The organism is Methyloprofundus sedimenti (assembly GCF_002072955.1).
GTDB lineage: Bacteria > Pseudomonadota > Gammaproteobacteria > Methylococcales > Methylomonadaceae > Methyloprofundus > Methyloprofundus sedimenti.
On record NZ_LPUF01000004.1, the window covers coordinates 57,672 to 173,014 of the forward strand.

The 115,343-nt window shown below is 40.9% G+C and carries 116 protein-coding genes and 4 pseudogenes (2 of these 120 cut by a window edge); 51 read left to right on the forward strand and 69 right to left on the reverse strand.

The window, feature by feature from the left end; genetic code table 11:
* Positions 1-9, reverse strand: partial view of a hypothetical protein gene (locus tag AU255_RS17800; protein ID WP_143736017.1) — the beginning only. Its footprint begins 186 nt before the window's first position; 9 of the gene's 195 nt are visible here — the first part of the coding sequence; it begins with the start codon at positions 7-9; its stop codon lies beyond the left edge, outside the window.
* Between the two features lie 511 nt (positions 10-520).
* Here AU255_RS17800 and glyQ point away from each other — a divergent pair.
* The 5 genes from glyQ to AU255_RS17825 are packed head-to-tail and all read left to right on the forward strand — an operon-like array spanning position 521 to position 5,210.
* Positions 521-1,441: a glycine--tRNA ligase subunit alpha gene (gene glyQ / locus AU255_RS17805; protein WP_080524246.1), complete on the forward strand. Its 921-nt coding sequence runs from the start codon at positions 521-523 to the stop codon at positions 1,439-1,441.
* Positions 1,438-3,507 (forward strand): glycine--tRNA ligase subunit beta, encoded by a 2,070-nt coding sequence (gene glyS, locus AU255_RS17810; protein WP_080524247.1) that lies wholly within the window; start codon positions 1,438-1,440, stop codon positions 3,505-3,507. Before glyQ ends, glyS begins: the two co-directional genes overlap by 4 nt.
* Positions 3,507-4,049, forward strand: coding sequence for a D-glycero-beta-D-manno-heptose 1,7-bisphosphate 7-phosphatase (gmhB, locus tag AU255_RS17815; RefSeq protein ID WP_080524248.1), 543 nt, complete (start codon positions 3,507-3,509; stop codon positions 4,047-4,049). Before glyS ends, gmhB begins: the two co-directional genes overlap by 1 nt.
* Positions 4,018-4,773, forward strand: a complete 756-nt coding sequence (locus tag AU255_RS17820; protein ID WP_233144743.1) for a lysophospholipid acyltransferase family protein — start codon at positions 4,018-4,020, stop codon at positions 4,771-4,773. Before gmhB ends, AU255_RS17820 begins: the two co-directional genes overlap by 32 nt.
* A gap of 20 nt (positions 4,774-4,793) precedes the next feature.
* Complete coding sequence (locus AU255_RS17825; protein ID WP_080524249.1) at positions 4,794-5,210, forward strand: hypothetical protein; 417 nt, start codon at positions 4,794-4,796, stop codon at positions 5,208-5,210.
* Between the two features lie 109 nt (positions 5,211-5,319).
* Here the strand turns inward: AU255_RS17825 and AU255_RS17830 are convergent, their stop codons facing one another.
* Together AU255_RS17830 and AU255_RS17835 are read right to left on the reverse strand one after the other, a co-directional pair.
* On the reverse strand, positions 5,320-6,327 hold the full coding sequence (locus AU255_RS17830) for a M23 family metallopeptidase (protein ID WP_233144744.1): 1,008 nt from the start codon (positions 6,325-6,327) through the stop codon (positions 5,320-5,322).
* A gap of 68 nt (positions 6,328-6,395) precedes the next feature.
* Positions 6,396-6,920, reverse strand: coding sequence for an NADPH-dependent FMN reductase (locus AU255_RS17835; RefSeq protein ID WP_080524250.1), 525 nt, complete (start codon positions 6,918-6,920; stop codon positions 6,396-6,398).
* 512 nt (positions 6,921-7,432) lie between these two features.
* Between AU255_RS17835 and AU255_RS17840 the strand changes: the two genes are divergently transcribed.
* The 3 genes from AU255_RS17840 (at position 7,433) to AU255_RS20525 (ending at position 8,361) form a co-directional block, all read left to right on the forward strand.
* Positions 7,433-7,714 (forward strand): RNA recognition motif domain-containing protein, encoded by a 282-nt coding sequence (locus tag AU255_RS17840; protein ID WP_080524251.1) that lies wholly within the window; start codon positions 7,433-7,435, stop codon positions 7,712-7,714.
* A complete protein-coding gene (locus AU255_RS17845; protein WP_080524252.1) occupies positions 7,692-7,922 on the forward strand; it encodes a VF530 family protein in 231 nt (76 codons plus the stop codon). The genes AU255_RS17840 and AU255_RS17845 overlap by 23 nt, the downstream gene beginning before the upstream one ends.
* A 271-nt stretch (positions 7,923-8,193) precedes the next feature.
* Positions 8,194-8,361 (forward strand): hypothetical protein, encoded by a 168-nt coding sequence (locus tag AU255_RS20525; RefSeq protein WP_198942688.1) that lies wholly within the window; start codon positions 8,194-8,196, stop codon positions 8,359-8,361.
* 178 nt (positions 8,362-8,539) lie between these two features.
* Here AU255_RS20525 and AU255_RS17850 read toward each other — a convergent pair whose 3' ends face one another.
* The 4 genes from AU255_RS17850 to AU255_RS17865 all read right to left on the reverse strand — a co-directional run bounded on the left by AU255_RS17850 (position 8,540) and on the right by AU255_RS17865 (position 11,573).
* Positions 8,540-8,773, reverse strand: coding sequence for a hypothetical protein (locus tag AU255_RS17850; protein ID WP_080524253.1), 234 nt, complete (start codon positions 8,771-8,773; stop codon positions 8,540-8,542).
* 55 nt (positions 8,774-8,828) lie between these two features.
* A complete protein-coding gene (gene rpiA / locus AU255_RS17855) occupies positions 8,829-9,509 on the reverse strand; it encodes a ribose-5-phosphate isomerase RpiA (RefSeq protein WP_080524254.1) in 681 nt (226 codons plus the stop codon).
* Positions 9,510-9,665: 156 nt separating this feature from the next.
* Positions 9,666-10,145, reverse strand: a complete 480-nt coding sequence (locus AU255_RS17860; protein ID WP_080524255.1) for a peroxiredoxin — start codon at positions 10,143-10,145, stop codon at positions 9,666-9,668.
* A 168-nt stretch (positions 10,146-10,313) separates the two neighbouring features.
* The gene (locus AU255_RS17865; protein WP_158083165.1) at positions 10,314-11,573 is read right to left on the reverse strand and encodes a TAXI family TRAP transporter solute-binding subunit; all 1,260 of its coding nucleotides are present in this window, start codon (positions 11,571-11,573) and stop codon (positions 10,314-10,316) included.
* 750 nt (positions 11,574-12,323) lie between these two features.
* On the opposite strand from AU255_RS17865, the gene AU255_RS17870 reads away from it, so the two are divergent.
* The 9 genes from AU255_RS17870 (at position 12,324) to AU255_RS17910 (ending at position 20,912) form a co-directional block, all read left to right on the forward strand.
* A complete protein-coding gene (locus tag AU255_RS17870; protein ID WP_158083035.1) occupies positions 12,324-12,695 on the forward strand; it encodes a helix-turn-helix domain-containing protein in 372 nt (123 codons plus the stop codon).
* A 55-nt stretch (positions 12,696-12,750) separates the two neighbouring features.
* On the forward strand, positions 12,751-13,275 hold the full coding sequence (locus AU255_RS17875) for an IS630 family transposase (protein WP_269844800.1): 525 nt from the start codon (positions 12,751-12,753) through the stop codon (positions 13,273-13,275).
* A gap of 268 nt (positions 13,276-13,543) precedes the next feature.
* A complete protein-coding gene (locus tag AU255_RS17880; protein WP_080524257.1) occupies positions 13,544-14,017 on the forward strand; it encodes a DUF4381 domain-containing protein in 474 nt (157 codons plus the stop codon).
* Positions 14,014-14,997 (forward strand): vWA domain-containing protein, encoded by a 984-nt coding sequence (locus AU255_RS17885; protein ID WP_080524258.1) that lies wholly within the window; start codon positions 14,014-14,016, stop codon positions 14,995-14,997. Before AU255_RS17880 ends, AU255_RS17885 begins: the two co-directional genes overlap by 4 nt.
* Positions 14,988-16,859 (forward strand): VWA domain-containing protein, encoded by a 1,872-nt coding sequence (locus AU255_RS17890; RefSeq protein ID WP_332889075.1) that lies wholly within the window; start codon positions 14,988-14,990, stop codon positions 16,857-16,859. The genes AU255_RS17885 and AU255_RS17890 overlap by 10 nt, the downstream gene beginning before the upstream one ends.
* Positions 16,860-17,016: 157 nt before the next feature.
* Positions 17,017-17,871: an NAD(P)-dependent oxidoreductase gene (locus AU255_RS17895; protein ID WP_080524260.1), complete on the forward strand. Its 855-nt coding sequence runs from the start codon at positions 17,017-17,019 to the stop codon at positions 17,869-17,871.
* A 386-nt stretch (positions 17,872-18,257) separates the two neighbouring features.
* Positions 18,258-19,040: a hypothetical protein gene (locus tag AU255_RS17900; protein ID WP_080524261.1), complete on the forward strand. Its 783-nt coding sequence runs from the start codon at positions 18,258-18,260 to the stop codon at positions 19,038-19,040.
* Positions 19,041-19,293: 253 nt separating this feature from the next.
* Positions 19,294-20,079, forward strand: coding sequence for a precorrin-4 C(11)-methyltransferase (gene cobM, locus AU255_RS17905; RefSeq protein WP_080524262.1), 786 nt, complete (start codon positions 19,294-19,296; stop codon positions 20,077-20,079).
* A 2-nt stretch (positions 20,080-20,081) separates the two neighbouring features.
* Positions 20,082-20,912 carry a sirohydrochlorin chelatase gene (locus AU255_RS17910; protein ID WP_198942689.1) on the forward strand — a complete coding sequence of 277 codons (831 nt, stop codon included), beginning with the start codon at positions 20,082-20,084 and terminating at the stop codon, positions 20,910-20,912.
* A gap of 86 nt (positions 20,913-20,998) precedes the next feature.
* Here AU255_RS17910 and AU255_RS17915 read toward each other — a convergent pair whose 3' ends face one another.
* The 5 genes from AU255_RS17915 to AU255_RS17935 form a co-directional block, all read right to left on the reverse strand.
* Positions 20,999-23,062, reverse strand: coding sequence for a TRAP transporter large permease subunit (locus tag AU255_RS17915; RefSeq protein ID WP_080524264.1), 2,064 nt, complete (start codon positions 23,060-23,062; stop codon positions 20,999-21,001).
* Positions 23,063-23,094: 32 nt separating this feature from the next.
* A complete protein-coding gene (locus AU255_RS17920; protein WP_233144745.1) occupies positions 23,095-24,111 on the reverse strand; it encodes a putative solute-binding protein in 1,017 nt (338 codons plus the stop codon).
* A 67-nt stretch (positions 24,112-24,178) separates the two neighbouring features.
* Positions 24,179-25,210 (reverse strand): hypothetical protein, encoded by a 1,032-nt coding sequence (locus AU255_RS17925; RefSeq protein ID WP_080524265.1) that lies wholly within the window; start codon positions 25,208-25,210, stop codon positions 24,179-24,181.
* A 64-nt stretch (positions 25,211-25,274) separates the two neighbouring features.
* Complete coding sequence (locus AU255_RS17930; protein WP_233144746.1) at positions 25,275-26,303, reverse strand: putative solute-binding protein; 1,029 nt, start codon at positions 26,301-26,303, stop codon at positions 25,275-25,277.
* A 373-nt stretch (positions 26,304-26,676) separates the two neighbouring features.
* Positions 26,677-27,618, reverse strand: coding sequence for a hypothetical protein (locus AU255_RS17935; protein WP_080524266.1), 942 nt, complete (start codon positions 27,616-27,618; stop codon positions 26,677-26,679).
* Positions 27,619-27,975: 357 nt separating this feature from the next.
* On the opposite strand from AU255_RS17935, the gene argS reads away from it, so the two are divergent.
* The 7 genes from argS to AU255_RS17970 all read left to right on the forward strand — a co-directional run bounded on the left by argS (position 27,976) and on the right by AU255_RS17970 (position 34,570).
* Positions 27,976-29,736 (forward strand): arginine--tRNA ligase, encoded by a 1,761-nt coding sequence (gene argS / locus AU255_RS17940; protein ID WP_080524267.1) that lies wholly within the window; start codon positions 27,976-27,978, stop codon positions 29,734-29,736.
* Positions 29,736-30,410, forward strand: coding sequence for an SPOR domain-containing protein (locus tag AU255_RS17945; RefSeq protein WP_080524268.1), 675 nt, complete (start codon positions 29,736-29,738; stop codon positions 30,408-30,410). The genes argS and AU255_RS17945 overlap by 1 nt, the downstream gene beginning before the upstream one ends.
* 551 nt (positions 30,411-30,961) lie before the next feature.
* The gene (locus AU255_RS17950; protein WP_080524269.1) at positions 30,962-31,558 is read left to right on the forward strand and encodes a hypothetical protein; all 597 of its coding nucleotides are present in this window, start codon (positions 30,962-30,964) and stop codon (positions 31,556-31,558) included.
* A 163-nt stretch (positions 31,559-31,721) separates the two neighbouring features.
* Entirely contained in the window at positions 31,722-31,958 is a 237-nt protein-coding gene (locus AU255_RS17955; protein WP_080524270.1) for a DUF1059 domain-containing protein, read from the forward strand.
* 90 nt (positions 31,959-32,048) lie between these two features.
* Positions 32,049-32,486, forward strand: a complete 438-nt coding sequence (locus AU255_RS17960; protein WP_080524271.1) for an SRPBCC family protein — start codon at positions 32,049-32,051, stop codon at positions 32,484-32,486.
* A gap of 71 nt (positions 32,487-32,557) precedes the next feature.
* Positions 32,558-33,157 carry a class I SAM-dependent methyltransferase gene (locus tag AU255_RS17965; RefSeq protein ID WP_080524272.1) on the forward strand — a complete coding sequence of 200 codons (600 nt, stop codon included), beginning with the start codon at positions 32,558-32,560 and terminating at the stop codon, positions 33,155-33,157.
* Positions 33,158-33,928: 771 nt separating this feature from the next.
* The gene (locus tag AU255_RS17970) at positions 33,929-34,570 is read left to right on the forward strand and encodes a hypothetical protein (RefSeq protein ID WP_143736018.1); all 642 of its coding nucleotides are present in this window, start codon (positions 33,929-33,931) and stop codon (positions 34,568-34,570) included.
* Positions 34,571-34,638: 68 nt separating this feature from the next.
* Here the strand turns inward: AU255_RS17970 and AU255_RS21510 are convergent.
* From AU255_RS21510 to AU255_RS18040, 14 genes and pseudogenes are all read right to left on the reverse strand, one after another.
* Positions 34,639-34,882, reverse strand: a pseudogene (locus tag AU255_RS21510) (transposase); the annotation flags it as partial.
* Between the two features lie 478 nt (positions 34,883-35,360).
* Entirely contained in the window at positions 35,361-36,959 is a 1,599-nt protein-coding gene (locus AU255_RS17980; RefSeq protein WP_080524274.1) for a hypothetical protein, read from the reverse strand.
* 201 nt (positions 36,960-37,160) lie between these two features.
* Entirely contained in the window at positions 37,161-37,601 is a 441-nt protein-coding gene (locus AU255_RS17985) for a YaiI/YqxD family protein (protein ID WP_080524275.1), read from the reverse strand.
* 232 nt (positions 37,602-37,833) lie between these two features.
* A complete protein-coding gene (locus AU255_RS17990) occupies positions 37,834-39,099 on the reverse strand; it encodes a mechanosensitive ion channel family protein (protein ID WP_080524276.1) in 1,266 nt (421 codons plus the stop codon).
* A gap of 240 nt (positions 39,100-39,339) precedes the next feature.
* Positions 39,340-39,846, reverse strand: coding sequence for a hypothetical protein (locus AU255_RS17995; RefSeq protein ID WP_080524277.1), 507 nt, complete (start codon positions 39,844-39,846; stop codon positions 39,340-39,342).
* 93 nt (positions 39,847-39,939) lie between these two features.
* Entirely contained in the window at positions 39,940-40,317 is a 378-nt protein-coding gene (locus AU255_RS18000; RefSeq protein WP_080524278.1) for a cold shock domain-containing protein, read from the reverse strand.
* 18 nt (positions 40,318-40,335) lie between these two features.
* Positions 40,336-40,680 carry a (2Fe-2S) ferredoxin domain-containing protein gene (locus AU255_RS18005; protein ID WP_080524279.1) on the reverse strand — a complete coding sequence of 115 codons (345 nt, stop codon included), beginning with the start codon at positions 40,678-40,680 and terminating at the stop codon, positions 40,336-40,338.
* Positions 40,673-42,004, reverse strand: a complete 1,332-nt coding sequence (gene cobJ, locus AU255_RS18010) for a precorrin-3B C(17)-methyltransferase (protein WP_080524280.1) — start codon at positions 42,002-42,004, stop codon at positions 40,673-40,675. The genes AU255_RS18005 and cobJ overlap by 8 nt, the downstream gene beginning before the upstream one ends.
* Entirely contained in the window at positions 42,001-42,402 is a 402-nt protein-coding gene (locus AU255_RS18015; RefSeq protein WP_080524281.1) for a cobalamin biosynthesis protein, read from the reverse strand. Before AU255_RS18015 ends, cobJ begins: the two co-directional genes overlap by 4 nt.
* Entirely contained in the window at positions 42,399-43,127 is a 729-nt protein-coding gene (locus AU255_RS18020; RefSeq protein WP_080524282.1) for a cobalamin biosynthesis central domain-containing protein, read from the reverse strand. Before AU255_RS18020 ends, AU255_RS18015 begins: the two co-directional genes overlap by 4 nt.
* A gap of 189 nt (positions 43,128-43,316) precedes the next feature.
* Positions 43,317-43,694, reverse strand: a complete 378-nt coding sequence (locus AU255_RS18025; RefSeq protein WP_080524283.1) for a hypothetical protein — start codon at positions 43,692-43,694, stop codon at positions 43,317-43,319.
* Positions 43,691-44,476 (reverse strand): precorrin-2 C(20)-methyltransferase, encoded by a 786-nt coding sequence (gene cobI, locus AU255_RS18030; RefSeq protein WP_080524284.1) that lies wholly within the window; start codon positions 44,474-44,476, stop codon positions 43,691-43,693. Before cobI ends, AU255_RS18025 begins: the two co-directional genes overlap by 4 nt.
* Positions 44,473-45,756 (reverse strand): precorrin-6y C5,15-methyltransferase (decarboxylating) subunit CbiE, encoded by a 1,284-nt coding sequence (gene cbiE / locus AU255_RS18035; RefSeq protein WP_080524285.1) that lies wholly within the window; start codon positions 45,754-45,756, stop codon positions 44,473-44,475. Before cbiE ends, cobI begins: the two co-directional genes overlap by 4 nt.
* Positions 45,749-46,843, reverse strand: coding sequence for a cobalt-precorrin-5B (C(1))-methyltransferase (locus AU255_RS18040; RefSeq protein WP_080524286.1), 1,095 nt, complete (start codon positions 46,841-46,843; stop codon positions 45,749-45,751). The genes cbiE and AU255_RS18040 overlap by 8 nt, the downstream gene beginning before the upstream one ends.
* Before the next feature lie 224 nt (positions 46,844-47,067).
* Here AU255_RS18040 and AU255_RS18045 point away from each other — a divergent pair, with 224 nt between their 5' ends.
* Positions 47,068-47,847, forward strand: coding sequence for a M48 family metallopeptidase (locus tag AU255_RS18045; RefSeq protein ID WP_080524287.1), 780 nt, complete (start codon positions 47,068-47,070; stop codon positions 47,845-47,847).
* 256 nt (positions 47,848-48,103) lie between these two features.
* On the opposite strand, the gene AU255_RS18050 is transcribed toward AU255_RS18045, so the two are convergent.
* Positions 48,104-48,766 (reverse strand): precorrin-8X methylmutase, encoded by a 663-nt coding sequence (locus tag AU255_RS18050; protein WP_080524288.1) that lies wholly within the window; start codon positions 48,764-48,766, stop codon positions 48,104-48,106.
* A gap of 243 nt (positions 48,767-49,009) precedes the next feature.
* Positions 49,010-49,657 carry a hypothetical protein gene (locus AU255_RS18055; RefSeq protein WP_143736019.1) on the reverse strand — a complete coding sequence of 216 codons (648 nt, stop codon included), beginning with the start codon at positions 49,655-49,657 and terminating at the stop codon, positions 49,010-49,012.
* A gap of 451 nt (positions 49,658-50,108) precedes the next feature.
* Here AU255_RS18055 and AU255_RS18065 point away from each other — a divergent pair, with 451 nt between their 5' ends.
* Positions 50,109-50,927: a glycosyltransferase family 2 protein gene (locus AU255_RS18065; protein ID WP_080524290.1), complete on the forward strand. Its 819-nt coding sequence runs from the start codon at positions 50,109-50,111 to the stop codon at positions 50,925-50,927.
* A gap of 779 nt (positions 50,928-51,706) precedes the next feature.
* On the forward strand, positions 51,707-52,372 hold the full coding sequence (locus AU255_RS18070; protein WP_080524291.1) for a peroxiredoxin family protein: 666 nt from the start codon (positions 51,707-51,709) through the stop codon (positions 52,370-52,372).
* Between the two features lie 42 nt (positions 52,373-52,414).
* Here the strand turns inward: AU255_RS18070 and AU255_RS18075 are convergent, their stop codons facing one another.
* The 7 genes from AU255_RS18075 to AU255_RS18105 form a co-directional block, all read right to left on the reverse strand.
* Positions 52,415-53,071 (reverse strand): MOSC domain-containing protein, encoded by a 657-nt coding sequence (locus AU255_RS18075; protein ID WP_080524292.1) that lies wholly within the window; start codon positions 53,069-53,071, stop codon positions 52,415-52,417.
* 149 nt (positions 53,072-53,220) lie between these two features.
* On the reverse strand, positions 53,221-53,946 hold the full coding sequence (locus tag AU255_RS18080) for a hypothetical protein (RefSeq protein ID WP_080524293.1): 726 nt from the start codon (positions 53,944-53,946) through the stop codon (positions 53,221-53,223).
* Positions 53,947-53,959: 13 nt separating this feature from the next.
* Positions 53,960-54,427, reverse strand: a complete 468-nt coding sequence (locus tag AU255_RS18085) for a hypothetical protein (RefSeq protein WP_143736020.1) — start codon at positions 54,425-54,427, stop codon at positions 53,960-53,962.
* Positions 54,428-54,545: 118 nt separating this feature from the next.
* Positions 54,546-55,328 carry a CBS domain-containing protein gene (locus tag AU255_RS18090; RefSeq protein ID WP_158083166.1) on the reverse strand — a complete coding sequence of 261 codons (783 nt, stop codon included), beginning with the start codon at positions 55,326-55,328 and terminating at the stop codon, positions 54,546-54,548.
* 8 nt (positions 55,329-55,336) lie between these two features.
* The gene (locus AU255_RS20200; protein ID WP_080524296.1) at positions 55,337-55,729 is read right to left on the reverse strand and encodes an HPP family protein; all 393 of its coding nucleotides are present in this window, start codon (positions 55,727-55,729) and stop codon (positions 55,337-55,339) included.
* Between the two features lie 148 nt (positions 55,730-55,877).
* The gene (locus tag AU255_RS18100) at positions 55,878-56,549 is read right to left on the reverse strand and encodes a hypothetical protein (RefSeq protein ID WP_080524297.1); all 672 of its coding nucleotides are present in this window, start codon (positions 56,547-56,549) and stop codon (positions 55,878-55,880) included.
* Between the two features lie 126 nt (positions 56,550-56,675).
* Entirely contained in the window at positions 56,676-57,386 is a 711-nt protein-coding gene (locus tag AU255_RS18105; RefSeq protein ID WP_198942690.1) for a multicopper oxidase domain-containing protein, read from the reverse strand.
* A 245-nt stretch (positions 57,387-57,631) separates the two neighbouring features.
* On the opposite strand from AU255_RS18105, the gene AU255_RS18110 reads away from it, so the two are divergent.
* Positions 57,632-58,030, forward strand: coding sequence for a helix-turn-helix transcriptional regulator (locus AU255_RS18110; protein WP_080524299.1), 399 nt, complete (start codon positions 57,632-57,634; stop codon positions 58,028-58,030).
* Positions 58,027-58,275 carry a helix-turn-helix domain-containing protein gene (locus AU255_RS18115; RefSeq protein WP_080524300.1) on the forward strand — a complete coding sequence of 83 codons (249 nt, stop codon included), beginning with the start codon at positions 58,027-58,029 and terminating at the stop codon, positions 58,273-58,275. Before AU255_RS18110 ends, AU255_RS18115 begins: the two co-directional genes overlap by 4 nt.
* 1,116 nt (positions 58,276-59,391) lie before the next feature.
* Here AU255_RS18115 and AU255_RS18120 read toward each other — a convergent pair.
* The 5 genes from AU255_RS18120 to sucC all read right to left on the reverse strand — a co-directional run bounded on the left by AU255_RS18120 (position 59,392) and on the right by sucC (position 64,412).
* A complete protein-coding gene (locus AU255_RS18120) occupies positions 59,392-59,970 on the reverse strand; it encodes a hypothetical protein (RefSeq protein ID WP_080524301.1) in 579 nt (192 codons plus the stop codon).
* 467 nt (positions 59,971-60,437) lie between these two features.
* A complete protein-coding gene (locus tag AU255_RS18125; protein ID WP_080524302.1) occupies positions 60,438-61,001 on the reverse strand; it encodes a hypothetical protein in 564 nt (187 codons plus the stop codon).
* 494 nt (positions 61,002-61,495) lie between these two features.
* Entirely contained in the window at positions 61,496-62,263 is a 768-nt protein-coding gene (locus AU255_RS20530; protein WP_198942691.1) for an HvfA family oxazolone/thioamide-modified RiPP metallophore, read from the reverse strand.
* 107 nt (positions 62,264-62,370) lie between these two features.
* Positions 62,371-63,246: a succinate--CoA ligase subunit alpha gene (sucD, locus tag AU255_RS18140; RefSeq protein WP_080524303.1), complete on the reverse strand. Its 876-nt coding sequence runs from the start codon at positions 63,244-63,246 to the stop codon at positions 62,371-62,373.
* Entirely contained in the window at positions 63,243-64,412 is a 1,170-nt protein-coding gene (sucC, locus tag AU255_RS18145) for an ADP-forming succinate--CoA ligase subunit beta (protein WP_080524304.1), read from the reverse strand. Before sucC ends, sucD begins: the two co-directional genes overlap by 4 nt.
* Positions 64,413-64,675: 263 nt before the next feature.
* On the opposite strand from sucC, the gene hemW reads away from it, so the two are divergent.
* Both hemW and pyrE read left to right on the forward strand, forming a co-directional pair.
* Complete coding sequence (hemW, locus tag AU255_RS18155; RefSeq protein ID WP_080524306.1) at positions 64,676-65,845, forward strand: radical SAM family heme chaperone HemW; 1,170 nt, start codon at positions 64,676-64,678, stop codon at positions 65,843-65,845.
* Positions 65,838-66,479 carry an orotate phosphoribosyltransferase gene (gene pyrE, locus AU255_RS18160; protein ID WP_080524307.1) on the forward strand — a complete coding sequence of 214 codons (642 nt, stop codon included), beginning with the start codon at positions 65,838-65,840 and terminating at the stop codon, positions 66,477-66,479. The genes hemW and pyrE overlap by 8 nt, the downstream gene beginning before the upstream one ends.
* A 76-nt stretch (positions 66,480-66,555) precedes the next feature.
* On the opposite strand, the gene AU255_RS18165 is transcribed toward pyrE, so the two are convergent.
* The gene (locus tag AU255_RS18165; protein WP_233144747.1) at positions 66,556-67,509 is read right to left on the reverse strand and encodes a helix-turn-helix domain-containing protein; all 954 of its coding nucleotides are present in this window, start codon (positions 67,507-67,509) and stop codon (positions 66,556-66,558) included.
* Between the two features lie 317 nt (positions 67,510-67,826).
* Here AU255_RS18165 and AU255_RS18170 point away from each other — a divergent pair, with 317 nt between their 5' ends.
* Positions 67,827-69,368 carry an amidohydrolase family protein gene (locus AU255_RS18170; protein ID WP_080524309.1) on the forward strand — a complete coding sequence of 514 codons (1,542 nt, stop codon included), beginning with the start codon at positions 67,827-67,829 and terminating at the stop codon, positions 69,366-69,368.
* Between the two features lie 228 nt (positions 69,369-69,596).
* Here the strand turns inward: AU255_RS18170 and AU255_RS18175 are convergent, their stop codons facing one another.
* On the reverse strand, positions 69,597-70,778 hold the full coding sequence (locus AU255_RS18175; protein WP_080524310.1) for a Wadjet anti-phage system protein JetD domain-containing protein: 1,182 nt from the start codon (positions 70,776-70,778) through the stop codon (positions 69,597-69,599).
* Positions 70,779-71,870: 1,092 nt separating this feature from the next.
* On the opposite strand from AU255_RS18175, the gene AU255_RS18185 reads away from it, so the two are divergent.
* The gene (locus AU255_RS18185) at positions 71,871-72,116 is read left to right on the forward strand and encodes a type II toxin-antitoxin system CcdA family antitoxin (protein ID WP_080524311.1); all 246 of its coding nucleotides are present in this window, start codon (positions 71,871-71,873) and stop codon (positions 72,114-72,116) included.
* Positions 72,116-72,433: a CcdB family protein gene (locus AU255_RS18190; RefSeq protein ID WP_080524312.1), complete on the forward strand. Its 318-nt coding sequence runs from the start codon at positions 72,116-72,118 to the stop codon at positions 72,431-72,433. The genes AU255_RS18185 and AU255_RS18190 overlap by 1 nt, the downstream gene beginning before the upstream one ends.
* Positions 72,434-72,648: 215 nt before the next feature.
* Here AU255_RS18190 and AU255_RS18195 read toward each other — a convergent pair whose 3' ends face one another.
* The 8 genes and pseudogenes from AU255_RS18195 to AU255_RS21245 all read right to left on the reverse strand — a co-directional run bounded on the left by AU255_RS18195 (position 72,649) and on the right by AU255_RS21245 (position 76,433).
* Entirely contained in the window at positions 72,649-73,221 is a 573-nt protein-coding gene (locus tag AU255_RS18195; RefSeq protein ID WP_198942692.1) for a restriction endonuclease, read from the reverse strand.
* A gap of 508 nt (positions 73,222-73,729) precedes the next feature.
* Positions 73,730-74,245: an IS66 family transposase gene (locus tag AU255_RS20535; protein ID WP_198942693.1), complete on the reverse strand. Its 516-nt coding sequence runs from the start codon at positions 74,243-74,245 to the stop codon at positions 73,730-73,732.
* A 34-nt stretch (positions 74,246-74,279) separates the two neighbouring features.
* Positions 74,280-74,507: a hypothetical protein gene (locus tag AU255_RS20960; RefSeq protein WP_233144748.1), complete on the reverse strand. Its 228-nt coding sequence runs from the start codon at positions 74,505-74,507 to the stop codon at positions 74,280-74,282.
* Between the two features lie 117 nt (positions 74,508-74,624).
* Positions 74,625-75,020: pseudogene (locus AU255_RS21515) on the reverse strand (hypothetical protein); the annotation flags it as partial.
* Between the two features lie 9 nt (positions 75,021-75,029).
* Positions 75,030-75,311 (reverse strand): hypothetical protein, encoded by a 282-nt coding sequence (locus AU255_RS19935; protein ID WP_143736021.1) that lies wholly within the window; start codon positions 75,309-75,311, stop codon positions 75,030-75,032.
* A 138-nt stretch (positions 75,312-75,449) separates the two neighbouring features.
* The gene (gene tnpB / locus AU255_RS18205) at positions 75,450-75,806 is read right to left on the reverse strand and encodes an IS66 family insertion sequence element accessory protein TnpB (RefSeq protein WP_080521668.1); all 357 of its coding nucleotides are present in this window, start codon (positions 75,804-75,806) and stop codon (positions 75,450-75,452) included.
* Complete coding sequence (tnpA, locus tag AU255_RS18210; RefSeq protein WP_080522315.1) at positions 75,803-76,135, reverse strand: IS66 family insertion sequence element accessory protein TnpA; 333 nt, start codon at positions 76,133-76,135, stop codon at positions 75,803-75,805. The genes tnpB and tnpA overlap by 4 nt, the downstream gene beginning before the upstream one ends.
* Positions 76,136-76,238: 103 nt before the next feature.
* A complete protein-coding gene (locus AU255_RS21245; protein ID WP_332889081.1) occupies positions 76,239-76,433 on the reverse strand; it encodes a PIN domain-containing protein in 195 nt (64 codons plus the stop codon).
* A 138-nt stretch (positions 76,434-76,571) separates the two neighbouring features.
* Between AU255_RS21245 and AU255_RS18215 the strand changes: the two are divergent.
* A pseudogene (locus AU255_RS18215) lies at positions 76,572-77,956 on the forward strand (IS4 family transposase).
* A gap of 139 nt (positions 77,957-78,095) precedes the next feature.
* Here the strand turns inward: AU255_RS18215 and AU255_RS18220 are convergent.
* The 7 genes from AU255_RS18220 to AU255_RS18250 form a co-directional block, all read right to left on the reverse strand.
* Positions 78,096-78,356 (reverse strand): helix-turn-helix domain-containing protein, encoded by a 261-nt coding sequence (locus AU255_RS18220; protein WP_080524314.1) that lies wholly within the window; start codon positions 78,354-78,356, stop codon positions 78,096-78,098.
* A gap of 1 nt (position 78,357) precedes the next feature.
* Positions 78,358-78,639 (reverse strand): type II toxin-antitoxin system mRNA interferase toxin, RelE/StbE family, encoded by a 282-nt coding sequence (locus AU255_RS18225; RefSeq protein WP_080524315.1) that lies wholly within the window; start codon positions 78,637-78,639, stop codon positions 78,358-78,360.
* Positions 78,640-79,069: 430 nt separating this feature from the next.
* Positions 79,070-79,972: a bestrophin family protein gene (locus AU255_RS18230; RefSeq protein WP_080524316.1), complete on the reverse strand. Its 903-nt coding sequence runs from the start codon at positions 79,970-79,972 to the stop codon at positions 79,070-79,072.
* Positions 79,973-80,189: 217 nt separating this feature from the next.
* Positions 80,190-80,408 (reverse strand): PIN domain-containing protein, encoded by a 219-nt coding sequence (locus AU255_RS21250; RefSeq protein WP_332889082.1) that lies wholly within the window; start codon positions 80,406-80,408, stop codon positions 80,190-80,192.
* 148 nt (positions 80,409-80,556) lie between these two features.
* Positions 80,557-83,922, reverse strand: coding sequence for an ATP-binding protein (locus tag AU255_RS18240; RefSeq protein ID WP_080524317.1), 3,366 nt, complete (start codon positions 83,920-83,922; stop codon positions 80,557-80,559).
* Positions 83,903-84,493 (reverse strand): DUF4194 domain-containing protein, encoded by a 591-nt coding sequence (locus AU255_RS18245; RefSeq protein WP_080524318.1) that lies wholly within the window; start codon positions 84,491-84,493, stop codon positions 83,903-83,905. Before AU255_RS18245 ends, AU255_RS18240 begins: the two co-directional genes overlap by 20 nt.
* A 132-nt stretch (positions 84,494-84,625) precedes the next feature.
* A complete protein-coding gene (locus tag AU255_RS18250) occupies positions 84,626-86,065 on the reverse strand; it encodes a DUF3375 domain-containing protein (protein ID WP_080524319.1) in 1,440 nt (479 codons plus the stop codon).
* Positions 86,066-86,190: 125 nt separating this feature from the next.
* Here AU255_RS18250 and AU255_RS18255 point away from each other — a divergent pair, with 125 nt between their 5' ends.
* The 5 genes from AU255_RS18255 (at position 86,191) to AU255_RS18275 (ending at position 92,003) form a co-directional block, all read left to right on the forward strand.
* Positions 86,191-87,252, forward strand: a complete 1,062-nt coding sequence (locus tag AU255_RS18255) for a glycosyltransferase family 9 protein (protein ID WP_080524320.1) — start codon at positions 86,191-86,193, stop codon at positions 87,250-87,252.
* Positions 87,249-88,262 carry a lipopolysaccharide heptosyltransferase II gene (gene waaF, locus AU255_RS18260; RefSeq protein ID WP_080524321.1) on the forward strand — a complete coding sequence of 338 codons (1,014 nt, stop codon included), beginning with the start codon at positions 87,249-87,251 and terminating at the stop codon, positions 88,260-88,262. Before AU255_RS18255 ends, waaF begins: the two co-directional genes overlap by 4 nt.
* A gap of 328 nt (positions 88,263-88,590) precedes the next feature.
* Positions 88,591-89,754, forward strand: a complete 1,164-nt coding sequence (locus AU255_RS18265) for a glycosyltransferase family 4 protein (RefSeq protein ID WP_080524322.1) — start codon at positions 88,591-88,593, stop codon at positions 89,752-89,754.
* Between the two features lie 35 nt (positions 89,755-89,789).
* A complete protein-coding gene (locus AU255_RS18270; protein ID WP_080524323.1) occupies positions 89,790-91,142 on the forward strand; it encodes a PIG-L deacetylase family protein in 1,353 nt (450 codons plus the stop codon).
* A gap of 69 nt (positions 91,143-91,211) precedes the next feature.
* On the forward strand, positions 91,212-92,003 hold the full coding sequence (locus tag AU255_RS18275; RefSeq protein WP_080524324.1) for a sulfotransferase family protein: 792 nt from the start codon (positions 91,212-91,214) through the stop codon (positions 92,001-92,003).
* A 24-nt stretch (positions 92,004-92,027) separates the two neighbouring features.
* On the opposite strand, the gene AU255_RS18280 is transcribed toward AU255_RS18275, so the two are convergent.
* On the reverse strand, positions 92,028-92,720 hold the full coding sequence (locus AU255_RS18280; RefSeq protein ID WP_080524325.1) for a glycosyltransferase family 25 protein: 693 nt from the start codon (positions 92,718-92,720) through the stop codon (positions 92,028-92,030).
* Positions 92,721-92,857: 137 nt separating this feature from the next.
* Positions 92,858-93,454, reverse strand: a pseudogene (locus AU255_RS20545) (glycosyltransferase family 25 protein).
* Between the two features lie 177 nt (positions 93,455-93,631).
* Between AU255_RS20545 and AU255_RS18290 the strand changes: the two are divergent.
* A complete protein-coding gene (locus AU255_RS18290; RefSeq protein WP_143735968.1) occupies positions 93,632-94,627 on the forward strand; it encodes an IS30 family transposase in 996 nt (331 codons plus the stop codon).
* Between the two features lie 9 nt (positions 94,628-94,636).
* Here AU255_RS18290 and AU255_RS18295 read toward each other — a convergent pair whose 3' ends face one another.
* The 3 genes from AU255_RS18295 to AU255_RS18305 all read right to left on the reverse strand — a co-directional run bounded on the left by AU255_RS18295 (position 94,637) and on the right by AU255_RS18305 (position 98,394).
* On the reverse strand, positions 94,637-95,722 hold the full coding sequence (locus tag AU255_RS18295; protein ID WP_080524326.1) for a glycosyltransferase family 9 protein: 1,086 nt from the start codon (positions 95,720-95,722) through the stop codon (positions 94,637-94,639).
* Between the two features lie 348 nt (positions 95,723-96,070).
* Positions 96,071-97,840 (reverse strand): hypothetical protein, encoded by a 1,770-nt coding sequence (locus AU255_RS18300; protein ID WP_143736022.1) that lies wholly within the window; start codon positions 97,838-97,840, stop codon positions 96,071-96,073.
* A 119-nt stretch (positions 97,841-97,959) separates the two neighbouring features.
* Positions 97,960-98,394 (reverse strand): putative lipoprotein, encoded by a 435-nt coding sequence (locus AU255_RS18305; protein WP_080524328.1) that lies wholly within the window; start codon positions 98,392-98,394, stop codon positions 97,960-97,962.
* 287 nt (positions 98,395-98,681) lie between these two features.
* On the opposite strand from AU255_RS18305, the gene hemL reads away from it, so the two are divergent.
* The 5 genes from hemL (at position 98,682) to AU255_RS18330 (ending at position 103,600) form a co-directional block, all read left to right on the forward strand.
* A complete protein-coding gene (gene hemL, locus AU255_RS18310; RefSeq protein ID WP_080524329.1) occupies positions 98,682-99,962 on the forward strand; it encodes a glutamate-1-semialdehyde 2,1-aminomutase in 1,281 nt (426 codons plus the stop codon).
* A 35-nt stretch (positions 99,963-99,997) separates the two neighbouring features.
* Positions 99,998-101,860, forward strand: coding sequence for a RelA/SpoT family protein (locus AU255_RS18315; protein WP_080524330.1), 1,863 nt, complete (start codon positions 99,998-100,000; stop codon positions 101,858-101,860).
* A 43-nt stretch (positions 101,861-101,903) separates the two neighbouring features.
* Entirely contained in the window at positions 101,904-102,410 is a 507-nt protein-coding gene (locus AU255_RS18320) for a hypothetical protein (RefSeq protein ID WP_143736023.1), read from the forward strand.
* Between the two features lie 45 nt (positions 102,411-102,455).
* Positions 102,456-102,935, forward strand: a complete 480-nt coding sequence (locus tag AU255_RS18325) for a GDSL-type esterase/lipase family protein (RefSeq protein ID WP_233144749.1) — start codon at positions 102,456-102,458, stop codon at positions 102,933-102,935.
* Positions 102,936-103,249: 314 nt separating this feature from the next.
* Positions 103,250-103,600 carry a hypothetical protein gene (locus tag AU255_RS18330; protein ID WP_143736024.1) on the forward strand — a complete coding sequence of 117 codons (351 nt, stop codon included), beginning with the start codon at positions 103,250-103,252 and terminating at the stop codon, positions 103,598-103,600.
* 468 nt (positions 103,601-104,068) lie between these two features.
* Here the strand turns inward: AU255_RS18330 and AU255_RS18335 are convergent, their stop codons facing one another.
* Together AU255_RS18335 and AU255_RS18340 are read right to left on the reverse strand one after the other, a co-directional pair.
* Positions 104,069-104,398: a type II toxin-antitoxin system PemK/MazF family toxin gene (locus AU255_RS18335; protein ID WP_143736025.1), complete on the reverse strand. Its 330-nt coding sequence runs from the start codon at positions 104,396-104,398 to the stop codon at positions 104,069-104,071.
* Positions 104,392-104,646 carry an AbrB/MazE/SpoVT family DNA-binding domain-containing protein gene (locus AU255_RS18340; RefSeq protein ID WP_080524334.1) on the reverse strand — a complete coding sequence of 85 codons (255 nt, stop codon included), beginning with the start codon at positions 104,644-104,646 and terminating at the stop codon, positions 104,392-104,394. Before AU255_RS18340 ends, AU255_RS18335 begins: the two co-directional genes overlap by 7 nt.
* A gap of 293 nt (positions 104,647-104,939) precedes the next feature.
* Between AU255_RS18340 and AU255_RS18345 the strand changes: the two genes are divergently transcribed.
* Genes AU255_RS18345 through AU255_RS18355 form a run of 3 tightly spaced genes read left to right on the forward strand, consistent with a single transcriptional unit; the run spans position 104,940 to position 105,816 of the window.
* Positions 104,940-105,167: an AbrB/MazE/SpoVT family DNA-binding domain-containing protein gene (locus AU255_RS18345; protein WP_080524335.1), complete on the forward strand. Its 228-nt coding sequence runs from the start codon at positions 104,940-104,942 to the stop codon at positions 105,165-105,167.
* A 2-nt stretch (positions 105,168-105,169) separates the two neighbouring features.
* The gene (locus tag AU255_RS18350) at positions 105,170-105,595 is read left to right on the forward strand and encodes a type II toxin-antitoxin system VapC family toxin (protein ID WP_080524336.1); all 426 of its coding nucleotides are present in this window, start codon (positions 105,170-105,172) and stop codon (positions 105,593-105,595) included.
* Positions 105,595-105,816, forward strand: a complete 222-nt coding sequence (locus AU255_RS18355; RefSeq protein WP_080524337.1) for a hypothetical protein — start codon at positions 105,595-105,597, stop codon at positions 105,814-105,816. The genes AU255_RS18350 and AU255_RS18355 overlap by 1 nt, the downstream gene beginning before the upstream one ends.
* A 107-nt stretch (positions 105,817-105,923) precedes the next feature.
* Here AU255_RS18355 and AU255_RS21520 read toward each other — a convergent pair whose 3' ends face one another.
* The gene (locus AU255_RS21520; RefSeq protein ID WP_080524338.1) at positions 105,924-106,145 is read right to left on the reverse strand and encodes an SDR family oxidoreductase; all 222 of its coding nucleotides are present in this window, start codon (positions 106,143-106,145) and stop codon (positions 105,924-105,926) included.
* Positions 106,146-106,759: 614 nt separating this feature from the next.
* On the opposite strand from AU255_RS21520, the gene AU255_RS18365 reads away from it, so the two are divergent.
* A complete protein-coding gene (locus AU255_RS18365; RefSeq protein ID WP_080524339.1) occupies positions 106,760-107,080 on the forward strand; it encodes a hypothetical protein in 321 nt (106 codons plus the stop codon).
* Here the strand turns inward: AU255_RS18365 and AU255_RS18370 are convergent.
* The 4 genes from AU255_RS18370 to AU255_RS18385 form a co-directional block, all read right to left on the reverse strand.
* Positions 107,042-108,622, reverse strand: coding sequence for an IS66 family transposase (locus AU255_RS18370; protein ID WP_080524340.1), 1,581 nt, complete (start codon positions 108,620-108,622; stop codon positions 107,042-107,044). The two genes, AU255_RS18365 and AU255_RS18370, sit on opposite strands and share 39 nt — an antisense overlap.
* Positions 108,623-109,193: 571 nt before the next feature.
* Complete coding sequence (locus AU255_RS18375) at positions 109,194-110,582, reverse strand: IS4 family transposase (protein WP_080523812.1); 1,389 nt, start codon at positions 110,580-110,582, stop codon at positions 109,194-109,196.
* A 247-nt stretch (positions 110,583-110,829) separates the two neighbouring features.
* Positions 110,830-112,512, reverse strand: coding sequence for an NAD-dependent malic enzyme (locus AU255_RS18380; RefSeq protein ID WP_080524341.1), 1,683 nt, complete (start codon positions 112,510-112,512; stop codon positions 110,830-110,832).
* A 295-nt stretch (positions 112,513-112,807) separates the two neighbouring features.
* A complete protein-coding gene (locus AU255_RS18385) occupies positions 112,808-113,479 on the reverse strand; it encodes a thiopurine S-methyltransferase (protein WP_080524342.1) in 672 nt (223 codons plus the stop codon).
* A 380-nt stretch (positions 113,480-113,859) separates the two neighbouring features.
* Between AU255_RS18385 and rmuC the strand changes: the two genes are divergently transcribed.
* Positions 113,860-115,343: the 5' portion of a DNA recombination protein RmuC gene (gene rmuC, locus AU255_RS18390; RefSeq protein WP_080524343.1), read on the forward strand. 160 nt of this gene lie beyond the right edge of the window; only the first 1,484 of its 1,644 coding nucleotides appear in the window; the start codon lies at positions 113,860-113,862; the stop codon falls past the right edge of the window.

A 115,343-nucleotide genomic window follows, 5' to 3' on the forward strand; every position in this document is an offset into this window, starting at 1 on the left:
TTTCTTCACAGCATCAAAGCCTTGTATATCTGATAGAGCAGCTGTTTTAACACTTTAAAAAATGCACTGATAACGTACCAACATCAATACTTATTTTAATAAACAACGTATGCCGGAAAACGGCATTACGTTATTCCAGCACACCATTTACCTACCTCTAAATCATCAATATCGTCACCAGCCCAGTCAACATGATAAAGTCATTTCTAAACACAATATTGAAAACTTAAATACGACCGTATCACATTATCAAGCAAACCATTTCTCACAAGATTAAAATACAGATAATCTACCTGAATTCATTAAATAAGCTGATACAGACAACATTCTGAATACCTATTTCGACCTCAAAATAAGGCCCTAACAAAAAACCTGTCATCAACCTACAAAACATAATTGCATGACCCATACAGGTAAAATGTAATCACCTTAAATAATTCCGATACTTTACATCCCCTGTTTCGACGCCCATTTTTAAGCTATAATTGAAAAACTTTATCGCTTACACTCCACCACTAACGTGTCCAACTCAAATAACGATTTATCTACTTTTCAAGGGCTTATCCTTGCCTTACAAAATTATTGGTCAGAGCAAGGCTGCGTTTTGCTACAACCGCTGGATCTAGAAGTTGGTGCGGGTACTTTTCACCCGGCAACTTTCTTACGTGCGATTGGCCCTGAACCCTGGAATGCCGCATATGTCCAGCCTTCACGTCGCCCTACTGACGGGCGGTATGGTGAAAACCCAAATCGCTTGCAGCATTATTATCAGTTTCAAGTGGTGTTAAAACCCTCCCCTGATGACATTCAAGAGCTTTATTTGGGCTCTTTGCGTCATATTGGTCTGGATTTACTGGAGCATGATGTACGTTTTGTAGAAGACAACTGGGAATCGCCTACTCTGGGAGCCTGGGGCTTGGGCTGGGAAATATGGTTAAACGGCATGGAAGTGTCGCAGTTTACCTATTTCCAGCAAGTCGGAGGTTTGGAATGCCGCCCTGTCACGGGTGAATTGACTTACGGTCTTGAGCGTATCGCCATGTATATTCAAGGCGTGGAAAGCGTTTATGATTTGGTTTGGTCCAAAGGTCCTCAAGGCATAGTCACTTATGGTGATGTCTTTCATCAAAATGAAGTGGAAATGTCAGCATTTAATTTTGAACACGCAAAAGTTGATTTCCTGTTCATGAGCTTTGATATTTACGAAACGGAATCTGCAAAATTAATAGAGCAAGATCTTCCTCTGCCAGCTTATGAAATGGTTTTGAAAGCGTCACATGTATTTAATTTACTGGATGCGCGCCATGCGATTTCGGTGACCGAACGTCAGCGCTATATATTAAGAGTACGAAATATGGCTAAAGCCGTTGCCGAGACGTATTATGCCCGTCGTGAATCACTAGGCTTTCCGCTGGTCAAAAACACAGGAGCAGCAGCATGAGCGATGCACAACACTTATTATTCGAATTAGGCTGCGAAGAATTACCACCGGCCTCATTGCTTAAATTAAGTAATGCTTTATTAAACAATATTAAACTCGGCCTGACGGAGGCAGATTTAAGCTTTGACGAATGCATTGCTTATGCAACGCCCCGCCGTCTTGCCGTCTTGATTAAAGATTTGACCAGCGCACAAGCTGATAAAAGTATCGAAAAACGCGGCCCTGCGGTAGCCGCCGCGTTTAATGATGAAGGTGAACCGAGTAAAGCCTGTCAAGGCTTCGCCAGAAGCTGCGGCACCACCGTTGATCAATTAGAGCGCGTACAAACCAATAAAGGCGAATGGCTTAGCTTTACTCAGAAAGTAAAAGGTCAAGCCAGCGTTGCATTGATCCCTGACATTATTCGTAAAAGCATTCACCAATTACCGATTGCCAAACGTATGCGCTGGGGGGCTTCGACTGTCGAGTTTGTCCGTCCGGTACATTGGGCGGTATTGATGTATGGTGCTACGATCATTAATACTGACATTCTAGGCTTAACTACTGGCAATATCAGCCATGGGCATCGTTTTCATGCACCTGAAGCGATTTGCATTGCATCACCAGAAAGCTATGAAGCAACATTGCTAGCACAAGGTAAAGTCATTCCTGGTTTCGCGCAACGCATGCAAATCATTCGTGATGCAGCAAATAGTGCCGCTGCGGCTGTGGGTGGTATTGCGCATATAGAAGATGATTTATTAGAAGAAATTGCCGCGTTGAATGAATTTCCCGTACCGATTACCGGAAATTTCAACGAGCGTTATTTGGCTTTACCTGCTGAAGTATTAATTACCACCATGCAGATTAACCAAAAGTATTTTCCGGTTAAGAATGTGGATGGCGAACTACTTGCGCACTTTATTACCTTTAGTAATATCGAAAGTAAAAATCCTCTCTCTATCCAGCAAGGTAATGAGCGCGTGGTTATGCCGCGTTTAGCGGATGCGGAATTCTTCTGGAATCAGGACCGTAAACTGCGTTTAGAAGAACGTACCGAGCTGCTTAGCACTATTATCTTTCAGAAAAAATTAGGCAGTTTAGCGGATAAATCACTGCGCGTAGAAAAACTAGCTGAGTTCATTGCCAAAAGCATTAACGTTGATCCAGACCTTGCCATACGCGCTGCTAAACTGGCTAAGACTGACCTTGTGACCAATATGGTCGAAGAGTTTGCTAGCTTACAAGGCTTAATGGGACATTATTATGCTTTAGCAGATGGTGAATCAGCAGAGGTAGCACAAGCGATTGAAGAGCAATATTACCCGAAAGGTGCAGGTAGCACAACGGCGACTAGCAGCACAGGTCAGATTTTATCAATTGCGGAAAAAATCGATACACTGACGGGTATTTTTAGTGCGGGTTTAATTCCTGGTGGTGATAAAGACCCATACGCACTAAGACGTGCTGCATTAGGTGCGTTACGTACCATTATTGAAAACCAGCTGGAAATCAATTTAATTGCCTGTGTGGATTTTGCGCTGAATCAGTTTACGCATGAATTTGATTTGGACAAAACACGCGGCTTAGTCATTCCGTTTATTTTTGAGCGTCTAAAAGGTTATTGCCTGGATCATGACTTTACTGCGGATGAATTTGAAGCCGTGTTTGCAATTTTACCGGCTCAGCCTTATGATTTCCAACGTCGCTTACAGGCAGTACAAAATTTCAGAAGCCTGGCGGAAGCAGAAAGTTTAGCCGCTGCCAATAAACGCATCAACAATATTCTACGTAAATCAGAAAACCAACCAGCCGCGACCGTTGGCAAGTTAGTAGAACCAGCTGAAATCGCCTTATTAGCCTCAGCCGGACAAGCAGAGCAGGATATCGCGCCATTATTAGCAGAAAAAAACTATCAAGCCGCGTTAAATCGGTTAGCTGGTTTACGCGCAGAGGTTGATAATTTCTTTGATGACGTAATGGTGATGTGTGATGATTTAGATCTACGTGCAAATCGATTAGCATTACTGACTAAGCTATCAACCTTATTTTTACAAATCGCGGATATTTCTAAATTACAAAGTTAATGAGTACAGCTAAGTACGTATTACTGGATCGTGATGGCGTTATTAATCAAGATTCAGGTGACTTTATTAAATCAGCTGACGAATGGCTGCCGATAAAGGGTAGCCTTGAGGCAATTGCTTTATTGAATCAACATGGTTATCAAGTTGTTGTTATCACTAATCAATCGGGTGTTGGCCGAGGGCATTATAGCGATGCAACGCTCACCGAAATACATCTTAAAATGATACACATGGTGGAAGCTTTGGGCGGCAAAATAAAGCATATTTATTACTGCCCACACCTGCCCGATGCAGACTGTAAATGCAGAAAACCTAAACCGGGTATGCTTGAGCAGTTTGGTAAAGATGCACAGGTCGACTTAACAGATATTTATTTTATTGGTGATTCATTGCGTGATATTGAAGCAGGTATCGCTGCAGGGGCAAAACCACTATTGGTCAAAACAGGTAACGGCACAAAAACATTAGCCGCCAACCCTGATTTAAACATTCCTATTTTTGAGAATCTTTATGATGCCGCAGAATACATCTTATCAAGGTAAGCTTTCCTTACTTTACATACGATCAGCACTCTTGTTTGGTTCTGTATTAGCAATCACGATAGTTTTAGCCATCATCGTGCTTGCTATTGCACCTTTCCCAGGAAAACTACGCTATAAGATAGCGAAATTTTGGGCCAATTGTACTTTGTTTCTTGGTAAAAGCATCTGCGGCTTAAACTACCAAGTTTCTGGCCTGGAAAACATTCCCACGGATCAGGAAGCAATAGTACTTTGTAAGCATCAATCAGCCTGGGAAACAATTTTTTTAACGTCAATATTGCCGACATCAAGTATCTTGCTAAAAAAGTCCTTACTCTGGATACCCTTCTGGGGATGGGCAATGGCCACCTTAAAACCTATTGCTATTGATCGATCCAGTCCTAAGGAGGCACTAACGCAATTATTAAAACAAGGGGCAAAACGCTTGCAGGAAGGCTATTGGATCGTAATATATCCAGAAGGTACCAGAACTGCTCCAGGCGAACAACGAAAGTTCAGTGCAAGCGGGAGCTTACTCGCACTGCGTACTGGTCATCCGGTCCTCCCCGTTGCTCATAATGCCGGTGAATTCTGGCCACGATATAGTTTTTTGAAGTACCCAGGCACTATTCAGGTAAAAATTGGCCAAATTATTCCTGTCGAAGGTCGAAAAAGCAAAGATATTAACGCCGAAGCTGAAGCATGGATTAACAAAGCCATGCTTGAAATTGAAGCTACAAAATAACCAATCTAAAAACAACTCTTATGAAAAAAATATTAATTATTAGCTTATCAGCTTTAATCTTGACGGCATGCTCTGAACAAGAGGAATATCAAGAAACGGTATTAGAACAAATAAAAAATGATTCAGATATTCAATCCTACCACCTTGAGCCTGAGACTGTAACGAAGTGCATTGTTGAATTATCCTCAAAGAAAATGCCCGGAATTGTTCCCTTTGATCCGATGCGCAAAGCTGCTTATAAAGGCTATACAAAAATGATCTCGACCAAAACGTCTGAAAAGCCGGAAGAAATTTTAAAAGAACTACGTGAGAGTTTTGGCTCAGCCCAAGGCCTGTCTGATGCACATAGAAATTATACCAGTAGTTATTTAGAGTGTATGTCTACCGTGACTAACCTTGAATTAGATGAGGAAAGTACGGAAGAAACACAAGAATAGCTATAAGCAATGCTGCCCGGGTTGGATTTTTGTATATTTCATTAAAAAATCCGACCCCGATGACTTACGATGATTTTTTATCGTACTCGCCTTAAGACAAATCCCTAGCTCACTGACTTACATCAAAACCAGATAACCATTGTCCAGCTTTAGGCTGAGACAGCTTACCCTGATTGTCACTAAACTTAAAAGGCACGGAAACTAGACTCATCCCCTGATTTACTTGCACAGCAAAATGTAAATGCGGCCCGGAACTAAATCCGGTATTGCCTGAATAAGCAATTAACTGTCCGACCCCAATTCGCATGCCAGCATAAACTTGCGCTCGATCTACTTGTAAATGGGCATAAACTGCCATAGATCCATCATCGTGTAAAATTGTTATGCTATTTGCACGCTCTTTATAGGCCTGTTTATCTATTCCCCCTTTAAAATAATCATTTTCCAGACTCATGACCACTCCTGCTCTGGCCGCATGAACCTCTGAGCCTTCTGGCATTGCTAAATCAACCGCGTATTTATTTTGCTCATCAGTATGAGAAAACGGGCCATTAAAAGCCTGACTAATTTGAAACTTTTTATAACTGGCAAATGGCGGGATATAAATAGCCTGTGTATTATGTCGAGCGGTGGGTTCACCAAGAGAATACCGATAACTAAGAGCATACCGCCAGCCTTGAAATTCATCTATAGCACCCAAGCCAAACAAAGGCTTGGAAACGCCAGGCTGAACTACAAACTTTCTGGGTAAGGCTGGTTTTGCCTGCACATTGTCCTGTTCGGAAAAAGCCACTTCGACTTCTACCGGACCAAAATAATCATTTCTGATGACAAATTCCGGCTGCCGTTTTTCGCCCACTTGTTTTAAGCTGACACGCTGCTTAGTTGCGACCTTTAACTGCCGAACTTCAAGCTTGATTTCCTTACTTTTCTCAGCCGTCGGTAGCTTGTCAGTATAATGCCAGCCGCCTGTTTCATCCTGATATTTATATAATTTTTTTGCTTCACCCGGCAAACTCAACAGGCATAAGCATAATAACACCAGACTATTTAATAAAATACGCATGGTCATTGCAGCTCTTATAACACTATATAGTTCACATTTAAACGTCATCATAGTTCCAACCATATTTCTAATATTAGCTATACATAATAGCTGACAACTACACTAATAATAACAAGCAACTACTGCAAACTCTCCATAGTCGCAATTAGCTGAGCATTCAGCTCTGGATTTGTTAAACAGATATTGTCGACATCAAAATTCTGGTAAAAGCTCGGAACTGATAAACTCGCCTTAAGATTACCATTAAAATGCGCGACAGAATTAACCGCCATCGCCAAAACATTGGCAGCACCACCAGTGCCAGGCGAGGTAGCAAGAAACACTACCGGCTTATTCTGAAATACTTTTTTATTAATCCGTGAACTCCAGTCAAAAAGATTTTTATACGCCGCAGTAAAAGTTCCATTATGCTCGGCAAAAGAAATAATAAGCGCATCGCAAGCACCAATCTTAGCGACAAAATCTTGTGCTAATTGTGGTTGACCTAGCTCCTGCTCTTTGTCTACGCTAAACATCGGTAGTTCATAATCGTTTAAATCCAGCACTTCAACTTCTGCGTCTTCTAACAAGCTAGCCGCATAAGTCACTAATTGTTTATTAATGGATTTTTTACTACTACTCGCGCCAAACGCTATAACTTTCATTATCTCTCCTTTAATTATTGCCTCAGTACTTCATTTCAAGCATTCATATTAGCAAATACTTCTTCTATTGCTACGATTATCCTAGAAACCGCAGTTGACCGCTATAAAACATTATAAGTGACTGAATATAAAATATAATGATGGTAAATACTGGTCACCTGCTGGGTGACTATACTCCGCTTTACGGTTTTGTGGATAAATCTAAGCACAAAATACTGCGTTACAGCTCTTGCCAAGGGCTATGGCCATTGCCTGCGAGCAGTGCCTTGTCTTTCATACTCAGGTTTTCCACAAAATCCGTACTCAACTGAGGTTTCTAGGATTATTAAATAACACTTTACCTGCAGCAAATCATCGCATGAATTTATCCAAATAAATGACTTTATCTCAGGAAAAGAGCCTCAATATTAATATTGAAACTGGCTCACTTATTTTGGCTATTAACAGGAAATACTCTATTAGCCATTACAGGAGTATAATTAAGCCATTTTTAAGATAAATATAGTCACTCCATGAAATTACTGGTACGCAACTTAACCCGAAATACCTCCGAAACAGAGCTTCGAGAACTCTTTTCAGCATACGGAACTGTGCAGTCTTGCACCTTGGTTCTAGACAATGACACAGGCATATCCAAAGGCTTTGGATTTATCGAGATGCCTAAACCAGGCGAGGCCAAATCAGCGATGAAAAACCTTAATGGCAGTGATGTCGCTGGTAGCAAGATCCGCGTTAAGAAAGCTGAACCACTAAATACCCAGGACAATAGCAATGAAGAAGGAACAAGCGAATAAGCCCCGTATCCACGACCCATTGCATGGCATAACATTAGAGAAAATTGTAACCTCTCTAGTTGAACAATATGGCTGGGAAGAATTAGGCCGCCTAATTAAAATAAAATGCTTTACCAGTGACCCAAGCATCACTTCCAGCCTAAAATTTCTTCGTAAAACGCCCTGGGCACGACAAAAGGTTGAGACGCTTTTTTTGCGCAATCAATGAACGGGCAATAAGATATAAAAAGCATAAGCATACCAAGTAGCCTGTTTTCTGATACACGTGACTTATAGCCGTCTTTTTCAGTCTGTATTTTGAACGAGTACAATAAGTCCCGTGACCTTTACTCTGTTTATATGAAAGGTTTATGACGTATTATTCCTTAACAGGAAACAATAAATACATATTTAGTATCATTGTAAATCTATATATCGTACTTATAATTAATACGTGGGTTAAATTAAGCTCACTTCACTTTAATACAGAGGATATATTTATGAACGATTTTTACAAAGATGCTTTAACTGCATTAGTATTTTTTATTGGCCTGCTTGGTTTTGTCTCAGGAGAATTTATTATCTCTTCAGCATTATTCGCTACTGCAGCTATTTCCAGTAACGTAAATGTGAACCGTAAAAGGAGTAAACCTGGAAAGATCGCATGAAAATAAAGCCCGTTTTCAAGCGGCTTAATCAAAAAACTAAAGACTTCCATGCTCCAAGAAGCAGGGAAGTCTTTTTTTATGCTTTAAATATATCAATGTTTCTGCTTACAAAAACCCATTTATATAGACCAGTTTTTCATCAATAGAAATTGACGCCATAAAAGTAATCATTACTGAACTAGTGCGGGTCATTGTCTGGATACAACGAATATTCTCCATCAGGTCCAGTATAACCAGGTGAATTCGGACCTGGATTGTCCCCATTACCGGTATGTTCATCTCGCCAGGCTTCAGCCGCACGAGAGTCTGGATTATAGTAACCTTCTTCTATCACTTCGCCAGCACAACCAACTAGCCCTAACAGAGTAACTGTAAAGCATAGACTTAACTTAATTTTTGATGCCTGAATCATTTATTCACCTTCATTTGAAAATATCATTTGCCACTTATCATGCTATCCAGTTTTTTTAGCTGACCGTGATTTCTTTTACTACCCCGTTATCAGCCAGCAAAACAGTACTAGCTAGCCCATAAAAGATACCATGCTCAACAACACCTGGTGTCGCATTTAATAAACTATCTAATTCAGCAATCTCCAGTTTTGGATCAAAGCGCATATCCAATACCAAACTGCCATAAGACGATACGGCCAAACCGCTGCCTTGGCTATTTTGCCGTAAAAATCCTTGCCCGCCTAATTGCTTAAGGCTCTGTTGCACCAATTGCCAGGCAAAAGGCATTACTTCGATTGGGATAGGAAAATGTGCGCCAATATGGTCAACTATCTTAGTTTGATCAATCAGCACAATAAATTGATCACATGCTTTTGCCAATAACTTCTCTCTAACCAGGTCAGCACCCTGGCCTTTTAATAAAGAATTATCGGGAGCGACTTCATCAGCACCATCGACGTACAAATCCAGTCGAGATAAATGCTCTATTGCAAGCAGCGGCAAACCGAGCTCCTGAGCTTTAAGCATACTGACAATAGAGCTGGATACGCAAGTAATTGCCAGATTTTCCTCTGTTTGGCGACGTGCCAGTTCAACAATAAAATAATCTGCAGTTGACCCTGTTCCCAAACCAACGGTCATACCATTTTTAACTCGTTTAGCTGCGTGCTGTGCTACTAATTCTTTATCATTCATGACATCTCATCTCCAACTAGACACAATATGCAATCTATTTGCATTGCCAGCATTGGGTAAACGAGCTATTGGCCCATTCCCCCAAATCCCGTTCGACATTTATGCATGGCCAATGACAAAAGTGCTACCACTATAAAATACCTGGACGGGTTTCTTTTATGCACCACGATATTGCAGTTGCTGAACTCTATCCAGCATGGCCTGTGCATGCCCTTCATGATTGACGCCATACAATGCTTCGACTACCTTACCTTGTTTATCAATAATAAAAGTAGATCTAAGAATGGCCATCTTAGTCTCACCGTTCTTTACTTTTTCACGCCAGACATCATAGGCGACGCATACCTCTCCACTCTCATCAGCAAGTAAATCCAGCTTTAGATTAAATTTTGCTATAAAGTCAACATGGCTGGTACATGAATCTTTACTCACACCAATAACCACAGTATCCAGCGCAGCAAATTCATTAGCCAGAGCGGTAAAGTCATTAGCTTCTATTGTACAGCCAGGAGTATCGTCTTTTGGATAGAAATACAAAACAACATTTTTACTGTCTTTAAAAGAAGATAGTTTGACAATTTTATTATCCTGATTGACTGAACTGAATTCCGGGGCAATTTGATTTTTTTCTAACATGGAAACTCCTTATTTTTTATAATTATTTAAAATCGATCAATTTGATTATTACTGAATTTAGCAGGTAAAAAAACCTTAAAATTAGTCCAAGAATAAATGTAACAATATTGCATTGCCAAAATGCTGGAGAAATGGACTAAATAAATCCTGCTTCCCGACAATTTTTCATTAAGATTGCGGTTTTTTAGCATTTAATTTCTTACGCACAAGATCAATATGTAACAACAGATTGTAGACCTGGTCAGCATAAGAAAGAGGTGTTTTCACCTTATTAACCTGATCTTCAATACGCGACAATTCACGACTTATCATCACAAATTGAGCTACGGAGAGCTGCTGCCTGTGTACGGTATCATCTACCTCCTGTAATTCCTTATACCAGCGATAAATTTTAGAACGAATACGCCAGCGGTATAGCGGCGGCATTATTTTACCCAAAGGCAATAACAGCGCTAATAAAGGCACTAACATAACAATCATTCTATCGATAAATACGGCAGGCCAGAAAGGTAAGTAACGCATCAAAAAAGGCGGACCTTTTTTATAAAATCGCTCTGCAACTTTATTGATGGGATACGCTGTAAATTCACTGGATGGAAATGTTCCAGCTGCCGAAAAAACACTCGCTTTACTATGAATTACATCCGCAGCTTTGAGGAATAAAACTATCAGTGCCGGATTAAAATCTTCGCTAATCACTAAATTAGCAGTAGGCGCAAGCAAAGTCACTGTTTGAGCAGGTACGTTTTTTCCCAGATCTATGACACCTTCAGGTAAAGTAATTTTCGAGAGATAGGGTAGCAAACGCATGTACGCATCAGCGCGGTTTAAATCTAGCAGCTTTACCTGATTATCACGTAACAGTTGTTCCACGATGTCAGATTCGCTGGAAGCAACCATAATATCGACATCAATCTCCGATTTAATCAAAGCTTCAGCTGCTTCTTTAGCAGGAAAAGCTAATAACTGAGCCATATTTTCTTCGATATGGTTTAATTCAAGTAACTGTTTTGCCAGTATTCGTGTACCGCTACCTTCCTCACCAATAGCAATACGTAAGCCAGAAAAATCAGCTATTTGTTCGACATTAATTCGTTTACCAAGAATAATCCATAAGGGTTCATAGAAAAGGCTTCCTAACGAATACAGCCCCGGCTCCTTGTTTCCCGTGCCCCCTTGAATAAAGGCCAGATCCGCCTGCTTATTTACTAAGCGGCGGATATTTTCCCCTGACCCGGTAGAACTGATGATCTCCAGCTCAATGCCTTCTTTAGCAAGTTCTTCGCGATATTGCTGCGCGATTTCATAGTATGTACCAGTCTTTGATCCAGTGCTAATAACAATCTTTTTCGGTGGCGGTGGCGCAACAAATTGATAGGCGAACCAGAAGCCGGCAATAACCAGTAATATAGCGGGACCAAAAGTCACTACAAGGTCCATATATGATCTATTTGAGGCGCTCTTTGACATCGTTTTACCCCGTGATTCTTGTAACATAATGTTAGGCTATGTATGCGTTAGATGCTGATGCCTTATATAGCTGGCCTTTGTTGCAAGTGTCATTAATTAAAAACAACAATTTATGTAATTAATAAGACTTAATGCATGCATAGCCTAAATTAATTGCTTACAGTGTCTCATGATAATAGTCGCTATTGCTGATCAAGTATATTGCAAATTAGGCAAAAGCCTGGAATTTAGCAAGAATAAAATATTCAGCCAGCTCATGATAGCTAATCAAAATTTATATTTATTAAGTGTTGTGGGCTATTAAATTCGCAGGCTTACATAACTTATGCTATAGCTTTTTATCGCTGGAAAAATAATGTTGATTGGTGTTTTTATTACAGCCGGCACATTAAACGGCGTCGCGCAGCTATTATGCTAGAAGAAACAAGGAGAAAGCAGGTTGCACACTCTGTAAAGCTAATGAAAGGTGAGCCAATACAACCTGATTTTTAACGATTCTAAGCCTTGGTTTCTGACTGCAACGCTCTGAACAAAGACCTGCGGTGCAACCGAGTGGTATGGCAGTCTCTCCGTCATTGCTAGCAGCCGACACTCCCGGACACTGCCTGAAAAAGGCACTTAAAGGAGTGCTATTACATTTCCCGTATTAATGAACTGAATTTTAATGTACTATAGCTTTCCCAGTTCTCCGTTATCAATCATATTTTTGTGCCAGCCCCTTACTCAGTCGATATTCGAAAAAAAGTGCTCAATGCTATTGAGATAGACAAACAAAGTAAACCTGATATAGCTAAACGTTTCGCTGTTTCTTATTCTTTTGTTTATACCTTATGGCAACATTACCAGGAAACTGGCATGATTGCAGCCAAAAAAGTAGGCGGGCATGTTGCACCAAAAGTAGATGAAGCGGGTGCTCTTGAGATAAAAGAATGGCTAATAAAAAAGCCTGATTTGACACTAAATGATCTTTGTGACCGATATGCTGAACACTTTGGTATTAGCATGGGGAAAAGTTCAATGGATAGAGCTCTTAAGCGTATGAATATTCGATATAAAAAAAAGTCCGTACGATCCAGCTAAATATTGTGACCGAACTAAAAAGCTAAAAATAGACTATTGCACTGAAATCGCCGATATATCGCTCGATAAGCTCATTTTTCTTGATGAAATGGGCGCAGGACTGAATCTCTCACCTCTTTATGGGCGAGCACCGTCAGATCAGCGTGTTTATGATGAAGCGCCGGTTGCTAAAGGGCAGCGTATAAGTATGGTCGGGGCAATGACATCAGCCGGTATGAAAACCGCCTTAAATTTTGAAGGAACCATGACAGGACTTGTATTCCTCTACTTTTTGAAGCATTTTCTTTGCCCCTTACTCGCTGAAGGTGACTATGTTGTGATGGATAATGCCTCAGTTCATAAAGTAGATGAAATTAAGGATCTTATTCAAAAGACAGGAGCAAAGCTTATTTACCTACCGCCTTACTCACCTGACCTTAACCCGATTGAATTAGCATGGAATAAAATTAAACAGTACTTACGCAAACAAAGACCACGAACCGTTGAAGCGTTATATCAAGCTTATGCCGAAGGGTTGAAATGCATCAGTACAGATAATGCTCAAAGCTTTGTTAATCACTCAATGAAGTTCGCTATTTAAGTGGGATATGTAATAAACTGATAAATTACGGAAATGACTGTTAAATAATTACAGCAAGCAATTTACGAATATTATAGAATTAGTCTTCTAATTTTAAGTGCTCGCACAAAATTATTTTAATAAACAATATAAACAGATTTTTATATACGCGCACAGAATATAGCTGCACAGAGGTTTTAAAAAAACTGTGTTCTCTGTGGTAAAAAATATGACATCTTTTTTGCTCACTTAACTTATCCTGAAAAAATTTTAACTTTCATGCACACAAATGCAAGCAACAGAACTCCCTTTACGTGATATCCATTTACCACCGGTGATAAGCTGGTGGCCGCCTGCTATAGGCTGGTGGATTTTAGCGGTACTAATCCCGCTTTGTATCTTCCTAAGCTATAAACTGTACAAACATATCACGCGTAAAACCGCTCTAAAATCAGCCAGGCAACACTTAAAAACACTTAGACAAAACGAACAATTGACTAAGCAGGAAAAATTAGCGGCATTATCCAGTTTAATGCGCCGTACAGCTGTTAGCCTTTATCCACGCACAGATGTCGCTAGCCTGACCGGTGAAGACTGGCTAAATTTTCTGGATCAAAGCATTCCTAATCGTGGTTTTAATAGTGATACCGGTTGGTTACTCACCGATGCACTTTATAGCCAAAACGCAGATACGCAATACCTTGCCCCGCTAATTAATCTATGCGAAACCTGGTTAAACGCCCAACAAGAACCTAAGATATGATTCATTTTGCATGGCCGTGGTTATGGCTAATTCTTCCTTTGCCCTGGCTAATCAGGCGTTTTTTTCCTGCCGCTAAAACCAGCGAACAAGCTGCGCTTAAAGTGCCTTTTCTGCAGGACTTTAATGTGGCTCAAAGCCAGCAAACAGCTCAGTCAGATAAACCCTGGGCGTTGTGGTTAGCTGTTGCAGCATGGTGCCTGCTGGTTTTAGCAAGTACGCGTCCGCAATGGTTAGGCGAACCAATAGAACAAGGTGTCAGCGGTCGAGATTTAATGCTGGCGGTAGATTTATCGGGCAGCATGAAAGAACAAGATTTTATAGTTAATAATCAGGCGGTAGATCGTTTAACGGCTACCAAAACAGTGGCTAATGAATTTATTGAACGCCGTGTTGGTGATCGTTTAGGCTTGATTTTATTTGGTACCAATGCTTATTTACAAACGCCACTCACCTTTGATAGAAAAACGGTACAAATTTTACTCAATGAATCCGCTATAGGTTTGGCTGGAGAAAGCACTGCAATTGGCGATGCCATCGGTCTGGCCGTCAAACGTTTGCAAGATCAGCAAACCGATAGCCGAGTATTAATTTTGCTCACCGATGGTGCTAATACTGCTGGTGAGGTATCACCACTAAAAGCCGCTGAAATAGCCGCACAGCATCAATTAAAAATATACACCATCGGCATAGGTGCAGATGAAATGATTGTGCGCAGTTTTTTTGGTAGTCAAAGAGTTAATCCATCTCGCGATCTGGATGAAAAGACCTTAACAGCGATTGCCGAAAAAACCGGAGGACGATATTTTCGCGCCAGAAACACCGATGAACTTAAAGAAATCTACCAACTGCTGGATAAATTAGAGCCCATTGAAAAAGACAAACAGTTCTTTCGCCCGCGAAATGAATTATTTTTCTGGCCTTTGGGAGCTGCTTTAATATTAGCTGCACTGCTTAGTTTGATACGATTACGATGGACATGATGCTCAACGAATTTCACTTTATTAGACCTTACTGGCTATTAGCCTTGTTGCCTTTACTGGTATTTATTTTTCTTAGCTTTAAAAATAAATTACAGCAGGGAAGCTGGCAAGCAGTCTGTGATACAGATTTATTACCTTTTATTTTGCAAGAAAAACCAGCAAAGCAAAGTCGTATGCCTTTGTTTGCCAGTAGCTTAGCTGCTCTTCTGACTATTCTTGCTTTGGCAGGGCCGACCTGGGAACGTATTCCGACCCCGGTTTTTAGAAATGCAGCTGCACTGGTCATTGTTCTGGATTTATCGCGCTCTATGGAGGCCGGAGATATTAAACCTTCTCGCCTGGCGCGTGCGCGTTACAAGATTTCCGACCTGTTAAACAAACGTAAAGATGGACAAACAGCGCTGATAGTCTATGCTGCTTCCGCCTTTACTGTGACGCCATTAACCGACGATACCGAAACTATAAACAGCCAATTATCTGCGTTAACTGGCGATATCATGCCTGCCCAGGGCAGCAATAGCTTGGTAGCCCTGCAACTAGCAATACAACTCTTTAAAAATGCAGGTCTGCAAAAAGGACAGATTTTACTGATTACTGATGATGATAAAATTGAACAAGCTATTGACCAGGCTGAGTTACCGAGTGCATTTCAGCTTTCGATTCTGGGAGTAGGTACTCAGGGTGGTGCGCCTATAAAACTAGCACAAGGAGGCTTCTTAAAAGATGCGAGTGGCAATATCGTACTAGCTAAGCTAAACAGCCGCGCTTTACAAAAAGCTGCCCAGAACAGTGGCGGTATTTATCAGCAAATAACCGATACTGATGCCGATATAGAACGATTGAGTCATTATTTTGACCAGACAGCAAAACACAGTGCAGCGCTGAATAATGATTTACTGCTGGAAAACTGGCTGGAAGCAGGTGTCTGGTTAATGCTGCCGGTGTTACTTTTGTCTGCTTTGTCATTTAGGCGTGGCTTATTAACTCTGCTCTTTATCTTTTTACTGCCTTTACCTAAAAACAGTTACGCCTTTGAGTGGCAGGACTTATGGCAAACTAAACAACAGCAAGCACAACAAGAATATTTAAATGGCAACTACCAGCAAGCTGCAGAGCAGTTTACCGATCCAGCCTGGCAAGCAGCAGCGCGATATAAAGCCGATCAAAAACTATCTGAAGATGAGCAAATGCTACCTGCAACAACCGATACTGGATATTATAATCAGGGTAATGTGTTAGCCAAATCAGGGCAACTGGAACAAGCCATTAGCGCATATGATGAGGCTTTAAAACTAAACCCAGATAATGAAGATGCTCGATACAATAAAGAACTGGTCGAAAAGGCACTGGAGGAGGAACAACAAAAACAACAACAGCAAGATCAGGACAAGAATCAGCAACAACAGCAAGACCAAAAAGAACAGCAGGAAGACCAGTCTGGCGATCAACAAGACCAACAAGAGCAGCAAAAAAACCAGTCTGGCGATCAGCAAGACCAACAAGATCAACAAGATGGACAATCAGAAGAACAATCTGAGCAACAAAAACCTAAGAGCTCTGCAGATGCGGATGATAACAAGCCTCAAGATCCTGCTGCTGAAACTGAACAGGAGCAAAACAAGGAAAGTGAGCAACAACAAAATGCCGAGGCCCGTAAACAAGAAAATGCAGAACAAGAGCAAGAAAAAGAACCTGAAGCCACACAGGCCAGTGAAGAAAATGTTCAGGACAGCGAGCAACAGCAAGCTAGCGAACAATGGCTAAAGCGCATTCCGGATGATCCTTCAGGGCTATTAAAACGCAAATTCAAATATCAGTATGGCCAACAAAAACAACAGCAAAATAGCGGGCAGCAGTGGTAAAAATCACTTTTAATACTCATACTGGGCGCAGCCTGAGGCCATTTACTAGCGCAAGTTCGACAAATGGGGGTTAAAGCCGCGCCCTGCAGTTGTATTTGAATAAAGCCCCCCCTATAAAATAAAAAGGTAAATTCACACACCGGAGCAGGAAATAATAATGCAAGCAGGAATCATTGGCCTAGGCGCAATGGGCACAGGTATGGCACGCAATATGGCCCGAGCGGGTTATTTAACTCAACTATGGAACAGAACCCCTGAAAAGGCTGAAAAACTGGCAGAAGAACTGGGTATAGCTGTATCGGCATCAATCCAGCAGCTTGCATCCAGTGTCGATATAATTATTATCTGTGTTTCTGCCGATAATGATTTACTGGAAGTGACTCATGCAGTACTGCAAAGCATAAAACCTGGAAGTATCGTTATAGATACTTCTACCGTCAGCAGCCAAACAGCTCAAACTGTCGCCGAGTTATTAGCAGACAAACAGGCTCACTTTCTGGATGCTCCTGTGTCAGGTGGAGTAGAAGGTGCGAAAAATGGCACATTAGCAATGATGGTTGGCGGCAATGAAGCCGTGCTGGATAAAGTGAGAACAGTATTAAATACCTTGTGTACGCGTATTGTCTATATGGGTAAGACGGGGATGGGTCAGGGAACCAAAGCAGTCAACCAGATTATGGCCGCAGGCATTAACCAGGCCGTTACAGAAGCTCTGGCGTTTGCAAAAGCAGAAGGACTGCCATTAGAAAAAGTGATTGACATAGTCTCAGGTGGCGCGGCGGGTAACTGGTTTTTAAACCACCGAGGACTGACTATGACGCAGCAACATTACCAGCCAGGTTTTAAACTTGCATTACATCATAAAGATCTAAAAATCTGTCAATCCATGGCGGAAAAAAACACCGCCGACCTGCCTTTAGTCAATCAGACTATTATCGATTATGAGCAACTCATAAATGCAGGTTTTGGCAATGAAGATATTTCCTCGTTATACCGTTTAAAACAAAAATAAAGGCTAACATCTTTGTGGTGAGAGCAAATAGTCTGACTGCACATCCTCCCTGCTACCAAAAAATAGCTTACTCTAATTATTTGATACACAGCACTAAGTAACTTTTTTGTTGTAGCAACTACAGACAAAAGGTAATAAACTTAAAATATAAAGTTGTATTTTTACAACAAAAAATGCAACAATTCCCTAATGCTTTACACTATGCCTTAGGGTTTTTTTGTTAGTTACTGAAATGCAAAGAATATTATTTTTAAAAAAATTACTATTTTAAACTTGTAAGGATTAAAGTTTACTGCTATTATTTTCATCGTGTTACAAATGTTGTACAAAAGATACGAATTGTTGTAATATTTAAACAAACCTAATAACTACCCTTGGGGGGGACTATGTTTAAAAATACTAAAATAGCTCTAGGTGCTGCAACAGCCCTTTTAGCATTAACCGGTTTAGCAGTAGCTCCAGCAGCTAGTGCTGATGATATTTCTGACTTGCAAGCAAGAATTGCCAATTTAGAAAAGCAAGAAGCAGAAAGAGAGTCTATGGGGGGCGGTAACATGATCTTCTTCCGTGGTGGTTATGCAAGAAATAACGTTGATCGTAACGATGAAATTCTGCCTAGTGGGAATGCAGTTCTAGGTACTAATCCAGGTAAAGATGGCTGGTATGTTGGTGCTGGTTTAGATCTTAATGTAAGTGATGATATGTTCGGCCTGGATGATAATACTCAGTTACTTGGGGAAATCATGTTTGAGTACAAGAATTTTTCTTCATTTACTCCAAACGCTACTGGCCAAGCACTGGGTAATACGTTAAATGCTGTTGTTTCTACTAATCCTACATTATCAGGTGCAGGTGCAGGAACAAATGAAAAAAGCGTAACAGTATCTCAGTTTACATTAACTGCTTCGCCAAAAATTAAATTCATGAAGAACACTTGGTTCAACCCATGGATTATTCCTGTCGGTTTATCAATACATGTTATCAGCCCTCCATCTGATGGTGTGACAGTATTATTACCTGGTATGAACTTTGGTGCAGGTGCTGATTTTAAAGTCTGGGAAAACATATATGTGGGTATTGATGCGCGTTACAACCTGACGTTCCAAACTGTTGATGGCGTGGATATCAATGGTTTCACAACAGGTGCGTATGCAGGTTTTGGTTTCTAAACAAAACTAAAATACTATCCTGATAAAAGGGGGAAGGCTTGATGGCCTTCCCCCTTTTTTTATGCCTAGCTTTTTATGCCTAACACAATACATAGTTGACGCTTATGGTAATATAACCGATCGATAATCAACGCTATAGATTTTACTTATCATCCTAAATCTACGCTAGGTCGTGGATTTAGCCCGCCTTTTCAACACATAAAAGCGAGCTAAAACCACGACCTGCTGTTAAATAAATTAATACATTATAAATATGGCCAAAGTATGGTTTGTTGGTGCAGGGCCTGGTGACCCTGAACTGATCACACTCAAAGCACAAAAACTGATTGCACAAGCTGATGCAATTTTATATGCAGGCTCCCTAGTCTCAGTAGCGGCAACACAATGGGCCAAACCTGGCTGCGCAATAGCAGACTCTAAAGGCATGACTTTGGAGGATATAACGGATTGGCTAATCCGTCAGGCAATAAATGATGCCACTGTCATTCGCCTGCAAACGGGTGACCCTGGATTATATGGCGCATTAATTGAAATGATACAGCCTTTAGATAAAGCAGGTATTGATATTGGTGTGGTACCCGGAGTGACCTCAGCAATGGCATCTGCTGCCGCAGCCGTAGAAACTCTCACTTTACCCGAAGTTACTCAAACCGTTATTTTCAGCCGGGTCGAAGGCAGAACGCCTATGCCTGAAGGTGAGTCTTTAACTGAATTGGGGGAGCATCATTGCACCCTATGCTTATATCTGTCGATTACCTTACTTAAAAAAATCCGCGAAGATTTGTTGGCGGCAGGCTGGCAGGATGCGTCACCGATAGTGGTAGTGCATAAAGCCAGCTGGCCAGATGAACAACAAATTATTCACGGCACACTGGCGAACATAAAAGACCTATGCAAACAAGCGGGCGTTAATTCACAAGCAATGATCATTGCAAGCCCTGCTTTAGGGGCAAGACAATGGGACGAGATAAAAAAATCCAAATTATATGACGCAAAGTTTAGTCATCGTTTTCGAAAAGCAACCAAGACACAGGAATAAGCATGGAGTTCAGTATTTTATTAATCGGGCATGGCTCAAGAGCAGAGCAAGGAAATATCGAAATTGAAACCTTTGCTAAACAGTGGCGAGCGCAGCACCCTGACTGGCATATAGACGTATGTTTTATTGAATTTGCCGATGTATTGCTTGATGCGGGATTTGATCTGGCCGCTAAAAAGTCAAAAAAAGTAATCGTTGTGCCATTAATTTTAAATGCAGCGGGACACGTCAAAATGGAAATTCCCGAGCATTTAGCGCAGGCAAGAAAACGCCATCCTGATATCGAATTTAAATACGCCACACACCTTGGTGCAAGCGAAGGTATCTTGAGTATTATAAAACGTAACTTACACAAAACCATGGCAGCAATAGATATGCCTGACCCAAAAACAACTGGCGTGATTGTTCTGGGTCGAGGCTCCTCGGATAAAATTGCCAATGGTGAAGTTGCTAAAATGGCACGCTGGCTCTGGGAAGAAACCCAGCATGAGTTAATCGATATTGCCTTTACTGGCATTACCTTTCCACGCCTGGAGTCGGCCGTACAAAGACAAATTAAGCTAGGCATGACGCAAATCTGTATTTTGCCTTACTATTTGTTCACCGGCACATTAATTGAGCGTATTGCCAGACAATTTGAAAATCTGCAAAGACAATACCCTCAAGTTAACTTTTCTCTAGGCAATTACTTTGGTTTTGAGGCTGAAATCTATACTGCACTTGATGAACGCGTTTTGTCGCTAGTGGGTGATAAGCAGCAACATATGATGGAATGTGACGGCTGCCATTATAGGCAAATTGCCCAAGAACATGGACATGGTCATCAGCACTAAATAAAAACAGTTAAGTATTTGCCATGAATAAAATACTATTTCTTATTGAATTAAGAGTAGAGATAACCTGCACGATGAAATAATTTTTAACCAAACAACACCGGAACAATAGCCACCAACAGTAAGGTCGTGCCCATAGTAACCAGTGGCAACAAGATTTTTTCATGCCGATACCAGAAGCAGCCATCTTCTAAATACGCTTTTGCTGTTTCTTCATGACCCACCATCTGTCGGGTTAACAAATGATTAAGAGCCACTGGCGGAGTGAGATAACCCAGCTCAAAAGAAACCAGAGTAATCATCCAGAAATGCACCGGATTTATGCCGTTATTATAGGCTATTTGTGCGACTGTACCGGACACCAGAACGACAGCTCCAAAGGGATCCATAATCATACCGATAATGACTAATACCAATATCAGAAAACCCAGTGTCAACCAGACCGATGCAAAAGTATCGGGGATATTACTCAGGATACCCGAGCGCTCAATTACTCCACCTAGCGCGAAAGAAAGCCCCATTAACAGTAGTAAAGCGCCGATATGAATGCTCGCCTCAGATGAGGCCATTCTTATAGTATATTCAAATTTATGCGCATCTTTTTCCGGTGATGCAATCTGCACCAGACGCACAAAGAATTTTTCGTAAATAATTAAGCCAAGAATAATCACCGGCAGTATGACTGGAGCAGAAAACTCGTCCAGACTGACATTTAATAGATAAATATAAGCAAGGGAAATCAATAGCACAATGAGAGTATAAGGAATCAAAGGCATAAGTGCCCGCAGAAAGGGTTTAAATGCTTCCCGTACTGGCGCCAGGTGTAGCTTTTCACGTTTGGTGAGCATAACAAATACAAGGAAAACCACTGCGGTCGTCATAAAAACTTTAAATCCCCAGCTAAATAATTGATCAGTCACTACTTCCTTATTTAAAGCGGCAATCAACACGACCAACAGGCAAGGACGCAATACAACGCCTGCACTTCCGGTCATCGCTGTTGCTGCCAGCGCCAGTTGCCTGCGCGCTCCGACACGGCGCAATTCCTCATAAACTATGGCACCCATGGCGATGATAATGATCCCTGATGCTCCCGTATATGCGGTAGGCACAGCCATAACAATCAACGCTACAAAAGCTAATATTTCGGGAGACATACGCCAGGGTATAAAAACCTTAAAAACCAGATCTCCTATTTGAGTTCGTTTTAATAACATACCCACCCAGATGTACAGGCCGATATTCAGAAATAAGCCCGCTTGATCAAATAATAAGCTAAAAAATATTGCCGGGCCGGCCCAATGATTTTCAATCAAGAAAAAATAACAGCCGACAAAAAAGCTCATAAATATATACAGCGGAATCGTAAGCATGTCATGTAGCATACTATCGCTGGTTTTATGAGCATTATGATATTGCTGTGGCTTGATTAACTGGTACAAGTTGACTGCACTTAAACAAGCAAAACCGGCAATCAGCAACAGATATATTTCCGGATGACCAACGACGGTTGCAGATTGATAAATACTGGTTGTGTAACAGCAGGCAGATAGTAGCATCACAATATTCCCCAGTAACTGAGCAATAGTCGAAACATAATGCTCCTGTATCGTGACAATGGATCTAAAAGCAATATGATGCTGTTTGATGGTGCAAATTACCGCACAAATAAAAATCGTCAATATCAATATCATGCGTTGCTTTTCTAAGGCAAACAGACTGATTCCGGCAACACTGGTTTCCAGGGCACGAAAGATGATAACGGCAGGGGTAATCCTTGCCTGATTCTGTTGTGCCAGAGCATGTTTTTCCTGACAGAGCAGGCGAGAGTTCTGTAATGATATTAGCGCAGCCTGACGATCAAAAGGCTCGGCATCGAAAAGATCCTTTAGTTCCCCGATGCCACCCGATTCTGCTTCAAGCTTTGTTAGCTCAGCTTCTATATCAGGGTCCCGGTTACAATCAGGAATGGGAATATCCGCTCTTAGCGTAAAGTAATCCTGCCACAGAAATTCGCCAACATTAAGCAGGCGGGCGTGTATTATTTCACTATTGCCGGCAATAATGACCGCTATCAAGAGCAAAAACACCGGTAAGGTAGAAAACCAATCACGGTAACTACGAAACTTAATGATTCCGAGCAAAATCATCTAGCTACTGTCCAGAAAAACACCAGTCCAGTCTATTCTTTATCTGCAGCAGTACATTCAGATTGCTGTGGATCTTTTTTGCAACGCAACATTCTCATCAGCTTTAGCATTTTTCCGTTATAAATACCTTTATCTCTTAATCTGATCCGTGATTGTCTAAATACTTCAAGGTATCCAATTGTGTCTGTCTCCGGTATAGAGATCCACATTTTAGCTGGAATGGTGCTTGCATATTTGTTGACCAATTCCACCCTCGAATCAAACTGGCTCAAAGCAAACTCACGGGATTTCTGACCATATCCTTCAGGGAAATCAGCTTTACGTATCAGAATTTGCAGGGTCAGTTGCACCAACGAAAAATTAATAATGCCACCATTGGGCTCCAGCCCTTTATACAGTTCCATCGCTTCATAAACGATGGCTGGCCCATAGGTAACATCAACCGAGCCATTATTAAATTTACTGTACATATTGGCTAGTGAAGTACCAACAGGTGAGCCACCGATAAAATTCACCATTTCAACCTGAGCGGGGTCTGAATCTAAAATGGCAATACGTTTACCGGCTAATTCACCCACTGTATCAATCGTGCGATCATTAACAAACATATAACCAGCGCCTGCCGGAAAAATGGCGACGACCTCGTAAGGATCACTAAACATCAGTCCGGCAGCTTTTTCGCCACTAATACTTGTAATCACTGACTTTAAATGATCATATGTCGGTATTGCACCAATTGCATCCAGGCTACCGGTAAATGAGTTAAACTGACGCGCTCGAATACCTGTAAAACTGACTGCATCACAAAGCCCGGCTTTAAAATCTTCAGCGGCCACTCGCTCACTGGTATAGGGTTTAAGTTCCAGCTCTGCTCCCCAGGCTAATGCTGCTGTTTTATAATCTTTCATCTGAGAAAAAAAAGGGCCGTTTGCACCTAATAAATCAAACACGCACATTTTCCTGGGTACAGCCTGAGCAACAGTAATACCTACTGTCATTAACAAGAAAGCGATGAATAGTCTGGATGTGGAATTCTTATATAAAATCAATTTGATCCCTCTTTACTTCTAGTAACAAACACAAAAAAAATCAGTTGAACACGGATTGCATGCAAAATCAAAGTATATCAAATATATCCACGGTATCGGTTTTGTTATCCGGATCATCCCAGAAAGTACCTAGCCCTCCAATGGGTGTGCGTTTACCGGTTGCCTCAGTCCACATGGAATCAGATATGGCCTGCAACTGCAGAGTGGCCATTTTATCCAGAAATAAAAAATTGAGGTCGGCAGGCAGACTGTTTTTTGTCGCTACATTTTCGCGAATGATTGCTTTAACCCGATCAACATCACCCAGGCCAATATAAATTTTTGCTGCGATCACCTGAACAATACGCATACCTTGCTGCAATCCTGTTTGCATTGCCTGATCCAACACGATTAACGGATCGATTCCTTCTGGTTTGTTGCCGGGAAAACTAACCCAGATAGCCGCTTGAATGGCACTGGGTATACCCCACCATTGTGTATTGTTTAAACAGCCAGCACCTCTGCCTACTTTAAGACTTATGTCTAATGGCACTTTGGCACTGCCCTCGGAGGCAAGATCATTCAGAACTGCCAGCAAACCGTCCATCAGTCCAACCAGCCAGTAAAACTCATCATTCCAGCTAGTAAATTGCGGGCATGTATTGCCAGGCATTCCGGGATAGGCTAATTCAAGATTTAGATAGCCCTTAAACTGCCGTTGAGCAGCGATATTGAGATACCTTTTTTGCAGTATCCTGGCATCCTGCGCCTCAGTGACGTTTTTCACATGCAGTGCACGGATATAACGAAGCTCTTCTTCCCGGGCCTTAAATTCAGCACAACTGCCGGATAAAAATTCAAATATTACCGCCAACTTATACGGTGAAGCGTTAATTTGAGCAAGACTAGGAATTGATAAACTTAACGCTTCTGCCATCACACAACCCATTGCCACATCATCTGTCTTTAAAACATAGGGAACAGCCTGCTCTTCAATAAAGTCAACTAACAGCTTTCCTGAGTTGTTAATCACCAGCATTGCTGTAGCATATAACAAAAATAGCGTTAGTATCAGCCACATTAGCCAGTGATATAGCTTGCGCCGAGCCTTTATTTTCATCGACGTATAACCATCGGGACAAAGCACTTAGCATGAATCATTTGATCAGCTCCCGGAAATTTGTTCACTCTTTATCTGCAGCTATACATTCAGACAATTGAGAATTCTTTTTACACCGTACCAGATGCATAATTCTCAACATTCTTGCATCATAGACACCCTTATCTCGAAGTGACAAACGAGTTTTTCGGTATATATCGTGATAGCGTTGCTGATTGATCTCGGAAATATTCAGCCACCATTGCGGGGCAATTCTGTGTTCATAGCTTTGTGCAAGTTGCACGGCTTTATCGAACTGGCTGAGTGCGTAATTACGTGATTTTAGACCAAATTCTGCTGGAAATTCAGCCTGACGAATTATTATTTGTAAACTGAGTTGTGCCACCGGAAAGCGAATAACTCCGCCATCAGAGCCTAAGCCTTTATGCAGCTCCATGGCTTGATAAACAACGGCAGGTCCATAGCAAACATCGACTAGACCCGCATTAAATTTTTTATACATTTCTGCAATCGTAACACTCATCAAGGGTGTTCCAAGCAAACTGACTAATTCAATTTGTGCCGGGTCATTATCCATAACTGCAATGCGAATACCACTCAGCTTACCTTGTGTATCCTCATTTTTACTGACCAGGGAGCGATTATTCACAAATAAATACGCTGCGCCAATGGGTATAATCCCGGCAACCTCGTAAGGGTCATTAATCATAAGTGAAGCTGCTTGCGGGGAACTTATCGTGCTGATAACCGTTTTTAAATGGGCATAAGTAGGTAGCGCGCCCATAGCATCCAGACTACCCGTAAATGGATTGAACTGGCGACTTTGAATACCTGTAAAACTGACTGCATCACACAGGCCTGCCTTAAAATCTGCTGCTGCCTGCACCTCACTGATATAGGGCTTGAGATGCAGATCAACTCCCCAGCCCATTGCGGCAATTTTATAATCTTTCATCTGCGCATAGATCGGACCATTTGCCCCTAACAAATCAAAGACACAGAGGCTTTTAGTTTCTGCCAACGCCACACAACAGTTCAAACTCATTACTATGGCCAATAACAGCCTGGAAAACTGATCAATAAAAACTCTCACTGTGCCCCCGTTGTTACTACTTAAAACGAACCTCTTTGCTGCGAATTAAATATAGCGAGTTTATAAATCAGTGTAGCGTTTAAGGTGCCTAACAACAAGTTAATGGCTGATTGATCCGCATCATTGGTTTAACCTAGAAACCGTAGTTGACCGCTATAAAACATTATAAGTCCCTGAATATAAAATATAATGATCGTAAATGCTTGTCACCTGCCGGATGACTATACTCCGCTTCACGGTTTTGTGGAAAATCTGAACACGAAATACTGCGTTACTGCTCTTGCCAAGGGCTACGGCCATTGCCTGCGAGCAGTGCCTTGTCTTTCACACTCAGATTTCCCACAATATCCGTGCTCAACTAAGGTTTCTAGGTTTAAAGTAACTCATCAATATCAATGGTTTCAACAGTCATATCAGAGTCATCCCAAAAAGTGCCTAGTCTGCCTAATGGAGTACGCCTGCCAGTTGCTGCAGTCCACAGACGATCGGAAATGGCCTGTATTTGTAATCCGGAAACCTGATTCAGAATTGCAAATTCCTGATTTTCAGGTGCTGTTCTGGCTAGCTGGGCATAACTGCGAATAACCTGTTTTACTGCTGCTGTTTCCCCTTGTCCCAGATAAACTTGTGCAGCCAGGACATGAGCAACACTCATTCCTTGCTGAGCACCAATTTGCATAGCCTGCTGCAAAACTTCTCTGGGAGACTTATCAATTGGCTCGTTACCTGGAATCGTTATCCATATTGCTGCCTGAATGGCTGCAGGCACTCCCCACCATTGCTGATTGTCCAGACAAGCCGCTCCCCGGCCAACTTTTGCCGCAATATCCATCGGCACCTCAACACTGCCGCCAGAGGCTATATCATTTATAATTGCCTGTATCCCATCTAATAGACCAAGCAACCAATACAGTTGCTCATTTTCTGATGCAAACTCGGGACACTCACCACCGGGCTCAGACATAGCCGTTACCAGTGCATAGTATCCAGTCAATTGACGATGTGCAGCCAGACCAAGGAGTCTTTGCTGTGCAATGCGCGCATCTTGCGCTTCTATAGAATTTTTTGCATAAATGGCACGCAGATAGCGCAATTCCTGTTCCTGAGCTTGAAATTCTGTACAACTCCCTGCAACCATATAAAAAAGTATCGCAAGCTGATCTGGTGGTGTGGTGACTCTGGAAAAGCTCAACAAAAAAGGTATAAAAGCTTCAGCCATCGAACAACCCAGAGCGACATCATCGCTTGCCAGCATATAAGGTACGCCCTGATCTTCTGCATAACCGAGAAGTGCATCCCCTGTCGTCTTATACACTACCGTACAAGCGTTCAGAAGCAAACACGAACCAAGCAAGAAGAGTAAAAGATCTTTTCTTTTCAAAGCAGTCAACCTGTCTGTCATATGCACTATATGTGCGTCATTTAACGCATTCTAACTTATTTACTTTGAGCTCGCACCTTTCCTTCCCTGGCTACAAATATGTTGGCTGCTTTGCAGGTACACTTTTTAGCTTATCAATGACAGCCAAACTTCATAAAGAATTCATTTGGCCGAACGGTAAATCCTGATATTAAACAATTAACGCAGCCATTAAGGTGTTTTTACTTTCGCCAGTTGCTGTTTTCGGGGATAATAAAAAGCTTTGTAAAGCCAGTTCAATTCCATAAGCGCATGAAACAAAAGTTAGAATCTCTCTTATTACAAGCCGTTGAAACACTGAAAACAGACGGTACTTTAGAGCGAGAACTCAATCCACAAATCAATCTTGAGCGTGCTCGTGATCAGCAGCATGGTGATTTTGCAACTAATCTGGCTATGATGCTGGCTAAACAAGCCAAAATGAATCCACGCCAGTTAGCAGAAAAAATTATTGCTGTTCTTGCTGCTGATGAAGCCGTTACCAAAATAGAAATTGCAGGCCCCGGGTTTATCAATTTTTTTATTAACCCTAAAGCACAGTACCAGATTATCAACACAATTCATCAGCAGGGTCACAAGTTTGGACTAAGCCAGGTGGGTGCTGGCAAAAAGGTGCAGGTGGAGTTCGTTTCAGCCAACCCAACGGGGCCATTACATGTTGGCCATGGACGAGGCGCAGCTTATGGTTCTGCAGTTGCTGATTTACTAGCCGCAGTTGGCTTTGAGGTTGAGCGTGAATACTATGTAAATGATGCTGGCCGGCAAATGGATATTTTAGCCGCAAGCGTCTGGTTACGTTACCTGGAAGAATGTGGCGAAGTATTTACCTTCCCTAGCAATGGCTACCGTGGTGATTATATACGTGAGATTGCGGCAAATATACACCGCGACTCCAATAATGAATATCGACATCCGGTTACACTTGTTTTTGAAGATATTCCTGCTGATGAACCTCAAGGCGGCAATAAAGACACACATATTGATGCCTTGATTGCACGCGCAAAAACCTTACTGGGTGACAAGCAATATCGCGATATTTTCCAGGCGGGTTTAAATGAAATATTAAGCGATATTCGCCAGGATTTAAGTGAATTTGGTGTTGATTACCAGCAGTGGTTTTCAGAAAGACAGCTAATGGATGATGGCTCTATTGAAGAAGCACTAAAACGCCTCGGCGAGGCAGGATATTTATACAAAAATGAAGGCGCTACCTGGTTTGCTTCCAGCCGTCTAGGTGATGAAAAAGATAGAGTAGTAGTGCGTGAAAATGGACAAAGCACTTATTTCGCTTCGGATATCGCTTATCATATGCATAAACTGGATCGTGGATTTGAACAAATAATCAATATCTGGGGCGCAGATCATCATGGCTATATTCCCCGCGTTAAAGCAGCCATGCAGGCACTTGGAGCAGATACCCAAAAACTTAAGGTGTTATTGGTACAGTTTGCGGTGTTATACCGTGGCGGAGAGCAAGTACAAATGTCTACCCGCTCAGGATCGTTTGTCACACTGCGCCAGTTGCGAAATGAAGTAGGACAGGATGCGGCGCGTTTTTTCTATGTGATGCGCAAGTCTGAGCAACATATGGATTTTGATTTAAAATTAGCCACCTCTAAAACCAATGAAAATCCAGTGTTTTATGTGCAATATGCGCATGCACGCGTGTGTAGTGTGCTCAAGCAGTTAGAAGAGAAAGGCTTGCAACGTGATATTCAGCTCGGTGAAGACAACCTGGATAAGCTGACAGAAGAGCAAGAAATAGCTTTAGTCAGCAGTTTGACACGCTATCCTGAAGTATTAGAACGCGCTGCAGTGCAACATGAGCCGCATTTATTAATTAACTATTTACGTGAATTAGCAGCTGAATTTCATACTTATTATAATGCTCATCAGTTTATTGTTGATGATGTCGCGTTACGAAATGCACGGCTGAATTTAATTTATTCTGTAAAACAGGTTTTGGCTAATGGCTTAAACCTGCTTAGAATCAATACTCCGGAATCTATGTAATGGCACGAGACTATAAGTACCGGGCAAATAAAGCCGATCAACCTCCTAAAAGGCAACCCACCAAGGCTAATAAGCGCTCTTCTGCTACTCGAACGAGAGCAAATACAGCCAATAACCAGGCCGGAGTTCCTGTCTGGCGCTGGCTCCTGGCATTTATACTCGTCGGCCTATTTGCTTATTTTCTCTATAGCCTGTCTTTAACACCGACCACCGACCAGCCATCAAGAGTCACTAAACCTCTTGCTCGCCAGGTGGAAAAAGCAACACCTGAAAAAGCCCCTGAGCCGGTTAAAAGTGTTAAAAAAGAACCTGAAAAACAGGAGATTCAGTACGATTTTTATACCATTTTGCCCGAAGCTGAATTTGTTATTCCTGATCATGAGGTAAAAACACGCAAACGGGAAGAACGTGTTGGCAAAGCAAAATCAGGCGTTCAGTATTCAGTTCAAGCAGGCGCTTTTCGTCAATATAAAGATGCCGATAGTTTAAAAGCAAAATTAATCATGATGGGCTTTTCTCCCCAGATTGAAAAAGCCGTTATCGGTGCAATGACCTGGTATAGAGTTAAAATGGGGCCTTATAATCAAATGGCCTCAGTTGATGCCATTCAATCCCGGCTTAAATCCAATAATATGGATGCGCTTGTGATTGAGGTAAAAAATAACAGAAAATAGTGTAGTGCGGACTTAAAAAAGACGGCTTTTTTTATTTTTTATACAAGGGATTGTGATGTTTTTATTGCGGAATTCATACTGTGCCACACAAAGTCTAAAGCGTAATGTTTTGCATGATCTTAGGCTTAATATCCTGATACGTGGAATATTTACATCATATATAGGTAGTATATGGAAAATTATCTATATATCAACAATGTTATGATTAATACAGTTTGGGGCAATGGGTCTCAGTGAAAGTGATTATTGATATCTCGTTTGGGTTGGAGGTGGTTCTGTTTGATGAAGTATTTAATCTACAGGAGATGCTTATGAACAATTTCAACATCATTATCAACACAATGGTTTGCGTTTGGTGCGAAGTGGCGTTACTGCGGAATCTGCCTGGAGGCAACTTCAACCCAGTTAGAGATAGGTAGTTTACGGACATTGAGATCTTCTCAAGAGTGCGCCAGGGTTCGATTCCCAATTCCGCACCAAATTCACGATTCGTTTCATTTAACTGTCTTTGACAGTTCATTAACTCAGTATTATGTGTTTCTGGAGAGTTCATGGTCTTACCTGATATAACTGTCTCATATGATGAGTCATTCTCAAGTGACAATTTTAATGAATTTCAACAAGCATTAGCCTATGAAAAGTTAAATATTGTTGTTGAGTCTAGACCTAAAGCAGGAGCGTTTGCCTGTCATGAGTGGTTTATTCCTACTGCTATCATAGTTTTTATAGGAAAATCCTATTTTGACGGTTTTCTAAAGGAAATGGGGAAAGATCATTACCAAGTGTTAAAAAATAATTTGGCAGAACTCACAAATAAACAAATGTCGAAGCCAAAAATAGAGCCAACCATTATAGGTACTCAAGGTAAGGTGAGCGTAAATAATCCATACTCTATGGCTTATTCAGTTTATGCAGAGGCAAATGATGGAAACAGATTTAAATTATTGATCCCAAAGCCCTCAAATGCTGGTGACTACACAGAGATAATTTATAAATTTCTTGAGTTCTTAAATGATTATCATATGGGAATTAAAAATGAAGAAAGTATTGGTTTTAACATGAGTATAAAGCCACCAAGCAGACTAATTTTTGTACATATGAACTTAGAAACTAAAAAAATCGAATGGTTAAATCATAATTTTACATAACTGGGGTCCATATAACTGGCATAGAATAACTATGGTCAGGTACAAATTAAGCCCTGAAGTGGGAAGCGTACTGCGATTTCAATTTTTTATAACCAAAAAATCAACCAAGACAAGCTGATTATTTTTACGTTAAGCGAATTAAATTTAAAAAAGAGGAAAAATTATGAAAACCATGAATTGCAGACAACTCGGCGGTGCGTGCGAAAAAGAATTTCATGCCAATTCTTTTGAAGAGATTGCTGAAATGAGCAAACAACATGGAATGGAAATGTTTAAAAAAAACGATGAAGCGCACCTTAAAGCAATGCATGAAATGCAAGATCTTATGCAAAATCCTGAAGCGATGCAGGAATGGTTTGAAAGCAAGAAAAAAGAATTTGAATCAATGCCTGAGAAATAAAAAGCAACCACTAACCTAAGGGGTCACTGGTAGCGGCATTACTGACTGACCCTTTGACCTCACTATGATCTTGGAAGGAATAGGAAGCATATGCAAATAAATAACGGTGCGGTATTAAAAACAAGTAAAGAAATTGAGATTTATGCGCCAATATCAGCTGTGTGGAAAATACATGCTGACATAAATGCATGGAAAAATTGGCACCCTAATATATCCTATGCCGTACTTGAAGGAGATCTAGAAACAGGCTCATATTTTGAATGGAAATCTGATGGATATAAACTTAAATCTACAATTATGGAAGTTGATGAGAACAATATACTAGGGTGGAAAGGTAGCGGCTTTGGAGCTTCTGCCATTCATATATGGGAATTCACCACGCTGGATAATGGGAATACTTTGGTGCGTACAAAAGAATCAATGGATGGCTGGTTAGTTAAACTGTTTAAGGGCATGGTGAATAAAAAACTAAATGATTCGCTAGATGCATGGTTAGCTGCGTTAAAATCTAAGGCAGAATCCAGGTAAAAGCCTTATAACAATGTTAGAAGCGAAATCAACCGAGTCTGCCCTCTAGATCTACTTCAGGCTATCAAGATATGAACCCATCCGATATTGGTATGGCTTATAATCAAATTACCCATTTGTGGAAAAGTGAAGACTTCAATAGAGAAAATGGTATTGATCAGCACAAGCGAGCCATAGCTTTTGTAAAGAACAGAGGCAAAGCACTTGATGTGGGTTGTGGCTGTACTGGACGATTTATCGATCTTCTCCTGGAGGAAGGTTTTTCTCCTGAGGGTGTTGATGTTTCGGAGGCTATGATTACCTTGGCCCGAAAAAGACACCCTGAGATAAATTTTCATCAACAAGACATATGTGAATGGGAAATTCCTGAGAAATATGACCTTATAACAGCCTGGGACAGCATTTGGCATATACCTCTTGATCAGCAAAAAAAGGTATTAGCAAAACTGGTTTCTAGTCTCAACACGAATGGAGTATTAATATTCTCTTTTGGGGGAACAGATGAAGAAGGTGATCATAAAAACGATTTCATGGGACCAGAGATGTATTATTCAATATTAGGTATCAATGGATTTTTAAGGTTATTTATTGATTTGGGCTGTGTTTGCAGGCATCTTGAATATGATCAATATCCAGAATTACACACATACCTTATTGTTCAAAAAGCCTGACAAAGCCATAAATAACTAGAAATATCTAAGGTCAGGTACGAATTAAGCCTTGAAATGGGAGGCGTACTCGATTTCAAGATTTTATAATCGGGAATAAGAGCTGGTTTTTCTCCAGCCCTCCCCTCAGCCCCCCGCGTGCTAATCCGCACGGAGCGCTTTATTAGTCATTTAAATAATAGTTGTTACACATTGTTCTTTAATAGACGCTAAGCCTTGTGATTTAGCCTGTCATTATTGAGATCCATTTGCACAGCCTTGGTTTTCGCCAGTTCTGTCGAAAGGCCCAAACCAATCAATTTTCGAATACGGGTTTTTCATTCTGTACCAAAAACCAAAGACAATCCCCTTTGATCACTGAATACTGCACAGTATGGCGAAATTGTTGAGCAATTTTACCGCAACGAATGCCCTTAAAAAATACATTATACAAACTAATTTAAAACACAGTATCAACATGGTTTTGTGTAATATTAGAATAAGTAAGGTAAATGCCGTATACATTTAAGTGATTTAGCTTATTTATTTGCAAAAACGAGCATAGACATGGCTTTATTACTCTATTTTCAATAAGCCAAAAGTTATACATTGCATTTATGATGCCAAAGCTGGCGGCTAATTGTCGCGCGGCAAAATGCCACATTTGCAAAGAGCTGTTGCTCACATAAACTATGTCCAACTCTTGAATGCGATCCTTTCTGGATATAAGAGCTATCTCCTTCCTCTTAATGCGGCTGTAATGGTCGCATTTTTTTTCTAAAGGGTTTACCCATTATGAAACGTACAAATCACTCACTCCCCAATTCCCCTAGCTGCGCCAAAGAATTACTTAAACATATTGTGTATCATGAAGCAGGCCATGTGGTGGCAATATATTTGCGTAACCACCAGCAAAAATTACCCCCGGTCTTTTTTGAGATCATGATTAACAGACAACAGCAAAATCATCATTCATATTTTGCCCAGGTATTAGGTGGCAGATTAATTGATAATTTACCTGTTGCTGAAATAGAAAATAATCAATTAGGTTCTTTCGAAGAACAGCAAAGCTTGCAGAAAGCCTATGAGGCAGATATTATTAACCTGCTGATTGGTCCTTTGGCAGAAGCTAAATATGTAGCACTGCGTGATGATGAGATATTAAATTCACATTTAATAAATATAGTCGCCTTAAAAAATTACGGAGGACATTCCGATATAGAGCAGGCATCTCGCTATTTAGAATACTTTATCCCCAGTCCTGCTGAGCGTGAATTAAAAATCAATGAACTCTATATTAAAGCCTTTCGCTTTATCGAACAACGCAATAACTGGAAGTGCATTCAGTCATTTGCCGAATACTTATTAAAAAGTGAACAGACGATTATTTCCTGTGATCAAGCCAGCGATATTTTGGAATATTTCTGTGTCAATTGATTTATATTCTGGCCAATAGAGCTGCATATAAAATCCACTGAAACTGTATCTGACCTCAGTTCATGATTAGCCACTAAACAGGCAACAATATTGATCATATAATTTGCAAGCGAGTGATGCCTATACATCATCCGAGGCTAAAAGCACTGTCAGCTTTTTAGCAATGTACTCTCTTTCGTAAAGCTTTCTGATGATATTTTTGCTAAGCCTGGGTACTGGCTTTCGGTCATCAGCATGTCCTCTGGTAATAATGGTAAACAACAGTATTTCACTACGATCATCGACAATGATAGGCAACTCAAACCGGTAAAAACCAACCCATTGATGTGGCTTGCCAAGCCGCACTTTTTACGTCGTTTCTTTTAGCATGTTTCGATTTGAATCGATTCCCACTTAGAGATAGAAATGATTCACAAAAATTATCTACATAACTAAATGTGTGCGTTAAACTTATCATTTGGCAGCTGTTTAAAAAATAGTGCCTTAGTCGTTTATATTCTTGCAGATTTTTTATAAACAGGCGGCCCTTTCTTACTTTGAACTCAGGTTACATAACTCAGCTATCGGTCAACATTCGGCCAACTTGAAAGTCACAATCGTGACCACGCGAAAGATAATAAACCCTCTGCAAACATCAAACGACTCCGCGGCTTCTAAAAGTTATTCCAGGGGAGGTAACAGGTATTCCCTGTACAGTTTATTGAATAATCCGGATTAGTACAGCTGGGGGTAGCCCAGGTAATGTTCCCGGCAAGAACCTGCGCGTTAAAGGTGCAGGACGCACCGGAAGTCACCCCGGAGATCTTGACATTGGCTCCATCGAACAGTAAAAAATATGGCCAGGGATGGACGTCTTGGTTGGTCCGGTTGATTGCCGAATGGTAACGTCCATCGATGCGTCGTCGGATGTGGCGGGATTGGTTTGTTTAATCTCGACCAGAAAGGATGGCTGATTGACTGCATTGCCGGGTTGCGTCCCGGTGATAGAAAACGTGGAACCCTCGGTATATCCCTGACACCCAGGATTTTTACCAGGATCGAAACCGGTATCTGGCAGTAATTGCGTATTCAGATCTTTCAGGGAACAATTGGAATCAAAAATACCATAGTAGTTTTCGGCATTGTCCGGGTGTGCTGGCGACTTTGCCGGTTCATCATAGGCTTCAAAGACTAGCGCGCTGCTCGTGTTGCTTGCCGTGCGCACGAAACTATAAAGGTCTTGCAGATAGTCAGCAGCATTTGCCACGCTCGGCTCACATGGGGTGTTATTAAGGTAACAGAAATATTGGGCCCATTGTCCGGTTCCATCAGTTGCCCACCCCGTTTCCGCCATAAGAATTGGTTTGGGAGCCTGATAAAACGATTGCTGCTTGACCTTAGTGTAGTTCGACGCAATTGAGTTATCGAGTGTGGCATTGGATGCGGCTTGACCGGCAGGCGTCACCCCCCATTGAAAAGGGTATGGATCGAAGCCCAGGGGCGCTTGTGCAGATGAAGCACTGATAAGCTTCTGCATATCAGCTGGATTACCGGGTGTTACCAGATTTCCAGACACCAGTGCGGTTCCGACCGGTACTGAGGATAGTTGCTTCGCTGCCAAAGTGACCTGTATTTGTCGAATTGCGCTGGCCAGGTAGTTAATATTGGTGTTGCTGTAGTTTTCATGACCCGCGAGAACCAGTGATACAGTATTTTGGAAGGTACTAACACCCACCGCTTCAATGACATTGATAAGTACCTGTATGGCGGCCGTTGTCGAAGTCTGATTGCCACCCTGAGGAATATCTGCCTCATAAATGACAGACAAACCCAAAGCACTTGCTTGCATGATTAGGTCAATCCAGGAGTATGGATCTGTTTGGTAGGACCGGGCAATGGTAAAACCAGCCGCCTTGAGCTGGGTTAATTCTGCATAGATATTTGTCACTGGCGTATTAGTGCTATCCATGCCAACGTAAAATACGTTATGGCCGTTGAAGATACTACCGGCGGAATAGTGATTAGGCTGATAGTCAATGCCGATAAGACCTATCCACCCAGGTGCGGCAGGTGTGCCAGGTGGACTATTTAACAGACCGTTACTACCGAGATTACCATTGACATCAGAAGTATCGTCATCTGCATTCAACGAGGCTTCTATCAATTTTATACAAACGCCCTCCTGTTCCTCTTCGCCGAAAATAAAGTCAAAAGAATCGGCTCTTTGCACAAGTTTGACATCAAAATATCTGCCATCATATTCGCCTCCCGGGTCATCAACATTTACACAAGGGATAAAGACTTCACCTGAGTGTAAATTAACTCTAGGTCCACCAGATATTTGATCCGCAATGAGTTGATTTGAGGATAAAGCCATCAGAACAGAAATTGAAATTAAACGTTTCTTCATAGTTATTCTCTTATTAAATAAAGCTGAGGTTAACCAATAGATTGTTAGATAACCAGGCTATTTATCAGGATTCTACAGCATATAATCAATATAGGTATTGAGGAAGCAAATGATTTCCAACTATGAATATAGCGATTTTTGCCTCTTGTTAGCAAGACTTTATTTTTTTCATTAGAAAAAAGAGGAGATGAATTTCTGGGTTTATTTGCTTAAAAACTTGTCCAGTTCATTTGCAAAAGATTGTCGATCACTTTGGCTTAATGCCGATAGGCCACCTGTTTCTATACCACTAGAGCGGAGAGTATCCATAAAGTCGCGCATATTAAGACATTCTCGAATATTATTAGCGGTATACATTTCACCTCGATGATTCAAAGCATAGCCGCCTTTTTTAATTGCCTCGGCCGCCAATGGAATGTCACCGGTGATAACCAGATCGCCGGCACCAAGTCTTAGCACTATCTCATTATCAGCGATGTCAACCCCCCTGCCCACTTGAATAAATTTAATATAACGCGAGGGAGGTAAACGTATAAACTGATTTGCGACAAAAGTCACAAAAACCCCGGTACGCTCAGCAGCTCTACATAAAATATCTTTGAGCACTACCGGGCATGCATCAGCATCAACCCATATTTTCATATTCCAAAAGCCTTCATTAGTAAGTGCTGCGGTCACAACGCAGGATTTTGTATTTTTTTACTGAGATTAACGAGGTTGAAAGAGGAATTATAAAATCATGCATTTATAATCCCACTCCCAGCCTTCTCCTTCTGGAAAAGACGTTTACATTTTGACAAGCAATCTACTGACTGTTTGTCCTGCAACAGCTCAGTATTTATTGTTTAGCTGAGAAGTATAACAGAGACAGGGCCTAAGCTGAGGTTTCTACTGTGTGTACATGCACATCTCGTTGCGGATAAGGAATAGATATATTTTCCGCATCAAAACGGTCTTTTACCGCACGAGTGACATCCCAATAGACAGCAAAATAATCACTGGTATTAGCCCAGGGACGGACTACAAAATTAACCGATGAATCGGCAAGTTCATGTACTTTTATAACGGGTTCAGGATCTTTATGAACCAAAGGATGTTGTTGCAATATATCCAGTAACACGGTTTCTGCCTTGGCTATATCATCATTGTAGCCGATGCCAAATATCATATCCACGCGTCGTGTCTTGCTTCCGGTTACATTGGTGATTGTGCTGCCCCAGATTGAGTTATTTGGAATCACTACCGTTTGATTATCAGGTAATTTTAATGTTGTTGATACCAGCGTCATGGAATTAACCGTACCCGTCATTCCGGCAACATTGACCACATTACCAATATCGTAAGGGCGATAAATTAAAATCATTAATCCAGAGGCAAAATTACTTAAAGTACCCTGCAAGGCAAAACCGACGATAAAGCCAACGGCGCCCAAAGCGGCAATCAGTGGCGCAACATTCACTTCCAGCATAGACAGAGCAATCATAATACCAATTAATTTAGTCAAATTGCGTACCATGCCAACAAAGAATTCTTGTAGCAAGGATGAAGTACTTTTTAGCCTGCGTACCGCTTTTTCAGTTATTCTGGAAAAAACGCCGACTAACAGACTAAAGATAAATAAAGTCACAAAAAATAAGCCAAAATTTATCGCCCAGCGTATTCCTCCTTCAGGCGATTCAAGCCAGCCTGTTATGGATGCCAGCAATACAGTAGAATCTTTGGCTTCAAATTTTACAGCGGATACTGCACCAAGATAAGTCTCATAATCAGTTACATCGCCCCCTTTGCTTTGTAGTTGGTGCAGAATTAAATTGATTCGATCCGTGAGTTTGATTTGTTGCTCTTTTAGCAGTTTTAATTGCTCTAACATGACTTCTTTTTGAGTAGCATCTGCCTGGGCAATTTGTATATTAAGTTCACTGATCTCCTGTAGGTGAGATTGCAATAAATCTTGCCAATGATCAGCTGCGGCTTTTAAATCATCCTGTGAGAGTGGCGTTAAACGAAATCCCAGCTCTTTAACATCAATACTTTTCTGGCCAACTGGATTTTCAGATAAATCTATTTCTGCCTGCACTGGCACTATCCAGAGCAAACAAAACATAACGAAGCCTACAGCGAGTTGTTTAGTAAACATCATGATTATTTCCTTTTTTTAAGCATCAGATTTTTTAATGAGACAAAACAATCATCAGTATACACAATCATAGCGTGCAATAAGCAGCCATTTAACTAAAAAATATACGAATTCTCAAATCCATTTTTGCGCTCAGTATCATAGAATATATAGCATGAGAATCAGGATAAATTGTTTATACAAGTCAGTTGAACATCCTATGTTTCGCGATTTTACTCGCTAGTAATGCGTTGCACTACATTTTTAATGATGAGATTTATTTTGCTCAGGCACTAACATAGGAAATTTTTTTGCGGCAAATTCAGTATGGCATTCGACACAGGCTGTGTTTAACTTATAGAAATAAAAGTTAACAATTTCAGCATTTTTCATTTCTGCAGCATGAGCCAACATGCCTGCTGAGCGGTGGAATGTCAGGTCTTGCTTGATAAATTCTGCCGGGAAAGATTTATGTAGGACATGACGCTGAGCGGTTGTTAACTGTTGTTTTAACAGATAACTCTCTTCTATATTTTTACCTGTTTCGGCTATTTTGTCCCAGTCACCACTGGCGATAGCAGGGACTAATGACATCATGCCTGTCTGAATAGATTGCATTTCCAGCTGAAGCAATTGATGAATCTCGGCATCTAGCTGTAAATGCGTTATGCGCGCGCTGGGTTCAATTTTTTTATGTGTTTGATGTAAGCTACTACAAGCAGTAATAAATACACTGAGAAGGATGATGGTCAAATTAAGGTATGGTTTCATTGCTGTGCAGGTTTTTATATCGGGGAGTGCCGAAAGGATGGGCAATGCCCATCCTCTTCGAAGATAAAGCTATCAAGCTATATAGCAGAATGCTTATTCCGAAAACTCTATACTTAGTCCGCTTAAACAGTTGTTATCTGCTTCTAATACATTGGTAACAACCATATAGGTAATAGCACTTGCAACAATAGCTGTAATAAGCACTGTTAAAAAGGTATTGCAATTCCTGGATGTACCCTGGAAGGGTTCTACACCTTCGATAATTGCGTTACTTGCCTTAATTTTTCCGTTTTCTTCGATTAAATCGTAATGAATAATATCTCCGACTCGCGGGCGTCGACTCATATTGTTTAATGATGAAATATGAATAAATACATCGTCTTCTTTGTTATCACTTTCGGTCCTGATAAAACCGAACCCTCTATCATCCTTCCAGGCTGCAATAGCCCCTGTATATTGTTGTGTTTCCATATAAACCTCTTCGTTTCTTTATATCGTCGCGCCTGGCCCCTGGTGATAAATGTAATCGGCAACAGGCACACCACCCAGCAGATGCTCTTTTATAATTCGATCCAATTTTTCGCTGGTAATATCATAATACCAGACTCCATCCGGTTGCACGCAAATAAGCGGTCCAGATTTACAGGTTCCAAAACAAGTTGCTCTACTGCGTTTGACTCTAAGTGCCCCTTCATTCAGCCCGGACTCTTTGAATTTGTCTTTCAACTGCTCGTAAAGAGATTGTCCTTTATTATCTTCGGTACACCTTTCTCCAACACAAACCAGCAGGTGCCGGGTATAATCCATCATTTTAGGCTTCATTACCTCAGTCATTGTTTTGCTCCTCTGTTAGCGCTTGCCATGTCTGAGAATAGGCTTCTAGTTTTTGGGCACTGAACTCGCCGTTTTCTTTAGTCAGCAGAAGTCTGAAAACAAGGTGCCCTTTATTATCGATAAAGTTGACTCCATAGGATTTACCTTCACGACAAGCCAGATATGCGGAATCTACTTTGTGCCAATTAATATGACAATGAAATGCCTCCGTTTCGATATTTAACCACTCACCGCGTAATTGAAAATCTTTTGCCTGTAAAAATAATTCAGTAACAGCACCTGCTTCGGCGCGTACTATACCGCGCAAACGGCCCCATGTTTCACAGCGCTTAATGACTTCATTTAGTTTGTCGGTTTGAATATGTGCGGCTTTATGTTCACCTGCGTTTTCGCCTGCGGCAATTGCATTCAACACTTCACCCACGGGAACGCCAAAATAATCGGCGATTTTCTCCAGAGTTAAACCGGGGGTATCCTGTACATATTGGCGTAAACAAGCGTACCAGCCTTCTAAGCCCATTGTTAATGAAATACCTGCTTGCTCCCCGTCTTTTGCTGCTCCAGTTAGACTGCTGTATTTATTGGCATATCCTCTGGGGGTAATCATTAATCCTTCTTTAATAAAGGTCGATGAATTGCCAATTAATACCGTAGTCAGCATACCTATATCGCATTCCGCCATTTCATCCAGGCGCACAAGCTGAATCGACTGCCTGCGTCTATAGGCAGACTTAACAACGGCAACCGGCGTGTCGGGGCGACGATAGCGCAATAAAATAGCTTGCGCTTCGACAATTTGCTGAGTACGGCGGCCACTTTTGGGATTATATAAAGCAACCACAAAATCAGCGTGTCCCGCAGCTTCAATGCGCCGGGCAATTACTGGCCACGGAGTTAATAGATCAGATAAAGAAATCGAGCAAAAATCATGGGTCAGCGGAGCACCAACCAGGGAAGCACAAGCTGATAGCGCAGTACTTCCTGGAACTATTTCCACCTGAATATCATCGCTGGGTTTCCAGCCCGCTTGCAATAGCACCTCATAGGTAGGCCCGGCCATGCCATAGACACCAATATCGCCCGAGGAAATCAAGGCTACTGTTTTACCAAGTTTCGCTTGTTCATAAGCTTCTACACAGCGATCAATTTCTTCGGTCATGCCTTTTTTGACCACTTCTTTGCCGTCAAGCAAATCTTTCACTAATTTAATATAAGTTGTGTAGCCAATGACTACATCGGATTCTGCTATGGCGGCTTTGGCTTTAAAAGTCATATGCTCTTCTGCGCCTGGACCAAAACCGACTAAATAAATTTTTCCGTTCATATCTTTGTTCTCATTCTTACGATGGAAACCGTTGCGTTTTTACCCTCTTCACCACGGTATTTGTATTTTTCAACTAATAAATCAGACATATCCGTCTCAGCCGCTAAAATCGCAGCGGCTTCAGAGACTGAAGGTGTGCCTACATATTTCATAACCACTGCTGATGGGCTGGGAACAGGCACACTGGCTAACTGTTCTGCGGAATAAAAGTACAGAGGTAAAGCAAGTTTCTCAGCTAATTGCAATAAAGCGACTTCATCCTGTTTTTTATCGATACTCGCTAAATGAGCTACCTGCTCAAGGCATAGATGAGCAGAAGCCAGGGCTTTATCAATTGCTGTTTCCAGGGTGATCAGTGACGCGCCTCTATCACAGCCTAAACCTAAAACCAGCTTCATTCAGGAACTCTGTAAACCACCAGGCTCTCATTAAGCTGCTGCCAAAGGCTATCAGGAACATCTTGATTTGTTACCCATAACACCGCCTTAAACTGACTTAAATCAACACCTGCAAAGTTCTCAAATAAAAAAATATTTTTAGGTAACGGAGTACTGCGAGTCCACCAGTTTTTACTGCCGACTTCCTGAACGAAAGCAATAGGTTCTTCATTCACCACATGCGCAGAAACGCGAGTAATATTAATCTTAGGTGCTTCAACTTGCCAGCCCAATTCACGTCCCAAAATATCCACAGGAATAGTATTTCCCACATCGGAAGCTGTTGTTAATACCGGTGTTGCCTGTAATAAATCAGCCAGCATTTCAGCGCAGGCATTAGCGCCTCCGACATGGCCTGATAAAACAGGAATAACAAACTGTGCCGCATCATCTATGACGATAATGCCGGGGTCTTCATCTTTGGATTTTAAAAAGGGAGCCACTAAGCGCACCACTGCGCCTAAAGAGACAAAAAATACAATTTGATCATAGTCGGTGAATAGTCTGGCGATTTGTTCTCGAAAAGGGCCACTATAGAACTGAACAGGCTGATGACTATTTTCCAGTAAATCACGGAATTTTTCTGAGACTAAAATATCAGCATCAGGGAGTTTTGTAGCAAGCTGTGCGACCTGCTTGGCACCATGCTTGGTGATGGCGACTAGAACAATTTTAGGAGTGGGCATAATATTCCAGGATTATAAAAAAGAATATTATAACCTAGTGAAACAGTAGGAAATAGCAGCTATGATAATTAGCTGTTTTATATTTTCATAGTCTGGAGATAAAACTCCAATGATAGCCAGAAGACTGCTTATGCTTTAGTAGTTAGCAGTCTTCTGTATTATTTTTTCGGCTTACTTGAACCCGTGTTTTTAACGTTTTACTTCTTTTTCAATAAAAGTTTTGCCGTCTATTTCTAACTTGGAAATCCCGCCTACAGTTTCGTGTAAAGTACACACTGCTTTTTTAAAACTATATTCATCATCAGTCTTTGCAGAATCCCAGGTCATTGAAACAAAAGTTTGATGATCGGTATCGGTAGAAGTAGGAAAATAAACCTGATCGCCAGTGAATTTTTTTATCGCAACGGGACATTTTCTGGATGCCATCGTTTCCATTGCGACAGTTGCTCTAACCATAGACTCGTTTTCTTTTTGTTCATTGGTTTTTTCTTTATTGGAGCCGACCATAAGAAAGCCCAACACAAATACACCAACTACTGCAGCCAGTAATTTCTGAGTACCATTCATAATATTTCCTCTATTTTTGTTATATTTAAGGTTTGCTTTTTCCTGCAACCGCGGATAAGTTCGCCTTTCATTCTATGGGAATTATGTATCATTAGCAATGATAGATAATTGACTTTTTGTCCTTTTAAACTTAATACATCATGGACAATTCGCTCTTCACTAGACCCAGCTTTCTCGATAAAACAAGACTGAGTTAATAAATCCTTATGTGCTAATAGGTCGAGTATATCATCAAGTATAGGCTTGACCTTTAATAATATTAAGGTATCAAAGTCACTTAACATATTTTCGATCATTTCGATGCCGTATCCAGCGGGAATAATGGCTACGGTGTCATCCGTATCGGCCAGAGGCATTTTAGCGCGTGCGGCGGCGGCATTAAAAGAACTGACTCCTGCAATGGTTTCGATATCAACAGTTTCATCCAGCGCAGCGACCGTTTTTGCCAAATGCTGAAAAGTCGAGTAGGTTGACGCATCTCCTTCGACTAAAAAAACCACATCCTTACCAGCCTGTAGTTTGGCCAAAACCTGCTGTGCTGCCTGTAGCCAGTACTTAGCTAATATTTCTCGATCATGCGTCATCGGAAAAACCAGTTCTGTATGGTTATCTGGCGGTATTAAACCTGCTTCCAGAACGATATTGAGTGCGTAACTTTTGCCTTGTCTTTTTCTCACAGGATAGGTCCAGTCTGCATCTGAATGTAACAAATCCCAGGCCTTACGCGTGATTAAGCCTGGATCTCCAGGACCTAAAGAAACACCGTATAACATACCGCTCATACTTGATTTTCCTTTTGTACACAAACGATCCAGACTGGATTTTCAGCGCGCATTCTATGCATATGTAAAATAGGCTGGCTGCGAGAGGCTTGTAATTGGATGATATCCCACGTTGCACCACTTTGTTTTAATACTTCCAAAGCCGTACTTAAATTTTCTAAAGTAACAAAATTCATCACCAGACAACCTTTAGCTTGTAGCCTGTCCAGACAAAGCGCAATGAGCTCAGCCAGTTCACCACCTGACCCTCCAATAAACACAGCATTAGGTGCTGGCCAGTTCGCCATTCCCAGCGGCGCTTTATTTTCAATTAAGGTGTAATTATGTAAGCCAAAGTCATGCCCATTTTCACTTGCAATCGCAAAGTCCGCGACATTTTTTTCGACGGCATAGATATGACCGTTCTGGCATAATTTCGCGGCTTCAATTCCTACTGAACCAGATCCTGCACCAATGTCCCAGACGATACTTGTTGATGTTAATTGCATTCTTGCCAGCGAAACTGCACGAACCTCACGCTTGGTAATAAGGCCCTTATCAGGTTTACGTTGTTTAAAAGCATCATCCGCATAGCCAAAAAGCAATTCCGGCTGCCTGGCCTGTCGCCTGTATAAAATAACGACATCGTTACCATTAAAAGATTGCTCTGCTAATTCAACAATACTGCAATCCTGAAATATTTTTTCATCCGCACACAGTAAGTTTTCCGCAACCACCATGCTAAACAAATCTGCCATATTTTCCATGATTAACATGCGTGCAATACGGGCAGGATTATTTTCAGGACTGGTTAAAATCGCTAATTTATCATGTTGATTTATCGCTTGTAATAGCTTATAAAAACCGTGTTCTGCACCAGAGCCCGGTCGCCAATCTCCGGCATCTTTATGATGTACCGAGCAGATTTTAGCATCCTGCCAGGACATTCCAATGCTGGCAAACGCTAATTGCACAGCTGAAATATTAGGCATAATACCCAGCTTTTCAGCGCCTAGTTTTTTAGCTAAAAAACTGGCAATCCCATGACATAGCGGATCGCCTGTAGCCAACACCACAACTTTTTTTTGCTCAGCTAACGCGCGATTGATCCATTCCGGCACTTCAGTTAAATGCCCTGTTAAGTCTTTACATTCTGCGGATTTGATAGAATTTTTAAATAGCTTTAATACCCGGGTCGCGGCGATCACAACATCGGCATTTTCCAAAGCATCTAATGCAGCGAATGAAAGGCCTTCAATACCGTTATCCAATACTCCGATAACCTGACAATGATTAGACATAATCTACTAGTTTTCCTCCTTCAAAATCACACATTAATATTCGATAGCTAAAAACCCCGGGGTAACGCGCCTCCAGTGTCGCAACGACGCGCTGGCACAATGCTTTATAAAAAGCGGGACCTAGTCCTAATTCTTCCATGCGCTCCCCGGCAAATCGAGCTGTTTCACCACTGGCTATTTCAGCGCAAACCTCGGCATCGGCTCCTACTGCAGCAGCAAGATCCGCCAATAACTGAGTATTTACAGGGTTACGACGCGCATGAGTTATGACTTCACCCTGAGCAATTTTGCTGACTTTACCTACCATGCCGCCAATAATAATTTGCTTAATACCGACTTGTTGTGCGCTATCTAAGGCAGGACCTAAAAAATCGCCCATCTGCACAAAACAGGCAGGATCTAATTCCGGCAATTCACGTATGGTAAATTTTTCTGTTCGTCCGCCAGTGGTTAATACCACAGTTTGCTGGCCTTGATTAGCCGCCACCTCGACACCTTGCACTACACTGGCGCGAAAAGCGGCAGTAGAATAAGGGTAAACAATGCCCGTCGTGCCTAAAATGGAAATCCCATCAATGATGCCCAAGCGATCATTCAAGGTTTTTTTTGCCATATCCCGCCCACCGGGGACTGAAATAGTCACTTCCAGACTTTGAGCTTGCAAGAGCTCACCTGCTACCTCGCGGATATTAGCTTCAATGTTTTTTCGTGGAACAGGATTAATTGCCGGACCGCCGACTTCTAGACCCAGGCCGCGCATAGTAATGGTTCCCACACCATCTCCCCCTTTAAATAACACTTGATTGACTGAATCGGCTAATAAACGCACATCGACCGTCATATGCGCTTTATGGGTACAATCAGGATCATCACCTGCATCTTTTATAATGACGGCCTGAGCATGGCCAGCTGTCAGCGAACTCTGATGTACAGCAAAGCTGACGCGTTGACCATTAGGTAATAAAGATTCAATCTGCTCTGGTACTTTACCGGTCAATAGCCCTATAGCGGCCGCTCTTGCAGCTGCTGCTGAACAAGCTCCTGTGGTATAACCTTTGCGAGTACCTTTGGGTTTTTTAGGGGTCATTGGGTGTAGTACTTGTATAGAGTAAGTAAATCGAGGTATGCATATTAACTTGGAGCATGATCCTGAGACATCATTCGCAGATATAACGTTTCGGTAAAATAGCTCATCCAACGGCATTTTACGTCATGCCTTACTTTTCATGGCAGACTATAGCATAATTAATTATTATGCTACTTATACTCAGGTATAGTCCTGCAAAAAATACCAAGTCTATGGGAAAAAACATGTTAATAAAATTACTCTCAATTATTCTGTTATCTGCTTTATTGTCAAGTTGCGCAACATCCCCTACTGGAAGAAGCCAGTTACTGATGATGTCTAGTGGTGAAATGGATCAGATGGGTATTCAGGCATTTGATACTTTGAAAAAGGATACGCCAATTGAGCAAGATGCAAAAATCAACGCCTATGTACGTTGCGTAGCAACGGCTATTACCAATGAAGTAGGGGGCGAGTGGGAAGTTGTGGTATTCAAAGATCCATCAGCTAATGCATTTGCACTCCCGGCTCACAAAATCGGGGTGCATACGGGGCTTTTAGATGTTGCAACAAATCAAGATCAATTAGCGGCCGTGCTAGGCCATGAAGTAGCTCACGTTTTAGCAAATCATAGTAATGAGCGAGTTTCTCAACAAACGGTTGTTAGCCAAGGTATGTCGATAACTCAGGCGATATTAAATCCTCAATCCGAAATAGGAAAATCCGGCATGGGCTTATTAGGACTTGGAGCTCAATATGGCATTCTTATGCCGTATAGCAGAGCCCATGAATCTGAAGCAGATATTTATGGTCTGGATTTAATGGCAAAAGCAGGCTTTGATCCACGCGAGAGCATAACTCTCTGGATTAATATGGGTAAAGCAGGTGGAGAGAGCCCGCCTGAATTTATGTCGACTCACCCCGCACATGAAACACGCATTACGGATTTGCAAAAACATATGCCAGCCGCGCTGAAATTGCGTCAAGAAGCACAAGCTAATGGCAAAAATCCACAATGCAAATAACACTCTGGAAGCAAGACTATAGCCTCGCCAATATTCGGGGCTAAGTCTCTCCTCAGCTTATAATTATATTTTTTACTATCAGTAACATACAAGGTACGCCTGTTTTTACTTCACCTTTTACATGTTTAATGATAATAAAAACTAGCTAATAGCATAGGCAATTTGTTGTTCAGAATAATTTTAAAAATATGTATGCGTTAGGTGTTGATGTCCTTATATAGCCGCACTTCATTTACAAGTAAAGTAAAACAAATACTTATTTATTGGCTTGCTCTGCGAGTGCTAATAAAGCATGAATAGCGGCCACAACTAGCGTTGACCCTCCCTTTCTTCCTTCGGTAACAATCCAGGGAATATCGTTTAATAAAGCCGTTTCAGTCTTTGATTCAGCAGCAGACACAAAGCCAACTGGCATACCGACAATAAGGGCTGGACGTAAATTTTCTTCATTTATCATGCGGATTACTTCCAGCAACGCTGTTGGCGCATTGCCCACAGCAACAATGCTATTTTGTAATAAACCTAAACGCTGTGCCTTGCGCATTGCCTGTACGGCACGGGTACTATTTTCGGCTTTTGCCTGAGTAATCACATCTGCATCAGAAATAAAGTGATGCGTGCTTACACCAAAATGACTTAAGCGAGGTTTGGATAAACCCACACAAATCATTTCTACATCAGCAACAATATTAGCGCCTAGGCTAATGGCACTCAGACCTGCTGAAACTGAGTCCGGATGAAATCTGGTAAGACCATTGAATTCAAAATCAGCCGTGGCATGAATCATTCTACGCACAATGTTCCATTCATCTACCGAATAGTGATGTGTGCCTACTTCCTGATCGACAATAGCAAATGAGTCATGTTCAATTTTTTGCCCTGCCTGGGTCATTTGTTCTGTAATGGTGTTTTGTTGCATGATTATTCCAAGAATGTGTATGTGCAACTATGATAACAAATTTATACATTTTACCAACTAGCAGAGTGGCTAAAAAGAGACACTAACTAATTGCCAGGCCAGGCTTTTCCTTGTACATGATTATGTTGTGGTGCGGGATTGTATGCGAGGCAGACGACGATGTCCTGCTTTGGTTTTATGCGACTCAATCTTGAATAAGATTTCTGCAGGTCTATTCAGCCGTTCTAATCGTCACAATACAAATTAATAAGTTAAAAAATGCTCCAAAATATCGCTGGTTTGTTCACAGGAAATGATTGTTTCCTCACTTTCTAGTAAATAGCTGGCAAATAACCGGATGCATTTCCAGTTATTTGGGTCTTCGACAAAGCGAAAGGCTTTAGTATAGAGTTCGCTAATTTTTAATTCACGCTCAGCAGCACCAGGGATAAAATATTCTAAATAGCGAGATGCCTCCTCTATATCGGAATGTCCCCCGTAATTTTTTAAAGCAACTAGATTTATTAAATGTAAATTTAATATCTCATCATCACGCAGTGCTACATATTTAGCTTCTGCCAAAGGGCCGACCAGCAGGTTAATAACATCTGCCTCATAGGCCTTCTGCAAGCTTTGCTGTTCTTCTAAAGAACCTAATTGATTATTTTCTATTTCAGCTACGGGTAAATTATCAATTAATCTGCCACCTGATACCTGGGCAAAATATGCAAGATGATTTTGCTGTTGATGTTGTCTGTTAATCATGATCTCAAAAAAGACCGGGGGTAATTTTTGCTGGTGGTTGCGCAAATATATTGCCACCACATGGCCTGCTTCATGATACACAATATGTTTAAGTAATTCTTCAGCGCTACCAGGTGGATTGAAAAGTGAGTGATTGGTACGTTTCATAATGGGCAAACCCTATTAGAAAAAAATGCGACCATTACAGCCGCATCAAGAGGAAGGAGCTAGCTCTTATCCAGAACGGATTGCATTCAAGAGTTGGACATAGTTTATGTGAGCAACAACTCTTTGCAAATGTGGCATTTTGCCGCGCGACAATTAGCCGCCTGTCTTGGCATTAAAACTGCACTGTATAACTTCTGTCTTTTTGAAAATCCAGCAATAAAGCCATATTTCCACTCATTCAAGCAAATAAATAAGTTAAATCACTTAGATGTTTGCGGCATATACCTTATTTATTTTAATATTCTTCAAAACCTTGCTGTAACCTTATTTTTAAATTAGTTTGTGCAGTGTATTTTTCCGGTCTCTGATTGCTGTAAAATTACTCAACCATCTCACCTTATCGCATAGCATTCAGATATAGGCTAGCAACATATAACATTATAGACCATATATGGAAATTTCCCTGATTATCCCTACTTATAATCGTTGCTTGCTACTGAAACGCGCTCTGCAATCAGTCTTAGAGCAAAGCAGACCTCCCGATGAAATAATTATTGTCGATGATGGCTCTACCGATAATACGCTGGATATGCTTAATGACGAATTCCCGCAGCTTACAATTATTAAACAATCAAATAAAGGTGTGAGCACCGCCAGAAATATTGGCATACAGCAATCCCGTGGTAACTGGATTGCTTTTCTTGATTCTGATGATAGCTGGTTAGCAGAAAAACTAACAACTCAAATCAGGGCATTGCAACAGGCTCCTGAGTTAAAAATTTGCCATACTGAAGAAACATGGATCCGTAATGGCGTTAGAGTCAATGCCATGCACAAGCACAAAAAAACTGGCGGCTGGATTTTTGAACAATGCCTGCCTTTATGTACGATGTCCCCTTCATCAATTATGATTCATCGCTCGGTATTTGATGATGTTGGTCTGTTTGATGAAAACCTGCCGGCCTGCGAGGATTACGATCTGTGGTTACGCATCAGTGCAAAATATCCGGTGCTATTCCTGGAGCAACCGCTAATAAATAAATACGGTGGACATGAAGACCAGCTTTCACACAAATACTGGGGGATGGACAGGTTCAGGATACAGGCTTTGGAAAAAATCATTTCCCAGCCTGATTTAAGTGTAGAAAATAAACACAGTGCAATAAAAATGCTGTTAAAAAAGGCGCGAATCTTTAGAAATGGTGCACTAAAGCGCGACAAAATCGAATCTGCACAATACTATCAACAATTGCTTGATAAATATCAGTAATGATCTCACCGTAGGGCGGATTTTAGTCTGCTAATATGGCTAGCCCGTAATTTGTCATGGATTATCTGATTTTGCTACGGTCCAATTATCAGGCTGCATTAAAGGTTAATGCTAAAGTATACTTCGCGCGGTCACGGATGCGGATTTTAAAGCGAGTTGATTTTAGTCGAGAGCAAGGCTCTGGAACAGGCGCATAGCAAGCTACGCAACTACGCGGCTATCGGCTAAAATCGGCCGCTAGAAAACCGTATATATGGCTGCGCGAAGTATATCATTATCAATTTGCTTTAAAGCTTTGTAAATATGATTTACTTCATTTTTTGCGTTGACCTTATTGTTTTATCAAAAATTAAACACCCACTCCCGCAAATTTTTTAATCAATTAGGATTCTCTACTTACTATTACCTGCGGAAAAAATAACATGCACCTGGCTGGTAAAAGCGTCGATATTTCATGCAATCTCATTATAATAATGGACAAAGCTGCAGAGTGCTCTCATGACATAAGTAATGGGATGCTTTGAATTTCCACAACGACGAAAACGACGAGCTAAAACACTTGCCAACTCACTAATACCGATAATAACAATGGGCAGTACTATTTTATACGCTTGGTTTTTTCAACTTTAATCACTTAATATTAGATAACTCAATTTATTTTATTCAGTTGAGTAGTCTAAAAAAGAACAATTGGGATACCATCCTTATAGTATTTTTTCCTGAATTCAGATTTCCACATCCTCTGATAATACGAACATTAACCAACAATTCCAATAATCATGAATAAAACAGCAAAATTGGGAGAAAAAGCTCCCTTATTACAAATATCGGATTGGGTACAAGGAAATCCGACGAATATTGACCAGCTGGAAGGTAGGGTTATTTTAATTGAAGTATTTCAAGTCAATTGCCCTGGCTGTTTTTTATACAGTCTGCCTCAAGCTATTAGTCTGCATCAGAAATATTTTGATAAAGGTCTCGTTATATTAGGTATGGCCACTGCATTTGAAGACTTCGATAAAAACACATTGGAAAACATAGAGTTATTGGCGACACAGAATAAAGTGACAGGAGAAACCTTACGCGCACTAACAGAAAACAATCACTTGATTAATGGTCAATTGCCTTTTCACATTCCATTTCCATTAGCGATGGATCAAATAACAAAACACAAAAATGAAATTACAAATAATGAAGTAGATCTATTCATTAAACTGCATTTTCCTGATTTTATTCATCAAAATGAACGCCAAAAAAAACAAACCCAACAGAATGTTTTAAGCTACCTGCAATCACGTTTATCTACCGCTGAAACATTTAAGCTATACAATTTACAGGGTACACCCTCTCATATAGTGATTGATAAAAAAGGTCGTTTAAAAGCCTGTGAATTTGGTCATTTTTCAGATTTGGAGTGGCTTATATCTGCTTTATTAGAGGAATAAATTTTCTTTACTTTCAATAGACTCTTTACGCTTAAGAATATATTAAGGCGTATTCACAGAAAATAGCCTTGTGGATAATTTTTTTCTCCACTCGGAAGAAAGCTCTGGAATAAGAAGAGCTCTTTCCATAATTGATCTCGATGCAGGATAGTTTTTATCAAAATAAGCTCTAAATAAGGATTGAATGTTTACCTTAAATACGCCTTCCTTAACCAGCTCTACTTTGCTACCCGTTTCAACAACCCCCTCTTGTATGACTCTAAGGTAAGCACCCGTAGCAAAATTCTCAATAAATAAACGCGGCATATTTTGATTCCCAACTGCAAGCCCCAGTTTAAAACAAGGTACTCTGGGTTGTGTTATTTCTAAAATGCATTGCCCAATACTTAACTGATCGCCAATATGTAAAACAGATTCATCAAAGCCTGATATGGTTAAATTTTCCCCAAATCCACCTGGTTTTAATTCTGGATTTTGCAGCACTTTACTCCAATAGGAGTAGTGGTCAGAGGAAAAGGCATAAACAGCTTTATGTTCACCTCCATGATTTTTTAAATCTGCTTGCTGATCCCCCTTCAGATTGTCTTTTGCTATAAAAACCGGACCTATAACAGGTTTTTTAAAAATTCCCGTTGATATTATTTTTCCCTGGTATTCAATCTTAGCTGGAAGCGTTGTATTAATTGATAAAAGATTCATTGATATTCTCATGTTGTTTGTGCGCACCAACCTAAATTGGTAAAAATTGAAACAATAACCTTTTAATGGCCACCAAACATTACCAGTTAGCTATAAACTTAATATAAATACTGTTAAAAAACTTTCCGGAATGTTTTTTACTCACACTATTAATCATGTAGATACCTACGTTCCATATCTGCCAGATGTATCAAAAGTTCGGAGTTCTTTTGCACATGAAAAATGTAACGAGGTATGTCCTTGCCTGTTGACTGTGCCATAAAAGGCTCACCCCAAAAACTGAGTAGTGCCTCGGCACCTCCACTGTGCTGACTATCCGCGAGTATAAAGGAAATATTCTTGTCCAGCTTGCACCAGTGGGGTTCTCTTACCTTGGCATAAGCAGTACAGAGGACTATTTTAGGCTGTACAAAATCCGCCCATAATGCTTTCTGACTTTCATCCAGCACAAATTGAACTGATCTAACCATGGAGTTTTCTATAGCAGGACGAAGCAGGGTATCAAATAAGTGTTGTGATTTATACATGGACAAACAAACATTGAACCAAACAGTATCGCCACCCATGTCATGAGTAAATTTCTCGTTGACAGAACGTAAATGTCGAGGACCTACTAGAACTATATCGGACTGTTTAAGCGTTGAATGAATACTGCGAACTATATGGCCTGTTCGCTCTAATTCTTCATGTGTCAAATCGTTGCTTCGGGTATGCCGCATGAAATTAATGAATAGCAATGCTATAAGAGCAAGGACTATAGGTAAAATGACATCCTCGTTCACGATGTGTAATAGATGCAGAATAATACCAATTACAGCAGCCAAAATCCCAGCAATAGCATCCCATTCGTAACTGAGTATTTTTTTAACTTTCATATTGATATTTCGATTACAGGACAAAAGCAAATGCTAAACTGAAAATACCAATAAAATAAGATAAAATTAACAGGCTTTTTTGATCTAATGACAATGACCGCCAATAGGCAGATTTTCGTTCTAAATAGCTTAACCAGATAGTCCTAAAAAAATGTTTAAATTGAATATAAAGTCTTGGTGTTGCGCGATATAACCTGAAAAGCCCGTACAGCAGAATAGCAATGACTCCATTTACAACAATTATTTCACCATGATGACGATTTGCATCAAAGGCATGTTCCACAAGAACCTCAAGTGAATATTCAAAAAACTCAAAAACAAGATGAAACAATTCGAAAATAATATCAATAAAAACCAGAAAACCGCTCCATAACGGGTCAAACATTAAAATAAATAAAAATAACACAAAAAACTTTATACCGACTCTTTCCAGCATTTGCAGAGTTAATTCATTCCGTTTATCCTGTTGCCTAATAAACATTTTACGGATGAAACTGATGAGATGACTAATCAATTTTACCTCACAGAAATATTATTTAAATTTATGTAATTATTTTTTCTTTGCTATATATACTTCGCACAACCACCATTGCAGACTTCTAGTGACTGATTTTATGAGCCAGCTCTTCGTTATATAACGCCGCTATTAAATTTGATTGATAGACCATGCCCACTAGACGCTGTTCTGAATTAACTACAGGTATTTGTCTATGTCCCTGATTGGACATCAAAGCAATAAGGTCGACAATATGCGTGGTATCCGTCACAGTAATGACTGAGCTAGTCATAATAAAACCGACTGATTCTGGTTTCATTGCAGTTATATCGGCTGTACGTCTAATAAATCGATGAAATTTATCCTGAAAGCTCTGATAAATACTTAGATCAATAAATTTAAAAAAATCATTCCAGGTAATAATTCCGATCACTCGTCTTGCTTTGTCTAATACAGGCATTGCTTTAAGCTTGTTACGCCGCATAATTTCCCAGGCCTCCTCGACTTCAGTGCCGTATTCAGCAGTGACAACCTGTTTAATCATAATATCAGCACATAAAAGCTGACCTTTTAACCGCTTAAAAGTATACTTTTCAACCTGGGTTAATATATGACTTAATTCCGCATGTGTCATACCAATAAACACATCACTATCAGCCAGTGCTAAATCAATATCTTGTTCTGAAAAACCGACTTGATGATTGGGTACAGTCACTGCAAGCTGCTGATCTGTCTTTTTCTTCTTAACAGGCAAAGGGCTGGGGTAATCTCTAGCCATAATCCATCGATTAATTTTCATTGCCAAAATCAACAAGATAAAAATATTTACGACCACAGGAACAAACACAAAAGAATAACCAAGAGAGGTAATTGATGTTCCTGCCATGATCGTGGTTAAACTCGTCGCTGCTGTGGATAGGTGGGTGGGCACAAACATCTCAGCACTAGCATCATCATTACTGAATCTCCAACAGCTGAAGCTGCGGCTGTAAATGTTTTTACAATATTCGAAGCGTAATACACACCGACCACGGCTGACAACCGTTGCTCACCAACAAAAGACCCAGGTTGTGCTAAAGGACTACCTGGGATAAAAAACAAAATTATTGCCGAAACTCCCATAGATACTACAATCATCGGATAATCTGGCCAGGGTAAAACTATTTTGCTAATGACAGCAATAAAAAAAATTGAACAAAAACAGGCCAAAAGAGACCGTAATTTAGCCTTAAGACTAAAATTTACAGGATCAACCGCAAGATATTTAAAAGCATGGAATATTTTCATTGTGTCTAAAATAATTTAAAAATTCATCACCGTTTTTTTCTTGTTAAGCCCTTTTTTAGAAGGTTCTTCAGTCTATGTATTCAAATATTTGAACCAAACTTTATTAATTCGGGACCGTTGTTTTACAGAGTGGGGGTAATTACACCGTTTATTCCGACTTTCTATCCTTAATATTGAATGAACAAATAAATACGCCGTTAGGATCATAGTAATCGTATTGAATAACCACATTACGTTCCAGCAAATCTTCCACTAGCGTACTATCGTTACATACTGTCGTCGTAGCTGAATCTATGCCTGCCTTAGTCAGTAATACTGTATGCTCATGATTTTTATGTATAGGTACTTCGGCCTTGTAAACTATCGTTCCATCCTTATCTGCAACATCTATAATCTTGACACCATTTGCAAAATAAAAAGGTAAGAATGGCTTTGTCCCATTGGAGACATAAGCGGCAAGATTTTCTGGCGCAAAACTATCGACATTAAAGCTTAATAAAGACATCACAACTTCATTTTTTACATGACTGATGACCTTTTCTCGCATGACATTGTATGTTCCCTTGACCTCATCGTTTATGTATTCCAAGGATACAGGCGTAGATTTATCGATTTTTTCATTACTGCTTTCATTAGCATCAGCATAAAAGGAATCAACATTACATTTACCTTGTTTACCTTTGGTAAATAATTTTGATGGAACTATGAATGAATGTGAGATGTCTGGTTGTCCATCTTTTATTTCAGCATATGCCGAATTATTGCTCAGTGTCTCCAAAACAATCATCATAATGACCGAACTTATTGATTTATATTTCATGGTGGATTCCTCTTAATTTCTCTGACCTAAACTTATTTCAAAGTAACAGCAGATATCCTTTGTTGTATATAATATCGATTCGCTGCTATTAATGCAACAACGAATCGATAAATAGCTCTCTTGAGTTTAACGAATCAAAATATTTTCGCCTTTACCCAGTTTAGGATCCGCATCAGGCATATTCATTAATACCGTAATTGCGCCTCGCATTGCTGCACTCATCGCATGATCAACAATTGCATTATTGGTGGGATGATCAGCAGGAGAAACCAAATCAAAGGTATCTGCTGTGGCAACCGGTATGTTATAGGTCTGTATCCCATATAAGGTGTTTCTTGGATTTCCGTTGATATAAACCTTATCCCAAATACCTGCGATAGGATGAAAGGCAACAGGGTTATTTATATTGGCATTCACATTAGTATGACAGTGATACCAAAGACTCCCAGTCTTCTCCGCTTTCCATTGATAAGTAAAACTATCACCTGCTTCAATCGATTTTTGTGTCACCCCAGGCACACCATCGTTTTTCCAATTATTAGTTTGATAAACACCATGCCAGTGAATGATATGAGGCGTCGAAGTGTTATTAGTCACCAACACTTCCACATCATCACCTTGTGTCACATGAATTAACGGTGCGGGTACCTGACCGTTAAAGGCAAATACCTTGTACTTGAGTTTAGGTGCAACTTGAATTGTCACTTCATCTATGGTCATTTCAAATTTGTGCTGCTTTGCTTCTACACAGCTCACCCAAAAACACATCATGAAAAGACAAACTATTTTGTTGCCTCTTATCAGGCCACTGTTATTTTTTGATTGTCTAAATTTCATTCAACTCCCCCTTCTTTAATAATCACAAATGTTAAGAATGTGTAATTTGGATACTAGATTACGACTGATTATATACTTTGTCAACAATAAACTGTATAAAGTCATTTAACATAATTATATTTTCTATATGTATTTTATTTTTTGTCGCGTGAGCTTTGTCTCTAACCGTTATATAATTACTAATCATTTAACAAACAGAGCACGCTTTGTGCTTTTTTATAAAATAAACAGAAACAGGAGGTTGCGTGGAGATAATCGGATTTAATGACACCCAACAAAAAATACTGCGCTTTTTAGTGAAAGAAAAAGAAGGCGTGACGGTAGATCAGTTTTCCAAACTTTTGGAAATTTCAAGAAGTGCAATACACCAGCACATGACCGCACTGGAAAGAGATGGCCTGGTTATGAAGTCTGTTTCCAAACAAACAGGCGGACGCCCAGGAACAACATTCGTCTTAACGGAAAAAGGAATTCATATATTCCCTAAACACTACAGCCTTTTTGCTGAAATGCTGATCAATTTAATCAAACAAAAATTAGGCTCTGAGGAACTCGCGCTATATCTTAAGGAACTTGGTGTATCTCTTGCAGAAACAAGAAAAGATGCTCTAAAAATAAACCCATTAATGAAAAAATTAAAATGACTGCTGACATTATGCAGGAGCTGGGATACGAAACGCAGTTATCAGAAGGAGAACCAGGAGAAAATTTAATAATTGATGCTTACAATTGTGTCTTTCATGATCTGGCAAATAGCGATCCTGAAGTCTGTGAAATGGACTTATCACTCTTGTCAACACTTCTTGACAGTGAAATTGAACATACCTGCTGCATGGCAAAAGGAGGCGTTAGATGCCGCTTTTTAGTGCATTCTTTGGACAAAAAATAAAAAAACCCAGTGCACATCCACACACGTCCGGCTTGTATTGTACTGACTAAATTTTTTTTGGCCGTGTTTGGAGATAAACCTGGTTTTAAACAGTACCTCAATGACTGATGCACGGATAGCGTCTATTCCTATTTCTGAGGTTTCTTTCAACCGCTTTTTTAACACCGAGTTTTTAACTGTTTTCCCTATATTTTTCATTGCCTGAATCAGTGTGCCTTCTGTATATCAAACAAATACTTGAGTTTGTTTAGCTTCAATCCTGGTCAGAATGCAGAAAAATTATAGACAAGGGTTCTCCTGGATCGGAAGTAATGTATCTTCATCACGTAAACACAACTTATGTTTGATAATGGCAGCACCCTTCACTAAGCGAGCGGGCTTTGCAGAGCGCCCATTTTGCTGGAAAAACTGGCGTAAGACACTTCAGCCAGTGCACCCCGGGAAATACACTCCCTCAATTTTAACGCTGTGCTTGCCTTTATCCATTTGCTGCTCAAAAGGCATTTTGAATCCTTCAAGAGTCAGTTGACTTTGGCTGTTTATTCGAATTGTATGCGAGGGTTTTGCAGGCTATTTTCTTAGCAGGCACTAATTATCCTGATTTTTTAGTTACTCACTTAAAGATAAAGCGTTGAAGTGAAAAACCATGTTTTCACTTCAACAGGCACCAATGCTAAAGCTTACCTGATTACGAACAAGCTCAAAGCTTAAGGTTGGGTCGGCTTCCCCAGAAAATCAGTTTTACTATAATCGTGTTATCTTAAATAATCCTGTGTTTAAGAGATGCGTTTAATATACAAGGTTGGGTTAGCTTATCTAGCGAAGCGTAGGAGCCTATGTTGGGTTACGCTTTTTATTGCTTTGCAACCAAAACCTAACTCAACCTACATTGTAATACATTGATTATAGATACAATATTTCTTAACTTAATGGCGGTGTGCTAGCATAGGATAACGACACTTTTTAGCTTATTTCTCAAAGAGATGACCGGGCATTATCCCAAGCCAATCCTGTTCCAGGCGCATAATATAAACTGCTAGTGTTATTGCACCAGTCAGGAATATTGCAACGATAAAGAGTGTTATCAGTGCCTTTTACGATTGTACCCGGCTGGTATTAGCCTTGACCATCTGGATAGCTAAAATCACTTTTGGCAACTGGCGCAGTCCCTTCAGAAACTAATTCCCATGCACTACTCCATGCCAAACCAAGTCCGGGAGCATAGTAAGTGATACTGCCATTGCACCAACATGTAATGAGGCATTGATAAGTATTTCCATCTTGGCCGCGTATTAAATCTCCCTCTGTATAACTGCCAATATTATCTGGATAAATAAAACCAACGGAATCAACTACGCTAACCGTAAAGCTTTTTTGCACAGCATGCTGATGACCCGTGGTTTCACCCCTGACAATTAACTGACAAGTGCCAACATATAGATCTTCTACATCAAACTGTACTTGAGCACTGTTCAAAACAGGATATTCCTGGTAGCCAATTCTCGCACCTTGATAAAATAGCTCTGCGATTATAGCCATCGCAGGGTTGGCAGTAGTATCAAACACCAACTGCATAGGCTCGCCTGAACTAAATACAGACTGTTGCAAGTCAATCTCGAGTGAAGCACCTACTGCAGCTAAATCAATTTCAATTTCTATTCGGTTAATTGCTGAAGAAACGCCTGATGGATTCAACTCTGAAATGCAGTTCTAGTATTCAGGAGGCCTCGCGCCAATGCCATTAAGATAAGCTACAACTCGTTTGTAAATGGTCTAATAAAACAGCCGAATAAGATACGACCATAATTAGTCGTGCAACATAAGACTTAGCTTGTCACCGTCTTCTATCGCGTTATGAAAGTCAGTGCCAGGTGTGTATTATGCCGAGACAAATAGATCTGAATGAGTGAATACGTTATTTTCTAGTGTTTTGAATTACGTATGATTAAGCAAGATGAGCTTTATAATTTTGCGTTTATCAAGGGCGATCATTGACGTTAAACTTGCGTCCCTTAGCCTGATCAATAGCTCCATTCTCAAAACCATTACCTATAGTAAAGATTTGTTGGAATTTATTGAGTAACAACTAAAGCCTGCGTCGACCATATGAATCCTGTATTGCTGAGGTTTTATGCTTTTCCGATAGATTTCCAGACAAAAAATTAATCATTTAAACTATCTTTTAATAAGGGTGTTTGATCCTGATGCGGGTTTATTTTGTATTCTGCATCCAGAAATCCTGTTGATCTATTCAAGTCATTCAATGACTGTTCTTTTTTTCTAGCTTCATCGATTGCAAGCGCATCTTTCAGTACTTCACGATATGAACGATTAACTTTTTTAGCGTATTCGGTTTGCTGCTGATCTTTAATTTCAGCAACTGTCTGGACAGGTTCTTTTTTATATCGACTATCTAATTCATCGGCTAATTGCCTTAAACTCTTACTGATGTTTAAAAGCCGCTCAGATGCATGGTACTTATTTACATCCAGCGCAAAGTTTCTGGCAATTTCTTCACGCAGATTAAACCCATAAACAACATCTTCATGGTCCTTTTGCTGAAAATCATACTCGATATAAATATCTAATGGGTGACTGGCTTTTTTATCAAAAACTATATTAGCGCTTTCCATAGTGTAAGTTAATGCATCTACAAATTGCTGCCTGACTTGTTCTAATTCATTAAAAATAAAATCTGCATTTAGTTTGCGTATTATGTATTTCATTCTCTTACCGGATAATAGTAATCAGATTAGAGCTCTTTATATACTGCATAGCCTTTACTAACAAGTTCAATTTGAATTATCGTGCGCAGCGGCAAAAATGGAGTGCTGCAATGAAAAAACTTGCCCGTTAGGTAAAAAGAAAATATCTTAAAAAACGCGTTTGTTCTAATTCTAAAAGGGACAACCGGGTATAGTGCATTGAGACTTATTCTGTCATATTTGACAGTGTCAGCAGGGATCACGGACTGATGTAGTTTAACGTTTATAACGATAAATCAACAATGCTGACAGGACTCTAGACAATCAGGAAATATTATTGTTCTATCTCAAAAAAATGGCCCGATTTTAGCAAAACCGGGCCATTAATTTAGTTTCTAAACAGTTTTTTGTAATACTTGCAGGTATTATTTATCTGGCGGATAAAGCCGCCTATGCAAAATAAAAATGTATACTTGGCAAGCAAAAATCAAACTCATGGGGTTATAAATTCTGCTCTATTTACCAGCCGCTTTTTCAGGAGAGATCATAGCACCACAGCTTGCTTCTTCGCCTTTCATTCCCTTCATGCCGTCCATGCCTTTCATTCCGCCCATGCCTTTCATGTCACCCATGCCTTTCATGTCGCCCATGCCTTTCATGTCACCCATGCCCTTCATGTCACCCATGCCCTTCATATCGCCCATGCCTTTCATGCCCATGCCACAGCTACCTTCTTTACCTTTCATCATGTCACCGCACATACCTTCCATGCCTTTTTTCATTTTGCCATCTTGCATCATGCCGCCGCACATGCCTTCACCGCATTTCCCTTCTTTGCTTTTGCCCATATCCATATTCATACCTTTTTGCATGGTATCGGGTGTGGTTTTTTTAGATTTTTTATTGCCCCATCCTGTCTTACTAACAGAGTAGCCTTTATTTTTTTCTTTTTTAGACGCTGATTTTTTCTGTAAATCTCCACACGCGCCTTCTTTGCCTTTCATCATCGCACCACAGACCTTTTCCAGGCCTTTTTTCATTTTGCCATTGTCCATCATGCTGCCGCATGAACCTTCGCCACAAGCAGCTTCCTTCTGCTTGTCCATTTTCATTTTAGAACCGCACTTCATCTCGCCTGCTTTATCTGACTGCGCAAGCTGCATATAGCCACTGCTTAGTTCACTCATCGCAAATGGATTGCTTTCTGCATTAGCCACATTTACCGCGAATGTTGAAGCAATTGCTGAACCGATAGTTGTTATAGTTTTTGTAGTTTTTTTCATGTTATCCTCAATATATTATGATTTGATGATGTATCAATTTTTTACACGGATTAGGTGCCTTTTGCAAGCGATAGTTGTGCAGCTTTGTTCATTTAATTATTTTAAGACTAGGCATTTGCAATAAGCTCTTTCATCGCTAAGCCCATAATTGAAGGTGAATTGACTACCCTTACGCCAGCTGCTTTTAATGCGGAAACTTTACTCTCTGCTGTGCCTTTACCGCCGGTGACTATGGCCCCCGCATGTCCCATGCGTTTACCTGCTGGCGCGGTTAAACCGGTAATATATGCAACCACTGGCTTAGTCACATGGTTTTTAATATATTCAGCTGCCTCTTCTTCTTCGCTACCACCGATTTCTCCAACCATAATGATGCCCTGAGTATGCTCATCTGCTTGAAACCGACTAATGACATCAATAAAATTCATGCCGTGAATAGGATCGCCACCGATACCTACACACGTACTTTGCCCCAGACCCTGCTGAGTTGTCTGATGGACTGCTTCGTAAGTTAATGTGCCCGAGCGGGAGACGATGCCAATGTTACCCGGTAGATGAATACTGCCAGGCATAATACCAATTTTGCAGGCTTCAGGCGTGATAATACCGGGGCAGTTTGGACCAATAAGTAGCGCATCACTTCCTGCCATCGCAGCCTTAACGCGCAACATATGTAAAACAGGAATGCCTTCAGTAATACAGACAATTAATTTAATACCTGCATCAACGGCTTCTAAAATTGCATCCGCAGCAAAAAAAGGCGGCACATAAATAACACTGGCATCAGCCTGGGTGCTGGCATATGCCTGTTGCACAGTATCAAAAACCGGCAAGCCTAAATGTTCGGTTCCCCCGCGTCCAGGAGTAACGCCCGCAACAAGCCTGGTACCGTATGCCAAGGCATGCTTTGCATGGAAAGTACCTTGTTTGCCAGTAAAACCCTGACAAATAACGTTGGTGTTCTGGTCAACTAAAATACTCATATTCCTGCTCCAGCAAGGCTAACCGCTTGTTCGGCTGCATGATCCAGATTATCCGCAGCAATAATATTAGGTGCAGCACCCTCTAATAGCGCACGCCCTTCTTCTGCATGCGTGCCTTCCAGCCTGACTATAACCGGTAAATCCGTCTTAATTTGTTTTAATGCCCCCAGAATACCTTGAGCAATGACATCGCAGTGCACAATTCCACCAAATATATTGACCAGTACAGCTTGTACATTTTTATCAGAGACAATCAGCTTAAATGCCTCGGTAACTTTGTCTGTGGTCGTGCCACCGCCAACATCCAGAAAATTAGCCGGGGATCCGCCTTTAAGCTTGACTAGATCCATGGTTGCCATCGCCAGGCCCGCGCCATTGACCATACAGCCTATATTGCCATCCAAGGTTATGTAGCTAAGGTCAAATTGCTTTGCCTTATTTTCTTTTTCATCTTCTTGTTCGGTATCGCGTAATGCCATGATGTCTTTATGCAAAGCAAGCGCATTGTCATCAAAGTTGATTTTTGCATCCAGTGCAAACAGGCGGCCGTCTGCTATTTCCACCAGAGGATTAATTTCTATTTGACTCGCATCTTTATCCACAAGCAGATTTACCATACCGGACATGACACTTTGCAAAGCTTTTATCTGTTCGCCCTGTAAGGATAATGCAAAGGCTATTTGCCGGCACTGATAAGACTGTAAGCCGGCGGCTGGATTAATAAATAATGTGATAATTTTTTCCGGACTTTGTTCGGCAACGGCTTCGATATCCATCCCGCCGGCCTCGGAAGCTATAAAGCAGAGCTTTTCCTCATGTCGGTCAACCAGTAAGCTAAGATAAAATTCGCGTTTAATAGGATAGGTTTTTTCAACTAAAACTGAATTAATCGGCAGGCCTGCTGCACCGGTTTGTTTTGTGACTAAACGTTGCCCCAGCATTTGTGCCGTGAATTGGGCAGCATCCTCGGCAGTTTGTGCGATTTTTACGCCACCGACTTTGCCACGCCCACCTGCATGAACCTGAGCTTTTATTGCCCAGCTATCACCGGCTAAAGCTTGTGCTGCAGCAGATGCAGCGGCAGCAGTTGTAGCGACAACACTTTCGGGAACAGGTATCAGGTAATCTTTAAAGAGTTGTTTAGCCTGAAATTCATGAATATTCATCGTAAACCTTATTTATATAAATTAAGAACGAATAAAAACTTTACAGTATATATGCTGAGTATTTATTGGCAAGTAAACGAGCAATGCTATGCTGATTCTTTTTTTTCAAGCCCTGATTCTTTTGATTGGCGCACGAAAGCCAGCGTATTATTGCACTTCGCCGGTGGATAATGCGTATAATTAACGAATCTATTGCTGTACAAAAACTTCTGCGAAAACATGGCAACGCGGAATATTAACGCAAATTATCATCGCTATTTTTTATGCCGAACGCCCGTTTATCTCCTCCACTTAGTTTGTATATACATTTCCCCTGGTGCATACAGAAATGTCCCTATTGTGACTTTAATTCCCATGCGGTTAAAGACACCTTCCCGGAGGATCGCTATATCAATGCCCTGATAGATGACCTGGCACAAGATATAGCCAAATTCCAGGAAACCCGGACCATACAAAGTATCTTCATGGGCGGAGGCACACCCAGTCTATTTTCTGCTGCTCAGCTAGATCGTTTACTTACAGCTATGCAGCAATACCTGACTTTTGCTGATGATATAGAAATTACTCTGGAGGCCAACCCAGGTACCTTTGAAAGTGAAAAGTTTGCTGATTATAGAGCGATTGGCATTAACCGACTGTCTATTGGCATACAGAGCTTTAACGATCAACATTTAAAACGTTTGGGGCGCGTACATTCTGCACAGGAAGCTATTCGAGCCGTTAGCATTGCCCGACAGGCAGGTTTCGCTAACTTTAATCTGGATCTCATGTTTGGCTTACCTGAGAGCGCCGAGCAAGACAGCTTACACGATGTACAACAAGCCATTGCATTACAACCCAGCCATATCTCCTTTTATCAACTGACTTTAGAGCCAAATACCTATTTTCATAAGTACCCGCCAGCATTACCAAATGATGAAGCTATATTTAAAGAGCAATTGGCCTGCCAGCAACTATTAGCCGAACATGGCTATCAACAATATGAAATCTCCGCCTATGCGCAACCGGGTAAACAGTGCAGGCATAATATAAATTACTGGTCTTTTGGTGATTATTTAGGCATAGGCGCAGGAGCTCATGGAAAAATAACACGCAGCTTGCCTGCCAATATTGTACGCACCATGAAACCCAAACAACCCGAGCAATATCTCAAACACACTAAAGATGATAGACTTGCTCAGGCGATTAAACAGAGTGATTTGCCACTGGAATTTGTGATGAATCACTTACGCTTAAAAAAGGGCTTTCATCTTGAGACCTACACACAAAGAACAGGATTATCATTACAATCCTTACAGCCTGCCTTAGCAGATTGTCTGCAACAAGGGCTGTTATTTGAACATCAACAACACTATGAATGTTCGGAAAAAGGCTGGCATTTTCTGGACACTATTTTAGAAAACTTTCTTAGCACGGATATAACTGATGCTTGATTATCAAAAACAATTTATTCAATATTCCCTGGATTGCGGCGTATTAAAATTTGGTGAATTTCATTTAAAATCAGGACGGATCAGTCCTTATTTTTTTAATACCGGTCTTTTTAATAGCGGCGCGCAACTAGCAAAGCTGGGACAATTTTATGCTCAGGCACTTATTCATTCAGGCCTGAAAGTCGATATTTTATACGGACCCGCATATAAAGGAATCCCTTTAGTCAGTGCCGCCTCAATCGCCTATGCGCAAATGCAGGACAGCGATATTCCGTTTGCCTTTAACCGCAAAGAAGCCAAAGATCACGGTGAGGGTGGCAATCTGGTTGGTGCGCCGCTGAAAGGTAATGTCCTGATTCTGGATGATGTCATAACTGCAGGGACTTCTGTACGCGAATCAGTCGTAATTATTAACGCGGCTGGCGCAACACCCGCAGGTGTATTGATTGCATTAGACCGACAGGAAAAAGGGGAGAATGACATTTCTGCCATACAGGAAGTCAGTCAGCGTTATGCAATGCCCGTGATATCGATCATTGCACTTGAACATATTATTGAATTTATTGCCGGCGATAAATCTTATAATGTGCATATTGCTGCAATTAAAGAGTATCAAAAGCAATATGGCATTTAGAGTACTTAAAGACGTGCTGCTTTAACAAGTTGTATTAATGGGCACGAGCAAAACACTCCTTTGCCCATTCTTCCTCCTAATTGTCGAATTTAATTATTCCACGCTCCCTAGAGACTTCCTTAGGTGTTATCCCAAAATAATTATAAAACGCAGTACTAAAATTACCTGCATGAGTATAGCCTACGTAATATGCGGCGCTAGCGACCTGACAGTGGGTGGATGCGAGTAGTTGATAGGCCTTTTCCATGCGAATATCTAATAACAAGCCATAAGGCGTGGTATTAAAGTATTGATGGAAGAGCTTTTTTAATTTGCTTGAATTAGTTCCCACTTTTTGCGCCAGTTCAGCCACTGTTGGCGGTGATTTAAACATACATAATAAAATATCGCGCGCTGCATTGGCTAAATAAATTTCGTGTAGATTTTCTGTCTTGTAAGGCTGAAATAAATGCATTAGTTCAGCTGTTAATATGTTCATAGCCTGGGTATGCATAAACATGGTACGCATTGCCCCCTGTTCATTGTTTTTTAGTAGTTGTTGCACTGCTATATGGCTTTGACAGGCCATTGGCTGGCAGCTTAAAGTTTTTAGATTATTGTGTTTAAACAAATCTTCCAATTGTTGCTCTTCTATATACCTACGCAACCAATTTTTATTTAATATCAGACGTAATTGGTGAGTTGGTTGATCCGCTTGATACTGACGTTCACCTACCGTGGTGTTAAATCGTGTAATGGTTGAGTATCCTTGTTTAAAAATAACTTCATCGCCATTTTTTGCTGCAAATCGAGAGCTGCCTTGCAAGGCTAAGGTCACGACAATTTTTGGTTCAGCATGATCTATCTGACTGATAATTGCTGTATCTTTTGTTGGTTGATAAGAGGTCTCGATATAGCTTAAATCTGCATCAAGCTGAGTATTCGTAAATTGGTAGTAACCTAAATCATCCGGTAATAACGCATGTGACGTAGTGTTTTGTTGCGCGATAAGCGACTGTAATTCTGAATTCTGGATGCGATAGGGTTTCATTTTTGTCTGTATTTACCGAGTTCTATGCCAAAAAAATATTAAAGTAACCGTTTAGCATATATAAAACATCTTTTAGCATACAAACTCAGTTAGAAATAGTACTTATTTTTGGATAAGATCAATGCGTGCTGTGGTCAATACTTTATAGACTGAATTATATGTATTGCCATAAAGCTTTTAGCTCACAAATATACATGCAATGTACTTTTTTTATTTCCGTTTCCAGAGCCTGGTCTGTAAAGATTACGACTTGTTTAGAGTGCAGCTAAAAACGTTTGTATGCGGTTCGTGTGTAAAACTAATAACAAGGAAAAAAAATGAAATTAAAATCTCTTCTGTCGGTGACCACGCCCTTTATGTTGGCTATGTGTTTGAATCAAGGTTTCAGTGCCATTGTTTATGCTCACAATGGTGAAGATCATGGCAATACTAATACAGACATAGTACAGGATGCGCCTGATTGTCAGGTGTTATCTGCTGACCGACTGTTTGATGGTGATATGCTTATGGAAAACCAGGCGGTATTACTTAATGGCAATAAAGTTGTCAGTATCGGCACTGCGAGCGAATTAAGTAAACTCTGTGGCTACCGGATAGAATTGGGTGATGCGACAATTTTGCCTGGATTTATTGAGTCTCATGCGCATGTCGCTTTTCAAAATGTACGCAAAGACAAGGTTTTGGCTCATGGTATTACTACGGTGCAGGATACGGGTGGAGCATTGCAAGTAACGGAAGGCGGTGACGGCGCTTTACGTTTATTGAGTACGGGGCCTATTATTCAGGCACCAGGCGGTTATCCACTGAACATATTTGGCGGCGGAGAAGGCGGTTATGACCAGATAGGCATTCCGGTCAGTTCGGTGGCTCAGGCTGAAGAAGTAGTTGCTAATTTGGTGACTGGTGGAGCAACAGCAATCAAGATTGCCCTTGAGTCTGGTGGTGAGCCAGGGGCGCCCTGGATGTTGCCGCATGGCGATCAGCCTGTGCCAGCAACGCCCTGGAATTTACTGTCGCAGGATATTGTTAACGCGATAGTAACTAAAGCACATACACTGGAAAAACGAGTGATTGCGCATGTTGGCGAGGATGAAGGCGTTACTCGTGCGTTAGCTGCTGGCGTGGATGAGTTTGCACACATGCCTTGTGCAGCAATCAGTGACGACTTATTGCATGAAGCGGTACAAAAAGGAGTGACTTTTGTAACCACAATCGACACCCTCGGTTCTTGTGTCAATGCTGATGGCATGGGAATTCATTCCAATACGCATACTGTCGCCCATGCAATAGAGCATAATCCGGATACGGGTGCGCAGTTTATTTATGGCTCTGAAATTGGTCATGATAATGTGCCTTGGGGAATTAATGGCGAGGAATTACATATGATGTTACACCTTACCAGCGGTGAATCTGTAGACTTTGTAGATGTGCTTAATGTATTAAAAGCGGCTACCTCAGAAGCGGGTAAGCGCCTTGATATTCCCGGTCTTGGTACTCTAAGTGCCAATGCTCCGGCAGACCTGATTGCCGTGCGAGGCAACCCATTTCAACGCTTTAAGCTGTTGGAGTATCCAGACCTGGTAATTTCCGGAGGTCGCACTATTATTAATGAATTTGGCTACCAGAGTGCTGTTGAATGTTTATTTGCCTGGGCAGAAATTAATTTTCCTGAGTATCTTGCTCCAGCGGGCGCTTATACACAGGTATCCAATGGATTTATTCAGCGGGAGTATTCTTCAAGCCAATCTTTTGTGCATATTTCTAATGATAAACACCGTGTTTACTTTACTGGAGCTGATGGAGTGCAGCATGATTTAGGTGATTTATCTAACTGGCTGGCGACTGCAGGCTGTCACTAAGCAAGAGATATCTGTTGTTAAGAATTGGGCCGACTATCTATAAGACTAACGGATGTAATAATGGGTAATTCCAACATATTTTACCCGCGCCTTAAACCCTTATCAGTTGTAGCTTTTCTCGTTCCTACGGCCCCCTCGTGGAAATACAGTTTGTGATGGTCACAGAGTGCTGAGCGTTGCTGAATAACATTAACAGCATTGCGAGCGCTCAAGCAGCGCGCTAAATGACTATTTCAAACCCGCATTCAGATACTGCTGCAAATAGCTAAAACTGATCCGTTCCTGCTCCAGGCGTAAGCACTCCTGATGCAAGTGCTGATAAAGCAAGTTTTCCTCATCGCTTAAATGCTTTAATATTTTTTCAGTGATTTTTGTTGGTGCATGAACCACTAAATGCGCAAACTGCTCTAAAGTTTGCGCATCCATCAACATCGATTTGACCTGCGGATAATACTGCCGCAAACGCGCTAAAATTGCCAAACCATCCGCATCTAAATCACCCCAATAATAAACCGTACGATCCTGCAAACATCGCGCATCTGCCAACAAATTCACCGCATAACCCAAACCAAAAATCACGATCGCCTCAGGATGATCAGGAAACGCCAAAACAGTCACCTTATTTTCCGCAATAAACACCGTTTTTGCTGGAATATTTAAGGCTTTAAACTCACTCAAAGTCAGCGTTAAATCCGTTAAGCCCTGAATCGCCAGCGCCGGATCTAAAATGCGCAAGCGAATCAAAGGCTGGTCATAACGCAATCCATAACGGCGTTCAAAACCATTATTTTTTAAACCGCTAATATCCGCCTGATAACTCGACTGGGCTAAAGTTTGCGTCAATAACTCACTTAAAATGCTTTTGTATTGTTCAATAAATTTACTATCCACACCTTTAATATCCAGTTGACGAATATAGCAACCAGGCTGAGGATGGGCTTCAAAATAAGCACACACTTTTAACAACTGCGGCCAGACTTCGGCGTATTGCATGACTTTAAAAGGATAACGAATTAACCAGTCTATTAATAAGCCATCTTGTTGCAAACTTTGTTCGGTGAGTGCTTGAAATTGTATGAATTCAGCAGTTTTAGCTAAATAGCTTAGAAAAATAGCTGCATTTGTAAAACGGATAACAGCAGGAATTTTTTGTTCGCCTAATTGACGATGGCTAATCGCCTTATCAATAATTAAATAACCGTGTTTTTCACTGTCCTGGCGCAAGGTATAAATAGCATCCTGCAATTCACTATAATCAGTCAGCAAGTTTTTAGCGGGAATGTTTTTCAAGGGAATATCCAGCGGAAAACAGCTGGTTTTTTGTAGCCAGGCGCGATGAATATCGCCACGCTGCCAGATTTTTAAAGCGCTTTGTTTCAGGGCTTTAGGGGTGGTGAGTAGATCGGACATAGACTATTTTATTGCTTCACCAGCGACATTGATGGCCTTTGTTAATTTTTCGCTTATAACTGAAATCATTCCAAATTAAAACTGCTAAGATCAACGACACTGAAATGATTATCATAAAATTCATAAATAATGAACGCGTAGCGATACCCTCATCTCAGCCGAGATCATCAAGTTGTATTGATGGGCACGGGAAAAAGCCCCCATTGCCCATCCTACCTACTACTCATGTCCTATACCATCGAAATTATCTTTTAATAAAACATTTGATGCATACCAGCCTTTATCAATCGCCTGACAAAATGAGCTGTATTGTCATTCACTAGGATCTGAAACATACCCATGTTTGATTGGATTAAAATGAATATAATCTATATGCCGTCGTCAATCATCCTCATCACGAATATAATGCTCCCAAAAACAACGCTGCCAGATACCTTTTTCGCGTTTTTTTATTTTTGATTCACTCACGTCACTCTACGATAAACACAAATGAAAAGCAGCACGCAATCGATCAATATTTTCAATCAATAAGGGTTCTCGGTTTGCCGTTACCACCGTAAAAAATATCTTGCTCCTGGCTTGTAAAAGCGTCGATATTCCATTCTATCACCCTGAAATGTAGGATGGGCAAAGCCGTAGCGTGCCCATCAGGTTTGAGTCATGTGCGTTTGTATTGATGGGCACGGAAAAGAGCCTCTTTGCCCATACTACCGACTGCCCATGATGCGTATTGTACACACCGGATAATCGCAATAAAACTGTTCCTTGTTTGAAGCAACCGATTTTATTATGAATAGTTAATATTGAGATAACCAGCTTGGCGAGTTAAACGATTCGTTGTAATGAGCTTAAAAATCATTAAACTTTATTCTCTAATCTCATCTTATTTTTTCCAGATTCCATGATTTAATTCTACTGTAACCCTTGTCGCCAACCGTCTGTACAAATACGCGAAGAGCATCTGCGTTGCTAAATAGGTTTATGAATGCCCCCCCAGCTCTACACGACTTTTAGTCGTATAGAGGTTAAAGCATTTTACAATGCGCATAGTATTGCGCATAATAGGTTTAAGTAATTTTAGAGGATATTAGTATGCAAGACTTATATGATTATACTGCCCCAAAAAAAGCAGCAAACCTTAGTTTAAATAGTGACCTGCTTAAAAAATCTAAAGAGTTGAACATTAATTTATCAGCAACATTAGAGCAGGCACTGAGAGAAAAACTGGCCCAAGCGGAATCTATACAATGGCTAGAAGAAAATAAAAATGCAATTAAAGCTTACAATAAATTTATAGAAGAACAGGGTAGTTTTGGTGACGAATACAGGAACTTTTAATGGCCCAGTTTGATGTTTATAAAAACCCAAATAAGAATACACAGAGTGCCTACCCGTATATCGTTGATATTCAAAGTCCGTTAATTTCAGAATTAGCAACAAGAATTGTTATCCCATTAGGCAAGTTGAGTCATTTTAAAAATGAACAAATAAATCGACTTACGCCTGAAATAAACTATAGCGGGGAACTGTTATTGCTACTGACACCGCAGATTGCATCAGTTCCTGCAAAAATACTAAAAAAACCAGTTGGAACATTAAATCATTTTAGAGGTGAAATTATTGCATCCTTAGATTTTGCTATCACAGGGATTTAATGAGAAATACAAAAAAAGCGTATCAAAAGAATAGGTCTTTTCAGGCAACATTACTACCCATTACTTTTTTGTATGTCTGGTAAGGAAAGACCCTCACCTTCCTTCTAGCACTTACCCGATTAGAATAATTATTTAATCACACCAGAATTCGCAATTCGGGACCTGAACATCCCTCCCACGTGTACGTGTTTTCGATAAATAGTGGCGCGCTGAGTTTAGTTAAATGACTTCATCCATTCTAAAATATCTGAATAATCATTTAGAGTAAGTATGTTCCTGGACTCTTTAGAGACGATAACTGCGTCCGCAGTAAAGTAAGACGTAGTTACGACAATACCCTTATGAGCCTGTCGTTGAATAACATTACCTACCAGCCTTTGCACAACCCCAATTCCTACTTTGTTGTCCGGGGCGTATCTTTTACATTCTATTAAGTTTACAGTATTTCCAGTAAGCGGTGATTTATGAATGGCTATAACATCTACGCCGCCGTCTCGAGTTTCCGGTGTTAACTCAACGTCAAAGCCATGATTTCTAAATATTGCTGCAACAAATTCCTCAAACTTCCTTGGTGTGATTGAATACAACTGCTCTGGATGTTTCTTGAAATATGCAATAAGCTCTGATTCAATATTTGGGCATATTACTGTTGATTGTGATATTGCTACTTTTTTCTTTTTAGACCAATCAAACCCAGCAAATAAATCTACTAATGTTGACTGCCCATATTGCATTATAATTTTATCTAGCTCTTCATCCTCGATGTAATCCGCTTTAAAAAGAGACATGATTTCTGTTTCAGTAAGTGTCTTTCCATTTCTCAATTTCTCGGAAGCATTTCTGGAAATCCTCCTATGAACACGCATATCTGGAGGAAGCGGGGGCTTTTCCGGCGCTTCTTTTTTTCTTTACTCCCGGCGTTTCTGGCTCACTCATCTATTCATCTTTAGTCTGGTTGGGTGGGCAATGCTTTTATGCCCACCTTGTTTATCGGTAAATGATGGGCAAACGGTAAGGCTGTTTGACCGGGCTTTTCTTATATCAGGTGCATTATATGACACCGTCAGAAGGGAGAGGAGTCCATATCATCATCCTACTAACTAGACTACTATGCAAAAATAAACACCTGAACATCCCTCTGCTTTTATTTTCTGCATATGAATTCGCAATTCGGGACCTAACCCTTAGCTTTTATTCGTAGTTTTTACTTCAGTTTGTTCATTACTTCATTACAATTTTGTTCTATTGTTTTGCAGATTTTATCAATAGTTACAGAAGTCTTATTGTAACTTCTCATTATCCACTGGCAGCGGCCGCACGAATGACTTCCGATAACGGAGGAATCCCTTCTAACTTCAGTAAGCGACTTTTTAAATAACCCCAAAATGACATGCCGTGCTTTCGGCAGGTCTTCTTGAGACTGGCAAAAGTATCACGGGCTTTCCGCCCTGCATCACTTCGTGTACTCCCGCTGATTTTTCGTTTCTTGACGTAATCCCTTATATCCCGTTCGCTTAAATTGTTATGAAGTGGGAGGTAGGGTTTGTCGAGTACACGGAGGAGTTCATGTTGATTTTTCCCCATTCGCCCGAGGGCCTGGTTAAGCGTTTCGTAACAGGTTTTGGTACTGCATAGGATTTGAAAGCGCTGCCTGATACTGCTCGCCTGTTCGGTAACAGGATTAAGTTTATAAGCTTTCAGGTCATGGTAAATCGACCAAAGCTGGTCGCGTGCGTCATCTACTGCCTTGGTATGGCTGTCATTTAAAGGAATCAGGCGATTAATTACTCGTTCGGCATGGATCCAGCACAAGGCATGATCAAAGACGTTAAACTGCCCTGCATCATCACTGATAATTGAAAAAGTCAGAGGAAATGCCTTGGTCTAGCAGCCCTCCCATCAAAGCACCTTCCGTGACTATTTTTCTGTGCCGAGGTTTAACGATGCCTTGCTGATCCAGCCATTCGCACCCGTCAGGTGCCGTGTTAATGCAGACACTGATATTTTCCAGTGTCGCCAATATTACAACAGACAGCTTATTTTGTGCCATGTATTCAATGGCACCTGTGTTCAATGTATAAAGCGTTGTTTTGCCTTGTGATAGACAGTTTAAAAAATTGATTCTGCTTTTACTTTCTGTACTACTGAACCAGGCAAAAAAATCATTGCCAATATGTGTGCAATAGCCATTTTGCCCTTTATGCCGTGCGCCAGTATCATCTGTATGAATATATTTAGAAACGGATAATCCCGTCTTCAGTAATTCATCTTTTTCGGCATGAAAATCGTCCAGATCTTCTGTTAGTATATAACTGAGCTTACCGCTCGAAATATCGACGCCTAAATCACGAATTTGTTCCAGTAGTAATGGCTGTGTGACATGTTGGTGATGGTATTGATAGAGAATAAAGGCAATAAGGCTTTTACCAAAACTACCTCCCTGAATGTCTTCAGGAAGCTGACCTAAAATCGTAAGACCCTCTGGCGTTATATATTCTGCTAAACGATAACGAATGTTATGAGTTTGAAAGGTAATATCCTGAATAACACGATCCTGATACCCTTTAAAGCGTGAACCCTCTGGGATTTCATCCGGCTAAATAATTTGGGTTTCATCTATTTTGAGGTTGCCTTTTTTACTGCGCCTTGGGCCTTTTTTCCTTTTTGATGAGGAGTCATCACTTCCTGGGGCACCCTCCTTATCCATTGTACTCGGTTTGATTTTAGGCTTTGTGGTTTCGCCTTTAAGCTTGAGTATCTCTTGTGCTAACTCATCAATCTGCTTTTGTTGCCAGGCAAGCATTTCCAATAACACATCGACTAGCGGTGTGCGATCTTCTTTGTTTATCTCTGGTAATTCAGGTTTAGGCGAGTTCATAGAATATATTGTAAAGCAACTTTTTAATATTTTCCCGTGGATAATGAGAAGTTTCATTATTATACCACTAAAAGGCTGATAAATAAGGTTTAACTTGCTGTTTTATTGATTCTTTTTATGCAGAATAGAGTCGCTTGATCAGTTGTTTTTTAGACCAGAAACAGCCGTGTGCGCTTGCACTTGGTGATAGGATAAACCATCCAGTAACCAGTGTAATTCACGTGAGGTTAGTGACACAGCCTGCTCGTTCAATTCGCTTGGCCACTGGAACGTCCCCTTATCCAGGCGGCGATAATAAAGCCAGAAGCCATTACATTCCCAATAGAGTAGTTTTAGTTTATCGCGAGAGCGATTACAAAAGACAAAAACACTCCCGGTAAAGGGATCATGGCCCAACTGCTCTGAAACGATCAGCGACAAGCCATTAATGGACTTACGCATATCCGTAACACCTGTCGCCAGATACACCTGATTAACAGCAAGACCGTTTATCATGAGATGGACCTCACCAACTCCAATAACGGTTTTAAAATACTGAGTTCCGTATTGGCCTGTATTTCCAGGCTAAAGCCATTGGTATGAGTGACTTTGATAACCGACGATAGCCTTGGGCCACTTAAATTGTCTTCGGCAACAAATTTTACCGGAACCAGTTGGCTGGTTTGTTGCACTGACGAGCTGGCCGAACCGAATTTCTTTTTGTAATAACTGAAGATATGCGGCTTGATATCATGGACCTTGCAATACTCAGCCTGAGTTAAACGACTGGCTTGCCATTGTGGTATATGCTCTTGCATAGCCGCTTTATTTTGAGATGGGCTCATAAATACCTCTGAAGTTAAATGGAGGTATTAGTGTGCCCTTTTTTATAGGGGTTTAGAATGTGTGGTTTAATTGACGCTTACAGTATAAATGTTGAACTTGTAACTACTCAATTTCCCAATCCCCCAACCTTAACCCTGTCACCCGTGAAAATTCGCCAGTATTATGTGTCACCAATACTACATCATAAGTGCGTGCCGTGGCAGCAATTAGAATATCATTGGGCCCTATGGGTTTACCTTGAGCGGCTAGGTCAGCACGTATTTGTCCGATAACTGCGATAACTGCGATAACTGCGATAACCGGTCAGGATAACTGGGGTCAGAGTAGAATGGCACTTACTTAAGATATAAGCTACTGAAAATATTAAAAAAGGCAGGTTCGATGATAAACTGATTGCGACAAAACAACTTAGCCATCACCGAGAAACCTGCCTTAATGTTTATTAATAACAAATTTTTACGCTGCCAACAACAAAGAATAAAAAAATGTGCAGAAAAGACAGATTCGTATCAATTTTTAACCTGCTCACCTGCCCTGAACTGCTATCAAGAATTGACACCTTATTACCTGAACATCGAGAGCGACTTTATCCGCCCACAGAAACACTTTCAATTTTTTAGCACAAGCCTTGAGTGAAGATCGCTCCTGTCAAAAAGCGGTCAATGATGCAGCAATAAAACGTATCATTGGTGGCCTTGCACCTGTTAGTACCTCTACGGGTGGTTATTGTCGAGCAAGACAGCGTTTGCCATTAGCAATGGTTTCTGACCTAGTTTGCCAGACAGGTGAGCTCATTAACTGTCAAATCCCTGAGCAATGGCGCTGGCATGGAAGGCGTGTACATTTAATTGATGGAACCACTGTAACAATGCCCGACACCGTTGAAAATCAGGCAGTATATCCTCAGCAGAGTGGTCAAAAACCAGGACTTGGTTTTCCAATTTGTCGGTTGGTTGGCGTTATCTGCCTTTCAAGTGGGGCCGTTTTAAATGCGTCGATAGGACGGTTCAATGGAAAAGGCTCAGATGAGCAAAGTTTGCTTCGTAATATTATAGACACCTTTGATACGGGAGACCTTGTTCTTGGCGATGCTTTTTATGGTACCTATTTTTGTTAGCTTCACTGCGTGAAAAGGCATTGATGCCGTCTTTGAGCAAATGGGCGCGCGTAAACGGGTAACTGACTTTAGGAAAGGCAAACGAATAGGCACCAGAGATCACTTAATCGAACTAACCAAACCAAAGATCAAACCAGACTGGATGACACAAGCGCACTATGATGTTGCACCGAAAACGTTACTTATCCGTGAGTTAAGCACTCATGGCAAGATACTCATAACAACATTGCTATGCCCTAAAGAAGCATCGAAACCAGAACTCAAGGTTTTGTATAAAAAACGCTGGCAGATTGAAGTTGATTTCCGGAATATAAAAACGACGATGGGCATGGAAACGCTCAGCTGTAAAACACCCGAAATGAGTGAAAAGGAGATATGGGTCTATTTTCTGGCCTATAATCTGATTCGACTATTGATGGCTCAAACGGCTTTATTAGTCGATATATTACCACGCCAGCTTAGCTTTAAGCATACACTACAATTGTGGTTGGCATGGACTCAACAGACGGCTCTTACTGGTACAGGAGTCATTGAAGAATCATTATTTGTATTAATTGCTCAGCAGCGGGTTGGAAATCGTTCTGGTCGAATAGAACCTCGTGCAGTAAAAAGAAGACCAAAGCCTTTTTCCTTGTTAATGAAACCTAGAGAAGAAGCAAGAGCAGTGATTAGAAAGAATGGACACCCGAAGAAAATAAAGTAACTCACTGTGATTTATGTGTTTTATTCTTAAGTAAGTGCCATTCGGGTCAGAGTAAATTTAAATCTGAAAATAGAAGGAGTTTAACTTTACCCTGAACCCAGTTATCTCAGTGCTTCCCGCAGTCAGGTGGAGCGCCTTTTTATGCGACTTCTTTTTGCTCTACATCCCAGCCTGGAAAAACAAGTACAGCAGGATGAACCTGTAATGCTCTTGCAAGAACTTTTGCTCTTTCTACCCCTAAGTTTACCTTGTCATGCTCAATAGCTGAAAGTGTTGATTGAGGGATTCCTGTAAGAGTTGATAATTCATTTTGGCTTAATTCTTGAAACTCGCGAATAATACGAACAGACTCACCTATGGAAACTTTTTCTCTAATTAGAGATTCTTGATAATCTTTCATATTACTTTCTCCTATAATCATGTGCAGTTACTTTAACTACATATACAAAAAACTGCTCATTTTCAATTTTATAAATAATTCTATATTGAAGGTTGAGGCGTGACGATCGGTGTCCTTTCCACTCGCCTAGCAAAGGCTCATCGTTAAATCCTTTAATCTGTTTTAACCCGTCTGGACCAGAAATTGATACGATATCTTTCCATTTTTCATATCGCTTCAAAACTTCAGTTGGTAATGAGCTAATTTGCTTTATAGATTTTTTATGTTCAAATATTTTCCACATATCATAAATAGTATAGATACTATATTTAGTATGTCAATTTTTAATGAGCATAACGCCGCCATTGGATTATCTCACTACTTATACAAAAGTCGGGGTCACAAAAGTCGGGGTCTACTATAGAATTATGAAGAGAAATGACAAGTGAGTAATAGATATGATGTTTATAGGAAAAGTTATCTATATATGTATATCTGCAAGTGCAAGTTTATCGGTAAATGGTGGGCAAACGGTAAGGCTGTTTGCCCACCCTACCGGGCTTTTCTTATATCAGGTGCATTATATGGCACCGTCAGAAGGGAGAGGAGTCCATATCATCATCCTACTAACTAGACTACTATGCAAAAATAAACACCTGAACATCCCTCTGCTTTTATTTTCTGCATATGAATTCGCAATTCGGGACCTAACCCTTAGCTTTTATTCGTAGTTTTTACTTCAGTTTGTTCATTACTTCATTACAATTTTGTTCTATTGTTTTGCAGATTTTATCAATAGTTACAGAAGTCTTATTTTCCGAAAATGGCTCAGCAAATAAGTTTGTTAACTTGTTTATTGTTAAAAACGCAGAACTTATGATTACCATAACTGGAATTGCTAAAAACTCAAATCCACTGTTTTCTCCTCCTAAGTCTATATCGCCAATAAATAAAGGTATAAGAATGACGTAAAAACCCACAATTATTTTCGTGAAAGCACTGTAAATCATCAAAAAAGGCGTGTTTTTGATTCTCTCTGCTTTACCTTGAGTGTCATAAAAACGATTAATTTGTTGCATTAAATCGCTTTTTTCGATATTAGCTCTTGAAGAGAAATCGCTTTCAAGGGTTTTTGTGATCGCTACTAATATTTCGTTTGAAATTTTATTTTCTATGTTTATTTTAAATGCGCTAAATAACTCTAACTCTTGCTCATTAAAACTGGGTTTGAAATTATTGTGCATTTCATTTTTTAGCTGTCGTATGTATAAAATAGTCAATCTAATTAATTTTTCAGCTTGAAGTTTTAAATCTGCTTGCTCGATATCTTTAAAATTTTCTGAATTACCATAATAGGCATAGATTTTAGCAACGAAACTTCTAGTGTTGTTTGTTAATTCTCCAAATATTTTCCTTGCTTCCCACCATCTGTCATACGCTGAATTCATTCTAAAACCCAAGAAAAAGGCAACAGCAAGCCCAAATACAGAGCCTATTTGTCCAGATGTTTTATAAATGTGGTCACCAAAATATTCTTCAATACTAAGTACAAGAACTGCGTAAACCGTTGTAATAATTATAAACGGTAATGCAATTTTTAATAATTGAAGTAAACCTTGTTTTTCTGTCTTTATCATTTGCTAATCGTCATCTTCTTCAATGCTTTGATTATAGGGGATCCCAATATTTAGACCAATACTTAAAGAGCTATTTAGAGGTGAAAACAAAGGGTCAAAAAACAAGCGTCAGGTTCCAATTGCGAATTTATTGACAAATAAGCTAAGAACTTTAAGGTCAGTTCTAACATTCATATATTTTTGTTGGAATCTTAGACTTTACCCTTGGGTTAACGGTCTAGCCATGCGTTTGATAGCAGCATAAATGTTGAACTTGTAACGACTCAATTTCCCAATCCTCCAACCTTAACCCTGTCACCCGTGAAAATTCGCCGGTATTATATGTCACCAATACTACATCATAAGCGCGCGCCGTGGCAGCAATTAGAATATCATTGGGCCCTATGGGTTTACCTTGAGCAGCTACAAACAGAGGGGCAGGTCCCCAATTGCGAATTTCTAGCTATTCTGAACGCATTGGTTTTCGGGATTTTGTACCTCAGTTTGTGGATCTCTGCGTCACGGAACGCTGAGCGTTCTCGTATGAATTCCCACGCAGAGCGTGGGAACTAGGAGTAAGTTAAAAAAACGGGAGCTAGTCGTCATTACCGCGCGCCCTTCTCCTTATGATATTCCTCAATCGTCAAATTCCTTAACATCGAATTTTTACCGCCTTCATTATGTACCAGATTCACACTTTTCACATAATTCTCAATCACATGGATTTTCTGTAACGGGGTGACGATTAACAACTGTAAATTAAGCTTACTGAATAATTCCAGCCCATAACGCGCGGAGTCATCCGAGCCGCGACCGAAGGCTTCATCGATCATCACAAAACGGAAGCTTCTGGATTGTGTTTCGCCCCATTCCAGGCCAAATTGATACGCGAGTGCCGAGGCTAAAATGGTGTAGGCGAGCTTTTCTTTTTGCCCTCCGGATTTACCTGCCGAATCGGAATAGTATTCTTTTTCCTGATGATCTTCGCGCCAGCGCTCTGAGGCGGAAAACAGGAACCAGTTGCGCACATCGGTGACTTTTCGCGTCCATTTTTTATCGCTATCGGTTTGCCCTTCGCGACCATTGAAACGATCAATGAGCTTTTTTACCTGATAAAATTTACTTTCATCATACAAGTCATCCTCTCCGCCTAAGGTATCGGCTAAACAGGCTCTTAAATCCTGCTGGAAACCTCTGATATCAATGTCTTTACTGCGCTCAGAAATCAGCGTGATATAAGTCCCTGCATTGTAATCAATGGCATTCAGCGAGAGATTTATTTTGGTCAGTTTATCTTCTATTTCCTGGCGCTCTTTATCAAGATTGGCCTGAAACATGGCGATTTTCTGGATCGTGCCTTCTTTGAGCATTTGATGAAAACGTTTTTCATGCCGCGGCAGATCTTCTTTTTCTAATTTTTCCAGCATTTCACCAAATTCAAAAGCCGATTGTAAGGCGACATCGACCTCTCGGGTTTCCTGATGATACTTGTCCTTATATTGCTGCATCTGGGTAATAATACGCTCTGCCAGACGCTGAATTTTGGTGTTTTCATTATTCAACTGAATTTGTATCCATTTGCGCATCACGCTTTGGTTATCATCGCTATTGGCGATGCTTAGCGTAATATCCGGTAGCGCTTTCGGCTGCAGTTCAGTGAGCCTGGGAAAGCTAAATTCGCGCTCGCTTATGGCTGTTTGCTGAATAGTTTGCTCGCTGATCTGGAGCAGGTGTTTATCGTGTTCTAATTGCGCTTCTAATTTACCGCCTTCTTTCGTTAAGACGGTCATTTTTTCTTCCTGCGCGGCAAGCTGCAGCAGGCTGTTTTCCAGTTGTGTTTGTAGCTGCTTTAAGATATCCGAGTTTTGCTCAATCTCCTTTTTTTCATCTAACAGCTGATCAATTTTCAGACTGATTGATTTCCAGTCTATCTCATCAAAATGCGCAATATTCAGTAAGTCACGCGCTTTATCGCGCTGCTTTGTTAATAACTGTAATTGTTTATCCAGATTTTGTAACTGGCTTAAACAATCAAAGCCTTCACGCTGTACCGCGGTTAAGTTCTGTTGCAGCGCTTTTATTTTGGCTTTATTATCCCAGCCCAGGATAAAGCGCGAACGGTCATTAATCGCATGGCGGTCATCTTTTTCATGCCGCGAGGCACTGCTTTTAATCTGCCCCTGGGGTGTAATCGCCTTGGGTTGTCGTCTGAATTCATCCAGGCTTTCTGCGCAGTAATAATCAAACTGCTGGGCAATTTGCGCGGCTAACCAGTCATAAAAAGGGCTGTCCGTTTTGATACGTAGCTTATGAAACAGGGATTTAGCAGCTGGCATGTCAAAGCGTTCTGCTTGCTGCTCTTTAATGCGGAAATACACCAAACGCCCTTTTAAATGCGTTTTTTCCACATAATGCGCGACTTTTTCATAGTGCTCTTCGGCAACCAATAAGCTCAAGCCCATGGTATGCATGACGCGCTCAATCGCGCCTTCCCAATGCGCCTCGGTTTCATCAACTTTTAATAATTCACCGATAAAGGGCAATTCTTCGGCGGCAATGCCAATGGTTTCAGCCATTTGCTGACGGATGCGCAAGTTATTTAACGGAATATTGCTTTGCCGCGCCTGTAAAGAGTCTATTTCTTCTTGTAACTGCTCCGCCTGTGCATTGAACTGATTGCGCGCAATGGTGACATCAATCTTGTGTTTATCAATTTCGCCTTGCTGCGTCTCTATCTCTTGCTGTCTGGCTTCTGCTTGCAGGCGGTTATCATGAAAGCTGTCGCTATCATGCACCATGGAAAATTCCAGCAAGGTACAAAAACTTTGATAACGTTCTGCCTGTTGTTTTTTCTGCGCCAGACTGATTTCAAAGCGTTGCACATCGGCGCGTATCATTTCCAGGCGCCGGCCGCCATTATCATCGATGCTTTGTTTTAGCTGGGTTTGCTGTTCCCGCAATTCAAGCAAATCAGCTTGCTGGCGAACTATGCGTTGCTGGTGTTTTTCCTGCTCTATTTCGCGTTTAGCAATGCGTTCATTAAGTAATTCGGTTTTATGTTGGGCAAAGAATGCGTCCAATGCATCACGGCAACGGGTTTTATCGCTGTGCTGTTGCGCATAGATCTGATGATGGCTGTAATCGCTTAACATCGGTTTTAAGAGCGATAATTGATCTTTGGCTTTTAAGACCGCTTCGTGCGCCCGATTGAGGTTATCAAATTCTCGACAGATTGACGTAATTCGTTCTTGTACCGGCGGCGCTTCCAGCATGTGCAGGCGCACAAAGTCTGTGAGATTGCCGACCGCTTTCATCGACACTGTTTGATACAACAGTTCTAAAGCTTGTTCGCTTTCTATGCCTAAACGCCGCCGGAATTCGGCGGAATAGTCTTTAAAGGATTCAAATAACTGTAGTTTCGGACGTCGTTTCAGGCGCTTTTTTAAATCCAGAATATCACTGCCAAACTGGGAAAAATGCTCCTTGATACTTAAGGCTTCAGTGCTCAGCACATAAAAACGCGCGGGTTGATTCTGATCTTCTTTACACCAGAAAACTTGCGCAATAGTGACATGAGCATCGTAGCCGGCATTATAAAAATAACCGAGCAAAACACTATAGTTATTCGCATCGCGTAATGCGACTTGTTTAGCGGCTAAATTCTCGGCATCTTTTTCGCTTTTATAATGACCGCGTACATAGGAGTTTAAATTACGCTCTTTGGCTTCTGCACCGGCGGCTTTGTTATAGGTAATTTTTTGTGTGGGTACCAGTAGCGTTGTTAATGCATCGACTACAGTTGATTTACCAGAACCTATATCACCGGTTAATAAGGCATTTTCACCGTTGGGTTTGATCTTCCAGATATGCTTATCAAAAGTTCCCCAGTTTAAGAGTTCAAAACGATGCAGCCTGAACCCGGCTAATTTATCATCCGTCATACTATCCAGTTCAGTCTGTAGATTCGGCATAGGCTTGGTAAGTGGCTAATTTTTGATTAAAGTCTGCAGTCCAGTCGGCATCAACCAAGGCGCTGATAATGCGTTGAATTTCCAGGTTTTCATTGTCGTTTGTCAATTTGCGCAAAAAGCCCAGTTCAATCACTTTGTTAATGGTGGCGTTAATGGATGCACTGATTTGTGCTTCATTACTTTTCTCCGGCATAAACACCAGCATGGCATTGCTAAGCTCCTGTCTTGAGACAATCACGCGTATATCCGCACCTGAGCTATCGGCTTCAGCCATTTTTTTACGTAATAGCACACATAATAAGCTAATCGGATAACTTAGAGGACGGCGCGCTATTAAGCGTGGCAGAGGATCTTTTTCATCCTCATCAGGGATACTTTGTGTTAGCCAGGCATAGCCTTCGGTATCGTCTATTGCCAAATCCAGTCCCATCACTTTTACATAATCTAGAACCTGACTTTGTAAGCTTAATAGATCATGCCATAACATCGGTTGCTGGTTACGGAATAAAATGCCTTTGAGGAGGTGGATGATAATGGGGGAGATACTGGGTTGGTGTTCTTCTTCGGTCATAAATGAGTTGTGCAGTATTTATTATCGGTAGCGGTGATTAGCACCAGTTGTATTGGAAATTACTTTAGCATGAAAAAATCTGTTGCAACATGCCTGAATTTTGGCCAGCAGTCTGCGCTCCCGGCAATGAGGTTAATGCCGGGTAAAAATAACACTGGGCATTGTTACCGACTTATCCACACCTTCCGAGCTCACCCAGGTAATTTCAACTTCTTTTTCGCCATCTATCAAGGCATGGGAATTATCCTGACAAGCCAGATTCATATAGGCGATCAGTTCACTCAAGCCTTTTTCTAAAGGGTGCTGTTCACAGATTTCCAGCAACGTAATCTGTCGTTGATTTTGCAGGGCTTTGTTAATGCGTGCCTGTAGCATGTCTGTATCGACATAATGCTGAGTATATAATAAGTCACTGCTAAACTCTGCGGCACCGGAGCTTAATTTTTCTGTGGCAATAACCGGGCGACTGGGCGGTCGGAATAAGGTACGTGATACCGCTAATTCGATCTGCGCCTTGGTATCATCTAAGTAAGTAAAGTCTTTATCCTTGGGCGGGTTTTGTTTAATGGCAATTGCTGATTTTTCAATTTCGTGAATAATCGACATAATGCGTTTGTTTTCCAGCCATACCTGATCATCCAAATAGCGGCGTAATTGCTCAACCAGACTAGAGCTGGTGCGCTGTACTTTCTCACCGGCTTCCAGTAAATGATATTTCATTTTCGGCAATAATTCATCTGGCTCACAGCTTTGCACTTCTTCCAAAGCGAGCACTTTTTGAATAAGTGCATTAAATTCTTCCTGTTTTGCTGGCGACATCAGCAAGCCCCAGAACGCCTGAAAACTTTTGCCCTGGTCTGAATCACCGATATCATCTTGCTCGCCAAAAATATCATCCAGTAACTCGCCTTTATGTTTATTGCTGGTGGCGATTTTCTCGCGTGTACTACGGTCGAGTTGCCGAAAATTCTCTTCAACCTGTCTAAAATCCATCAGCAAGCTACGCGCGGTTTCTTCCAGCTGATAAAAGCGCTCTTTGACCTGACGAGGATCATAGCTAATCACTTCACCTTGTTGTAAACGGGAAATTTCAGCATCTATTTCTGCTTTTTGCACTTCTAATTCGGCAATACGCTGTTGTGGATCGGTTTGTGTAGTTTGCAGGATGCTGGCAAGCAATTCAAAGACCGTCAATAGCCGTGACTCTGTACCAATAAATTGTTTTTGTTCTAAACTACGCAGCCATTCTATCGATTTTTCACTCGCCGGAGTTAAATCAAATTCTGGCTCGTCGCTGTTTTCTGCATAATACTTGCGCAAAAAAGCATTTTCTCCGCTAGCCCAATCAGTGAGATAGGCTTTCGCCGTTTTCGGGTATTTGTCGCGATGAATCTGACGCAGGTGAAATAAAGTGTCTTCCAGCTTTTCCGTTAATTCGCTTTGTTTTAATGAACGGCAATTGGGCTGAATAAACACTCGGTAAAAAAAGCTGATAATCAAAGCTGAATTATCGGCACATAATAAGCGCCAAGTCGGATGCTGGCGAAGTTTGAGTAAATAATCGTGTTCCATTAGCTTTATAAGTGAGGGTTCAGGGAAACAGGCAGCTCGCCTATACCCCGATAAACTGATTTGATTTTGCACTCGGAATTGAGGGTGCTAAAATCAACGTATCTTTTTACTGTAAGTAATCATGCATGAGCAATAATACAGTACCTCCCTCTAAAATAACACTGCTCCGACTTTCTGCAATAGGCGATGTGCTGATGTTATTACCCGCAGTACGCCTGCTGAAAAAACAGTTTCCTGACACACAAATCGATTGGTTAATTGATAGACCGATTGCAGGTCTACTGGCGCAAGTTACTGAGGTAAATGTGGTGCCTATAGACAAACCTAAATCAATAGGCGATTATTGGCGAATCAAAAAACAGTGGCGTCGTAAAAATACCGGACAATTAATTAGTTTCCAGACCAGTTTTGTCAGTAATATGCTCATGGCGCTGTTACCTGCTGAGCATAAAACCGGCTTTGGCCCGCCTTATTCTCGTGAAGGTCATCACTTTTTTACCGATACGGCCTATGAATTGCCTGAGCACTTGCATCAGGTTGAGATTTTTTTTGCCTTAGCACAAAAATTTGCGGGTATCAGTCAACAGATCAGCATAACGGCAGATGATTTAAACCTGCCTGTCAGCGACACCGATATCAACTGGGCAGTTGATAAGTTACAGACGCATAGACAGTGGATCGCCATAAATCCTATGGCCTCTACACAGGAAAAAACCTGGGATGCAGAACGTTATATTAGTCTAATTGATAACTTGCACAGACTTTATCCCGACAGGCCTGTGGTATTAACGGGTGGTTCTGGCAGCAAAGAAGTGGCCTTTGGACAGCAAATCGAACAACAAACGCAAGCACCATGTCTTAACTTAACAGGACAAACAACGCTGACTCAGTTGGCCGCTATTCTTAAACAAGCGTCCCTGCTTATCTCTCCCGACACGGGCCCGTTACATCTTGCGAATGCTATGGCGACACCGGTGATTGGTCTTTATGCTGTGACCCGGCCTGAATATATCGGGCCTTATAATCAGCTGGATAACTGTATCAATATCTATGATCAAGCCGCCCGGACCTTTATGCAGAAGCCTGCATCCCAGCTTCCCTGGCAAAAGAAAATACCCAGTTTAGAAGCCATGCAGTTAATCTCTGTGGAACAGCTTATCGCCAAAGTACGCGACTTAAACTTATGAATATTCTTGTTTTTTCTCCCGCCTGGGTAGGTGATATGGTTATGGCACAGACTCTTTTTAAAGTGCTACATCAACATTACCCTGATATGAACCTGGATGTGATTGCACCTCCCTGGCCCTATGATTTATTACAGCGTATGCCGGAAGTCAATAAGCATTACAAAATTGAAGTTCAACGCGGAAAGTTTAGCTGGCAGGCTCGCCGGGATATAGCGAATAGTATCAAAGATAAGCAGTATGACTGGGCGATTACTATGCCGGTTACCTGGAAATCTGCCTTAAATGGCTATTGGAGCGGTGCACCCAGACGTACCGGCTTTCTTGGGGAAATGCGTTATGGCTTATTAAATGACAGGCGCAGATTAGATACCAAAAAACTGCCTTATATGGTGCAGCGTTATGTATCGTTAGGTTTGGATACCTCCGCACCTATCCCCGAATTAAATGCAATTCCAAAACCTCAGCTAGCCGTTGATAAAAACAATGCTGCAAACTGGATGCAGACATTAAATATTACACAGCAAAAGCCGGTCATTGCGCTGATGCCGGGCGCTGAATTTGGCCCAGCAAAGCGCTGGCCTACAGAGAATTATGCGCTGATTGCCAGGCATCTAATCCAATCTGATTGCCATGTATTGATTTTAGGTTCGCCTAAAGACTATGCAACGGCAGAAGAAATAGTACAAAAAAGTGGTGTTCAGCTCATTAATTTATGCGGTAAAACCAACTTGCTAGATGCAGTTGATATACTTTCCTGTGCCAATCTGGCAATTAGCAATGACTCAGGTTTAATGCATATTGCAGCGGCTGTTAATATCTCGCAAATCGCCATATATCGTAGTTCCACACCTGAATTTACGCCACCGCTGAATGATAAAGCGATTATTCTACAAGCTGAATTTAATAACCCGGCTGTAGATAAGATTAAGCTAAAGTCGCTGGAGGGTATAGCAGGCTTTACAGATGTTGCTATAGATCAGGTACAATCAGCCATACAATCTATTTTATAAATAGTTTTCTGATTATTTACAACCTCAGTCAACTTGAAAAACTTTTATTGATCAATTTTTATGTTAAGAGATGTGTATCAAATAATTTGAGGAAGCTGTTTTTTTGGGCGCGGACCGCCTATACATATCCAGGATAATCTATGTCCATCACTGGCTGGACAATACCCCTGATAGATACACTGGGTACCTGTTATTTATACTACCCTGTTTTATTATGCTAGTGAAACAGATTGCCGCGCATGACAGTGAAAAATTTTCCTTCACTGTTAGTTATCAACAACAGGCTATTGAGTACATAAATATCAAAGCCACCCGATAATCCATTTTTATGAAACATACTATTAGCAGACTGCGCATTGCAGTTTTAATCCGCCAATACACGGGAATCGGAGGGGCCGAACGCTATTGCGTTGAATTGACTGAGCGCCTGGCCAAACAGCATGAGGTGCATTTATTCTGCCAGTCCATTGAAATTGAACCTCACCCTAATATTATCGTACACATCATCCCTAAAAAGCGGGGAAAACCACGTTATCTCAATCAATTAGAATTTTCCAGACTGACTCGTCTTGCCACAGCAGGCCAGTTCGATATCGTGCATTCGCATGACATGGTTACCCATGCTAATGTACAAACTCTGCATGTGCCTTGTGTGCGCAGCCGATACACTGACATATCAGGGATAAAAAAAATACTGCGTTATTTAAATAGTGCTATCAGCCCGCGCTTACTTGCCTATTTATGGCTGGAAAAAAAGCAGATTTGCACAAAAAATAATCGCCAGATCATCGCAGTTTCAGAATTTTTAGCCCAAAATATCACTAACAGCTATCCTGAGGTCGTTAACAATATTAATATTGCCTATCCAGGTATAGCGGTATCAAAAAGCAAAAAAACGCTAAACACATTACGTCAGCAACAACGCAAACAACTACAATTAGCAGATGATGCTTTTGTCATTCTCTTTGTTGCTAATGATTACAAGCGCAAGGGCCTGCCGATTATACTCCAGGCCATCAAAGCGCTAGACATCCCACAGCTACAATTAGTTGTCGCGGGTGACGACCGGCCGAAAAAATTCACCACCACAGTTAAAAAAGCGGGACTCAACAATCAAGTTCACTTTATTGGCAAATGCGCTGATATGCATGCTTTGTATCCTGTCGCTGATGTTTTAATCCACCCGACTCTGGCAGATACCTACGCCATGGTGGTTCTGGAGGCGATGGCGCACGGCATCCCCGTTATCGTTAGTAATGCTACATATTGTGGCTTTGCAGAACATTTAACGGATAATGAAGCATTGCTAATTGACCAGCCTAAAGACCCGGTCGAGCTGGCAAAACATATTAATACATTACTGAGCGACACTGATCTGCGAGAATTTTTAGCTACAAATGGCAGAAAAAAAGCGCTGGCGATAAGCTGGGAAAATACTTTACAGCAGACCCAGCGCGCTTACCGTAAAGTTTTAAAGCTAACTACCAGGTAATTTCCCAACAAATTGTATAAACACACGTTTATGTCATGCTGAAAAAATCGCTTATTATCCTGTTTTTACTCGTACTGTGTGGCTTAGTGGCTTATTTTTCACTGGCTGCCAAATACAACTACGATGTTGCCCAGAATTATCAATATGCATTCCAAAATAGCCAGCATACAGTAATACACGCTCAGATAAAGCAGGGGGAATTTAACTTCGACAGTGTACCAAACTGGGATACGGGTTTTATTGGATTAAACGTTTCCGCGACCCTCACCGGCTATTTTGCCGAGCCTTATGTCGAGATTATTGGTGGCCAGCAACATTCTATTTTAAGTTTTGAACGTGGCGTACAAGGTCTGCGTTATATAAACCTACCTTCAGGCATAGGATATAAAGATCAGACTATTCGGCTTATTGCTCATCATTTAACGATTAATGACCAGCAAGCCAGCATCGTTTTATTTACCAACCCCAAAATACACAAGCAGGCTAAAGTTCTGGTTATTGCGCCACACCCCGATGATGCTGAAATTGCTGCATTTGGTTTATATAGCCAACATAACAGTTTAATACTCACCATAACAGCCGGTGAAGCAGGCCCGCATATTTATGATGAGGTGTATGCGGATGAAAACCAGCATTATCAGGAAAAAGGTAAACTTAGAGTTTGGAACAGTATAACCGTGCCCATGTTAGGAGGTGTTAGCCCTGAGCATGCAATAAACCTGGGATACTTTGACGGCACTTTACAACAAATGGCCAGCAATAAACCCCGTTCGGTTCATTCAAGGTTTACTGGCATTGATAATGTCAATCATTTTAGGGGACAAAACCTGTCCAGTTTAACGCCTCTAAGCGCAGGCAAGGCAAATTGGCCTGCTCTGATTGACGATATAAAGCAGATTTTGCAGGACTATCAACCAGATATCATTATCACACCTTATCCTGCATTAGACTGGCATACCGATCATAAGCTTTCAACACTAGCCGTCATTAGCGCTATTAAGCAGTTAGGGCTGCAGCAGGGCCAGCTGTTACTCTACACCAATCACTTAACAGCCAATAATTATTTTCCTTACGGACAGCAGGGTGAGCAGGTCTCTATACCGCCTGATTTCAATCAATCACTGTATTTTGACAGTATTTATTCATTTAATCTGCCCAAGCCTAAAGAAAAGATTTTGGTGCTTGAAGCAATGAATGATTTACGCAACGATACCAGTTGGCTAAATATTTCCGGGGCATTTAAAATATTTATGACGACGCTGGGAAATAAACTTTTATTCAAAGATCAGACTTATTTTAGAAGGGCCGTCAGAGCAAATGAATTATTTTTAGTCGTTAATTTTTCAAGTTTATATAGAATAGAAACTATAAATTCTCTAAACCATTAAGAATGAGAATTTTTCATGCCCTAGAAATTTAGCCTGACTGCCGGGCGTTATATTTGAAAAGAACACGACATGACCCTATCATCCGAAGCCCAAAAAGTATTTCGTGAAACAAGAAAACTTTATCGATTTTCTTTAAATCCAGAAAATATTTTTGGCTCATCTAAGTATATCTTTATGTTTAGTCATATGCGCAGCCGATCTTCCGTGCTCTCTCATGTACTTGGAAGTAACCCAGATATTTGCGGACATAGCGAATTACATTTACCTTATAAGGGCCGTATGTCCTTATGGAAGATGCAGATTGAACTGTTTAATGATTTAAAGTGCAGCCTCAAGGATAAATATCTTTTTGATAAAATCCTGCATGATTTCGAATTTTCAGAGCAAGTATTGGAAATTTCCAAAGCGAAAATCATTTTCCTGTTAAGAGATCCAGAAAGCACCATCAAGAGCATCATGAATATGGGTTATATTACCGGAATTGAATGGTATAAAGATCCGCTTCAAGCGACTAATTACTATTGCTCCCGATTACAACAACTCGAAGATTTGGCTCAGCAGACCGGAGGCAATTACTTTTTTATTGAATCTGCTGAGCTTATTGATAATACAGACTATATTTTAGAAAAATTAACGCAATGGCTAAACCTGAGCGAAGCTCTGGATAAAAGATACTCGGTTTTCCACAATACGGGTAAAACCGGGCGCCGAGGAGGAGACCCCTCAGACAATATTAAATCGGGAGTACTGAAAAAAACACCAGGTTACCCAGACATACAAATTCCCCCGGATGTGTTGCATACAGCAGAATCTGCTTACGAACAATGCAGGCTTAGCCTACTGAGTAAACTGCTCAAATAGCTGAATACCATTCGACTCATCTAACTATCCCCCGGTTTCATGCGGGCCATAGTTTCTATCTTGAATAGTGGTTTGAAAGATATCGGTTTGCATACAGCTAGGCTCTACGCCATAAGTTTTTAAGCGATTTGTCTGGATACACCCAAGTAAATAGTCTGAGGGCATGCGAATGGGGTAAGCCACTTTTAACATCTTTTTCGCACCCACTAGCGTCAACATATAACCCACGGTAAAAATAATAGTACGTTTTGAATTTTTTGAAGGAAATCGATACCTTGCCAATTTAAAGCCGGGGGCAAGTGTTCGTTTTAGCGGCCAGCTTTTTGCCTTGCCATGAAGCAGATAAATAAGCTCCCAGTCATTTTTCAGAGTCTCTATTTTCTGAATTATGTTTTTAAATTGTGGGTCAAAAATCATATCATCTTCCAGAATAATACAACTAGGTATGTTTTCCTGAACCATTTTTTCATAGATACCGATATGACTCAGTGCGCAGCCAATTTCTCCGGGAACTAATGTGTGTCCTAGCAATTTTTCAGCAAGTTCCAGGTCTGCCTTTGATTTTTGTTCTTCCGTCAAAGTTCTGCCATCGACAGCATCAAAAAACTCAAACGGAATATTTTGCTCCTGCATCTGTCTGACTATATGCTCCCTACGCTCAGTGGCACGTTTGAGGCTAATAATAAGGACTTTAGTTTGTATGGTCTGGTTATTCATTTATTTTTTAGCTTCAATAACATGGAGCTCTCGTCTCACCTAATCATTCCCCGTTTTATGCGGGCCATAGTTTCTATCTTGAATAGTGGTTTGAAATATATCAGTTTGCATGCAGCCGGGCTCAATGCCATAGGTTTTTAAGCGATTTGCTGGATGCGTCCGAGCAAATAGTCTGAAGGCATGCGAATAGGGTAAGCCACTTTTAACATCTTTTTTGCACCCTCTAGCGTCAACATGTAGCCAGCGGCATAAATAATAGTACGTTTAGAATTTTTTGAAGGAAATCGATACCTTGCCAATTTAAAGCCGGGGGCAAGTGTTCGTGTTAGCGGCCAGCTTTTTGCCTTGCCATGAAGCAGATAAATAAGCTCCCAGTCATTTTTCAGAGTCTCTATTTTCTGAATTATGTTTTTAAATTGTGGGTCAGCAATCAAATCATCTTCCAGAATAATACAACTAGGCATGTTTTCCTCGACCATTTTTTCATAAATACCGATATGACTCAGTGCGCAGCCAATTTCTCCGGGAACTAATGTGTGTCCTAGCAATTCTTCAGCAAGTTCCAGGTCTGCCTTTCATTTTTGTTCTTCCGTCAAAGCTCTGCCATCGACAGCATCAAAAAACTCAAACGGAATATTTTGCTCCTGCATCTGCCTAGCCATATGCTCCCTACGCTCAGTGGCTCGTTTGAGGCTAATAATAATTACTCTAGTTTGAATTACATCGTTGTTCATTTACAACACCTGACTTTGTTTAAATAGCTTAAAACTATTTTCTATTAATTTTATTACTTATTTGCTATTCGACCAATATGTCAATCCCGAATTCATATAATAACTGCAACACCTCTTTAAAGGGTTAGATGGTATAGTTTCCGTCGACTAAAACCTGAAACTAAAAAGAGGTGCTCAATGAACACGTTTAACCATCTAACCCAAGAGGAAAGATTTTACATTTATACGCAACTAAAACAAGGCGTTTCTAAGAATCAAATAGCCATCACATTGGGGCGTCATAAATCAACTATTGGACGTGAAATTACGCGTAATACAGGTCAGTGTGGTTATCGTTACAAGCAAGCTGAGAGAATAGCTAAACAACGCCATATTGATAAGCCCAAAAACATCAAGATGACGGCTGAGTTACAACAGATAATAACGCCTTTAATCAAAGAGAAATGGAGTCCTGACTGTATTTCAGGACGCTTAAAACAACAAGGTAAGGACTCCGTCAGTCATGAGACTATTTACCGTTATATTTTAGCTAACAAAGCAGCCGGTGGCGATTTGTATACTTATTTGAGGCATCAAGCCAAACCTTATCGTAAGCGATATGGAAAAAATGATTATCGCGGAACGATACCCAGCCGTGTTGATATTGATGAGCGACCACAAGTGGTTGATGATAAAACGCGTTTAGGTGATTGGGAAGCAGATACTGTTATCGGTAAAGGACATAAAGGCGTATTGGTGACGCTGACTGAACGGGTCTCAAGGCTCAACTTCGCCATCTCAATTGAGCGTAAAGAATCTGAATTAACGAAAGAGGCGATTATCAATGCTCTTGAGCCTTTTAAACGTTGGGTTCACACGATTACCTTTGATAATGGACGTGAGTTTTGTGGGCATGAAGCCATTGCAAAAACACTCGACTGCGGCACTTATTTTGCCAAACCGTATCATTCGTGGCAACGAGGTTTAAATGAAAACCACAATGGCTTATTAAGGCAATACTTCCCTAAAAAAGAACCTTTGGATAAGGTAACTCAAGATGAGGTTGATAGTGCAATTACAGCACTTAATCATCGTCCAAGAAAAGGGTTAAATTACAGAACTCCATGGGAAGTATTTTGCCAAATAACGGGGGTTGATATAAATAAATCACAGGGTGTTGCATTAATTGCTTGAATTCGCGAATTATGATTTAAGTAGCTTTACCAGTAACGGAAGTAACGTTTTCCAGGCCAGCGCATTTATATCGGCTGGTCTTGCTTGTTCAGAGAAGCATGTGATTGCCCTGTCAGAATGAGGATGCCAGTCTGAGTAATTTAGTTCATCCGGATTATAGAGTGCCAACTGACGTTTATTTAAGCCTGCAGCAATATGTACTATGGCCGTGTCCACTGAAATAACCCAGTCTGCTTTTAGTATCAAAGCAATTGCATCATAAATCGTTCTGGATTCCGGATTATAAAAAACATTATCCCTCGCCACATCAGCACAGAGTTTTTCAACCTCTGAAACGGTATCAGGCGTAGAAAGAACAGCAATATTAATAGCCGGTAGAATATCCAGTGCAGCGTTAATTATTTTTCTGGTATTTGCGTTATTTAATCGCCTGGCTTTATCACCACCACAGGGATTAATAACCAGCAAGGGCTTATTGGCTATGCCTTCCAGGAATCTCTCCACCTTTAGCACTGCTGCTGTATTAAGCGGAATATGGTATTTTGGATGTTCTTCTTTAATCCCAAGACACTGTAAAAGATAAACGAGTTTCTCTGAAAAATGCAGCCCATGTGTCAGTTTACCCAGCTTTAAATTAACACGCCCAATGTCATCATCTAATCCGGCAACCCGCTTGGCCTGTACTTTATTTAACAGATACAGATCCTTCATTTTCATATGCATATTAAAATGAATCAGTAAATCAACGGGCCTGAGTTGTTGCGCCAAATAATTTAACTGTCTATATGTCGGCCTGCCGGAGACTTCCAGTACTTGATCAACATCTAAATAATCCGCAAAATAACCAGACATAGCAGCCGAGGTAACAATCGTAATTTTGATACCCGGATACGCCTTGCGCAGTGGCTTGATCATGAGTGAAGACACAATGGCATCGCCCCATTTTGCATCCCAGCGGATAAAAACAACATGCTGCAAATCTGCGACAGGGCAGATTACATCGTCTACTTTACTATCAAATAGAAAAACACCAAGCTTTCTTCTGATTCTATCCCTGGCAAGCTGCCATGATTTATTAACACGCTTGAGTAACATATCGTAGTCTTCTGGGTATAAATAATTTATGACGTTTTGTTGACAGTATAAAATTTAGCATCGATTGACTTACAAAACATATACAAAAAACACGGTATTAACTAAACCCCATTTTTGCCTTACTTTAACCACTCGCGCTCAAATGAAAAAATAAGCAGTTTATTCTTTGGCTTGCCTCAAGTTAACCTGGGGATAACCCGGATAGCACTTCTATTGTCTAACGCTATCTGACGGACATTATCGATAATATAGTTTTCGATTTGCCTATTTTATCACCTGATAATCAATAGGTAGATAACTCAAAGTATTCAACAGCTGCGGCAGTATATACTCTGCCCTGTATCGGGCTTAATCTGCAGCAATCAAATGCTTATAACTCCCTTTACGAATATTAAAAAAAGCCAGCTCAGGCAGACTCATTAAAATACCCATAGCGCCATCTTTTAAGGCCTTACCTGAATCAAAAGGTATGGCAAGTCCACCGTATACACTTATCGTGGTTGCGGCAAGCAAGTTAATCGAGCCAAATATTGGTCGCAACAGGATATTATCATCCGTAAAAATCAGAAAGGGAGCATCCTGATCATTAAATTTGTAATCACTCGCGCTAAGTGTATTAAATTCTCTAAAAAAAACCAGTGCATTATTTTCTTCCCTGTACATTTCCTGAAGCTGTTGATGTCGAAAAGAAGGCAATGTTTGCTTTGAATAGGCATCAGAGAGACTATGAAATGAACCAAAGGGAATAAACGCGATTAAATCTTCACTGGTCAACTGGCTTAGTTCTATAATTTGTTTGTTATTTGTGGGTATCTGGCTAATGGTACGGATAATTTCAGTAACACAGTTACGGGTGAATAAATCATAGCTATACAGTGACCGCATTTGCTGATCAATATTTATTTGATAAGCCTCGAATCTGGCTAAACTTGTTTCGCGCTGGAACTCAGTTAGTCTAGGGTATAGCCCGGTTGGCAGAGGAATTGATTTGGTTGCTAATAGCTGCTCTCCAGATATCCTGAAATCCTGTTTGTTTTGCAGGCCACGTTCGCGTTCATAGTAATAGTTACCAAGCATTTCAAGCTCACCATAAGCTTTCTCGGTAAGCGCATTTGTGGGTGTAAATAGTTCTGCTTTTAACTGGAAAATTCGAGACAAAGCCTGTTTTTGCTGGCTTAGAAATTTTGTTTTATAGCGCGCTACTTCAACGTCAGAAATGCTCGGGCTAGACTCGCGAAAAGTATCCAGGAAAACTAACTTTCTCGAATCAATGGCAATGGCAAGACTTAATATTCGCGCATAGAGTGCGAAAGCAGCACTGCCCCAGCCTGGACGCCGAGAACCTAGCAGGGTTAATAAATTATGCGTTAATAACTGTTGCAAGCTTTTTAATTGAATAACCTCTGATTGAGAAAGCTTGAATACTGACTGCTCAGGGCTAAAATAGAACTGTTGATCCAGGGAACTTCGATTCTGGATAGCTTGCAATAGCAATATCTTGCTGACGGTATCCAGGTAATGACTGGCAAATGAATAGGGAATAGATGAAAATGTTCCCTCGCTGAACTGTAAGCTGTTTTTCGGCCAGGGTTCCGGACGCAGAGTCTTAATTTCAGCGTTCAGTTGTTGAGTGCTGTTAGTTAAAAAAGCAGCGCCATACTTTTGTTTTATTTGCTCCTGAAGACGATAAATTGTCAATGATTCTGCTTCAAGCGGTACAGCATCATTAGCAAACAGCCCCGCACCCTGGATATTTAATTGGGGATGCTGAGCCCGATTGCTTAATATTTCAATATTAAGATCAATTTCTTTGCGAATGGCATCCTGCTGTTTTTGCTGTAAGAAGCGTAGATTGAAATGATTATGCAGCTGCTCATAATCTTTCTCATTCAGATCTAGCGACGCCTGATGAAAGGTTCTGTTTTCTAGAAAACGATATTGAAAATCAAAATCCGTGCTGGAATCTTTGACTAAACGAATTATGCCTCCGTCATTGTACTGAAAATGATAGGTTTCATTATCGAAACGCAGTGCTGTATGCCCGCCGCTGGCATTACCTTCACTGGCTGCAATGTAAATATAATCAAACGATTTTGCAGACAACAAAGGTGCAAACAATAAGCTTAAAGCTGTATTTAGTATAAAAAAAAGATATATTGCTTGCACAGTCTGAATATTGAATACCCGGGGTTGTTATGCTTCGCGCAACAGAGACCGCGCGAAGCATACTATGAATTCTAGTCTTTTTTCATCTCATAACCTTTCTGAATCAATTTCATTCTATCGGCATCAGAGTTGGCTATTTCAGCTTTATAGGTTTCGTATACACTGCCTGTTATGTCAGATTTTTTTAAAGCTTGACCTATGGCAATCATGGTTGGTTCATCATCCTCCCAATTTGTAATCCCGTTGGCAGTCGCAATTTGTGAGATACCTCTGGAAAAAGCATCTCGGTCAAAATCTGAAGTGGTGACATAGGCACTGGTATAACCTATAACTTGAAGTTGATACTCTTCATTATCCGCTGAAGACTTGCTGCTGCTACTCGAAGCGGATGACTTTGAGCTACCGCCTGAGCTGTTTGATGAGCTTTTGGAGCTATAAGAAAAAGAACATCCTTGTGCAAGACTTATTATAATGAGCACGGGAAACAGAAATGGTTTAATTTGCATGGTTAAAATCCTGTCTTGGTTTTAATTTGAATTTATCAGACTCTAATCATAAACACTTTATGCATTTATTGCCTTAAAATAATACTGTTTTTATCGTATCGGTACAGTTTAATAATCATTTGTAATGAGAATGAAATAATTTATTCAAGCTTGTATAGTATAAATAAGTATTCGTTTCCCGAATATCAATGCAACTACATAGACTGGTCCAGGGAAGGCAGCTATCGCTAGTCTTTAAGTTTATGGCAAAATGCCGTAAATATACTCTTATAAAAGTGAGATAAAACATGACAGAATCCGCTATTTTATTTTCTGAAGCTAAAAAATTTATCCCTGGTGGTGTTAATTCACCTGTACGTTCTTTTAGTGGTGTCGGAGGAACACCTGTTTATATAGATCATGCCAAAGGCGCTTATTTATACGATTCAGAAGGTAAACAATATACTGATTATGTCGGTTCATGGGGGCCGATGATCGTTGGTCATGCACATCAGGATGTGCTCGATGTTGTTAATGAGACGGCTGCTAAAGGACTTAGCTTTGGAGCGCCAACCGAGCTTGAAACCTTAATGGCAAAAAAAATCTGTAAACTGGTGCCATCAATTGAGCAAGTGCGCATGGTGAGCTCTGGTACAGAAGCGACCATGAGTGCTATACGCCTTGCACGGGGATATACCGGGCGGAACAAGATTGTAAAATTTGAAGGTTGCTATCATGGCCATTCCGATTCTTTACTGGTCAAAGCCGGTTCAGGAGCCTTAACCCTAGGAGTACCAAGCTCCCCTGGTGTTCCAGCGGCTGTTGCAGCAGATACGATCACCCTGACCTATAATGACAGCGACTCAGTTAAGCAGACTTTTGCGCAAATCGGTGAGCAAATTGCAGCAATAATTGTTGAACCGGTTGCGGGAAATATGAACTGTATTTTACCCGTCCCGGGGTTTTTAGAAACATTGCGTGAAGTCTGTGACCAGTATGAAACGGTATTAATTTTTGATGAAGTCATGACAGGGTTTCGGGTAGATAAACACTGTGCCCAAGGCTTATATAATATTAAGCCTGACTTAACGACTTTAGGGAAAATAATAGGCGGAGGCATGCCGGTAGGCGCTTTTGGCGGAGCGCATAAAATCATGTCATCTCTTGCACCTGTAGGTTCCGTTTATCAGGCTGGAACTTTATCCGGGAATCCGGTTGCCATGGCTGCGGGTTATAAAACGCTGGAATTATTATCGGCGGCCAATTTTCATCAACATTTGGCAGAAAAAACCCGGCTATTAGCTGAAGGGATTCAGGCAAAAGCGATTGCGGCAGGGATAGGAATGTCTATTAATGTAGTTGGTGGAATGTTCGGCTTATTTTTTAGTCAGGATGACCATATCAGCAGTTTTGCTCAAGTAATGCGCTGTGACCAGGAACTCTTTAAACAATTTTTTCATGGTATGCTAAATGAAGGCTTTTATTTGGCTCCTTCAGCTTTCGAAGCGGGTTTTGTTTCATCAGCACACAGTGATGCGGATATTACCGCGACTATTGCTGCTGCTGAACGCGTATTTAATCAATTATAAAGATACCTGCCTGGGCATAATGGCCCAGCCTATTTATGCCTAGATTTTCATCCTCAACACAAGATTTATTCACGCGCTTTTCAGCAGAGGAAAGCGCTTTAATTCAAAAAGCTATAGCGCTGGTTGAAAATCTTGAAGCTATTGAATCCAATCACCCGAATGGCATTGATGTTGCCTTAAATTTACTGAGCCTCAATGTTGATTTAGAAACAATACTGGCGGCAATCCTAAGTGATTCACGATTATTAAATTATCCTCTGAAAACTGAGTTTGGATCAGTTGTAGCAAGCTTAGTGAGTAATATTAAAGAACTTAATTCGCTTAAAATCTATTCAAAAAATATATCAACACAAGCCTCGCAAATAGAAATACTTAGGCGCATGCTGTTATCCACTGCTAATGATATACGTGCGCTATTGATTAAATTGGCATATCGTTTAGCGAGACTAAAAACATTAGCTCAGGAAGAACAGGAAATACGTCATTTTATAGCCCAGGAAACCCTCGACCTGTATGCCCCGATTGCTAATCGTCTAGGTATCGGACAATTAAAATGGGCGCTGGAAGATTATGCTTTTCGCTATTTAGAACCCGAAAATTACTTATTTGTAGCCAAAGAACTAGAGAACAAACGTGTACACCGGCAAGAATGTATTGATGCTTTTATCCAGCAATTAAATAAGGCATTAAGTGATAGCGAATTGCGGGTCGAAATCAAAGGTCGCCCCAAGCATATTTATAGTATCTGGCAAAAAATGCAGCGCAAGAATCTGCCGATTGAAGATCTATATGACTTATTAGCAGTGCGAGTAATTACGCAGCAAACGGCACATTGCTATGAGATATTAGGCATAGTTCATCAGCATTGGACTTCAATTCCTAAAGAATTTGATGATTATATTTCCAATCCGAAAAATAATGGCTATCAATCTTTGCATACAGTAATTTTAGATGCCGAAAATAACCGCATAGAAGTACAAATACGCACTAAGGAAATGCATGACTTTGCCGAGCTCGGTGTCGCGGCACATTGGCGTTATAAAGAAGGCAGCAAGCAAGATATTGCAACAGAGAAAAGCATTGCTTCATTGCGTCAGTTATTAGAAGAAAAAGACGGTGATACTCTGCTGGCAAGTTTCCGTACCGAGCTATTCGCTGATAGAGTGTATGTACTAACGCCGACGGGGCAGTTAATCGATTTGATAAAAGGCGCAACCCCCCTGGATTTTGCCTATGCAATTCATACAGATGTCGGGCATCGTTGTCGCGGTGCCAAAGTTAATGGCTCGATTGTTTCATTAACATACCCGTTACAAACTGGAGAGCAGGTTGAAATTCTCACCTCGAATGAAATTGCACCCAACCCGAAATGGATTGACCCAAATCTGGCTTATTTAAAGACCCCGCGCGCAATCCAGAAAGTCAAGGCATGGCTTAAACTACAAGGGAAAGACAAGCATCTCTTGATGGGGCAGCAACAGCTGGAAAAAGAAGTGCTGCGCATAGGGCTAAAAAAAGATTATCAAACAAAGTTATTACAGCATTTTAATTTATCCGATATGAATAGGTTATATATTGCTTTGGGGCGTAAAGTCATTAACAGCAGGCAATTAAATAATGCCTTACTAGAAATTGAAGGAAAAAAAGAGAAAGCAAAAGTAAAAAAAGTAACGCCGTCACAAACCAATAAACTGGAAATTACAGTCGCCGGAACAGATAATATTTTGACTCATTTTGCCCGGTGCTGTGAGCCTCAATTGGATGATGAATTAATAGGCTATATTAGTCACACCAACGGTATCGCCATTCACAAAGTGGATTGCGAAAATATACGCAAGCTAGATGATGAGCAAAGAAAGCAAATTTTTGCGGTTAATCTGAAAGTGAATAATGCCTAATCGGTTTTTTGCTGTCTATTTGTCAGCGGAAGGAAGGAAACAAATGAATCAAAAGAACTTTTATATTGTGATGCTTGCGCTATGCACCGCTTGTAGTTCAGCATCAGGTTCACAAACAACTGAATTTACCTTTGTGGATACCAGTACTCAAAAAAGTCCTGAATATTATCAATATTCAGTTGTTCAGGCCGGCGATAACTACAACTTTAAATTTGACAAGTCACCCGCAGATAACGCAAGCAAATTAAAAGCAGGCTACCATGTACTTCAGTCTATCTTCAAAGATGACTCAATTAATAAAACACATAGCGAAAGTTATATACGCGAGCGAGCACGCTGCTATGTTTTCGATAGCCGTTTTCACACCTACAGTCTTTGTTTTTTACCCAATGATTTTAGCCTGAAAGATAAGGGCCGATTTTGGGGTTTTGTGACCCAAGTGCCCAACTGGAAATGGCTATTTACGCGGTTTTTCTTACCCCTGTTACTGATTTATGGCCTGGTTTTTTATACAGCGAGATGCAAAAAAACTCACATAAGTGAAATTTAGCTTGCCTGCTCAGCATAGTTACGCCCACTTCCCTCCCCCAACGCCATGAAACAAACATCAATAATCATAGTATTCCTGCTCTTATCATCCTGCGGGCGCCCCACTCCTCCGGTTTACGATAAAATATCTCAGGATGCAATTATTCTGGCGTTTGGTGATAGCCTGACGTATGGAACAGGATCCTCAGAAAGCGCAAACTACCCCAGCTTATTAAGTACTTTAAGCCAGCACAAGGTTATCAACGCAGGCATTACAGGTGAAATTAGCCATATTGGACTCAAGCGACTCCCCGTTTTATTAGATAAATATCAACCTGAATTAATGATTCTTATTCATGGGGGCAATGATATGTTGAGAAGAATTCCGCAACAGCAAATTGCCAGCAATCTACGCCAGATGATTAATGAAGCCAGGCAGCGTAATATTAAAGTAGTCATGTTGGGGGTACCCAAACCCCGGTTTTTTTTTATTAAGCAGTGCAGAAATATATCAGCAAGTTGCCGAAGAGCAACAAGTCCCGATTGATCTGGAAACATTACCGAAAATACTAGGCGATAATGATTTGAAGTCAGATAGAATTCACCCCAATAATGCCGGATACAGATTGATGGCAGATAATATTTTTAATTTATTAATTAGCTCAGGGGCTTTGTAATTCAGCACTTAATCAATGATAGCCTTCAGAACTGACTACACCGTGTAAATCATGAAAAAACGGCCTACACTAACAAATTTTATGTCACTAACCGAGGGGCTTTATAGTATCAAAAGAACAACGCTACTCAGCTATTATTACCCTGATTATCACGCTGATTATCATAACGCCGCTATGTGGCTTTTTGTTTCAGTGTGGCTGTGATTGGCCATGGGCAGGGCTGGATAGTAAGTGCAATTTTTATACCGCCTATGCAGAGCATAAATGCCCCTGGTGCGTATCGATGCGCACGGGAATGTTATCAACAGGAATCGCTATTATTGCTGGCGTATGCGCTGCAATGGCTGAATTACGTTTATTAACCGGCCAACAGGCTATCACGAAAATCATGCTGCGCACCTTATTCGGTATTATTGCTTTTCTATTAATGGCCACCCTAACCTCTGGAATAGCAGCTTTGCGACAGGATTATCCACTGGGTATAGGCGGTTATATTATCGCTGTAAAAGCGTTAAATCTGTCTAATGGTGGCTAATACTTTTACCCCCTTAGACATTATCAAGCTTGCCTAAATCAAGGGAGCACTCATTAATACCGCTACCAATGAAATACTAAGTTATTGAATTATAATGGTTAAGTATAAATATTTTCCATGTTTTTTAAATAAATATATGATCGTTTTTGAAACAATGACTTTGACAGTTGTATATTATTCTTCTGGTGCAATTTCTAATAAACGATTTTCGTAAGCTATTGTTTGTCACTGTAGTGTTGATGATTTAATTTACTGGTAGCGGCATTCGGGCCAGCCATTGATTTTTCCCCCTTTATTTACCTTGATTCCAAAAATATGAGCTCAGCCGCGATTAAAAACTTTTTTTCTATCGCTGAGAAATAATGAATTTGCCATTTGGGACCTGAACATCCCTCCGTGCAGATCCGCACACGGGGTGCTGTGGGAGAGCTGGGAAGAAACCAGCTTTTACCTGATTAGCTGACTGGGTTAAAATACAAACATTTCTTGAAGTAACTCACATAACTCAACTTGAATATTTTCATTAAGAGTACCTAATTTTTTTACTAATCGTGTTTTATCAACAGCTCTAATTTGGTCTAAGAGTATAAGACTTTTTTTTCCATTAAAATCACATTTAACTCGACAAGGATATTCAAAACCCTGAGTAGTCATTGGAGCAACAAGAGTTGTAGATAACACAGACATTTCATTTGGAGAAATAACGACACAAGGTCTGGTTTTATTTATTTCTCTTCCTTTGGTTGGGTTAAGGTTTACCAGCCATATTTCAAACCTATTAATACTAGAAACTACCATTCTGATTCATCGTCTACGGTCAACTCAGCATCAAGCCACTCGCTGTCAATGACCTCCTCCCCATGACAAGCTAATAGGGTATTGATTGATTCTGCCCATCCTTTTCTAGGTTCATTGATCGGAGCAATAAAAAGACCACCATTAAGTACTTCGAGCTTAAGCTCTTGTCCTTCAAGATGAGCCTGTTCTATCAGTAGTTTAGGAATTCTAATTCCCCGAGAATTACCGATTTTGACTAAGTAAGCCATAAAATATCCTATTGCGAATAATAAAAGTAACTATAATGTAATTACTTTTAGGTTGCAATCAATTTTTCAATCATTTGAAATTCAATCAAGGGACAGCCTACTTGATTTTTACCCCCTGATTTACCTTGACTTCTTCGGTCGGATTGATAAATCCTGAACTATACAACAGCTAGCCCTGTCAGTCCCTAAAAAATAAATTGCACTTATTAGTTGAATCTAAGAACATTATTAAACTATTGAATTAAACCAATAAAAGTATTACCATAAAAGTATTACTTATAGAGGTAGTTATTATGCGCGTAACCAGTAAAGGTCAAGTCACTATTCCACGTGATGTCAGAGAAAGTATGGGTATACATCCCGCAGAAACCGAGGTTGAGTTTTTGCAAGATGAAAACGGGCGCTGGTATCTTGCCAAGGCTAAAACAACAAATAAAACCACTAGCCGATTCCGCACTGCTCATAAAACGGGCAAGTTAACAATGAGTACCGATGACATCATGGCCTTAACACGGGGATAATCATGGCAATCATCCTGATTGATACCTGCGTCATAACAGATTTAGCTGATACTAATAGTGCCTGGTTCGAGTGGAGCGCAGCAACGCTGGAACGGCTGGATCAAAATAACACAATGGTTATTAATCCGATCATTTATGCTGAATGTTCCGTGGGATTTGAGCGTATCGAAGAGGTAGAAGCCTTGTTTGAACATTTGAATTTTGCCATTAAGCCAATGCCTAAAGAAGCCTTATTTCTAGCAGGTAAAGTCTTTTTGCAATATAAAAAGCGCAAAGGAGGAAAAACTAATGTATTGCCTGATTTCTTTATTGGTGCGCATGCTGCAATAGCCAACTATCAATTAATGACACGGGACAAAGGACGGTTCAGCAGCTATTTTCCCAGCATTAATTTAATCATGCCTGGATCACCTACTGAGTTGAACTGATGATAATCAAGGAAGCTGAATTACGCTTTCATGCCAGAGCGCTGGCAACACCGATCATAAGAAAACACGATCAGGAAAATAGCTGGACTATTGCTCTTACTGACAGCCATAAGCTTAATCAAATACTAGAAACTGCAAGAGGACAAGTGCGTCTGTTTAAGCGGCAGAATGCGGCCATGGGGATAGTGTTTGAAATTAAGTTTGGTGAGATATCTAATTAAAAACAGGATAATCACCTGTATTAATACACCTCAATTTATCGGTTTATAACTTATTATGGAGAAGTGGTGAACAGAAACATTTCGGCCATTTTTTTGCGCACGACGAGCTAACTATCTCTGCCAATAGCATCAAGGACTTGGCCGGTCATGCGCCCCTCGACCGATCTCACATAGGCCAGCGCCACCTGCGCAGCTGGTATCCCAGAGCTGGGATCCATCTTCATAGCTACGAGTGTCTCGCGAACCCAACCGGGAGCAACTGCATTGACACGGATGCCACAGGGGAGCTCCAATGCCGCTGCGCGTACAAATCCTTCGAGCCCAGCCATTGTAACCTTCCATAGCAACGTCTACAGGTCGGTTGTATAAATGCTCTTGCCGCTCAATACGGCTAAAAAAATACTGAAACCCTGCTGGTGTATGCGTAATCGAAAATTCGTCCAGAATCCCTCCCTCAGAAAGGCCAATAGCCACATAATGTTCGTGACTACCGATATCAACTGCAACTTGTAAATGGGCTAAATTATGAATGTTCATGACGGCCTCCATAGGTCAACGTTAACAGTGGATACAACACCATCCTGCGTCTCGTCTACTTAGTAGAGCCACAAATGACCCCAAAAAAAGCCATATGAAATCACTCGGCACCATCCCAATAAAGACGTCTCGGACGGCGCAAGTGGCGGGGGCGGCATTTCAAGTTCGAGCCGTTACCCTAAAGTACGACGGACCCCATGAGCCACACCCCCACCAGGTTCAATTTTACACCCCTGGCAAGATGCCCGCCACTTGCTTTGGAGAGAATTTCAGATTGTTGAATAATCGAAAAAAATTCGGCTTGCACTTGCAGATATAAATATATAGATAACTTTTCCTATAAACATCATATCTATTACTCACTTGTCATTTCTCTCCATAATTCTATAGTAGACCCCTTAATCTTATGAATGTTAAAGAAACACAGGTGACCAATATCGCTAACTTTTCATTATTTATGGTCACATTTTCACAGCTGTTATTGCCTCAAATAAAGGCATTAGAGCGTAAAAGTATATTAGATTTGAAAACCACGTTCAGGGCACGTAAGTTCACGCGTCGGATTATTAACTCACTCAGCTTAAATGCAGAGGCGTTTTTAATAACCGATAAGGTTTTTCAAGCCGCAGAGATTGGTAAAATTCATGCTAATGCGGCCTGGTTTTTGGCGAATGTATGTAACTTCTCATTATCCACTGGCAGCGGCCGCACGAATGACTTCCGATAACGGAGGAATCCCTTCTAACTTCAGTAAGCGACTTTTTAAATAACCCCAAAATGACATGCCGTGCTTTCGGCAGGTCTTCTTGAGACTGGCAAAAGTATCACGGGCTTTCCGCCCTGCATCACTTCGTGTACTCCCGCTGATTTTTCGTTTCTTGACGTAATCCCTTATATCCCGTTCGCTTAAATTGTTATGAAGTGGGAGGTAGGGTTTGTCGAGTACACGGAGGAGTTCATGTTGATTTTTCCCCATTCGCCCGAGGGCCTGGTTAAGCGTTTCGTAACAGGTTTTGGTACTGCATAGGATTTGAAAGCGCTGCCTGATACTGCTCGCCTGTTCGGTAACAGGATTAAGTTTATAAGCTTTCAGGTCATGGTAAATCGACCAAAACTGGTCGCGTGCGTCATCTACTGCCTTGGTATGGCTGTCATTTAAAGGAATCAGGCGATTAATCACTCGTTCGGCATGGATCCAGCACAAGGCATGATCAAAGACGTTAAACTGCCCTGCATCATCACTGATAATTGAAAAGTCAGAGGAAATGCCTTGGTCTAGCAGCCCTCCCATCAAAGCACCTTCCGTGACTATTTTTCTGTGCCGAGGTTTAACGATGCCTTGCTGATCCAGCCATTCGCACCAGTCAGGTGCCGTGTTAATGCAGACACTGATATTTTCCAGTGTCGCCAAGATTACAACAGACAGCTTATTTTGTGCCATGTATTCAATGGCACCTGTGTTCAATGTATAAAGCGTTGTTTTGCCTTGTGATAGACAGTTTAAAAAATTGATTCTGCTTTTACTTTCTGTACTACTGAACCAGGCAAAAAAATCATTGCCAATATGTGTGCAATAGCCATTTTGCCCTTTATGCCGTGCGCCAGTATCATCTGTATGAATATATTTAGAAACGGATAATCCCGTCTTCAGTAATTCATCTTTTTCGGCATGAAAATCGTCCAGATCTTCTGTTAGTATATAACTGAGCTTACCGCTCGAAATATCGACGCCTAAATCACGAATTTGTTCCAGTAGTAATGGCTGTGTGACATGTTGGTGATGGTATTGATAGAGAATAAAGGCAATAAGGCTTTTACCAAAACTACCTCCCTGAATGTCTTCAGGAAGCTGACCTAAAATCGTAAGACCCTCTGGCGTTATATATTCTGCTAAACGATAACGAATGTTATGAGTTTGAAAGGTAATATCCTGAATAACACGATCCTGATACCCTTTAAAGCGTGAACCCTCTGGGATTTCATTCGGCTGAATAATTTGGGTTTCATCTATTTTGAGGTTGCCTTTTTTACTGCGCCTTGGGCCTTTTTTCCTTTTTGATGAGGAGTCATCACTTCCTGGGGCACCCTCCTTATCCATTGTACTCGGTTTGATTTTAGGCTTTGTGGTTTCACCTTTAAGCTTGAGTATCTCTTGTGCTAACTCATCAATCTGCTTTTGTTGCCAGGCAAGCATTTCCAATAACACATCGACTAGCGGTGTGCGATCTTCTTTGTTTATCTCTGGTAATTCAGGTTTAGGCGAGTTCATAGAATATATTGTAAAGCAACTTTTTAATATTTTCCCGTGGATAATGAGAAGTTTCCGCAATTGTTCCCTCGGCTCAAAAGCATACGTCCCTGTACACTTTTAAACTGTCGGTCACAAATGCTAGATTCAGTGGCTCTTTCAGCTTTGGTGATGAGTGATTCGTTTCCGTCCCTAGTCTTTGTCCGGTAAGCATCCATGCTAACCTCGCTTTGTGATACTTAAGCTTTATAATCAATATTTCGTATTGTCAGGCTTTGCTTTCCATGCGCTACGCACTCCCAATATTGCTTTGTTAGGCTATCGCCAAACACCATTTTGATTACTGCTCATCCATGAGCAGTAGCGGAAAGCATCCATGCTATCCGCTTCTCAGTCTGGTAGGGTGGGCAGGCTTTTTTGCCCACCGTGTTTATCGGTAAATGGTGGGCAAACGGTAAAGCTGTTTGCCCACCCTACGTTGAATATGGGAGAGCGTTGTTATGTCAAATTAGCGCCGGGAAAAAAGCACAAAAAAAAGGTCTCAGGTACGAATGGCACTTACTTAAGAATAAAACACATAAATCACAGTGAGTTACTTTATTTTCTTCGGGTGTCCATTCTTTCTAATCACTGCTCTTGCTTCTTCTCTAGGTTTCATTAACAAGGAAAAAGGCTTTGGTCTTCTTTTTACTGCACGAGGTTCTATTCGACCAGAACGATTTCCAACCCGCTGCTGAGCAATTAATACAAATAATGATTCTTCAATGACTCCTGTACCAGTAAGAGCCGTCTGTTGAGTCCATGCCAACCACAATTGTAGTGTATGCTTAAAGCTAAGCTGGCGTGGTAATATATCGACTAATAAAGCCGTTTGAGCCATCAATAGTCGAATCAGATTATAGGCCAGAAAATAGACCCATATCTCCTTTTCACTCATTTCGGGTGTTTTACAGCTGAGCGTTTCCATGCCCATCGTCGTTTTTATATTCCGGAAATCAACTTCAATCTGCCAGCGTTTTTTATACAAAACCTTGAGTTCTGGTTTCGATGCTTCTTTAGGGCATAGCAATGTTGTTATGAGTATCTTGCCATGAGTGCTTAACTCACGGATAAGTAACGTTTTCGGTGCAACATCATAGTGCGCTTGTGTCATCCAGTCTGGTTTGATCTTTGGTTTGGTTAGTTCGATTAAGTGATCTCTGGTGCCTATTCGTTTGCCTTTCCTAAAGTCAGTTACCCGTTTACGCGCGCCCATTTGCTCAAAGACGGCATCAATGCCTTTTTCACGCAGTGAAGCTAACAAAAAATAGGTACCATAAAAAGCATCGCCAAGAACAAGGTCTCCCGTATCAAAGGTGTCTATAATATTACGAAGCAAACTTTGCTCATCTGAGCCTTTTCCATTGAACCGTCCTATCGACGCATTTAAAACGGCCCCACTTGAAAGGCAGATAACGCCAACCAACCGACAAATTGGAAAACCAAGTCCTGGTTTTTGACCACTCTGCTGAGGATATACTGCCTGATTTTCAACGGTGTCGGGCATTGTTACAGTGGTTCCATCAATTAAATGTACACGCCTTCCATGCCAGCGCCATTGCTCAGGGATTTGACAGTTAATGAGCTCACCTGTCTGGCAAACTAGGTCAGAAACCATTGCTAATGGCAAACGCTGTCTTGCTCGACAATAACCACCCGTAGAGGTACTAACAGGTGCAAGGCCACCAATGATACGTTTTATTGCTGCATCATTGACCGCTTTTTGACAGGAGCGATCTTCACTCAAGGCTTGTGCTAAAAAAATTGAAAGTGTTTCTGTGGGCGGATAAAGTCGCTCTCGATGTTCAGGTAATAAGGTGTCAATTCTTGATAGCAGTTCAGGGCAGGTGAGCAGGTTAAAAAATTGATACGAATCTGTCTTTTCTGCACATTTTTTTATTCTTTGTTGTTGGCAGCGTAAAAATTTGTTATTAATAAACATTAAGGCAGGTTTCTCGGTGATGGCTAAGTTGTTTTGTCGCAATCAGTTTATCATCGAACCTGCCTTTTTTAATATTTTCAGTAGCTTATATCTTAAGTAAGTGCCATTCGTCTCAGGTACCGAATTGCGAAGTTATCGATAAAACAAATAAGCTACAAAAGAGATCCATCGTTTAACAAGCTCACCCTAATATTCGCAACCGTCTCTGTAAAAAACGACTGAATGCGGCACCTCCCATCCTGCTCTGCTATCGTTTACGGCGATACTCCCGATATTCGGGACTCCAGAAATTAGCCTGAATGTTTTGTTCCAGCTCTGCTCTGGAAACTGCTGGCGCAACGTCTTCTTCAATCGCTTGCAGACCTACCGCCAGGGCAATATACAGGCTGACTTCTCTTAACTGACTTAGTGCAGGCAGCAAGTCATTTCCGGTGCCATTAACCAGCGGAGAACATTCCGCCAGTGCTTCACTGGCAACTATAAACATGGTGTCGGTCACGCGGGTTGCCTGACTGGCAATAACCCCTAAACCGATGCCGGGAAAAATATAACTGTTGTTACATTGCACAATCACTTTTTGCATATCCTGATACTCAACCGGAGCGAAAGGGCTCCCGGTTGCGACTATGGCATTGCCATCGGTCCAGCGTATTACATCCTCAGGCAAGGCTTCGACATGTGATGTCGGATTGGAAAGTGGTAATACGATCGGCTTGCTACAGTGGGCATACATTGTTTTAATGACGGATTCAGTCATCAATCCCGCCTGCCCCGAAACCCCGATCAATATGCTGGGTTTACTTTCACGTACCAGGTCTAACAGACTGACAGCCTGTCCATTGCTACTCCAGGCAGAAATCTCGTTCGGGTCTCTGGCAAATTTTTGTTGAAAATCAAGCAGGTGATCCATATCAGTCGTTAATAAACCATGATGGGTAAACAAATAGATTCGACTCAGAGCCTGCTCTTCGCTTAAACCCTCTTTAATCATGTGCTTTACAATCTGTTCTGCAATACCACAGCCTGCTGATCCACCGCCAATAAAGACGATGCGCTGATCTGTAATCGAACTATTATAGACCTGACAAGCCGCTAACAGGATACCTGCCGTCACTGAAGCTGTACCTTGAATATCATCATTAAAACAACAGATTTGATGCTGGTATTTTTTTAATAAGGGTGTGGCATTGCCCTGAGCGAAATCTTCAAACTGCACCAAAACACCTGGCCAGCGTCGCTTGACCCCTTGAATAAATAAATCGACAAAGTTGAAATACTCTTCTCCTGTCACGCGCTCATGTCGCCATCCCATATACATAGGGTCATCTAGTAAATCTTGATTATTCGTTCCTACATCCAGGGCGATGGGTAAAGTATAAGCAGGGCTAATGCCGCCGCATCCAGAATATAATGACAGTTTGCCGATGGGTATGCCCATGCCGCCTATGCCCTGATCACCAAGCCCTAGAATGCGCTCGCTATCAGTAACGACTATAACTTTGACATTTCTTTTGTCCAGATTTTTCAACATATCCGACATTTTGTCCCGATCCGGATAGGATAAAAATAAACCTCTTTTACGTCTGTAGATACGTGAGAATTGCTGACAGGCCAGTCCCACTATTGGCGTATAGATGATGGGCATCATTTCTTCAAGATGTTTGGTCAACATATTGAAATAAAGCGTTTCGTTGGTGTCCTGGATATTACGCAGAAAGATATGTTTATTAAGATCATTTCTGAGTTCGGAAAATTGGTGATAAACTCTTTTTTCCTGATCGTCAATGGTTTCGACCACAGTGGGTAATAAACCATCCAGGTTAAATTCCAGCCTTTCAGATGCTGTGAACGCAGTGCCTTTGTTTAATAATGCTGTTTCCAGCAAAATAGAATTTGCATAGGAGGTATATAAAGGGCGTTTTTTGTTCATTAGGATCGTGTTTATAAGTTTAGTGTGCTCAGAATAGCGCTTAAATAATTACCAGCAATATTTGCACCAGTTCTAATAATATTTAATCTAAGCAGCAGAGCCTGACTCGATAGTCCGCAGATGTTGTGGATTCAGTGGGCTAATGCCAGGCACTGACCACTAACCTGATTATCTCAATTTGATTAGGGAATTTATCTATTAGAGCGGATATTATAAAAGTTTGCACTGATATAAACTAGCGCTTAAAAATATGCACTGAATTTTTGCGCAGTTCAGGATCTGCAACCTGACATTATCAGCAGATAACATCCGGCCGTTTACTCAGTCTATAAACTTTTTCCTTTAGATTACTTAAACCTCTTGCTCTAAAATTTTCATTGTTTTGCAAAACATCTTCTGCACTAAGCGGCTCTATAGCATAGGTCTTTCCAAACAGGCTGTGTACTTCATTATCATCAACAGAGAATGGCGGCCCTGGCATTTCATACTGAGTATATTCCAATGTTACTAACAAGGTGTGCTCTAGCGCAGGTGCTATTTTGTTTAGATGCTGAACATATTCCTGGCGCATCTCCGAGGGTAAGGCAATTAATGCCGCTCTATCGTATATCGCGAGACAATCATTCAGGTGCTCATTACTCAGGTCAAAGAAATTGCCAAGATAGAGGCTAAGACCCTCCGTTTCCCAGCACTGAAAAGCGCCACAATCAGTGATAATGGGTTCTAGCTGGTTTTCAGAAAAAAAGCTTTGTACTGCCAGCGGGCTAATTTCCACACCGACTACTTGATAGCCATGAGACAGTAACCATAATATATCTCTGCTTTTTCCGCACAGCGGCACAAATATTTTACTGTTCGCGGGAATATCAAGCGTCTCCCAGAATTTTTGTAAATGTGCGTTTATTTCCTGTTCATGAAAACCAATCTGGTTTTGTTCCCATCTTTCTAGCCAAAAATCTGTATGCATTATGTTACCTCTCGTTCTGTCATAGTTTATTATAATTGATAAAAGCTCAACGGCTTCATCAGTTTCGCGGTAATGTTATTTATTTTATATCGCCGCTATGAAATTCAAGATCAACTGGCTATTATCCAGCCAGACTATGGACAAAGCTTACAGACTAAAGCAAATTACCTGCTAACAATGCCCCGAGCTTGTCCCGTTTAGTTGACCGGGGTGTCAGCTCTGATTACAGATCGCCACGCAGTAGCCTATAATGGCCTTACAGCATCTTGCCAACATGCCTGCTATGGGACGCTTAATGCAAGAATTAACTGAAATTCTGGCAGTAAATCCAGAGCCAGGGGATCAATAAACAATTATTCTAACCACAATATACCTATTTAATGAACGAACTGACTCTTGATCCCATTTTCTTATTTGCTTCTATAAGCAGTTTTTTATTGTTTGTTTGCCTGTTGTTACTATTTTTCGTACTCAGAAAAGTCAATGCATTGACTAAATCTAATGCCGAACAAATTAAACTCGAATTAGTCAATCTGTTGCAACAAAATGAAGTGACATTAAAAGAAGGCTTAAATGATTCGCGCAAAGAATTGCGCGATGTCAGTGCTGATAACCGGCGAGAAATACATGATTTATTTAACAGCTTTCAGGATACTTTATTAAAACGACTGGGCGAAAATAGTAGTGATCAAAACCGTCAGTTAGAGGCTTTTAAAACCGCTCTGAATCAGTTATCGGAAAATTTAATTAGTAATTCCTCCGAGCTTAAACGCAGTGTTAACTTATCATTTCATGAAACCAGCGAAGCATTAAATAGAAAACAGGATGAATTTAGAGAAAAAACACTGGAAAAATTAAATGGTTTTGAGCAAAGCATCAAGAGCGACGCCAAGGATAACCGTCAGGAACAAAATGCCAGCCTAAAGTCATTTGAACAGAAATTTTCAGAAGTTATTAAAGAGTTTACCGGGCAATTAGGGGTTAAATTTTCCGATCTGAATACACAGCAATTGACCGCCACTCAGCAAGCAAAAACCAGCATTGTCGAAATCAGGGATGCGATTGAAATGCAGTTAAAAGCAATTAGAGAAGATAATACTCAACAGCTCGGCGAAATGCGTAAAACAGTTGATGAAAAATTACATGAGACTCTGGAAAAAAGATTAGGCGAATCTTTCAAGCTCGTGAGTGATCGTCTTGAGCAAGTGCATAAAGGCCTGGGTGAAATGCAGAACCTGGCTATCGGTGTGGGTGATCTAAAAAAAGTGCTCTCAAACGTTAAAACACGCGGAATCCTGGGCGAATACCAATTAGGTAATATCCTGGAACAGGTGCTTTCACCCGAGCAATACGATATCAATGTCGCCACTAAAAAGGGCAGCCAGGCAAATGTCGAATATGCAGTCAAACTACCCGGTAAGTCTGATCAAGAAACAGTCTGGCTGCCGATTGATTCTAAATTTCCTCTGGAAAGTTATCAGCTGTTATTGCAGGCTTTAGAAGAAGGCGATGTCATTAAAATTGACCTGGCGCAAAAGCAGTTATTGAAAGTAATAGAAAGCTTTGCCAAGGATATCAGTACTAAATATATTGATCCACCTAACACTACCGATTTCGCAATAATGTTTTTGCCTGTGGAAAGCCTTTATGCAGAGGTCTTGCGTCATCCTGAAATGTTTGAGAAATTACAGCGTACCTATCGAATAACCATTACCGGCCCGACAACTTTGTCGGCATTGCTCAACAGCCTGCATATGGGTTTTAGAACCCTGGCAGTACAGAAACGCAGTAGCGAGGTGTGGAAAATACTGGCTGAAGTAAAAACTGAATTTGTTAAGTATGCAGGCCAACTGGAGAGGGTGCA

Bases quoted from the DNA above. Each gene is read 5' to 3' on its own strand.
- glyS (WP_080524247.1), top strand. From the start codon at position 1,438: ATGAGCGATGCACAACACTTATTATTCGAATTAGGCTGCGAAGAATTA.
- gmhB (WP_080524248.1), top strand. From the start codon at position 3,507: ATGAGTACAGCTAAGTACGTATTACTGGATCGTGATGGCGTTATTAAT.
- AU255_RS17820 (WP_233144743.1), top strand. From the start codon at position 4,018: ATGATGCCGCAGAATACATCTTATCAAGGTAAGCTTTCCTTACTTTAC.
- AU255_RS17825 (WP_080524249.1), top strand. From the start codon at position 4,794: ATGAAAAAAATATTAATTATTAGCTTATCAGCTTTAATCTTGACGGCA.
- AU255_RS17830 (WP_233144744.1), bottom strand. From the start codon at position 6,327: ATGATGACGTTTAAATGTGAACTATATAGTGTTATAAGAGCTGCAATG.
- AU255_RS17835 (WP_080524250.1), bottom strand. From the start codon at position 6,920: ATGAAAGTTATAGCGTTTGGCGCGAGTAGTAGTAAAAAATCCATTAAT.
- AU255_RS17840 (WP_080524251.1), top strand. From the start codon at position 7,433: ATGAAATTACTGGTACGCAACTTAACCCGAAATACCTCCGAAACAGAG.
- AU255_RS17845 (WP_080524252.1), top strand. From the start codon at position 7,692: ATGAAGAAGGAACAAGCGAATAAGCCCCGTATCCACGACCCATTGCAT.
- AU255_RS20525 (WP_198942688.1), top strand. From the start codon at position 8,194: ATGAACGATTTTTACAAAGATGCTTTAACTGCATTAGTATTTTTTATT.
- AU255_RS17850 (WP_080524253.1), bottom strand. From the start codon at position 8,773: ATGATTCAGGCATCAAAAATTAAGTTAAGTCTATGCTTTACAGTTACT.
- rpiA (WP_080524254.1), bottom strand. From the start codon at position 9,509: ATGAATGATAAAGAATTAGTAGCACAGCACGCAGCTAAACGAGTTAAA.
- AU255_RS17860 (WP_080524255.1), bottom strand. From the start codon at position 10,145: ATGTTAGAAAAAAATCAAATTGCCCCGGAATTCAGTTCAGTCAATCAG.
- AU255_RS17880 (WP_080524257.1), top strand. From the start codon at position 13,544: ATGCAAGCAACAGAACTCCCTTTACGTGATATCCATTTACCACCGGTG.
- AU255_RS17885 (WP_080524258.1), top strand. From the start codon at position 14,014: ATGATTCATTTTGCATGGCCGTGGTTATGGCTAATTCTTCCTTTGCCC.
- AU255_RS17890 (WP_332889075.1), top strand. From the start codon at position 14,988: ATGGACATGATGCTCAACGAATTTCACTTTATTAGACCTTACTGGCTA.
- AU255_RS17895 (WP_080524260.1), top strand. From the start codon at position 17,017: ATGCAAGCAGGAATCATTGGCCTAGGCGCAATGGGCACAGGTATGGCA.
- AU255_RS17900 (WP_080524261.1), top strand. From the start codon at position 18,258: ATGTTTAAAAATACTAAAATAGCTCTAGGTGCTGCAACAGCCCTTTTA.
- cobM (WP_080524262.1), top strand. From the start codon at position 19,294: ATGGCCAAAGTATGGTTTGTTGGTGCAGGGCCTGGTGACCCTGAACTG.
- AU255_RS17910 (WP_198942689.1), top strand. From the start codon at position 20,082: ATGGAGTTCAGTATTTTATTAATCGGGCATGGCTCAAGAGCAGAGCAA.
- AU255_RS17915 (WP_080524264.1), bottom strand. From the start codon at position 23,062: ATGATTTTGCTCGGAATCATTAAGTTTCGTAGTTACCGTGATTGGTTT.
- AU255_RS17925 (WP_080524265.1), bottom strand. From the start codon at position 25,210: ATGAAAATAAAGGCTCGGCGCAAGCTATATCACTGGCTAATGTGGCTG.
- argS (WP_080524267.1), top strand. From the start codon at position 27,976: ATGAAACAAAAGTTAGAATCTCTCTTATTACAAGCCGTTGAAACACTG.
- AU255_RS17945 (WP_080524268.1), top strand. From the start codon at position 29,736: ATGGCACGAGACTATAAGTACCGGGCAAATAAAGCCGATCAACCTCCT.
- AU255_RS17950 (WP_080524269.1), top strand. From the start codon at position 30,962: ATGGTCTTACCTGATATAACTGTCTCATATGATGAGTCATTCTCAAGT.
- AU255_RS17955 (WP_080524270.1), top strand. From the start codon at position 31,722: ATGAAAACCATGAATTGCAGACAACTCGGCGGTGCGTGCGAAAAAGAA.
- AU255_RS17960 (WP_080524271.1), top strand. From the start codon at position 32,049: ATGCAAATAAATAACGGTGCGGTATTAAAAACAAGTAAAGAAATTGAG.
- AU255_RS17965 (WP_080524272.1), top strand. From the start codon at position 32,558: ATGAACCCATCCGATATTGGTATGGCTTATAATCAAATTACCCATTTG.
- AU255_RS17970 (WP_143736018.1), top strand. From the start codon at position 33,929: ATGAAACGTACAAATCACTCACTCCCCAATTCCCCTAGCTGCGCCAAA.
- AU255_RS17980 (WP_080524274.1), bottom strand. From the start codon at position 36,959: ATGAAGAAACGTTTAATTTCAATTTCTGTTCTGATGGCTTTATCCTCA.
- AU255_RS17985 (WP_080524275.1), bottom strand. From the start codon at position 37,601: ATGAAAATATGGGTTGATGCTGATGCATGCCCGGTAGTGCTCAAAGAT.
- AU255_RS17990 (WP_080524276.1), bottom strand. From the start codon at position 39,099: ATGATGTTTACTAAACAACTCGCTGTAGGCTTCGTTATGTTTTGTTTG.
- AU255_RS17995 (WP_080524277.1), bottom strand. From the start codon at position 39,846: ATGAAACCATACCTTAATTTGACCATCATCCTTCTCAGTGTATTTATT.
- AU255_RS18000 (WP_080524278.1), bottom strand. From the start codon at position 40,317: ATGGAAACACAACAATATACAGGGGCTATTGCAGCCTGGAAGGATGAT.
- AU255_RS18005 (WP_080524279.1), bottom strand. From the start codon at position 40,680: ATGACTGAGGTAATGAAGCCTAAAATGATGGATTATACCCGGCACCTG.
- cobJ (WP_080524280.1), bottom strand. From the start codon at position 42,004: ATGAACGGAAAAATTTATTTAGTCGGTTTTGGTCCAGGCGCAGAAGAG.
- AU255_RS18015 (WP_080524281.1), bottom strand. From the start codon at position 42,402: ATGAAGCTGGTTTTAGGTTTAGGCTGTGATAGAGGCGCGTCACTGATC.
- AU255_RS18020 (WP_080524282.1), bottom strand. From the start codon at position 43,127: ATGCCCACTCCTAAAATTGTTCTAGTCGCCATCACCAAGCATGGTGCC.
- AU255_RS18025 (WP_080524283.1), bottom strand. From the start codon at position 43,694: ATGAATGGTACTCAGAAATTACTGGCTGCAGTAGTTGGTGTATTTGTG.
- cobI (WP_080524284.1), bottom strand. From the start codon at position 44,476: ATGAGCGGTATGTTATACGGTGTTTCTTTAGGTCCTGGAGATCCAGGC.
- cbiE (WP_080524285.1), bottom strand. From the start codon at position 45,756: ATGTCTAATCATTGTCAGGTTATCGGAGTATTGGATAACGGTATTGAA.
- AU255_RS18040 (WP_080524286.1), bottom strand. From the start codon at position 46,843: ATGACCCCTAAAAAACCCAAAGGTACTCGCAAAGGTTATACCACAGGA.
- AU255_RS18045 (WP_080524287.1), top strand. From the start codon at position 47,068: ATGTTAATAAAATTACTCTCAATTATTCTGTTATCTGCTTTATTGTCA.
- AU255_RS18050 (WP_080524288.1), bottom strand. From the start codon at position 48,766: ATGCAACAAAACACCATTACAGAACAAATGACCCAGGCAGGGCAAAAA.
- AU255_RS18055 (WP_143736019.1), bottom strand. From the start codon at position 49,657: ATGAAACGTACCAATCACTCACTTTTCAATCCACCTGGTAGCGCTGAA.
- AU255_RS18065 (WP_080524290.1), top strand. From the start codon at position 50,109: ATGGAAATTTCCCTGATTATCCCTACTTATAATCGTTGCTTGCTACTG.
- AU255_RS18070 (WP_080524291.1), top strand. From the start codon at position 51,707: ATGAATAAAACAGCAAAATTGGGAGAAAAAGCTCCCTTATTACAAATA.
- AU255_RS18075 (WP_080524292.1), bottom strand. From the start codon at position 53,071: ATGAATCTTTTATCAATTAATACAACGCTTCCAGCTAAGATTGAATAC.
- AU255_RS18080 (WP_080524293.1), bottom strand. From the start codon at position 53,946: ATGAAAGTTAAAAAAATACTCAGTTACGAATGGGATGCTATTGCTGGG.
- AU255_RS18085 (WP_143736020.1), bottom strand. From the start codon at position 54,427: ATGTTTATTAGGCAACAGGATAAACGGAATGAATTAACTCTGCAAATG.
- AU255_RS18090 (WP_158083166.1), bottom strand. From the start codon at position 55,328: ATGGCAGGAACATCAATTACCTCTCTTGGTTATTCTTTTGTGTTTGTT.
- AU255_RS20200 (WP_080524296.1), bottom strand. From the start codon at position 55,729: ATGAAAATATTCCATGCTTTTAAATATCTTGCGGTTGATCCTGTAAAT.
- AU255_RS18100 (WP_080524297.1), bottom strand. From the start codon at position 56,549: ATGAAATATAAATCAATAAGTTCGGTCATTATGATGATTGTTTTGGAG.
- AU255_RS18105 (WP_198942690.1), bottom strand. From the start codon at position 57,386: ATGAAATTTAGACAATCAAAAAATAACAGTGGCCTGATAAGAGGCAAC.
- AU255_RS18115 (WP_080524300.1), top strand. From the start codon at position 58,027: ATGACTGCTGACATTATGCAGGAGCTGGGATACGAAACGCAGTTATCA.
- AU255_RS18125 (WP_080524302.1), bottom strand. From the start codon at position 61,001: ATGAAATACATAATACGCAAACTAAATGCAGATTTTATTTTTAATGAA.
- AU255_RS20530 (WP_198942691.1), bottom strand. From the start codon at position 62,263: ATGAAAAAAACTACAAAAACTATAACAACTATCGGTTCAGCAATTGCT.
- sucD (WP_080524303.1), bottom strand. From the start codon at position 63,246: ATGAGTATTTTAGTTGACCAGAACACCAACGTTATTTGTCAGGGTTTT.
- sucC (WP_080524304.1), bottom strand. From the start codon at position 64,412: ATGAATATTCATGAATTTCAGGCTAAACAACTCTTTAAAGATTACCTG.
- hemW (WP_080524306.1), top strand. From the start codon at position 64,676: ATGCCGAACGCCCGTTTATCTCCTCCACTTAGTTTGTATATACATTTC.
- pyrE (WP_080524307.1), top strand. From the start codon at position 65,838: ATGCTTGATTATCAAAAACAATTTATTCAATATTCCCTGGATTGCGGC.
- AU255_RS18165 (WP_233144747.1), bottom strand. From the start codon at position 67,509: ATGAAACCCTATCGCATCCAGAATTCAGAATTACAGTCGCTTATCGCG.
- AU255_RS18170 (WP_080524309.1), top strand. From the start codon at position 67,827: ATGAAATTAAAATCTCTTCTGTCGGTGACCACGCCCTTTATGTTGGCT.
- AU255_RS18175 (WP_080524310.1), bottom strand. From the start codon at position 70,778: ATGTCCGATCTACTCACCACCCCTAAAGCCCTGAAACAAAGCGCTTTA.
- AU255_RS18185 (WP_080524311.1), top strand. From the start codon at position 71,871: ATGCAAGACTTATATGATTATACTGCCCCAAAAAAAGCAGCAAACCTT.
- AU255_RS18190 (WP_080524312.1), top strand. From the start codon at position 72,116: ATGGCCCAGTTTGATGTTTATAAAAACCCAAATAAGAATACACAGAGT.
- AU255_RS18195 (WP_198942692.1), bottom strand. From the start codon at position 73,221: ATGTCTCTTTTTAAAGCGGATTACATCGAGGATGAAGAGCTAGATAAA.
- AU255_RS19935 (WP_143736021.1), bottom strand. From the start codon at position 75,311: ATGAACTCGCCTAAACCTGAATTACCAGAGATAAACAAAGAAGATCGC.
- tnpB (WP_080521668.1), bottom strand. From the start codon at position 75,806: ATGATAAACGGTCTTGCTGTTAATCAGGTGTATCTGGCGACAGGTGTT.
- tnpA (WP_080522315.1), bottom strand. From the start codon at position 76,135: ATGAGCCCATCTCAAAATAAAGCGGCTATGCAAGAGCATATACCACAA.
- AU255_RS18220 (WP_080524314.1), bottom strand. From the start codon at position 78,356: ATGAAAGATTATCAAGAATCTCTAATTAGAGAAAAAGTTTCCATAGGT.
- AU255_RS18225 (WP_080524315.1), bottom strand. From the start codon at position 78,639: ATGTGGAAAATATTTGAACATAAAAAATCTATAAAGCAAATTAGCTCA.
- AU255_RS18230 (WP_080524316.1), bottom strand. From the start codon at position 79,972: ATGATAAAGACAGAAAAACAAGGTTTACTTCAATTATTAAAAATTGCA.
- AU255_RS18240 (WP_080524317.1), bottom strand. From the start codon at position 83,922: ATGCCGAATCTACAGACTGAACTGGATAGTATGACGGATGATAAATTA.
- AU255_RS18245 (WP_080524318.1), bottom strand. From the start codon at position 84,493: ATGACCGAAGAAGAACACCAACCCAGTATCTCCCCCATTATCATCCAC.
- AU255_RS18250 (WP_080524319.1), bottom strand. From the start codon at position 86,065: ATGGAACACGATTATTTACTCAAACTTCGCCAGCATCCGACTTGGCGC.
- AU255_RS18255 (WP_080524320.1), top strand. From the start codon at position 86,191: ATGAGCAATAATACAGTACCTCCCTCTAAAATAACACTGCTCCGACTT.
- waaF (WP_080524321.1), top strand. From the start codon at position 87,249: ATGAATATTCTTGTTTTTTCTCCCGCCTGGGTAGGTGATATGGTTATG.
- AU255_RS18265 (WP_080524322.1), top strand. From the start codon at position 88,591: ATGAAACATACTATTAGCAGACTGCGCATTGCAGTTTTAATCCGCCAA.
- AU255_RS18270 (WP_080524323.1), top strand. From the start codon at position 89,790: ATGCTGAAAAAATCGCTTATTATCCTGTTTTTACTCGTACTGTGTGGC.
- AU255_RS18275 (WP_080524324.1), top strand. From the start codon at position 91,212: ATGACCCTATCATCCGAAGCCCAAAAAGTATTTCGTGAAACAAGAAAA.
- AU255_RS18280 (WP_080524325.1), bottom strand. From the start codon at position 92,720: ATGAATAACCAGACCATACAAACTAAAGTCCTTATTATTAGCCTCAAA.
- AU255_RS18290 (WP_143735968.1), top strand. From the start codon at position 93,632: ATGAACACGTTTAACCATCTAACCCAAGAGGAAAGATTTTACATTTAT.
- AU255_RS18295 (WP_080524326.1), bottom strand. From the start codon at position 95,722: ATGTTACTCAAGCGTGTTAATAAATCATGGCAGCTTGCCAGGGATAGA.
- AU255_RS18305 (WP_080524328.1), bottom strand. From the start codon at position 98,394: ATGCAAATTAAACCATTTCTGTTTCCCGTGCTCATTATAATAAGTCTT.
- hemL (WP_080524329.1), top strand. From the start codon at position 98,682: ATGACAGAATCCGCTATTTTATTTTCTGAAGCTAAAAAATTTATCCCT.
- AU255_RS18315 (WP_080524330.1), top strand. From the start codon at position 99,998: ATGCCTAGATTTTCATCCTCAACACAAGATTTATTCACGCGCTTTTCA.
- AU255_RS18320 (WP_143736023.1), top strand. From the start codon at position 101,904: ATGAATCAAAAGAACTTTTATATTGTGATGCTTGCGCTATGCACCGCT.
- AU255_RS18325 (WP_233144749.1), top strand. From the start codon at position 102,456: ATGAAACAAACATCAATAATCATAGTATTCCTGCTCTTATCATCCTGC.
- AU255_RS18335 (WP_143736025.1), bottom strand. From the start codon at position 104,398: ATGGTAGTTTCTAGTATTAATAGGTTTGAAATATGGCTGGTAAACCTT.
- AU255_RS18340 (WP_080524334.1), bottom strand. From the start codon at position 104,646: ATGGCTTACTTAGTCAAAATCGGTAATTCTCGGGGAATTAGAATTCCT.
- AU255_RS18345 (WP_080524335.1), top strand. From the start codon at position 104,940: ATGCGCGTAACCAGTAAAGGTCAAGTCACTATTCCACGTGATGTCAGA.
- AU255_RS18350 (WP_080524336.1), top strand. From the start codon at position 105,170: ATGGCAATCATCCTGATTGATACCTGCGTCATAACAGATTTAGCTGAT.
- AU255_RS18355 (WP_080524337.1), top strand. From the start codon at position 105,595: ATGATAATCAAGGAAGCTGAATTACGCTTTCATGCCAGAGCGCTGGCA.
- AU255_RS21520 (WP_080524338.1), bottom strand. From the start codon at position 106,145: ATGGCTGGGCTCGAAGGATTTGTACGCGCAGCGGCATTGGAGCTCCCC.
- AU255_RS18365 (WP_080524339.1), top strand. From the start codon at position 106,760: ATGAATGTTAAAGAAACACAGGTGACCAATATCGCTAACTTTTCATTA.
- AU255_RS18370 (WP_080524340.1), bottom strand. From the start codon at position 108,622: ATGAACTCGCCTAAACCTGAATTACCAGAGATAAACAAAGAAGATCGC.
- AU255_RS18375 (WP_080523812.1), bottom strand. From the start codon at position 110,582: ATGTTTATTAATAACAAATTTTTACGCTGCCAACAACAAAGAATAAAA.
- AU255_RS18380 (WP_080524341.1), bottom strand. From the start codon at position 112,512: ATGAACAAAAAACGCCCTTTATATACCTCCTATGCAAATTCTATTTTG.
- AU255_RS18385 (WP_080524342.1), bottom strand. From the start codon at position 113,479: ATGCATACAGATTTTTGGCTAGAAAGATGGGAACAAAACCAGATTGGT.